Raw genomic sequence first — 113073 nt, forward strand, 5'->3', positions numbered from 1 at the left:
GGCGTGTCATCGAGGGCGCCCGGCGCCGCGGCAAGTACCTGTGGCTGCCGCTCGACGGCGGTGACGCCCTGCTCGGACACCTCGGGATGAGCGGTCAGATGCTCGTCCAGCCCCGCGACGCCGCTCCGGAGCGGCACCTGCGGGTGCGGATGGTGCTCGACGGGCCCCGCGAGCTCCGGTTCGTCGACCAGCGGATGTTCGGCGGCCTGTCGATGTCGCCCGGGGGCGCCGAGCTGCCGCCGGAGATCGCCCACATCGCGCGCGACCCGATCGACCCGGCGTTCGACGACGCCGAGTTCGTGGCCCGGCTGCGCCGACGCACCTCGGGGGTCAAGCGGCTGCTGCTCGACCAGGGGCTGGTCTCCGGCGTCGGCAACATCTACGCCGACGAGTCCCTGTGGCGCAGCCGCCTGCACGGCGAGCGCCCCGGCGACGGGCTCACGCGCGCCCAGGCCTGGGAGCTGCTCGGTCACGTCCGGGCGGTGATGGGGGAGGCGCTGGCCCAGGGCGGCACCTCCTTCGACGCGCTCTACGTCAACGTCAACGGCCAGTCCGGCTACTTCGACCGCTCCCTCGACGCCTACGGCCAGGAGGGTCGGCCCTGCCGACGGTGCGGGACCCCGATCCGCCGGGTCGCCTTCATGAACCGCTCGTCGTTCTTCTGCGGGGTCTGCCAGCCCGTCCCGCGTCGGCGCCGGGTCCGCCCGGCGACTGCCGCGGTCCCGGATTGACCCTGGACAGGACCGGTGTCACCCTGGTAGACGGCCCCTCCACGGGTCCGATGGACGTGAACCGAAGGGACCGAGCCGATGGCCAAGGCACTGACCGGCTACCTCACCACGCAGGCGCCCGACCCCCACCTGCGCGGCGACAACGCCCGGCTGCGGGCCCGCGTGGCCGAGCTGGAGCAGCTGGTGCTGCGCCTCAGCGAGGAGAACGACCGGCTCGTGGCGGCGCGCGCCGCCGAGCTGCTGGACGGCCCGTCCGGGTCGTTCGAGCAGCTCCAGCCCGTCTGACCCGCCCGCCTGCGACGCGCGTGGGCGTACCGGCGGTAGCGTGAGCCGCGGCTGAGCCCACGACCGAGGAGCCCGCGCGGTGTACCTGAAGAGCCTGACCCTCAAGGGCTTCAAGTCCTTCGCCTCGTCGACCACGCTGGCCCTCGAGCCAGGGATCACCTGCATCGTGGGGCCCAACGGCTCCGGCAAGTCCAACGTCGTCGACGCCCTGGCCTGGGTGATGGGCGAGCAGGGCGCCAAGAGCCTGCGCGGCGGCAAGATGGAGGACGTCATCTTCGCCGGCACCTCCGGGCGCCCGCCCCTGGGCCGCGCCGAGGTCGTGCTGACCATCGACAACAGCGACGGTGCGCTGCCGATCGAGTACGCCGAGGTCACGATCAGCCGCACGATGTTCCGCAGCGGGGGCTCGGAGTACGCCATCAACGGCACGTCCTGCCGCCTGCTCGACGTCCAGGAGCTGCTGAGCGACTCCGGCATCGGCCGGGAGATGCACGTGATCGTCGGCCAGGGCCAGCTCGACACGATCCTCCACGCCACCCCCGAGGACCGTCGCGGGTTCATCGAGGAGGCCGCGGGCGTGCTGAAGCACCGCAAGCGCAAGGAGAAGGCGCTGCGCAAGCTGGACGCGACCGAGGGCAACCTGAACCGGCTCTCCGACCTGATCAGCGAGATCCGGCGCCAGCTCAAGCCGCTGGGTCGCCAGGCCGAGGTGGCCCGGAGGGCAGCGACCGTGCAGGCCGAGGTGCGCGACGCCCGGTCCCGGCTGCTGGCCGACGACCTCGTGACGGCCCGGGAGGCCCTGGCGCAGGACCGCGCCGACGAGTCCGCGCTGGTCGAGCGCCGCACCGAGGTGGAGGGCGCCCTGGCCCGCGGGCGCGAGCAGGAGGCCGCCCTCGAGGCGGCCCTGCGGGAGGACCTCCCGGCGCTGGCCGCCGCGCAGGACACGCAGGCGTCGCTCACCGGGCTGCGCGAGCGGCTGCGCGGCACGGCCTCCGTCGCCGCCGAGCGCCGGCGCAACGCCGCCGGGGCGGTCGACAACGCCCCCGCCGCCGGGCGCGACCCCGACGAGCTCGAGGCAGAGTCGGTGCGGATGCGCGAGCAGGAGCAGCGCATCGCCGCCGAGGTCGAGCAGCGCCGGACCGCCCTGGAGCAGGCCGTCGCCGCCCGTCGCGAGGCCGAGGACGCCGCCGCCGAGGAGGAGCGCCGGGTCTCGGCCCTCGTCCGCGCCGCCGCGGACCGGCGCGAGGGCCTGGCCCGGCTCCACGGCCAGGTCAACGCCCTGCGCTCGCGTGCCCGCGCCGCGGAGGAGGAGACCGGCCGGCTCGCCCAGGCACGGGAGGACGCCCTGGCCCGGGCGGCGCAGGCCCAGCGCGACTACACGGCGCTGGAGACCCGGGTCGCCGGCCTCGACGCCGGTGAGGAGGGCCTCGACGCCGAGCACGAGGGTGCGGTGGCCCTGCTCGACGGACTCGAGGAGCAGCTGGCCAAGGCCGGGGCCGAGGCCGCCCAGGCCGACCGGGACCGCTCGTCGCTGGCGGCCCGCAAGGACGCCCTCGAGATGGGCCTGGCGCGCAAGGACGGGGCCGGCGCGCTGCTGGCGGCCACCGACGAGGTGTCCGGCCTGCTCGGGTCCGTGGCGGCGCTGGTGTCGGTGCGCAGCGGCTACGAGACCGCCGTGGCCGGTGCGCTCGGCGCGGCCGCCGACGCCGTCGTGGTCGAGGGCCCCGACGCCGCGCTCGCCGCGCTGCGCCACCTCAAGGACGAGGACCTCGGCCGGGCCGGGCTGCTGGTCGCGGCCCCCGCCGGGACGACGGACGACGCGGGGGACGACGCGGGGGACGACGCGGGGGACGACGCGGGGGACGACGCGGGGGACGCAGGGGACGCGGAGCCGCTGCCGGCCGGGGCCGTCCGCGTCCTGGACGTCCTGGAGGCGCCGACGGCGATGAGCGACGCGCTGGCCGGGCTGCTGTCCTCCACCGCTGTGGTCGAGGACCTCGCCGCGGCGCGGGCTCTGGTCGCGCAGCGTCCCCGGTGGACGGCGGTGACCCGGGAGGGTGACGTGCTCGGCCTGCTGCAGGCCCGGGGCGGGTCGTCGTCGCAGCCGAGCCTGCTCGAGATCCAGGCCGCGGTCGACGACGCCACCGCCCAGCTCGGCGAGGCCACCGCCGCCGCCGAGCGGCTCGGGTTCGAGACCTCCCGGCTCGAGCGCGAGCGGCACGAGGCCCAGCGCGCCGTCGACGTCGCCCTCGCCAAGCTGCACGAGTCGGACGCGACCCTGGCCGCGGTGGCCGAGGAGCTCGGCCAGCACGGGTCGCGGGCCCGCTCCGCGCGCGGTGAGGCCGAGCGCCTGGACCAGGCCATCGCCGACGCCGAGTCCGCCCGGGACCGTGACCTGGCCGGGCTGGTCGAGCTCGAGGAGCGGCTGGCCCGGGCCGAGCACGCCCCCGAGGAGGAGCCGGACACCACCGAGCGCGAGGACCGGGCCGAGGCCGCCCGGACGGCGCGCCAGGGTGAGACCGACGCCCGGCTGGGCCTGCGTACCTCGGAGGAGCGCGCGCGGGCGCTGAACGGCCGCGCCGACTCGCTGGAGCGGGCCGCGCGCCAGGAGCGCGAGAACCGCCGTCGCGCCGCCGAGCGCCGGGCGCGGCTCGAGCGCGAGGGCCGTGCCGCCGCCGCGGTGACGACCGCCGTCGGATGGGCCCTGGAGCGCCTGGAGCTCTCCCTGGAGCAGGCCGCGGCCGCACGCCGCGAGGTCGAGGAGTCGCGCCGCGGACGCGAGCAGGAGCTGGTCGCGGTCCGGGCCCGTCTGCGCGAGCTCGGGCGCGAGCACGACGAGCTGGTCGGCACCGCCCACCGCGACGAGGTCGCGCGCGCCCAGCAGCGGATGCGCCTCGAGCAGCTGGAGGAGAAGGTGCTCGCCGAGGTCGGCGTGGACCCCGACTCGCTGGTCGCCGAGTACGGCCCGCACCTGCCCGTCCCGCTCGACGCGGGCGCCGGGCCGGACCAGGGCGCCGGGGAGGACGGTGAGGCCGACGCCGCGGCGCCCACCACGCCGTACGTCCGCGACGAGCAGGCCAAGCGGCTGCGCTCCGCCGAGCGGGCCCTGGCCCAGCTGGGCCGGATCAACCCGCTCGCCCTCGAGGAGTTCTCGGCGATGGAGGAGCGTCACCAGTTCCTCACCGAGCAGCTGGAGGACCTGCGCAGCACCCGCCGCGACCTGCTCGACATCGTCAAGGAGGTCGACGTGCGCGTCGAGCAGGTCTTCACCGAGGCCTACGCCGACGTCAGCCGCGCCTTCGACGCGACCTTCGCGCGGTTGTTCCCCGGCGGCGAGGGCCGGCTGCTGCTGACCGCGCCCGACGACATGCTCACCACCGGCGTCGAGGTGGAGGCCCGGCCCCCGGGCAAGAAGGTCAAGCGGCTCTCCCTGCTCTCCGGCGGCGAGCGGTCGCTGGTCGCGGTGTGCTTCCTGGTCGCGCTGTTCAAGGCCCGGCCGTCGCCGTTCTACATCCTCGACGAGGTCGAGGCCGCCCTCGACGACACCAACCTCGGCCGGCTGCTGCAGATCTACGAGGAGCTGCGGGAGAGCTCGCAGCTGCTCGTCATCACGCACCAGAAGCGCACGATGGAGGTCGGCGACGCCCTCTACGGCGTCACGATGCGCGGCGACGGCGTCTCCGCGGTGATCAGCCAGCGGCTCCGGGAGATCGAGTCGGCGTGAGCGAGCGACCCCCCGCGCCGCACCGCGACGAGTATGTCGCCTGGCGCACCGTGACTACGCGCTGGCGCGACGACGACGCGTACGGGCACCTGAACAACGCGACCTACTACGAGCTGTTCGACACCGCCGTCAACGCCCACCTCTACGAGGCCACCGGCCTGGACGTGCGGCGGCTGCCCGCGATCGGCGTGGTGGCCGAGACGTCGTGCCGCTACTTCCGCGAGCTCGGCTTCCCGCGCCCCATCGAGACCGGGCTGGTCGTCGACAAGGTCGGCCGGTCCTCGGTCGTCTACCGGATCGGGCTGTTCCAGGGGGAGGGTGGCCACGCGGCCGCCGAGGGGCGCTTCGTGCACGTCTACGTCGACGACACCCACCCCGACCGGCCGGTCACCGCGATGCCCGAGGAGATCCGCGCGGCGGTCGTGCCGCTGCTGCGCCCACCCGGCTGACGCCCCGGCAGCACGGGTGACCACGACGGGTCGCCGGGGGAGGGCGGCCGACGGCACCGTGCTTGGATTGCCGGCATGGAAGCCCTCTCCCTGATCATCCTCGCGATCGCCGGCGTCGGCGTGCTCCTCGTGGGGGCCGTCGCCGGTCTGGTGGTCACCCGCCGCCGCAAGCCGGGGCCGCTGCCGGACACCCACACCGACGTCATCGTCCCCACGGACCCGGACGCGCCGCCGGTCGAGGTCAGCTCGCCGCCGGCCACGGTCGAGACCGTCCCCGAGCTGGAGCCGGAGCCCGCGCCGGTCCTGGACAAGCCCGAGAGCACCGCCTCCCGCCTGGTGCGGCTGCGTCAGCGGCTGGCCGGCTCGCAGGGCGGCCTCGGGCGTGGCCTGCTGGCCCTGCTCAGCCGGGAGCGCCTCGACGAGGAGACCTGGGAGTCCATCGAGGACGTCCTGATCGGCGCGGACGTCGGGGTGGCGCCGACGCAGGAGCTCGTCGACCGCCTCCGCACCCGGATGCGCGTGGAGGGCGGCACCGCCGCCGAGGCCCGCACGGTGCTGCGCGAGGAGCTGGTCAACCTCGTCGACCCCGGCGAGGGACTGGACCGCCGGCTGAAGGTGAGCGGTGACGACGGGCGCCCCGGCGTCGTGCTGGTCGTCGGCGTCAACGGCGCCGGCAAGACCACGACCGTCGGCAAGATCGCCCGGATCCTCGTCGCCGAGGACCGCTCGGTCGTGCTGGGGGCGGCAGACACGTTCCGCGCCGCCGCCGTCGAGCAGCTGGCGACCTGGGGCGAGCGGGTCGGCGTCGACGTCGTCCGCGGCCCCGAGGGGACCGACCCCGCCAGCGTCGCCTTCGACTCGGTCCGCCAGGGCGTCGAGACCGGCGCCGACACCGTCATCGTCGACACGGCCGGCCGGCTGCAGAACAAGCAGGGCCTGATGGACGAGCTGGGCAAGGTCAAGCGGGTGATCGAGAAGCAGGCGCCGGTGACCGAGGTGCTGCTGGTCCTCGACGCGACCACCGGCCAGAACGGGATGATCCAGGCCCGCGTCTTCTCCGACGTCGTCGACGTCACGGGCATCGTGCTGACCAAGCTGGACGGGTCCGCCAAGGGCGGCATCGTGGTGGCGGTGCAGCGCGAGCTCGGCGTCCCGGTCAAGCTGGTCGGGCTCGGCGAGGGCGCCGACGACCTCGCCCCCTTCGACGCCGGCGCCTTCGTCGACGCGCTGCTCGGCTGACGCGCGCGACGCGCTCATCCTCCCGGGGGTGCGACGAAACGCGTTCGTAACACCGCGGCATAGGTCGTTACCGGGGCGCAACGAGTCGCGGGCGACCCCGAAATCTGGGCTGGACACAGTGTGCCGACAACGGGGTGGGCCCGGGGGACAGTGAAGTCCCGGGACGGACGCCTGCCCGAGACACCCCATTCCATGGAGGTCCTGTGGACGGCTATTACGCCTTCATGCTCGTGGCGACCGCGTTCGTGCTGATGATGACGGTCCCGGCACTCGCGCTGTTCTACGGCGGCATGTCCCGCTCGAAGTCAGTGCTCAACATGATCATGATGTCCTTCATCGCCGCGGCGATCGTCGGCATCCTCTACGTCGCCGTCGGCTGGTCGATGGGCTGGAGCGGCAACGGCACGTTCTTCGCCGACCCGTTCGCGCTGGTGATGCTCAACGGCGTCGAGACCAGCGACTACATCTACGTGATGTTCCAGATGACCTTCGCGATCATCACCGTCGCGCTCATCAGCGGCGCGATCGCGGACCGGGTGAAGTTCTCGGCCTGGGTGCTGTTCATCCCGTTCTGGGCCGTCCTGGTCTACTTCCCGATGGCGCACATGGTCTTCAGCTGCACCGACGACTCGCTGATCTGCGGCCGGATCGGCGCGCAGGACTACGCCGGCGGAACGGCGGTCCACATCAACGCCGGTGTCGCCGCCCTGGTCCTGGCCGTGGTCATCGGCAAGCGGGTCGGCTGGCCCAAGGACAAGATGCGTCCGCACAACCTGACGCTGACCATGCTCGGCGCGGGCATGCTGTGGCTCGGCTGGTACGGCTTCAACGTCGGCTCGATCGTCTTCTCCGAGGAGTCCCTGGCAGACGAGGGCCTCCTGATGGAGCAGTTCTACTCCGAGACCGGCCGCACCTTCGCCAACACGACGCTCGCCACCATGGCCGCCATCCTCGGCTGGCTGGTCGTCGAGCGCCTGATGCACGGCAAGGCGACCTCCCTGGGCGCCGCGTCGGGCATCGTCGCCGGCCTGGTGGCGATCACCCCGGCCGCCGGCGCGGTCGACATCGAGGGCGCGCTGGCCATCGGCGCGATCGCCGGTGCGCTGTGCGCCGTCGCGGTCGGCTGGAAGTTCAAGCTGGGCCTGGACGACTCGCTCGACGTCGTCGGGGTCCACCTGGTCGGCGGCATCGCCGGCACGGTGCTGATCGGGTTCTTCTCCACCAGCGACGGCGCGGGCGGGGTCGACGGCCTCTTCTACGGCGGCGGCACCGACTCGCTGGTCGCCCAGGTCCTCGGTGTGCTCGTCGCGGTCGCCTACAGCGGTGTGATCACCGCGGTCCTCGCGCTGGCCATCAAGTTCACCCTCGGCTGGCGGATGAACGAGGACGACGAGGTCGGCGGCGCCGACCTCGCCCAGCACGGTGAGAGCGCCTACGACCTGCACACCGGGGTCGGCGGCGGCGTGAAGTCCAGCGTCATCGCGGGCGCCACCTCGGCGGCCCCGAACGAAGGAGCGCGTACGTGAAGCTCGTGACCGCGGTCATCAAGCCGCACAAGTGGGAGGACGTCCGCGAGGCGCTCGAGACCTTCGGCGTCACCGGGATGACCGTCAGCGAGGTCAGCGGCTACGGCCGGCAGAAGGGCCACACCGAGGTCTACCGCGGCGCGGAGTACGACATCGCGCTGGTGCCCAAGATCCGCGTCGAGATCGTCGTCGACGACGGTGACGCCGACGACGTGGTCGGGATCGTGGTCAAGACCGCGCAGACCGGCAGGATCGGTGACGGCAAGGTCTGGGTCTCGCCCGTCGACGCCGTGGTCCGGGTCCGCACCGGCGACCGGGACGCCTCGGCGCTCTAGCAGCGACACCCGCCGGTACGGCCCGGCCGCCCCACGGCGGCCGGGCCGTCCGGCGTCGGACGTGCCCTACCGTGATCCCCCACCGCACACCCCGCCCCACCTGACAGGAGCACCGCATGAAGCTGGTCACCGCCGTCGTCAAGCCGCACAAGTGGGAGGACGTCCGCGTCGCCCTGGAGTCCGTCGGGGTCACGGGGATGACCGTCAGCGAGGTCAGCGGCTACGGCCGGCAGAAGGGCCACACCGAGGTCTACCGCGGTGCGGAGTACGACGTCGCGCTGGTGCCCAAGATCCGGATCGAGGTCGTCGTCGACGACGCCGACGTCGTGGCCGTGGTGGGAGCGGTCGAGCAGGGCGCGCAGACCGGGCGCATCGGTGACGGCAAGGTCTGGGTCTCCCCGGTCGACTCGGTGGTGCGCGTCCGCACCGGCGAGCGCGACGGCGAGGCCCTGTGAGCCCAGCCGGGCTGACGGGCACCGTGCCCGCCGCGCCGGACGCGGCGCGCCGACACCGGTGACCGCGGCCGACCGCGCCGCGCGTACCGACGCCGCCGACCGGCGCTGCCGCGAGGCCTACGAGGGCGCCGGGGGACCCGAGGAGGGCATGGCGCTGGTCGCGGTCGGCGGCTACGGACGCGGCGAGCTGGCCCCGTACTCCGACCTCGACGTGGTGCTCGTCCACGAGGACGTCGTCGACCCGGGCCGGGTCGCCTCCGACGTCTGGTACCCGCTGTGGGACTCCGGCACCGCGCTGGACCACTCCGTGCGGAGCGTCAGCGAGATGCTGGAGGCCGCGGGAGCGGACCTCAAGGTGGCGCTCGGCCTGCTGGACCTGCGGCACGTCGCGGGTGACCCGCACCTGACGGTGCGGCTGCGCACCGAGCTGCTCGCCGCCTGGCGGCGCGGCGCCCGCGAGCGGCTGCCGGCGCTGCGCCGGCTGGTGGTCTCGCGCCACGAGCTGATGGGGGAGCTGGCCCACCTCTCGGTGCCCGACCTCAAGGAGTCCGAGGGCGGCCTGCGCGACGCCGGCGTGCTGCGGGCGCTGGGCGCGACCTGGCTCGTCGACGTGCCGCACGCCGACCTCGAGCGCTGCCGGCGCACCATGCTCGACGTGCGCGACCTGGCCCAGGAGGCCGCCGGGCGGGCCAGCGACCGGGTGGTCCCGGAGACCTGGGCGGCCGTCGCCACCGGGCTCGGGCTCGCCGACGACCGGGCCGCGCAGCACCACGTCCGGGAGCTCGGACGACGCGTCACCCACCTCTCACGCCTCACCTGGCGCCGGGTCGAGGACGTGCTCACCCGGCCGACGTCCACGCGACGGGCCCGCCGGCCCGACCTCCACCCGATCGCGCCGGGACTGGCGCTGGCCCGGGGCGAGGTGGTGCTGGCCGCCGGCGCCCGTCCCGAGGACGACCCCGTGCTGCTGCTGCGCGCCGCCGCCGAGGCCGCCGAGCGCGACGTCGTGCTGGCTCCGCCGACCGCGGCCCGCTTGGCCCGTGAGGGCGCGGCGCTGCCCGACCCCTGGCCCGCGGAGGCCCGCCAGGCGCTGGTCCGCCTGCTGGCCGCCGGCCGCGGCATGCTCGGGGTCTGGGAGACGCTGGAGGAGACCGGGGCCCTGGCGCAGGTGCTGCCCGAGTGGGAGCGGATACGCCTGCTCCCGCACGCCTCGACCGTGCACCGCTTCACCGTCGACCGCCACGTCGTCGAGACCTGCGTCGAGGCCGCCGGGCTGATCCGGTTCGTCTCGCGCCCCGACGTGCTGGTGGTGGCGGCCCTGCTGCACGACATCGGCAAGGGGGGCCTGACCGAGCACAGCGTCGCCGGCGAGCCGATCGCCCGCGCGGTGGCGGCCCGGATGGGCTTCTCCCCCGACGCCGTGGACCTCGTCGCGCGGCTGGTGCGCTGGCACCTCCTGCTCGCCGAGACCGCGACCACCCGTGACCCCGACGACCCCGCGACCGTGGCGCTGGTGACCGACCGGATGGGCGACGCCGAGTCGCTGCAGCTCCTCCGGGCGCTCACCGAGGCCGACGCCAAGGCCACCTCGACCAAGGCGTGGAGCTCGTGGCGGGCCGGGCTGATCCAGGACCTCGCCCGCCGTGGCCTGGCCGCGCTCGACGCCGGGACGGCCCTGCCCGCGATCACCACCGACGAGGTGGCCGTGCCGGAGGAGGCGACGCGCGGCGAGCTGGTCGTGCAGAAGACCGTCGTCACCGACGGCTGCCGCCTGACCACCGTCGCGCGGGACCGGGTCGGCCTGCTGGCCGACCTGGCGGCGGCGCTGGCGCTGCAGCGGGTCCCGGTGCGCGCGGCACGGATCTGGTCGCAGGGGGAGTACGGCGTCTGCGTCTGGGAGGTCGGCGACGAGCACCTCGACCCCGCGGTGCTCCGTGAGCGGTACGAGGCCGTGGTGGACGGGCGGATCGACCCGGTCGCCCGGCTCCGCCCCGACCAGGGCAGCGCCCTGGAGCCGGCGGTGGTCGTGCGGCCCGAGGCCAGCGAGCACGCCACCGTGCTCGAGGTGCGCGCCGCCGACCGCCCCGGCGTGGTCTGGCTGGTCTGCCGGGCGCTCGCCGCGCTCGACGTCACGGTCCGCTCGGCCCACCTCGACACGCTCGGGCCGCAGGCCGTCGACGTGTTCTACCTCCAGGAGGAGTCCGCGGGAGTGCTCTCGGAGACCAGGGCGGCCGAGGCGGCGCACGCCGTGCGGGCCGCACTGACCCGTCCCGGTTAGGCTGGGGCCTCCGCCCCGGCGGGCCGGTCCCGGCCCCGGGACCTCCCCACCGATCGTTTGAGGAAGCTCCGTGTTCGCCACACTCTCCGACCGCCTCGCCGACACCTTCAAGAACCTGCGGGGCAAGGGACGCCTCTCCGAGGCCGACATCGACGCCACGGCCCGCGAGATCCGGATCGCGCTGCTCGAGGCCGACGTGGCGCTGCCCGTCGTGCGCGAGTTCGTGGCCGCGGTCAAGGACCGCGCGCGCGGCGAGGAGGTCAGCGGGGCGCTGAACCCGGCGCAGCAGATCGTCAAGATCGTCAACGAGGAGCTCGTCGGGATCCTCGGCGGGGAGACCCGGCGGCTGCGCTTCGCCAAGACCGGACCGACCGTCATCATGCTCGCCGGGCTCCAGGGCGCCGGCAAGACGACGCTCGCCGCCAAGCTGGCGCTGTGGCTGAAGGAGCAGGGCCGCTCGCCGATGCTGGTCGCCGCGGACCTCCAGCGGCCGAACGCCGTCAACCAGCTGCAGGTCAACGGCCAGCGCGCCGGCGTCACGGTGTTCGCCCCGGAGCCCGGCAACGGCGTCGGCGACCCCGTCGGCGTGGCGCGCGACGCGATGGCCGAGGCCCGCCGCACGCTGCACGACGTCGTCATCGTCGACACCGCCGGCCGGCTCGGCGTCGACGCCGAGCTGATGCAGCAGGCCGCCGACATCCGCGACGTGGTGCAGCCCGACGAGGTGCTCTTCGTCGTCGACGCGATGATCGGCCAGGACGCCGTCACCACCGCCCAGGCCTTCCTCGAGGGCGTCGGCTTCGACGGCGTCGTGCTGACCAAGCTCGACGGCGACGCGCGCGGTGGCGCCGCGCTCTCGATCCGCTCGGTGACCGGCCGCCCGGTCATGTTCGCCTCCTCGGGCGAGAAGCTCACCGACTTCGACGTCTTCCACCCGGACCGGATGGCCTCGCGCATCCTGGACATGGGCGACATGCTGACCCTGATCGAGCAGGCCGAGAAGACCTTCGACTCCGACCAGGCCCTCAAGGCCGCGCAGAAGCTGTCCGGCCAGGGCGGGGCGGAGTTCACCCTCGACGACTTCCTCGAGCAGATGCAGCAGGTCCGCAAGCTCGGGTCGATGTCGAAGATCATGGGGATGCTGCCCGGGATGGGCCAGTTCCGCGAGCAGCTCGAGAACTTCGACGAGCGCGAGATCGACCGGATCCAGGCGATCATCCAGTCGATGACGCCGGCCGAACGGGCCAACCCGAAGATGATCGACGGCTCGCGACGGGCCCGGATCGCCAAGGGCTCGGGCCGCGCGGTGATGGACGTCAACCAGCTCGTCGACCGCTTCTTCGAGGCGCGCAAGATGATGCAGCAGATGGCCCGCGGAGGCGGGATGCCCGGGATGCCGGGCATGCCCGGGATGCCCGGCGCCGGCGCCGGCGCCGGCGGGAAGCGTCAGAAGAAGCAGCCGCAGAAGAAGGGCAAGCGGGTCTCCGGCAACCCGGCCAAGGCCGCGCAGGAGAAGGTGGCCGCCGACCGGGCCGCCAAGGAGAAGGCCGCGAGCGCCAACCCCTTCGGCACCCCCGGCGGCCAGGAGACCGACTACGAGCAGGCCGCGGCCGCGCTGGACCGGCCGCAGGACTTCGCGAAGTTCCTGAAGTGACCGTGCGCTGATGGTGCGCCCGACGACCGTCCTGGTCGTGGACGGTGCCAACGTCGTCGGGGCCCGGCCCGACGGCTGGTGGAAGGACCGCGCCGGCGCGGCGACCCGGCTGCACGAGCAGCTGCTCGTCGCCGACGTGCCGCAGGAGAAGGTCGTGCTGGTCCTGGAGGGCGGCGCCAAGGCCGGGGTGCGGCCCGGGCGGGACGCCCACGTCACCACCGTCCACGCCGCCAAGGTCGGCGACGACAAGATCGTCGAGGAGGCCCGCCGGGCCGTGGAGGCAGGCCACCGCGTGACCGTCTGCACCGCCGACCGGATCCTGCAGGGCCGGGCCCTGCACGCCGGGGCCGAGACGGTCAGCCCGTCCTGGCTGCTCGACCTGCTCTGACGGCTGCGTCGGCCGGGGTCACGAGGGGCCGGTCAGCCGAGCCCGTAGGACGTCGGTCCCCGGGCCGGTGAGGTCCTCGAGTGCCGCCAGCCGTCCGGTCATCGCCATGGCCAGCGCCTCGCTGGTCCCGCTCACGGCCGGCCCCGCGCCCCAGGACCAGTCCTGGTCCTCCGCGACCAGCCGGAGGCCGCGCGCCCGACGCCGGGGGACCAGGCCGGGCACGCCCGACGGCAGCCAGTCGAGCAGGAGGCGCCAGTCGTCGAGATCCGCGTCGTCGGGCAGGCCCAGGGGCCGGGCGCAGTCCCGCAGGTGCACGCAGCCGTCCGCGAGCTGACCCCTCGGGCCCACGCCCGGGGCCCGGACCCGCGTCTCCGCCCGGTCGCGGAGCAGTCCCGTCAGCTCCTGTACGGGGCGCCGCGCCAGCTCGGCGGCGACCGCGGCGCTGGCGCGGTCGAGCGACCCCCGGGCGCGCACCAGCTGCACCGCGAACCCGCCGGCGCCACCGGTGAGCGGCATGACGAGATGACCGAGGACCTCGCGCACGGTCCACGGGTCGCAGAGGCTGGAGGTCTCGAGCTGGGCGGCGTCGAGGCCGTCGAAGAAGTCGGCCAGCCTCCGACGCCCGGCAGCCGTCCGCGCGTGGACGTCCATCCGGGGAGGATAGGGCGGCCACCGCGGCGCTGTCAGGCCTGCGCGACCCGGGCCAGGGCCAGCGACACCGCGCCGAGCACCTCCGCACGCTCCCCGAGGGCGCCGGAGCGCACCTCGAGACCGCCGACCACGTCGGGGTCGGCGTGGTCCCGCAGCCCGACCCGGACCCCGTCGAGCACGTCCGCGGCCCGGCCGAGCGGACCGCCGACGACCACCACGGAGGGATCGAGGGCGGTCACCACGTCGGCCAGCACCCGGCCGACCTGCTGCCCGGCGCGGTGCAGCACCCGGCGTACGTCCTGGTGACCCTGCTCGGCGAGCCCCACGAGGTCCTCCACGGCCGCGCCGTGGACGGGCCGCAGCAGGTCCTGCAGGCGGTCGGTGGAGACCTCGGTCTCCAGGCAGCCACGACGCCCGCAGCGGCAGGCCAGGCCGTCGGGCACCGACGTCACGTGGCCGAGCTCGCCGGCGCGACCACCGGCGCCGCGGTGCAGGCGGCCCCCCAGGACGAGCCCGGCCCCGACGCCGCTGGCCAGCTTGACGTAGACGACGTCGGCGACCAGCCGCGCACTGCCACGGCCCAGCTCGGCCAGGGCGCCGAGGTTCGCGTCGTTGTCGACGTGCACCGCGACGCCGACCAGGCGGGCGAGGTCCTGCTCGGGGTCGACCCCGGCCCACGCGGGCATCAGGGCGGCGTCGAGCTCCCGGGTGCCGCGGGCCAGGGGGGCGGGCAGGCAGGCCCCGACCGCCTGCAGCCGGGCGACGTCCTCGCCGGCCCGGTCGACCGCCTCGTGCACCATCGCGGCGGCCTGCTCGAGCGCGGCGACGCCGAGCCCGTCGACGTCGAGGACCCGGCGCTCCTCCGCGAGCACCTCGCCCGCCCGGTCGGCCACGACGACCCGGACGTGGCGGTGGCCGAGGTCGACCCCGGCCACGATCCCGGTGGGGGCGCTGAGGCGTACCAGGACCGGCGGGCGACCGCTGCCGCCGCGGTGCGGGCGGACCCGCTCGCTGGTCTCCACGACGCGCCCGGCCTCGATCAGCTCGGCGACCAGGCTGGAGACGGTGGCCCGCGACAACCCGGTGCCGCGCACCAGGTCGGCGCGGCTCAGCGCGCCCTCGCGGGCCAGGACCACGGTGATCGCCTGGGCGTTGCCGGCGCGCAGGCGGGCCAGCGCGCCGGTCGTGGTCATGCGCCCCAGCCTAGGAGCCCGGCCGGTAGGTTCGGCGCCCATGAGCCGCCCGCCCGCCCTGCGCTTCCACGGTCCCGTCCTGCCCGACGGGGAGACCCGCACCCTCTACGTCGTCGACGGCCACGTCACCTACGAGCCGCAGGCCGGCGCGGAGACCGCGGGGGAGGGCTGGGTCCTGCCCGGGCTGGTCGACGCGCACTGCCACGTCGGGCTGGAGAGCCACGGAGCCGTCGACGAGGCCACGACCGAGCGGCAGGCCCTGGCCGACCGTGAGGTCGGAGCGCTGCTGCTGCGCGACTGCGGGTCGGCCGCCGACACGGCCTGGGTCCAGGAGCGTGACGACCTGCCCCGGCTGATCCGCTGCGGGCGGCACCTGGCCCGCACCCGCCGCTACATCCGCAACTACGCCCACGAGGTCGAGCCCGACGACCTCCCGGCGTACGTCGCGACCGAGGCCGGTCGCGGGGACGGCTGGGTCAAGCTGGTCGGCGACTGGATCTCGCGCGACGAGGGCGACCTGGCCCCGTCGTTCCCGGCCGACACCTTCGCGGAGGCGATCGCGGTCGCCCACGAGCACGGCGCCCGGGTCACCGCGCACTGCTTCGGCCACACCGTCCTGCCGCAGCTGATCGAGGCCGGCATCGACTGCATCGAGCACGGCACCGGTCTGACCCCCGACCTGGTCGAGGCGATGGCCGCGCAGGGGACCGCCCTGGTGCCGACGGTGATGCAGCTGGAGAACTTCCCCGGCTACGCCGACGCGGGGGAGGAGAGGTTCCCCCGGTACGCCACCACCATGCGCGACCTGTACGCGCGCCGCCGCGAGACGATCATGTCCGCGCACGAGGCCGGCGTGGCGATCTACGCCGGCACCGACGCCGGGGGCGTGCTGCCCCACGGCGGGATCGCCGGGGAGGTGCGCGCGCTGGCCGGGCTCGGGTTCACCGCCGAGGCCGCGCTCGGCGCCGCGTCGTGGAGCGCCCGCACCTGGCTCGGCCACCCCGGGCTCGAGGAGGGCGCCCCGGCCGACCTCGTCGTCTACGACCGCGACCCGCGTACGGACCTCTCGGTGCTCGACACCCCCTCCCGCGTCGTGCTGCGGGGCGTGGTGGTCGGCTCGCGGTAGGCCTCGGCGCGAAGGGTGACCGGTGGTCGAGGAGCGAGCGCAGCGAGCGTCTCGGGGCCAGGCCGTTGTCGATGGGTGACGTGCATGCACCTGGTGCGTGCAGATGACCCATCGACGGTGCGGGGGAAGCGTCTGGGCGTAGCTGACGCTCGATCTCGAGCGGCGAGGGCCGTCCCGTGGAGCCGGATTCGGCTGCAGGCCCACCCCGTGGCAGACTGACCCGCTGAGTCCACGCGTGCGGACCCTCTCGCCGGACGCGCTGGCCCTCCGGGGTGTCCCGCCTGGTGTTTCCCCGCCCGCTGCGGCCCGCCCCACCCACCACGAGTTCCAAGGAGACACCACAGACGTGGCCGTCAAGATTCGTTTGAAGCGCCTGGGCAAGGTCCGGGTCCCGCAGTACCGCATCGTCGTCGTCGACAGCCGTAAGAAGCGCGACGGCCGGGTGATCGAGGAGATCGGTCGGTACCAGCCCAAGGAGGAGCCCTCCGTCATGGTGGTGCAGTCCGAGCGGGCGCAGTACTGGCTCGGCGTCGGCGCCCAGCCGACCGAGGCCGTCGAGGCGATCCTCAAGGTCACCGGCGACTGGCAGACCTTCAAGGGCCTGCCGGGCACCGAGGGCACGTTGCGCGTCAAGGACGAGAAGCGCGCCAAGCAGGACATCTTCAACGAGGCCCTGAAGGAGGCGCACGGCTCCGGCGGTGCCGCCGCCACCACCAAGGCGGAGAAGTCCGACAAGGCCGAGAAGCCCGCCAAGAAGGCCGAGGCCAAGGCGGACGCCGCGGCCAAGACCCCGGAGTCGGAGACGCCCGAGGGCGCCACCGTCGAGGCCGAGGCCAACGAGCCGGCCGAGAAGACCCCGAGCGACGCCCCGGCGGAGAACTGACGCCATGCTCGCCGATGCTCTCGAGCACCTCGTGCGTGGTGTGGTCGACAACCCCGACGACGTCGTCGTGTCGGACAAGCAGCTGCGCCGAGGTCCGCTGCTCGAGGTCCGGGTCCACCCCGACGACCTCGGCAAGGTGATCGGCCGTGGCGGGCGCACGGCGACCGCGTTCCGCACCGTCGTGAGCGCCCTCGCGGGCCGCGAGGGTGCACGGATCGACTTCGTCGACGTCGACCGACGCCGCTGAGCGCAGCACCACAGAGCAGCAGACGACAGGGTGTCGCCCCACCGGGGCGGCACCCTGTCGCGTCCCAGCAGCAGCCCCAACAGGAGGACACCCGTGGACCAGATCGAGGTCGTCGTCGGCCGGCTCGGCAAGCCGCACGGCCTGCGTGGCGAGCTGACCGTGGAGCTGCGCACCGACGAGCCCGAGCGCCGGTTCGCGGTGGGGGCGGTCCTGCGCACGGAGCCCCCGCGCGGCGGGGCGTTCCCGCACCGGTCGCTCGAGGTGACCGCGACGCGGTGGCACCAGGGCGTGCTGCTGGCCACGTTCGCCGGGCTCGAGGACCGTACGGCCGCGGAGTCGGCCCGCGGCGTCCTGCTGCGCGCCGACGTCGACCCGTCCGAGCGACCGGAGGACCCCGAGGAGTTCTACGACCACCAGCTCGTCGGGCTTGCGGTGCACGACCTGGACGGCACGCGGATCGGCGAGGTCACGGCCCTCCAGCACGGTGCGCAGGACCTGCTCGTGGTCCGCACCCCGGACGGCCGCGACGCGCTGGTCCCCTTCGTGTCCGCCCTCGTGCCCGAGGTCGACCTGGACGCCCGGCGGGTCGTGGTCGCCGACCGGCCCGGCCTGGTCACGCCGTTCCCCGAGGAGCCCGGGAAGGCCCGGGACGAGGCGTGAGGCTGGACTACCTCACCATCTTCCCGGCCTACCTGGACGCGCTGCGTCTCTCCCTGCCCGGCCGGGCAGCCGCCTCGGGCCTGGTCGAGGTGCACGTCCACGACCTGCGCGACTGGACCCACGACCGGCACCGCACGGTCGACGACAGCCCGTACGGCGGCGGCGCGGGCATGGTGATGACGCCCGGACCGTGGGGCGAGGCGTTCGACGGGCTCGGCGTCGGGGCCGAGGGGTCCGGGACGACCACGCTGGTGGTGCCCACCCCCTCGGGCGCCCCGTTCACGCAGGCAGCGGCCCGCGAGCTGGCCACGCGCGAACGCCTGGTCTTCGCCTGCGGCCGCTACGAGGGCATCGACCAGCGGGTGCTCGACCACGCCGCCGAGCGGGTCGAGGTGCGCGAGGTCTCGCTGGGCGACTACGTGCTGAACGGCGGCGAGGTCGCCGCGCTCGCGGTGACCGAGGCCGTCGTACGCCTCCTGCCGGGCTTCATGGGCAACGCCGCCTCGTTGACCGAGGAGAGCCACGAGGACGGGCTGCTGGAGTACCCCGTCTACACCAAGCCGGCCTCCTGGCGCGGCCACGACGTCCCGCCCGTGCTGCTGTCCGGCGACCACGGGGCCGTCGCCGCCTGGCGCGCCGAGCAGTCCCGACGGCGTACGGCGCAGCGCCGTCCGGACCTGCTGCACCCGGGCGAGGTGCTGGCCGGCGCGGGGGAGTGGTCGGCCGTGCCGGCGACCCGGTCCGACGCCGGCGAGCTGCTGACGCTGCAGCGCGCCTGCTGGGTGCAGGAGGCGCTGGCGATCGGCTCCTTGGACGTCGTCCCCGCCCTGCACGAGACCCTGGACGACGTCGTGGCCGGGCTGGAGGAGTGGCAGACCCGGGTGGTGCGCGTCGCCGGTCGCCTGGTGGGCTCGGTCCGTGGGCGCCTGGTGGGCACCACCTGGCACGTCGGGCGGCTGATGGTCGCGCCGGACCTGCAGGGCCGCGGCCTGGGGCGGGCGCTGCTGGCCCACGCCGAGTCGCTCGCCCCGGTGGAGGCCACGTCGTGCTCGTTGGTCACCGGGGCCGCCAGCGCGGACAACATCAGGATGTACCGCAAGGCGGGCTACCGCGAGCGTCCCGACCTCGAGGCGCCGCCCGGCGGGGTCGTGCTGACCCGACGGATTTCCCGGCGCTGACGGCGCTGTGGCAGAATCGCCGTTCGGCCAGTCGGCCAAATGAGGACCCTCCCGAGGACCTGCTCCGGCAGGAGGGTCTGCGTCGCGCTCCTGCCACAGGGGGACGCGGGCGCCACCGGCACCCAGCACTGGCCTCCTGCGAGAACCATCGACCGCGGCTGACCTGTGGCACCCGCGAGGAGACACCCATGACCAACCACCTCGTCACCGAGCTCGGCAGCGCCAACAAGCGCGACGACCTCCCCAGCTTCCGTGGCGGCGACACCGTCAAGGTCCACGTGAAGGTGGTCGAGGGCAACCGCGCCCGCGTCCAGATCTTCCAGGGCGTCGTGATCCGCGTCCACGGCTCGGGCATCGGCCGCACCTTCACCGTCCGCAAGGTCTCCTTCGGCGTCGGCGTCGAGCGCACCTTCCCGCTGCACTCCCCGATCTTCGAGCAGATCGAGGTCGTCACCCGCGGTGACGTGCGTCGCGCGAAGCTCTACTACCTGCGCAACCTGCGCGGCAAGGCCGCCAAGATCCGCGAGCGTCGCTGATCGAGCCAGGCCCACCGGCCTAGTATCCGAGCGTGAGCACCAAGGACACCGCCGTCGACCGGTCCGACCAGGACGACGACCAGTCCTCGGGCTCACGCCAGGGACTGGGCCGGTGGCTGCTCGGCCTGCTCGTCACCACCGTCCTGCTGGCACTGCTGGTCAAGACCTTCCTGCTGCAGGCGTTCTACATCCCGTCCACGTCGATGGAGCCCGGCCTCGAGGTCGGCGACCGCATCCTGGTCCAGAAGGTCTCGACGTGGGTCGGCAGCCCCGACCGCGGTGACGTCGTCGTCTTCGAGGACCCCGGCGGCTGGCTCGGCGCCCAGGGCGCGCCCGAGGGCAACGTCCTGACCTCGGCGTTCGGCGCGGTCGGGCTCTACCCCGAGGGTGGCCACCTGGTGAAGCGGGTCGTCGGCGTCGAGGGCGACGTCATCGAGTGCTGCGACGCCGAGGGCCGGATCATGGTCAACGGCGACCCGCTCGAGGAGGACGAGTACGTCCGTGGCGAGGACCTGCTGTGCAACGGCCCGATGACGGGCAACTGCGACTGGGTCGCCGGTCCCGTGCCCGCGGGCGAGATCTTCGTGATGGGCGACCACCGCGACGCCTCGGGCGACTCCACGACGCACCTGTGCACCGACATGGAGACCGACTGCACCGACGACCCGTTCGTCGAGGAGGACCTCGTCGTGGGGACCGTGCTCGCCACCGTCTGGCCCCTCGACCGCCTCGGCCTCCAGGGCGGCAGCCCGGCGTCGTTCGACGACGTGCCCGACCCGGTCACGGCTCCCTGAGGTGTCCCTGCTCCCGCGCGGGTCGACGGTCCGCCGTGACGCGGGCCTCTACGGCTACGAGCGCGCCCTGCGCCGCCAGGGGTTCGGGCCGGTGGCCGGGGTCGACGAGGCCGGACGCGGCGCCTGCGCAGGCCCCCTCGTCGCCGGCGCCGCGATCCTCCCCGAGGGCCGCGCCGGCGTGGTCCCCGGGCTGGCCGACTCCAAGCTGCTGACCCCGCGCGCCCGGGAGCGCTGCTACGAGCAGGTCGTACGCCGCGCCGTCGCCTGGTCCGTCGTCGTGGTCGGCCACGAGGAGTGCGACCGCCTCGGGATGCACGTGGCCAACCTCGAGGCGCTGAGACGCGCGGTGGCCCTGCTCGAGCTGCCCCCGTCGTACGTCCTGACCGACGGGTTCCCCGTCGACGGGCTCGGGACGCCGGGCCTGGCGGTGTGGAAGGGCGACCGGGTCGCGGCCTGCATCGCGGCGGCCTCGGTGCTGGCCAAGGTCACCCGTGACCGGATCATGACCGACCTGGACGCGGACTGGCCCGAGTACGACTTCCGCACCCACAAGGGCTACATCACCGACGTGCACGCCGCCGCCCTGGAGCGGCACGGTCCCTCGCCGGTGCACCGGATGCGCTTCGTCAACGTGCGCCGGGCCGCAGGGCTCGAGCCGCCCGCGGAGCCGTCCGCGGGGCGGGCGTGCACAATGAAGCCGTCGTCGACCACCCGTCCGCCGCGCCGTACCAGGAGGTCCGATGAGCGCCGAGGAGCTCGAGCAGTACGAGACCGAGATGGAGCTGACGCTCTACCGGGAGTACCGCGACGTCGTCGGCATCTTCAAGTACGTCGTGGAGACCGACCGGCGCTTCTACCTGTGCAACCAGGTCGACGTGAAGGCGCGCACCGAGGCCGGCGAGGTCTTCTTCGAGGTCTCGATGACCGACGCCTGGGTCTGGGACATGTACCGCCCGGCGCGCTTCGCGAAGAACGTGAAGGTGCTGACCTTCAAGGACGTCAACGTCGAGGAGCTCAGCGGCGCGGAGACCGAGCAGCCGCTGCCCTGAGGTGCCGGCCGGGTCGGTGCGTCACTCGATCAGGCGTACGGGGTCGCCCGCGATGTTGGCGTCCCACGTCGTGAAGTCCGTGACGTTGGAGCCGGAGAAGTTGGTCTCCACCTGGAACCAGCAGCCGCCCAGGGTGGCGGGGTTGCAGCTGTAGTCCTCCGGCAGCGGGATCACCATCTGCTGGATCTTGCCGTTGTGGGTGGAGGCCTTGACCGGGACCGTGCACTCACCGAGGTTGGTGTAGGCCGCGTCGCCGAGAGCCCCCCGGCACCCCGGCACCGAACCGCCCGGCCCGGACCTGATCGAGCCGGTGGCGTCCGGCGGCGCGATCACCCGGACGCTTCCGCCGGTGCCCGTGGACCCGTCGGCGGCGTCGAAGAAGTCGAAGGCGATGTACTGCCCACGGGCGGAGGGCAGCGCCCGGATCAGGTTGAACCGCGCCCGGCTCGAGGGCGCGTTCTGCAGCACCGGCATCCTGCTGTATCCCGCGACGGCGACGTCGTCGCGCAGGTCGGCGCGCGACGGCACGACGCGCAGCGCGAAGGAGTTCAGGCCGGTCGTCGTGCTGACGTTGCCGTCGCGGCTGCCCGCCGAGGCGTTGTCGCGCCACACGACCGGGTCGAAGCTGCGCCCCGACTCGTTGCTGTTCGTCACCGCCGTGCCGCCCGGGCTGCGGTTGGTCCGGACCTGGAGGTAGTAGTTCCCGGCCATGGTCGGGGTGAAGCTGCACAGCTCGACCCACTGGTGGAAGACGCGCGCGAGCTCGGGGTTGAACCCGGCGTAACGGGTCTTGCTGCCGGTGGGCTGTGTCCACTGCCGCAGCTCCTCGCTCGCGACCTGGGTGCGACGGCCCTCGAACTGCTGGGTGCAGCCGGAGACGACCTCGGACTTGAGCGGATCGCCGGTGGCGTTGGGCTGGCGGACCAGGAAGGTGGTGTCGAGGGGCTGTCCCACGGGGTCGGAGCTGGCGCGCGGGTTGTAGTCGCCGGAGCAGTAGATGCTGGTGGCGTCGGCGTAGCGGGCCGCGCCGGCGGTCGGGGTGTAGTCGCTCATCCGGTCCGCGACGTAGCGCTGGTCGATGTCGCCGCACGCGACGCCGGTCTCGACGTAGGCCGGGTCGTAGACCTGCACCGCCAGGCTCCTGCCCACGGCAGCGGGCTCGACCCGCAGGGCGAAGAAGTAGCCCTCGGGGCGGTACTCGGAGTTCCGGCCGGGCACGCAGTTCTCAGCGGTGGAGCACGGCATGGTGCCGTAGCGGTCGCCCTGCACCTTGTCCGTGCCGGGGCCCTCCACCGCGGCCCAGAACTGCGGGTTCGAGCTGCAGTTGGGGAAGGGCGCCGCAGGAAGCGCGGTCCCGCTGGGCTGGGCCGCGCCGGCCGTGCTCGGTGGCTCGTTGCCGAAGGTGTTACAGGGGCTTCCCATCGGGGCGGGCGCGGTGTAGTCGGCGAGTGCGGTGCGCGTGACCTGGGCCGTCGGGCTCCCGATCGCGGCGCCGAAGGTGTTGTCCACGGTGGTGGTGATGGTCACCCTCAGCTGGCTGGACACGTCACCCTCGTCCACCTCCACGGTCGTGCCGCCACCAGCGGCATAACCGTTGACCGCCGCGATCCGGCGGGCGGTGGTCGTCGCCTGGCCGAGGTTGCCAGGCATCCAGGTGACCGCCGAGAGCGCCGCGGCGTCGGCGGCCCGCTGCACCCGACCGGCCTCCCGGTAGAGCATCCCGATGTCGACGGCGATCGCGGCCATCCCGATCAGGACCGTCGGCAGCAGGACCGCGAACAGGATGGCGGCCACCCCTGCCTCGTCACGCCTCCGTGGCGGGCGCGTCACGGGTGGGTCCCGGCAGCACAGGTGAGCGCGGGCAAGGGCTCGAAGGTGAACACCGCGGAGTCGCTGACATCGAGGCCGGCGCCGAACAGACCCGTGATGAAGTCGTGCCGGGCGCGTAGGTAGATGCCGACCGTGTCGGGAGAGGAGTTCACACAGGCGTTGATGGTCGCCGAGGCCCAGGCGCCGTCGAGGTAGCGGAACTGGTCCCGGGCCGGGACCCACCGGAACCGCACGCAGTTCACCGTGCAGGTCCACTCGTCGTTGCCGGCCGCGCCGGGGAACCCCTGCGGGTTGGCCCGGAAGACCCAGAGCTCCTGGACCGAGTCCTCGGGCAGGGCGCTGCCCGAGGTCTGGACGGCGTTGGCCGCCATCTGAGCCAGCATCGGGGCGTTGGCGGGTGTGCACGGCGCGGTGCAGTCCCCACCCTCGTTGACGCCGGCAGGCCCGGCCCCGGCCAGGGCCGAGGCCACCCGGCCGCCTGCCCGGACGCTCGAGGTGACCGCGAGGGAGTCGCGCAGCAGCAGGGACATCTCGATGATGCCGAAGACCAGGAGCATCAGGATCGGGATGACCAGGGCGGCTTCGACGGCGACGGCCCCGCGCTCGCTCGCTGGTCGTCTGGTGCGCATCGCGTCCTTCGTCGTCGCCGGTCGGGGGGTCCCGGGTCCGCGCAAGTCTGGCGGAGGGGACAGTCGGGGTGGGCGAGAACTGCGGAACCAGGATGCCGAGAAGGCGCGACAGCAAGGGCGGTCCAGACCAGGCGCCGTCGGCAGGCGGGCGCGGCTCGGTCTGGTGACCGAGACCGAGATGCCGGCCGGGTGCATCATCTGCGCAGGTCAGAGCGGGTCCGGCAAGGGCTGGGCGAGGTCGCGGTGGCAGGACGACGGTTCCGGGGACGGAGGGCGGGACGACTCCTAGCCTCACGGGTGAGGTGACCCCCGCGCCTCGCCGTCCTCCCTCGAGGTGCCTCGATGTCCACTCCGCCTCCGCCGGCGCCCACGCGCACGCGCCGCCCCCGCGTACGCCGCGGTGACGACCGCGGTGCCGTCGCCGTCGAGTTCGCGCTGGTGATGCCCCTGCTGCTGGTGCTGCTCTTCGGCGTCATCGGCTACGGCTACATGCTCTCGTTCCGCCAGGGCATCAGCCAGGCCGCGGCGGAGGGGGCGCGTACCGCCGCGGTGCTGTCACCCTCCGACCCGGCCGTCGCCGGCAAGACCCGGGACGCCGTCAACGGGGCGCTGGGCAGCTACGGGGTCACCTGCGCCAGCAACGGGGCGCTGATGAAGGGCGCGAGTCCGGCGGGGACCTGCACGATCAGTGCCCGCAGGCCGTGCAGCAACGCCGCCACCTCCCAGTGCGTCGAGGTCTCGCTGGCCTACACCTACCGCGACGACCCGCTCCTGCCCTCGTTCCCCGGTCTCGGCGTCGTGCTGCCCGAGCAGTTGGCGTACTCGACCGAGGCGCAGGTGAACTGAGGTGTCCGGAGGTCCGCGGTCCCGGCGCGAGCGGGACGAGCGCGGGGCCGTGCTCGCGATCGTCGGCGCCGCCCTCACCGTAATCGTCCTGGTCGCCGCCTTCGCCGTCGACCTCGGGGTGCAACGGGTGGTGCGGCGTGACATGCAGGCGCTGGCCGACGTGGTCGCGCTCGACCTCGCCCGCGAGATCGACGGACGGACACGGGCGCAGCTGGCCGGGGAGGGGCAGCAGACGAGCCCGAGCAGCGCGCTGGCGCTGAGCCTGGCCCGCAACGACGACACGATCGGCGACGACCTGGCGGTGGCCGTGAGCTGGGGTGCCTGGGACGGGGAGACGTTCGACGTCACGGTCGACCCGCCGTCCGCGGTCCGGGTGGTCGCCTCGGCCACGACCGACTTCGCCTTCGCGCCGGGCGAGGGGGGTGCGACCCGCACCGCGTACGCCGAGGCCGACTCGACCGCGTGCTACCAGCTGGGCTCGTGGGCCGCGGCGGTCCGCTCGGGGACTCGAGCCTGCTCGGCCCGCTGAACGGTCTCCTCGGGCTGAACCTGGGCCTGCTCGGCTACCAAGGCATGGCCCAGGCCGACCTCCGCCTCGCCCAGCTCGCCGCCGAGCCCCGGATCGGCAGCGAGACCCGGCTGCTGAGCTCGCCGATCGCGTACGGCGACCTCGTGCAGGCCAGCATCGACGCGCTGCGCAAGGAGGACGACCCGACCAACGAGGCGGCGATCCAGGCGCTCGGGGTGCTGCTCGGGGCGTCGGCCGGCCTCCCCGCGGTCACCGTGGGCCAGGCGTTGAGCATCGCGGCGGGGGACTCGGCGGCCCTGGACACCGACCTCAACCTGCTCGACGTCCTGGCCGGGTCGCTGGCAGCGGCCAACGGCCGGCGCGCCCTGGAGATCCCGAACCTGCAGATGGGCGTGCCCGGGATCGGCAACGTCACGAGCACCTCCTTGGGGGTGCAGCAGGGTCTCAGCCTGGCCTGCGGCACGCCGGGCTCGATCGAGTCGCGGGCGACGTCGAGCCAGGTCGACGGGACGATGGACATCGACTTCGCCAACCTTCCCAGTGTCGGTCTGGACTTCGGCCTGGTGAAGGGGACCCTGCAGACCACCAAGGCGACCGGCTCGCTCACGCTGAACCTCGGCGGCGCCACCGGTCAGCTCGTCTCGCCGCCCCCGGTGACCTGCGGGGGTGGGACCAGCGCCGCGCCCGACACCTTCACCGTCCGGGTCGGCACGTCCCTGGCCTCGTACCGGCTGGTGTCGGACGTGAGGGTCCGGGGCAAGGTGTCGGTGGGCACGGGCTCGCTCAAGGTGGACGCCCTGGTCGACCTGACGGTGCGCCTGTCGATGGGAACGGGGAGCGGCCCGGCCGGTGCCGACGTCCCGCTGTCGATCCCACCGAACGACACCGTGCCGCGCCAGACCGGCGGCGCCGCGGCCCTGCTCGGCCCGGTCGTCCCGCAGGTCCTGACGAGCTCGGTCGACGTGAGCCTGCCGCTGGGCCTCGGGATCGGCCTGGGCGCGCTGAAGGCGGGCATCGTGGACGCGGTGGTCGCGGACCTCACCGCGGCGACGGGCGGGTTCACCGTCAAGACGCTGAACCCGCTCGCCGCCAACATCGACCAGTACCTCGTCGGGCCGGTGGCCCGGCTGCTGGGACTGCGGCTCGCCGGTGCCGACGTGTACGCCGTGAACGCCGTCTGCGCGAACCCGCGACTGACCGGCTGAGGCCTGTCCGACCGGCCACGAACCGTCCACAGAGCCGCCGTCCGGGGGCTCCTCCACAACCACGGCTCGTGACCCGGCGGGGCCGCCCCGCCACGGGCGAGCCTGTGCCGGAGGAGGCGTGATGACGACGACGGCAGCGAGCAAGCAGGCCCTGGGTGCCTACGGCGAGCAGGTGGCCCTGCGACACCTGGTGGAGCAGGGGATGGTCCTGCTGGACCGCAACTGGCGGTGCAGCGAGGGGGAGATCGACCTCGTCTTGAAGGACGGTCCGGCCCTGGTGGTGTGCGAGGTCAAGACCCGGTCGAGCCTGGTGTGCGGGTCGCCGCAGGAGGCGGTCGGGGTGGTCAAGCTGGAGCGCCTGGCCCGGCTGGCCGAGCGGTGGCGCGAGGAGCGCGGCGTGCACCCGCCCGAGGTCAGGGTCGACGTCGTGGCGGTGCTGCGCGGCCCGCGTGGCGCCGCGCAGGTCGAGCACGTCCGCGGCGTGGTCTGATGCCGTTCGCCACGGCCCGCACCGTCTCGCTGCACGGCGCGGTCGGCCACCTCATCGACGTCCAGGCCGACGTCTCGCCCGGCCTCGTGGGGACCACCCTGGTCGGCCGTCCGGACGCCTCGCTGAACGAGGCGCGGGACCGCTGCCGGATGGCGGTGATCAACTCCGAGCTCCCGTGGCCCTCGACCAAGCGGATCACCGTGCTGCTCTCGCCGGCCGACCTGCACAAGCGCGGCACCCACTTCGACCTCGCGATCGCCGTCTCGGTGCTGGCCGCCGACGACAAGCTCCCGCGTGCGGGGCTCGCGGCGACCGCGTTCATCGGGGAGCTGACGCTCGCCGGCCAGCTGCGCCCGGTCACCGGGGTCCTGCCGATGGTCCTGGCGGCCGCCGAGCGCGGGGTGCGTCGGGTCGTGGTCCCGGAGCCTCAGGCGCAGGAGGCGGCGATGGTGCCCGGGATGAGCGTGCTCGGCCTGCGCTCCCTGTCCCAGGTGGTCGCCGAGCTGCGGGGAGACCCCGTCCCCGAGGCGGCCCCGGTCGCCGCGATGTCGGGCTCACGGCTCCTGTCGTGGCGCGGCGAGGAGCGGATGGAGGCCCTCGACCTCGCCGACCTCCGCGGCATCGAGGACGCCAAGTACGCCGTGGAGGTCGCCGCCGCCGGTGGCCACCACCTGATGCTGTCCGGCCCCAAGGGGGCCGGCAAGACCAGCATCGCCGAACGGATCCCGTCGCTGCTGCCTCCGCTCAGCGCGGCGGAGTCGCTCGAGCTCACCGCGATCCACAGCCTGGCCGGCACCCTGGACCCGGCCACGGGCCTGATGGTCGACCCGCCGTACGCCGCCCCGCACCACGACGCCAGCAAGAGCGCCCTGATCGGGGGCGGGTCGGGGCAGGTCCGTCCCGGGGAGATCAGTCGCTGCCACGGCGGTGTCCTGTTCCTGTACGACATATCTTAACCCGTTTGTCTCCCGCCCTAGCGCCTTCAGTCGAAACGCCTACCCGTCTAGCGACAGCACCGCCCACCTCTTGGCAACGCGGCCCGAGCCCCGCCGGCGAAGGCGCGAGGGTTGGAGGCTCGTCACAACTTCACCTGCCCGGGGGCGCCGGCCGGGTCCAGGTGCCCTAGCGGACGACCGCGCGCACCTTCTTTGAAGCCGCTGTGGCGGTGTCGCTGCCGGAGTACTTGACGACGAAGGTCTGTGGGCCACGCCGACCCCGGTACGCGTAGGACATCGTCGCGGGCGTCGAGGTAATGCGGTACTTCGCCAGTTGCTTCGTGCCGCGGAGGATTCGCAGCGTGCCGCCTGGGTTCCGTACCCCTGGCGTCGTGACGCGGCTCTTGAGAATCACCTTGCCGACGCGCTCGCGAGCGGAAACTTGCAGTTCCGACTTTGCCGTTACCGCAACGGGTGCGGAGAAGGCGACACCGCTCTGGTGCCCGGGGAGGCGGGCAACCTCCCGGACGCTGATCTCCCGGCATCCCCGGTCGCCGACGCTCCACGTCGTACCGCCGTTGTAGGTGTAGACGCCGTCGCAGTACCAAGAGAACTCGCGCGACGTCGGTTTCTTGTTCCACTCGCCAGGCACCGCCTCGACCCAGCCCGACGGCGTGACACTCCCGGCGATCGTGGGAGGGGCGACGTTGACGAGTCGGTACTCAGGGAGGTATTCGAGTGCGACGTTCTTATTTGAACCGAAGGATCCGAAAGTGGTCACGGTGGTCGCTTCACTCTGCGTCGCCGCACCTGCATACCATTGTTCGACGATAGTCTCGCCGGTGAAGCGGACCTGAACATCTCCAAGGCTTATGTACCCGATGCCTGGAAGTATGTAGTACCCCGACGCGGAGGTCGTCCCGCGGGAAACGACGCGGGAGCCTTGAAAGGCAGTCACAGTTACGCCCTCAATGGCCACATCGCTCTGGTCCGTCACATAACCGCTAATCGCTTTTCCCCCTTGCAGGGCAACATCGACGCCGTAGCGCGCCTCATCCTTCGCTACCGTCAGGAACGTGGCGTCTTCCGGGAGGGCACCGCCCCCAAGGAATGCCCCTTCGTATGCCTCGCCGAAGTTGTTCCGCATGGGCTCGCTCTTGACTGTCACTGGCACGTTGGCGGGCACGGTGAGGGAATAGTCCTGTGTCTTGCCTGCCCTGCTCTCGCTGTTCGAGAGCGGCACCACCTGCCCGCGGTCAAGCGCGTAGGCTTGCGCCGAGCCATCTAGTGGAGCGTCGAAGGAATTGGTCACCTTTCCGAGCAATCGGCCGACTTCCGGATAACGGAGGTCAATTCCGGAAAGAGTCTGCTCGGCATCAACCTGAACTGCGGGACTAGTCTCCTCTGAGAACGCCTCGCCTGCCCAGATGTCGAACTTGCGTGTGTCGTTTAGGTCCGCCCGAACCTTCACGGGCTCTTCGGTATTGAGGCGGAGCGTGTACGAGCCGCGGGTGGTAGCCGCAGGGGCACCCTGGTAAGGCCCCTGAGCCGTCACGGTCGCCGAGAAAGTCGTTCCGTCCGCGTTCAGCATGCTGCCGGTGATCACGCCGCCTTGGCGGATTACGGCGGGGGCCGTGGCCGATTCACCGTCGCCGACTGTGACGATGGTGCCACTCGCTATGTCCTCGCCGCCCCCGTACCACTGGGTTATGAGTCCGGTACCGGTGAACTTCAGGCGGTAGTCGCCAGCGGGTAGGGAGCCAACGCTGTAGGTGCCGTCGCCAGCGGTGGAGGTCGAGGCAACCATCGTCCCGTCCGGGCGGGTGACCGCGACTGTTGTCGAGGGCGAGCCGGCGCCCGACGTTCGGGTCAGCGTGCCCGCGATCGTCGCTGAATCCGCTGCCACGGCGGCGGAGTTGGTAGCAACCACGGCGAACGCCGACAGGAACGCGAGCATGGTCGCGACCAGAAACAACCGTCCGGCGCCGAGAGTGAACTTGTTACGGCCAACTACGAACACTTTTGCCCCCCATGCCACCACCGCAGTTTGCAGTCGCGTGGCGGCAGGATAAGCGCTTTCTAGGGCAGCCGCGAAATCACGCTAGCGGCGCTCTTCAATTCTCGCCGCCGCGTCTGCGCCTCCCCCGAAGCGGGGTGACCGCGAGGCTGCCGGTATGTCGGTACTGCCCAGGTGGCGCAACCGAGGTAGTTCTGGCTGTGCCGCCAGATGCCCGGGGGCGCGGGCATCCGCCGAAGCCGGGGGATGATTGGGGGAGGGGGAGATCCGACGCTCCTACTGAGAAGGACAGACGTCGATGACCACACCCCCCACCGTCCGCGCGGCGCACGCCCGCCTGGCCGCAGTCCGCCGCTGGCGGCCCGGGGACGCCGAGGCCCTCGCGGCCGCCCGGCGCGACCTGGCCGTGGCCCGCGCGGCCACGCTGACCGCCGAGGCGACCGCCCTCCTTACAGGGGCCCTACGGTGAGGGCCGCCTGCTCGTTCTGCGGCGTGCCCGCCGACCTGGGCACCGCGCCCGCGGCCGGCCGTGCCCGCCTGGACCTGGACGCCGCCGTGTGCGCCGCGTGCATGACGCTCGACCCCGCCCGCCCCGGGGCCGCGCTCCGGGCCGCGGCCCGGCTGCTCGGGGCCGACGAGGACGACCCGCACCTCCGCGAGGCGCTGCTGGACGAGGACGGCGCGCTCGACGGCCTGCTCTACGGCGACCCGGGCGACCCGCTGTCCTCGGGGTACAGGGCGCCCCAGCGGGCGCCCTGGGGGCACGTCTCGCGCCAGACGCGGGCCGCCCTGGGGCGCGCCCGCGACCGCGCCCAGGGGCGGCGGGCGGCGGAGGCCGGCGGCGGGCCGGCGGGGGAGTCGCCCCCTCCGTCCGGGCCGCCGGCCTGCCTGGTGTGCGGAGTCGGCGCCTCGACCTCGTGGCGCCCGGTGACGACCGCCGCGCTGGCCCGCGGCCGGGGGACGCTGACCGGGCACCTGTGCGCGGGCTGCGCGGCGGTGCTCGAGGCCGTCGGCGCGGTCGGCCCGACGCTGGTCGAGCGGGCCTACTCGGAGTCCCGGGGGCAGCGCTGGACCGAGGCGACGCGGGTCCCCGGCCTGACCGCCTGGGCGGCCACGGACGCGCCGCCGGGCGAGCCGTGGGCGTGGGTCGCGCCGCGCCGCGAGGGCCCCGCCCCGGGGTCGGTGGAGGCGCAGGTGGCCGACCTCCGCGCCCAGGTCGCCGCGCTGGCCGAGGGGGCGGCCCGGTGAGCGCCCTGTGCGGGGACCCCGCATGCCTCGGCAGGGTCCAGGCGTTCCTGACCGTGCCCGACGACCGCGCGATCGGCGACCCGTGCGCGCGATGCCTGGAGGCGATGGGCCGCATGCTCGACGTCGCCCCGCCGCCGCGCACCCTGGCCGCGGTCTACGTCGCCGTCTCCGAGGCGCTGTGAGCGCCCCGGAGCCCGCCGACGCGCTCGCCCTGCTGTACGCGTTCCGGGTCGACACTGGCCCGGCCACCCGCGCCGTCCCGTGGGGGAACGTGGCGACCGAGCGCCAGGTCGAGGACGCCCGCGCCGTCATCATGGAGCCGGGGTCGTGGCACATGTGGCTCCGGCCGCGCGGGGGCTCGAAGACGCAGGACGCCTCCCTGGTCGCGCTGGCCTGCCTGCTGACCATCCAGCCGCCGAACAGCCGGTCGCTGGTGTACGCGGTGGACAAGGACCAGGCCGCGCTGATGATGGAGAAGCTGGGCCACCTGGCGAAGGCGCTGCCGGAGGACCTGAGGGTCACCGGCGACCGGGTGACCAACATCGCGACCCAGGCGTTCCTCACGGTCGAGACGTCGGACGCGCCGTCCGCGCTGGGGCACACGCCCTGGCTCGTGGTGGTCGACGAGTTCTGCGCGTGGCCGGACCGCCGCGGTCCGCGGCTGCTCTGGCAGGCGGTGGTGTCGTCGATGCCGAAGCGGCCCGACAGCCGGCTGTTGGTGATCAGCAGCGCGGGGGACCCGGGCAACTGGACCCACGACGTGGTGAGGTCCGCCCGCACGGGCACCGACTGGCGGTTCTCGTACATGCAGGGGCCGTGCCCGTGGTGGTCGGAGGTCGACGTCGCCCGGCAGCGCGGGGCGCTCAGCGACGCGGCGTACTCCTGGTACATCCTCAACGAGTTCGCGGCCGCCGAGAACGCGCTCGTGGGCGCCGACGACCTGACGGCGTCGGTCGCCCGCGGGGTGAAGTCGCGGCCGTACGACCCGGCCCACCGGTACGCGATCGGGGTGGACCTCGGCCGCAAGGTCGACGCCTCCGTGGTGGCCGTGGCGCACCGCGAGGGCGACGCCGTCGTGGTGGACCACGTCGAGAGGTGGCTGCCGACCAGGCTCAGCCCGGTGCGGCTGGAGACGGTCGAGGCCGCGATCCGCAGGCTGCAGGCGGAGTACGGCCACGCGCACGTGCGGATGGACCCCGCGAAGGGGGAGATGCTGTCCCAGCGGCTGGGGGAGGACGGCCTCGCAGTGGAGGAGTACGTGTTCAGCGAGGCGTCGGTGGACCGGCTCGCGGCCCTGGTGTCGCGCCTGTTCGGGGAGCGGCGGATCACCGTGCCGGACCTGCCCGCGCTGGTGGAGGAGTTGGGCACGGTGGTGCTGCGGACGACCCCTGGCGGCCGCTCCCGGATCGACCACCACAGCGGCAAGCACGACGACCAGGTGGTCGCGATCGCCCTCGCGGCGCACTGGCTGATGGCCCAGGTGTCGTTCGGCACGGGCTTCGTCTCGAACGCCCGGGAGATGGTGCGCGGGCCGCGCCCGCGCCGCGACCGGACGGCCGTCCCGGCGCGCGCCGGCGTGGCGGCGGGCGGCCGCGAGGCCGCCGCGGCGGACCGGCTCGCGCGGATGGTGCGCCGGCGGTAGGGCCGGTGGGTGGGCCACCCGGGCCCCAGGTGGCCCGAGGTGGCCCGCTGCCGACCCCGGGGCGCCGCCGGGTGCCCGGGTGTCGCCCGGCCGGCGGGAGACGCAGGGTCGGCGGCCCCGCGGGGTCGAGGATCGCGACAAATCTCAGTGGGCGGCGAGGCCGCGTCGGTGCAGGTCAGGCCCCCGAACGCTCTAGCAGTCAGGACGTCGGGGCGCCCCCGCGCCGGTCCCGATGCATCACGAAGGCACGAACATTGACGTAGGTCGCTCTCCTCCACCGGGGGCGGCCGGCGGGCGCCCTGATGCGAAGGGGCTGCGAGCACCACACCGCACGCGAGCACAGGAAGAGCAACCGGGCCTACGGACGCCCGGCTGGGGCCGCCGGCCCCCTTGGAACCAGGTCAAACCGCAGGTGGAGAGCGGGGCAGCCCCTGGGCCCCTTGGAACGTAGGACGAGTTCCAGAGGAGCAACAAGTGGCAAGCAAGAACCCGACCGTGAGCCGGGCGGTCATCGACTACGCCAACGCCTGCAAGAAGCCCGCCGAGCGGGCCACCCTCGTCGCCGCAAGGGCCAACCTCGCCGCGGCGCGGATCGAGGACTTCGTCGAGAGGACGCTGCGCGACGCGCCGCCGCTCTCGGACGACCAGCGCGCCCGGCTCGCCCGGCTGCTGGCCGACGGGGGCGACCGGTGAGCACCTGCTGCCCGGGCGCCCCGATGCTGGCGCCCGGCGAGCGCTGGGTGTGCGGCCGCCACGCCACCGAGGACGACCGCGCGCTGGTCGAGGACCTGGACCGGCGCGGGCCCAGCGTCGGGCTGGCGCCGTCGCCCCGGCGCCGCCGCGGTGAGTGGGCGCAGGCCCTGGACTGGCCCTACGACGGCCCCCGCCGCTACCTCGGGGTGCGGCGGGACATGGTCGCCTGGGCCGAGGCCCGCGGCCTCCGACTGTGGGACGGGTGCTGGTGCCTGTGCTGGGTGCGCGACGGGGTGTGCCGCGAGGACCACGGCGGCTGCCGGCCGGCCTGGCTCGACCACGTGACGTGCTGGACCGGCGCGGACGGGCTGCGACTCCTCGTCGCGCACCCGTACGTGCCATTCTCGGCCACCGCCGGCCTCCACGGCCTGGGCGTGGCGGTGGCCCGCCAGGGCTGGCACCCAGGCGCCCTGCAGGTCGAGATCTCCAGCGGGGTGTCGACGTGAGCGCCCGGCGGCGGCGCCTGCGCTGGTTCCGGCGCTGGGAGCGCCTGGGCTACACCGCCGAGTACGGGGCCAGCGGGCACTACAAGGTGCGCGCCCACGACGGGTCCTACGTCGCGACGATCAGCGGCTCACCGACGAACCCCGAGGCCCCGCGCTTCGAGGTCGAGCGGCTCCTGCGGCGCCACGCCGCGAACGACACGCGCCGGGCGCGCGACGAGAGGACGAGCGACGATGACTGACCCGACGGACGAGCAGGCCGCGGGGCTGGCCCACGCCCGCCACCTGGCCGAGCACGGCGTGCCGGTGTTCCTCGCGAAGAGGGCCGCGGGGTTCCCGCTCAGCGGCGCGAACGACTGCGGCGGGTACACGCTGCCTCGTGCCTGGCACCGCACCGTGGCCGGACCCGGCCGTCCTGGACCGCTGGGAGCCAGGCATGGCGGTCTGCGCCGTCATGGGCCACCTGGTGGACGGGCTCGACGTGGACGCGCACAAGGGCGGCGACCTCTCGGCGCTGGGCACCCCGCCCACCCCCTACGGCCGGCAGCGCACGCCCTCCGGCGGCACCCACGACCTCGTGGCGAGCCTGGGCGTGCCCTCGCGCGACGGGGTGCTGCCCGGGGTGGACGTGAAGGCCGGGGTCGACGGCGGCGGCCACGGGTTCCTCTTCCTCGCGCCGACCGAGAAGCTGAGCAAGGCCACCGGCGAGGTGGTGGCCTACAGGTGGGAGGTGGCGCCCTACCTCGCGGACCTGGCCGTCCTCGGCGGCGACGACACAGGGGCGGCCCTGGCGGCCCTGGTGCGGGCGCCCCGCGCCCGGGCCGACGCCGGCGCGCTGGAGGCTTACGACGGCCCGGACTACGCCGACCTGACCCGGGAGCAGCGCGCCGCCGCCGACCGACACGTCGAGGCGACGCTCTTCGACTGGGGCGTGCGGCTCGCCGGGGCGGCCGAGTGGCCCGACGGCGAGCGCGACGCCCAGGGGCGCGGGTGGGAGGGACTGGCCCGTGACTGGGCCTGGACCGTGGCCAAGTTGGCCGCGGCGCCCTGGACCGCCCTGGACGAGGACGACGCCGAGGCGGAGCACGACGAGCGCCTGCCCGGCGTGATCGCCGCCGACCCGAAGTGCCGGGGCAAGTGGCGCGACGGGATCGTGGACAAGGCGGCCGCGGACGGCGTCCCCTCCCCGCCCTGGCTCGACCCCGTCTTCGACGCCACCCCGGTCCTGCGCCACGTGCGGCAGGCGGCGCACTCGCGCATGCTCGGCTCCCGCGGGCTGCTGGTCTGCACCCTGGTGCGGCTCGCCGCGGAGGTCCCGCTCGGCACCGCCCTGCCGCCCGTGGTCGGCTCCCGCGCGGCGCTGAACATCGGCGCCGCGCTCGTCGGCGGGTCCGGGGGCGGCAAGACGGCGATGTTCGACGTCTCCCGGGAACTCCTCGGCCTGGCGGGCGAGGGCCAGCGGCGCATCGAGCGCGTCCCGGGGTCCGGCGAGGGGCTGATCGAGACCTACCTGGAGGGCAGGGCGCAGGACGACGGCGCGGGCGGGAAGACGCGGCCCGTCGTTGCCGACCCCCGGCGGCTGTTCTACGTCGACGAGATCGGGCAGTTGGGCGCGACGAAGGACGGCCGGTCCGGGGCCACGCTCGGGCCCGTCCTGCGGTCCCTCCTCACCGGCGGGATGCTCGGCACGGAGAACGCGGACGCCGCCCGGCGGCGCCACGTCCCGGCCGGGGCCTACCGCGCCGCGCTGGTCGCGGGCGTCCAGCCGGTCGCCAGCGAGGTGCTGCTCAGCGCCTACGACGTCGGCGCCGGCACCCCGCAGCGGTTCGTCTGGGCGCTCACGGTGGACCCGACAATCCCGGACGAGGACGTCGACTGGCCAGGGCCGCTGGACTGGCGGCCGCCGGCCGCGTGGCCGGCCGAGGTCGAGTACCCGGAGCACCTGCGGGCGGAGATCCGGCGGCAGGCGCGCGCCGCGGCCCGTGGGGAGGACGCGGCCGAGGGCCGGGTCGACGGGCACGCCCGGCTGACCCGGCTGAAGGTCGCCGCGCTGCTCGCGGTGCTGCACGGCGAGGCGGCGATCACCGACCGGTGGTGGCGGCTGGCGGGGGTGGTCGCGGGGGAGTGGACCGAGGAGGCGATCGCCGCGTGCCGGGCGTCGCTCTCGTCGTCCAGGGAGCGCCAGGCGGCCGCCGAGGGGCGGATGCGCGGGCACACGCGGGTCGCGGAGGAGGACTTCGTCGCCGAGGACCGCCAGCGGCGCGACGCCGTGGCCGTCAAGGTCCTGAGCCGGGTCGCGGAGGCCGGCGAGGACGGGCTGTCCTGGGCGGACCTACGCCGCGACCTGCGGCGCTCCCGCGACCTGGTCGAGCGGCTCGTCGGGACCCCAGAGGACCCCGGCCCGCTCGTCGCGGGCGGCCAGGTGCGGCTCGCCGAGGTCACCGTCCGCGGGAAGCCGGCGACCCGGCTCTACCCCGGGGAGGGGGCGTGAGCCGGTTGGAGGGGGACAGGTGGGACGTCCCCCTCCAGCCGCGCTCTCGCGCGCGCAAAATAAATCCAGGGTCTCTCTCTTTTCTTTACGTTTCGTGCTCGCGGGCAGGGGCGGCCGCCGGGGCCGGCCGGCGCGCGCGTGCGACTGGGGGTGGACGTCCCCGCCCAGACGTCCCCCGCCAGCGGGCCCCCCGGCGGGCCCCGTGAGTGCCGACCTCGACCGCCTCCTCGCCGCCCTGGGCGCGCCCGCCGCCGCACCCGCCCGGCGCACGCCGGCGCCCGCCGCCGACGCGCCGCCACGGCCCCGCGGACGCCCGCCCGCGCTCACGCCGGCGGAGGTCCGGTCGCTGCGGCGGCGACGGTCACGGCCGCTGGCCGAGCGGCCCAGGCTGGACCAGTTGGCGGCCGAGTTCCGTGTCAGCGTGGTCACCGTCCGACGGGCCCTGCGCGCCCTGCCCCCGTACGACTTCGGCGACCCCGCGCCGCCCGGCGGCGGGCCCCACCGCGACCGAGGGAGCGGGCGGTTCCTGGGCGCCTAGGGGCCGACGGCGTCGGCGAACGCTGACCTCGCTGACAGGTGCAAGACGAGTCTCCGTCGGTAAACTCCCAGAACATCGACGTGGGGGTCCTGATGGGGAATGGCAAGAAGAAGAAGGCTGACAAGCCAACTGAGCCCGAGAAGAAGGTTGTAACGCCCAAGAACGCTGTTGCCGCTTTTGTCGGAGCAGCGGTGCTCGTCGGTGTGGCGGACTGGATCTCAGGCGGTGTCGAGCGGTTGCCCGGCTACGTCATGGACCAGTTCCAGAGTGAGTCGCCGGCGGTAGAGTCTCCGGCGGTTGTCGCCACGGCTGAGCGCGTCGACCCGGTCGACTTCTGCCGTGGCAGTGGCGGCTGGGTCAGCCCAGAGTCGGGGGACTCGCTGCCGAAGACCTGGTTAGAAGCACGTGCCTTGGACGAGGAAGTTCCGGCGATTCCAGCTACCCCGCTGCTCGTCGACATCTTGGTTCAAGGTGCGACGGAGTCGGCAGTCGTGACCGACGTCGACATCGTCCATCTGCAGGCCATCGAGGCGCCAAGTACAAGCGCGCACTTTCTCTGGGTCCTGGACTGCGGTGGGGGACCGGTCGCGTCCGTCCCCCTCGGCTTTCAGTTGGAGGAGGATATGCCGGAAGGTGGCACCATCTCGCCGACCCTCGGACGGACACCCACCCTTACGCCCTACGATCCGGAGGCTTTCCCGCGCACTGTCCCGGTTGGTTCGCCGGACAACTACGGGGTGACCGTTTTCTACGACGGCACTGGCGCCTACGAATTCGACCTTGAGGTCTCGTGGGCCGACGGCCAGCGCGAGGGAACCATCACTTTGGACAACGCCGGCGAACCCTTCCGGGTGGCCGGCATCTCGGAGCGCAACTCCTTCCTCAACTACGTCGGTGACTGGGCCGCGGCCACACCAAGGGAGGTCGACGCCGTGCGCCTCGGCGGCACGTCTAGGCCGCAGGCTGCCGGTCGGTAGCCTGTCGGCGCCACGGGCGAGATTCAGGCACTGCGGCCGCGAGATGGGGTGCCGGCCGCTTGGCCCCGGCGAACGCTTGAGGCGGTGGGCGATGCGGCCGCTTGTCGATGGCGGGCCGCTACCGCCTGCCGACTCGTCCGGGTGCGGCTCCCCGCGGTGGTGGGCAACTCGCCCTGGCCCGGTGCTGGACCACCCCTGGGGGCGCGCGAGGGCAGGCAGACCAGGCGGGTCAACCCAGGGGAGGGCGCGCGACGTTGGGGCGCGCGTCCTCCTCAGGCCCAGGCTTGTCGCCTGGGAGGGGAGCGACCCACCTGGGGCGTGGGCAGGCGCGTGGGCGCCCCGGTCTTTGGCCCCTCGACCCAGGTGGGCAGGGCCCCCAGGGGCGACGACGCGCGTCCACGAGGGCGACGGCACGTGTGCCCGCCGGGCCCCGGGCGCGCGCCGCGGGGTAGGGGGCCTCGATCGGTTTCCGGTTTCCCGGTCGCCGCTCTCGCTATGCCTTTGCTCTTCCCCTTCGTAACTGAGCGACGCCTGTCGGCGGCGCTGGGTACGGTCGCGGCCATGAAGAGGTGGGTGGTGCCCGAGCACTCGAACAAGGCGGTCCAGCGGGCCAGCCGGACGATCGGCAGGGGCACGGGCACGGCCGAGGAGATCCAGGCCGCGCGGGACGTCCTGAGCAACTACCGCCTCGCCCACGCGTTCCCGCTGAACGCGGTGACCGTGACCGTGCGGCAGCGGGCGCTCGCCGTGAACCCGGACGCCGTCGTCGCGGAGCGCCGGAAGCGCCTGCCGACCCTCCTCGACAAACTGCGCCGCCACCCGACGATGAGCGTGACGACGATGCACGACCTAGGCGGCTGCCGGGTCGTCGTCGAGACCATCGCCGAGGTGGACGAGTTGGTGGGCGTCCTGGTCGACCTGCCGCGGAGCCAGAATCGAGTCAAGCGCGTCTACGGCTACCTGCGCGACGACCCGGGGCCGCGCGACTCCGGCTACCGGGGCGTCCACCTGGTCTACGAGTACGGGGCCTCAAAACCCAAATACCACGGCCTGAGGATCGAACTGCAGGTGCGGACGCAGTTGCAGCACGCCTGGGCCACCGCGGTCGAGACGATGGACCTGTTCTCGGGCAGCGAGCTGAAGTACGGCAAGGGCGACCCGGACGTCCTACGGTTCTTCGTCCTGGTCAGTTCCCTCATGGCGCGCGAGGAGGGGACCGCCCCGGTGCCCGGCGCCGAGGGGTCGGCCGAGGAGATGGCGGCCGAGTTGGCGCGTCTGGAGGCGGACGTGGGCGTCCTGAGGCGCCTGCGTGGCTACGCGGCGATCGTGGGCGAGCACGCCAGGACGGACCGGCGCAACACGCTGACCCTCGAACTGCGGCGCCGGGAGGGCCGGCTGACGGTCACGGTCTTCGAGACCCTGGCGGCGGCAGAGGCCCGCCTGACGGAGTTGGAGGCGCTGGACGACGACAACCTGGACGCGGTGCTCATCAACATCGCGAAGATCGGCCAACTGCGTGACGCCTACCCGAACTACTACGCGGACACCGGCCGCTTCACCGACTTCGTGAAGACGCGGATCTAATCGGGACCGGGCACCCCGAACCTGTGGAGATCCGGAGGCGGGGGGTGCGGCGCCCTGGGCATGGTTGGACTTGTGACGAGCCACCAAGAGGCGAAGCGGCGCGCCGACGAGCACCTGCGGGAGCAGGGCGTCCGCCTGCGCGCCTCGGGGGCGTCGCGGAGCGCGCGCTACGGAGTGTGGGTCGTCGCGTACCGGGACCCGGCCGAGCCGGACGCCGCGCTGGACGGCGGCGCCCTGGTCGTCACCGACGAGGGCGGCGTCCACGACATGGGGTCGGTGCCCGGGGCCCTCGACGACCTGATGATGGCCCTCGGGCGCTGGCCCGGCGCGGAGCCGGCGGACGTGCTCGGGCCGCCGGCCGACGGGGCCACGGTCACCGACCTCGCGGCATGGGCCGAGTCGAGGCGGTAGCCGGTTGCTCCGGGACGCCGCTGCGCGCTCTACGGATGTCGAGGTGTTTACGTCTCCAGGCTTCCGGGGGAGTCTGCCGGGCCGGGTGCCTCCACGCCGGGGTCGGCCGCGAGACCCCCTAGCAACTCGCCCGCCACGCCTACGGCACCAGCGGTCAGAGCGAGACTGACGTCCACTCCGGAGGCGATCCCGCCGAGGAGGACGAGGACGCGGATCAGTTTCTTCCCCCGCTCGACCCACTCTCCCCGAGTCGCCGGCGGAAGCCGCTGCCCGACCACGGCCACCTCGCCGACCACCTCAGTGGCGGCCGCGGCCACCCGGCCGACGCCGAAGAGGTCCACGTTGTCGATCAGCCAGACCACGTGCGTCAGCGTCCTGATCAGGCCGCTCCGCAACTCGGCCGGCAGGTCCTTCTCTTCGGCCAGGGCGACGAGCCACTCGTCCACGACCGCCCGCAACTCGGTCAGGTCTGTGCTCCCTGGCACGGCCAGCGAGTTCTCCAGGCGAGCCTCGACGAGGTCGGCGAACGAGGCGAGTTGGTCGAGGGCGGGGCGGTCCACGACGCTGACCATCGCTGTGTTCTGGTGCCACGTGACGCGGGGCGCCACGATCGCCGTCCACCACTTTCGGTCGTACCGCGCGGCCCTCTCCCGTGCCGCCTCGGGCAGGGACTCGATGAGGGCCAGGGTCCCGGTGTACAGGCCGACCACCTCCGCGTGCCGGCGGGTGAACTCGCGGGAGGTGGCCTCCACCGCGAGCATCGCGCCCCAGGAGTTCTCGACGGTGTCGCTCATCTCGATAGCCCTGGAGAGGAGGTCGTGGAGGGCACGGGCGTCGTTGGTCGCGGTCACTTCGCTGCTCCTGCGGTGCGCATGCGGACTTCGGTGATGGTGCTGGGTCACGGTAGTGGCAGGCGCATGCACCTCGCCGGGGGCCGGCGCTGGTGGCTCGCGATGATCTGTCCCGACAGGTCTGTCCGATCACGCCCGCCAGACGACCTGCAGCCGGTCGTCTGAGAAGCGGGTGCCCCTGGACGGAGCCCTCGCCACGACGACGGCCTCGACGACCGTGTCCACGACCGCCCGCCGGCGGTCCAGGTCGAGGTCGGGGAAGTCGTCGGGCGACGCCGTCACCGGCCGGGGCGCGGCGGCCGGCCGCTCGGCCTCCAGGCGGCCCTGCTCGGCCTCCAGCGCCTGCACCTGGGGGAAGACCACGGCGGCGGAGAGCACGCCGCCCTGGAACGCGGTCATCAACTCCTTCACCTGGCCCGGGATCGCCGCGAGGCGGGCCTCGCCCGGCCAGGCGGCGGGGGCGGCGGTGGCGCCGGTCAGGTCCCCGGTGCGTAGCCGCCCGGCCACGACGGCCGTGACGAGCGCGTCGGTCTGCCGGCCGGCGATGGTCACGCTGTGGCCGGACCCCTCCACCTTGCAGGCGTAGGCGTGCCCGGCGGGGGTGCGGTAGCCGTGCATCCGGGCGCCGCACTCGCCGCAGCGGGCGACGCCGGAGAGGAGGGTTTTCTGGGCCCCCCGCCGGGTGCGCGGCGCCCGCCCGTCGAGCGCTGCTTGGAGGGCGTCGAAGGTGGCCTGGTCGACCATCGGCGTCCACACCCCGCGCACGCGCTCCCCGCCGGCGTCGCGGGCGTGGCCGCCCTGGTGCGTGCGCCACCCGGCGAGCCGCGGGTTGCGCAGCACCTGGCGGACGGCGGTGTGGTTCCACTCCTTGCCCCGCGTCGTCGTCACCCCGGCGGCGTTCCAGCGCCGGGCGACCTCGCGCAGCGGCACCCCGTCGATGACGTCCTCGACGGCGGCCCGGAGGAGCCGGCCCTCCTTGGGGTGCAGCCGCCGCTTGTCCTCTGCCCAGCCGAACGGCCGGGTGCCCTGGTTGACCGAGCCGGCCTGGGCCTTCTCTAGGAACTTCCGCTGCAGCCGCTCCCCGGTGCGCTCGGCCTCCGCGGCGTCCCACGCGGCCACCGTGATCGCCACGGCGCGGCCGTCCGCGGTGGTCAGGTCGTGGGAGCCGGAGGCCACCGTCTGGATCTGCATCTTGCCCTGGTTGGCGAGGACGATGAGTTCGATCCACTGCGCGGGCCGCCGCGTGAGCCGCGAGTTCGAGTACGCCACGATCACGTCGACCTGCCCCGCCCGGACGGCGTCGAGCATCGCCTCGTACTGCGGGCGCGGCTTCTTGCTCAGGCTGCTCGCCGAGATGTCGTTGTCGACGAACGGCGGCTCGACCAGGCTCCACCCCTCGCGCTCGACGATCGCGCGGCAGTCCTCCTCCTGGCGCGCCACCCCGAGCCCGTCCTGCTCGGCGTCACGGCTGATCCGGCAGTAGATCGCGGCCCGCTTCACCGGTCGCCGCTCTTCCCGGAGAGGCGCGCGCTGTGCTGGGCCTCGGCCCAGGTCGCCACGTCGCGGGCGCCCTCCGGGTCGAGGTCCGCGAGGATCGCCAGGCCCTCGTCGCTGGGCTGGTCCTGGTCGAGGAGCACCGACACCTCCCGGGGCAGGGCGCCGGCCACGTCCCCGGACGCGACCACGAGGTCGCCGGGCAGGTACCACCCGCCGGGCACGCGCCGGACGGTCAGGGGCTCGCCGTCGGCGGTGACGACGCGGGCCAGGGTGCCGGCCGGCTGGGCTTCCATCTCGGCCTCCAGGGCGGCTGGGTCGGTGGTGGGTAGGTTCATCGCGCGCATGGGCGGGGCTCCTCGGTATGGTCGGACGGTAGCACCGGGCTGGTGCGTTTCGTCCCTCGACGAGTTCCCCCTGTTTCGCTCCGACGTCATCGACGCGCTCCGGCAGCCCCTCGAGACCGGGGGAGGTGAGCATCGCGCGGCGCGACGAGATGGTGCGCCTGCCGGCGCGCTGCATGATCGTGCTGGCGTGCAACCCGTGCCCGTGCGGTGAGTACCGCGTCCTGGCCCGCGAGAACCGCTGCACGTGCTCGGAGGTGCGTCGTCGCGACTACCGGGCGCGGGTCGCCGGCCCGGTCGAGGACCGGATCGACGTGGTGCGGCACGTCGAGCCGGCCCGCCTCGGCGCGGAGCGCGACCCGATGGCCGTCCACGAGTCCTCCGCCACCGTGCGGGCCCGGGTCACCGGGGCCCGGCAGCGGCAGGACCGACGCTTCGCCGACGACCCCTGGCGGCTCAACGCGCACGCGCCGGCGACCGCGCTGAACGAGCGGTGGCCGCTCGGGGCCGACGCGTCGCGGCTGGTCGAGGACGCGGTCTACGCCGGCCGGCTGACCCGCCGGGGTGCCGTCCGCGTGCACCGCCTCGCGCTCACCGTCGCCGACCTGGCCGCGCCCGCCGGCGCCGCCGACGGGCCACCCGGGGCCGACGACGTGGCGGTCGCGCTCCGGCTGCGCTCCGGCCAGCCGCTGCTGGTCGAGACGCTGTCGCGGCGGGCCAGGTGAGCGCCGCCGCGGTGCCGGGACACGTCGACGAGCAGGAACGCCTGGCCCGGGTCGCCCTCGGCCGGCTGACCGAACCCGGGGACCCCCGGCTGCTCGACCTCGTGGCCGAGCTCGGCGCCTGCCGGTTGCGCGACGCGCTGCTCGACCAGCGCAGCCAGGGCGCGCCGGACGGGCTCGCGATCGACGCGTCCGGGCGGGTCGGGGGGTGCGACCCGGAGGCCGACCTGGAGAGGGCGGACCGCCTCGGCATCCGCTTCGTCGTGCCCGGGGACGACGAGTGGCCGACCGCGCTGGAGGACCTGCGGTCCGTGCCGGCGCTGCACGCCCGCGGCGGGCCGCCGCTCGGGCTGTGGGTGCGCGGCCCGCTCGACCTGCGGGCGCTGGAGTCCTCGGTCGCCGTGGTCGGGTCCCGCTCGGCCACGACCTACGGGACCGAGGTGGCCACCGACGTCGCCGTGCGGGTCGCCAGGGCCGGCCGGGTCGTGGTCTCCGGGGCGGCCTTCGGCATCGACCAGGCCGCCCACCGGGGCGCGTTCGTCGGCCAGGGACCCACCGTCGCGGTCCTGGCCTGCGGGACCGACCGGGACTACCCGAAGGCGCACCGGCAGCTGCTGGCCGCCATCGCCGCGGAGGGGGCGGTCGTCTCGGAGGCGCCGCTCGCCGACGACCCGACCCGGGTCCGGTTCCTGGCGCGCAACCGCCTGATCGCGGCGCTCTCGCAGGGCACGGTGGTCGTCGAGGCGGCGGTGCGCAGCGGGGCCCTGAACACCTCGACCTGGGCGGAGCGGCTCCGGCGGGTGGTGATGGCGGTGCCCGGGCCGGTGACCAGCGTCCAGTCCCAGGGCGTGCACCAGCTGCTGCGCCGCGGCGAGGCCAGCCTGGTCACCTCGGGCGAGGACGTCCTGGAGCTGGTGGGTGCTGCGGGGGAGTGCCTGGTCCCCGAGCCGCGGGCCGCGCCGACCCGTCGCGACCGGCTCACGGCGCGGGAGCGCCAGGTGCTCGACGGCGTCCCGGCCGGGGGACCGGCGCCCACCGACGAGGTCGCGCGCGCCGCCGGCATGGGACTGCTCGAGGTCGGCTCGGCGCTGCGGAGGATGGCCGCGGCCGGCCTGGTCGAGACCGCTCCGGAGGGGTGGCGGCTCACCGTTGCAGCACGCGACGACCTCCGGTGAGAGGTCGGACCCGGTCCCGGCCCTGCCGCGGCCCGCCGGTCGACCTCACGGCTCCGGGGTCCCCGCCCGCCTAGCATGACGCGATGAGCGCGCCCGGGCCCGACGAGCCCCTCCCCGAGCCGTTCGCGCAGCTCCTGGCCGACTACGAGCGGCACCTGGTCGCGGAGCGGGACCTCACCCCGCACACCGTGCGGGCCTACCTCGCCGACGTCGCCGGGCTGCTCGGTCACGCCGCCCGTCGTGGGGCGACGGACCCGACCGACCTCGACCTGCGGTCGCTGCGCAGCTGGCTCGCCAGGCAGCAGTCCCAGGGCCTCTCCAGGTCCACGCTGGCGCGCCGGGCGACCGCCGCGCGCGTCCTGACGGCATGGCTGGCGCGCACCGGGCGTACGCCGGGCGACGTCGGCGCGAGCCTGGGCTCGCCGCGACCGCACCGCACCCTTCCCGCCGTGCTCCGCGCGGACGAGGCGGAGGCCATGGCACGTTCTGCGGTGGCGGACGCCGCCGACGTCGACGGCGTCGCGTCGCCGGTGGGCCTGCGCGACGCGGCGCTGCTGGAGCTGCTCTACGCCACCGGGATCCGGGTCGGCGAGCTGGTCGGGCTCGACGTCGACGACCTGGACCGGGACCGGGACCTGGTCAGGGTCCTGGGCAAGGGCCGCAAGGAGCGGTCCGTGCCGTACGGCCGGCCCGCCGCTGCCGCCCTGCGGGACTGGCTCACGCGCGGGCGTCCCGCGCTGGCGGTCCCCGGGTCCGGCGCCGCCCTGTTCCTCGGCGCCCGCGGGGCGCGGCTCGACCAGCGCGCGGTGCGGACCGTGGTGCACCGGCAGGCGGCGACGGTGCCCGGCGCCCCGGACATCGGCCCCCACGGCCTTCGCCACTCCGCAGCCACGCACCTGCTCGAGGGGGGCGCAGACCTGAGGTCGGTGCAGGAGATCCTCGGGCACTCCTCGCTGGCCACGACGCAGCGCTACACCCACGTGACGACCGAGCGGCTCCGCCGCGCCTACCAGCAGGCGCACCCCCGGGCCTGATCCGGGCGCCCGGATCAGCCGACGGTCATCGCTCGCGGCCACGGCCAGGTGCCGACCCGGACCGCAGGTGCCTCGAGGGGGAGCAGGCGCACCGGCCCGGCCCCCACCAGCAGCAGCGGGTCCAGGTAGGTCTCGCCGGCGATCCAGCCCCAGTGCAGGCAGGTCGCGGGGAAGCAGTGGGAGGCCGGGCCGGGCCGTACCCGGCCCACCGGCTCGCCGGCACGCACCTGCGTCCCGGGCCGGACCGAGGCGTCCACCGGTTCGTAGGTGGTGCGCGTGGCCCCGTGGTCGACCACCACGACGCCGCGCCCCGCGATGCTGCCCGCGAAGGTGACGGTGCCGGGCAGGGCGGTGCGCACCGGCTGGCCCGCCGCGGCGGCGAGGTCGACGCCGCGGTGACCGGCGGCGTAGGGCGTGGGTGGTGGCGCGAAGCGGTGCACCACCGTCGGCTGCGGGCGCAGCGGCCAGGTGCCGACGGGCACCTCGTCCGCCGCGCTCCCCGGCAACGGGCACGCCACGAGCAGCAGCAGGGCGAGCAGCAGCGGGACGAGGTGTCGGTACCGGGTCGGGGTCACCGCCCCATCCCAGCGCCCGGGGGAGCGGGGGAGGTCGCGCCACGGGGGACCGGTGGACCAGGTCGCCGTCTGGGGCCGCTGTGGACGGACCCGGGCCGATTGGCCGCGTGCGCGGGCCTGGACTACCCTGGAGCGGATCGGTCCCCGGACCGAAATTCGCACGTCCACCGACCACGACGGTGCTCCCCGGAGCGCCGACCTCCCGTGGGTGTCGGTCCCCAGGTCCCAGCCGCTCGCCGCGAGGCGTCGGACGGGTGGGGTCGCACGTGGGCGTCAGGGCGGCCGGCACCAGCCGGGCGCATCAACTCTGAACACGACCGGAGCACGTCCCGGTCCGTCCTGTGCCAAGGGCGGGCGCACGGGGTGCGCTCCACACAGGAGAACATCACCATGGCAGTCGTCACCATGCGCCAGCTCCTCGAGAGCGGCGTCCACTTCGGGCACCAGACCCGTCGCTGGAACCCCAAGATGAAGCGCTTCATCATGACCGAGCGCAACGGCATCTACATCATCGACCTGCAGCAGTCGCTGTCCTACATCGACACCTCGTTCGCCTTCATCAAGGAGACGGTGTCCCGCGGCGGCGCGATCATGTTCGTCGGTACGAAGAAGCAGGCCCAGGAGGCCATCGCCGAGCAGGCGACGCGCGTCGGCATGCCCTACGTCAACCAGCGCTGGCTCGGCGGCATGCTCACCAACTTCCAGACGGTGCACCAGCGGATCAACCGCCTCAAGGAGCTCGACGACGTCGACTTCGACGACGTGGCCGGCTCCAGCCGCACCAAGAAGGAGCTCCTGCAGATGAAGCGGGAGCGCGACAAGCTCGACAAGACCCTGGGCGGGATCCGCGACATGACCCGCGTGCCCGCCGCGGTCTGGGTGGTCGACACCAAGAAGGAGCACCTCGCCGTCGAGGAGTGCCGCAAGCTGAAGATCCCGATCATCGGGATCCTCGACACCAACTGCGACCCCGACGAGGTCGACTTCCCGATCCCGGGCAACGACGACGCCATCCGCGCCGTCGGTCTGCTGACCCGCGTGATCGCCGACGCCGTCGCCGAGGGCCTGATGGCCCGCTCCGGTGGCAAGGCGTCCGCCGGCACCGGCACCACCGAGGAGCCGCTGGCCGAGTGGGAGCGCGAGCTGCTCGCCGGTGACGCCGACAAGGCCGCCGTGGCCGCGACCGGTGGCGACGCCGCCGCGACCACCCCGGCCGCCGAGGGCACGGGTGCCTCCTCCGAGGCCGCCGAGTCCGCCGCCGCCGCGGCTCCCGCCGCCGAGGCCACCCCGGCCGCGCCGGCCCCGGCCGCCGAGGGCGAGACCGCCGAGGCGCCTGCCGCGACCGAGGCGCCCGCCGCGACCGAGGCGCCCGCCGCCGAGGCTGCTGAGGCCCCCGCCGACGCCGAGGCGTCGACCACCGAGGCCTGAGCCTCACCCGCACGAACCCGTACGACCGAACCACCCCGTCGCGTCCGCGCGGCGGGGTGGTGCGGTCACGTAGCACGTAGAGAAGTCGAGGGAGACGAGAAGATGGCAAGCTTCACCGCGGCCGACGTCAAGAAGCTGCGCGAGCAGACCGGCGCCGGGATGATGGACTGCAAGAAGGCGCTCGAGGAGGCCGAGGGCGACCACGGCCAGGCCGTCGAGCTGCTCCGCGTCAAGGGCGCCGCCAAGGCCGCCAAGCGCGGTGCCGAGCGCGAGGCCTCCGCCGGCCTCGTCGTCACCTCCGGTGGCGCGCTCGTCGAGATCAAGTGCGAGACCGACTTCGTGGCCAAGAACGACGACTTCGTCGCGACCGCCCAGCGCATCGCGGAGGCCGTCGAGGCCGCCCACGCCGGCGACGTCGAGTCCGTCAAGGCCGTGCCGCTGGACGGCAAGACCGTCGGGGAGGTCGTCGAGGAGCTCGCGATCACCATCGGCGAGAAGATCGAGCTGGGCCGGGTGGCCTACTTCGAGGGCCCCGTCGTGACCTACCTGCACCGCCGCGCCGCCGACCTGCCCCCCGCCGTGGGCGTGCTGGTCGAGTACGACGGCGACGCCGACGCCGCTCGCGGTGCCGCCATGCAGGTCGCCGCGATGCGTCCGCAGTACCTGACCCGCGACGAGGTCCCGGCCGACGTCGTGGCCAAGGAGCGCGAGATCGCCGAGGCCACCTCCCGCGAGGAGGGCAAGCCCGAGCAGGCGATCGCCAAGATCACCGAGGGTCGTCTCAACGGCTTCTTCAAGGACGTCGTGCTGCTCGAGCAGCCGTCGGTGACCGAGAACAAGAAGAGCGTGCAGGCCGTCCTGGACGCCTCCGGCACCACCGTGAAGCGGTTCGCCCGTTTCGAGGTCGGCGCCTGATCGGCTAGGTTGCGCGAACACGCAGGAGGCCGGTCCGATGAGGAGGAGACGACTCATCGGACCGGCCTCTTCGTGTGCCCCTGCCCGCTCCACCCCCAGGAGGACCCGGCCGTGACCGGATACAACCGTGTGCTGCTCAAGCTGTCCGGCGAGGTCTTCGGCGGCGGCAAGGTCGGCATCGACCCCGACGTCGTGCAGCGGATCGCCCACGAGATCGCCGAGGTCGTGCAGACCGGGACCCAGGTCGCGGTGGTGACCGGCGGCGGGAACTTCTTCCGCGGCGCCGAGCTCCAGCAGCGCGGCATGGACCGGGTCCGGGCCGACTACATGGGCATGCTCGGGATCGTCATGAACTGCCTGGCCCTTCAGGACTTCCTGGAGAAGCTGGGCGTCGACACCCGGGTCCAGACCGCCATCACCATGGGCCAGGTCGCGGAGCCGTACGTCCCCCGCCGCGCCATCCGGCACATGGAGAAGGGGCGGGTGGTGATCTTCGGTGCCGGGATGGGCATGCCGTTCTTCTCCACCGACACCGTCGCGGTCCAGCGCGCGCTCGAGAGCCGGTGCGAGGTCGTGCTCTACGACAAGTCCGGCGTCGACGGGATCTACTCCGCGGACCCCAAGAAGGACCCGAGCGCCACCAAGTTCGACGAGCTCACCTACGACGAGGCGATCAGCCGCGGCCTGCAGATCATGGACCAGACGGCCTTCACGCTGTGCAGCGAGAACAAGCTGCCGATGATCGTCTTCGGCATGGCCGACGAGGGTGCGATCCTGAAGGCGGTGCGGGGTGAGAAGATCGGGACGTTGGTGCACCCCGGCTGATGCCCTGCTGACCCCGGTCACGCGCCGCGGTCGCACCCGTACGTCCCCGCACCACCGATCCCCAGGAGCTCCCCGTGATCAACGACATCCTCAACGAGGCCGACGCCAAGATGGTCAAGTCGGTCGAAGCGACGCGTGAGGACTTCGCCGCGATCCGTGCCGGTCGGGCGCACCCGAGCATGTTCAGCAAGATCCTGGTCGACTACTACGGCTCGCCCACGCCGCTGCAGCAGCTGGCCTCCTTCACCGCCCCCGAGGCCCGGGTCATCCTGATCCAGCCCTACGACCAGGGCGCCATGAAGGGCATCGAGCGCGCGATCCGCGACTCCGACCTCGGCGTGAACCCCGCCGACGACGGCAAGATGATCCGCTGCGTGTTCCCCGAGCTGACCGAGGAGCGCCGCAAGGAGTACATCAAGGTCGCGCGCGGCAAGGCCGAGGACGGCCGGGTGGCCGTGCGCAACCTGCGCCGCACCGCCAAGCAGAACCTCGAGAAGCTCGAGAAGGACGGCGAGGTCGGCAAGGACGACGTGACCGGCGCGGAGAAGCGGCTCGACGGCGTCACCAAGAAGCACACCGACGCCATCGACGAGATGCTCAAGGCCAAGGAGTCGGAGCTGATCGAGGTCTGAGGACCTCGACGCGACCGCCGCCGGGATGAGCACCCCACCCACTTCCCCGTCCCCGACGAGCCCGGGCCCGCCCTCCGACGAGCAGGTGCCCGGTCGGCCCCACCCGACCCCGGCGCAGCGCAAGGACCACGGCCGGGCCGGGCGCAACCTGCCTGCGGCCGTGGGCTCGGCGGTGCTGCTGCTCGGTCTGGTCGGCGGCACGCTGTACTTCGTCAAGCCGGTCTTCATGCTGGTCGTGGTGGCCGCCGTGGTCGTCGCGGTCTGGGAGCTGCACCGCGGTCTCCTGGCCAAGGACATCGACATCCCCGAGCAGCCGATCATGGTCGGCGGCGGCGTCATGGTGGTGGTGGCCTTCGTCTGGGGTGCCGAGGCGCTCGTGACGGCCACCGCGGTGACCGCGCTCGTGGTGATGCTGTGGCTGCTGCGACGGGGCATCGACGGCTACGTGCAGAACGCCACCGCAGCCGTCTTCACCGTCGTCTACGTGCCGTTCCTCGGCTCCTTCGTCGCCCTGCTGCTGCGCGAGGGCGGGCTGACGGGCAACGGTCTCGGCGACGACGGCGTCGCCGGCGTCATCGTCTTCATCGTGGTCACCATCGCCTCCGACATCGGCGGCTACGTCGCCGGCGTGCTGTTCGGCAAGCACCCGATGGCCCCGGTCATCTCGCCCAAGAAGTCCTGGGAGGGCTTCGCCGGGTCGTTCGTGTTCACGGCCGCCGCCGGTGTGGCGCTGGTGGTCCTGCTGCTCGACGGCGACTGGTGGGTCGGCATCGCCCTGGGCCTGATCGCGGTCGTGATGGCCACCCTGGGCGACCTGTGCGAGTCGGTGATGAAGCGCGACCTCGGGATCAAGGACATGAGCCAGGTGATCCCCGGGCACGGCGGGCTGATGGACCGGCTCGACTCCATCCTGGCCACGGTCGCGCCGATCTGGCTGCTGCTGCACTACGCGGTGTTCTGAGCCGGGTGACCCCGCCCCGGAGCGCCGAGCACGCTCCCGGGCCCGAGGTGCCTACGATCATCCGATGACCGACGCACCGTCCGCCGCCGAGGCGCCGTCGACCCCGACCCCGGTCGGGCAGGGCGACGACGCCTCACCCGAGCCCCGGTGGTGGCACCGCGACCATCCCACCTTCACCGCGCTCGCCGGCTTCTTCACCGGGCTCGTCACGATCATCGTCGTGCCGGGCCTGTACGCGGGCCTGCTCAGCACCCTGACCGACACCGACACCGCCGAGACCCTCTTCCCGTTCGTGCTGCTCGTGCTCGTCGTGCCGATCGGGCTGAGCATCGCGCCCCGGACCCGCCGGTTCGGGCTCTACCTGCTGCTCGGGATGGTCTCGACCGCGGTGGTGATGGCCGTGGTGGCCGCGCTGGTGCTGCTCGTGCTGGTCCGCACGGGCTGAGCCGGCCGGGCCGCGGGTTCGGTCCGGTGCCCGTCGCGGTGCGACACTGGGGGAGCCATGCCTGAGAACACCGCCCCCTCCTCCGCCCCTGCCGTCCCGGCGGCCGCCGCCGTGGCCCCCGCCGAGCCGGCCGGTCGTGCCGCCCTCCCGCTGGTCTTCGACGAGCCGCGCGGGCGCGCCAAGCCGCCGCGCCACCTCGCCGACCTGACGCTCGACGAGCGGGTCGCCCTGGCCGCCGAGAAGGGGCTGCCCGGCTTCCGCGCCAAGCAGCTCTCGAACCACTACTTCGCGCGTCTGGTCGACGACCCGGAGCTGATGACCGACCTGCCCGCCGCGCAGCGCGAGCCGCTGGTCGCCGGGCTGCTGCCGACGCTGATGACGCCGCTGCGCACCCTCGAGGCCGACAAGGGCACCACCCGCAAGACGCTGTGGAAGCTCTTCGACGGCGCGCTGGTCGAGTCGGTGCTGATGCGCTACCCGGGTCGCGTGACGATGTGCGTCTCGAGCCAGGCCGGCTGCGGCATGGCCTGCCCGTTCTGCGCCACCGGTCAGGGCGGCCTGCAGCGCAACATGTCGACCGCGGAGATCGTCGAGCAGGTGCTCGCCGGGGCGCGGTCGCTGCAGCGTGGCGAGGTCCCCGGCGGCCCGGGCCGGGTCTCCAACGTGGTCTTCATGGGCATGGGGGAGCCGCTGGCCAACTACAAGGCGGTCGTGGGCGCCGTACGCCGGCTCACCTCGCCGGCGCCCGAGGGCCTGGGCATGTCGGCGCGCGGCGTCACCGTGTCGACCGTCGGCCTGGTCCCGCGGATCCGCCAGCTCACCGAGGAGGGCATCGCCTGCACGCTCGCCCTGAGCCTGCACGCGCCCGACGACGAGCTGCGCAACGAGCTGGTCCCGATCAACACCCGCTCCTCGGTCGCGGAGACCGTCGAGGCCGCCTGGGACTACGCCCGCGTCACCAAGCGTCGCGTCTCCATCGAGTACGCCATGATGCGCGGCATCAACGACCAGGCCTGGCGCGCCGACCTGCTCGGCGACGTGCTCAACGGGTTCGGCGACTGGGGCTGGGTGCACGTCAACCTGATCCCGCTGAACCCGACCCCGGGGAGCAAGTGGACGGCCTCCGACCCGGCCGACGAGCGCGAGTTCGTGCGCCGGCTCGAGGCCAAGGGCATCCCGACCACCGTCCGCGACACCCGCGGCTCGGAGATCGACGGCGCCTGCGGCCAGCTCGCCGCCACCGAGTAGCCGAGATGACGCTCGCGGACAGCCGAGATGACGCTCGCGGCGCCTCGAGATGACGCTCGCGGCGCGTCGAGATGACGCTTCCGGACACTAGTCTGGGTTCGTGACCCGGACGACACCACCCGACGCCGCCCGGGTGGTGGCCGCGAGCGCCGCCTGGATCTGGGTGCCCGAGCAGGCGCGCACGGTCGAGACCGACGACTTCCTGCTGGTGCGCTACCCGGACTGGTTCTTCCACCCGCTCGAGCTCGCGCGGTTCGACCCGGCCGGCGACCTCGGGACGGCCCTCGACGCCGCCCTGGCCGCGGCACGCACCTTCGACCTCCCCGACGACGCGGAGCTGACCGCCTGGGTCCGGCTCGCCGCCCCGGCCGGCCTGCTCGAGGCGTACGTCGACCGGGGCGGCGTCGTCGACGAGACGCTCGATGTGCTCGCCCTCGACCTGACCGCCGGTCCGCCCGACCTCGGCGAGGCCGGCGACGGCGTGGACGTGCGCTGGGTCGACGACGTGCAGGGCCTGCGGGACCTTGCCGGGGTCAACGTCGAGGTGTTCGGGGGCAAGCCCGTGCCGGAGGAGGAGCTCGAGCCCTCTCTCGCGCGCTGGCGCGAGGCGCGGTCCGCCGGGCGCGGTGGCCAGGTCGTGGCGTACGACCGGGGTCACCCGGTGGGCTCCGGCGGGGTCAGCGTCGTCGACGGCGACGTCCGGCTGTGGGGCGGCGGCGTGCTCGAGGAGGCCCGCGGGCGGGGGGTCTACCGCGCGATGCTCGCGGAGCGGGTCGCCGAGGGCCTGAGACAGGGCGCCGGGCTGGCCCTCGTCAAGGGCCGGGTCGAGACGTCCGGGCCGATCCTGCAGCGGGCCGGGTTCCACGTCTTCGTGCGCGAGGTCTCCTGCACCCTCCCGCTCTGAGTCCGCCGCGGACTCGTCCGTCCCTGTTCACCTGACGTCCACGGCGGGCCGCACCGGGCGTACGGCCCCCGCTCCTAGCGTCAGCGCCATGGCCCCGACCCGCGGTCCCCTCTGTCCCACCCAGCCGCTGCGCGTGCTCGTCGTCGCGGAGTCGTTCCTCCCGCAGGTGAACGGCGTCACCAACTCCGTGAGGCGGGTGCTGGAGCACCTGGCCGCCGACGGTCACGTCGCCGAGCTGGTCGCCCCCACCGGGCCGCCGACCTACGCCGGCTTCCCCGTGACCCACGCCCGCGGCGCCGCCCTGCCGTTCTACCGCGACTTCCGGCTCGGGCTGGAGAGCAGACGCCGCCTGGTCGCGGTGATGCAACGGTTCCGTCCCGACGTCGTGCACGTCGCCTCGCCCGCCGTGCTCGGGCTCACTGCCGTGCGCGCCGCCGAGGAGCTCGGCATCCCGGTCGTCGCGGTCTACCAGACCGACCTGGTGGGCTTCGCGCAGCGCTACGACCTGGCCGGGGGCGTGCGCGCGATGACGTACCTGACCCGTCGCATCCACGGCGACGTCGCGCTGACCCTGGCGCCGTCGACCGCGAGCCGCGACCAGCTGCTCGACCTCGGGATCGACCGGGTCGCCCTCTGGCGCCGAGGCGTGGACTCGTCCGCCTTCCACCCCGTGCGCCGGGACGCGTCGTTGCGCGCGACGCTGTCGCCGCAGGGGCGGCCGCTGGTCGGCTACGTCGGCCGGCTCGCCCCCGAGAAGGAGCTCGACCTGCTGGGCGTGCTCGACCGGGACCCGCGGCTGCAGCTCGTGGTGGTCGGCGGCGGGCCGGACGAGGACCGGCTGCGCGCGTCGCTGCCCGACACCCGGTTCCTCGGCGTGCTGCACGGTGACGACCTCGGCCGGGCGTACGCCTCCCTCGACGTGTTCGTGCACACCGGCCGGCACGAGACGTACTGCCAGTCCGCCCAGGAGGCGCTGGCCTCCGGCGTCCCGGTGGTGGCGCCCGCGCAGGGCGGGCCGCTCGACGTGGTCGACCACGGCGTCGACGGGTTGCTCTACCCGCCCGGGGACGCCGCTGCGATGGTTGCCCACGTGGGAGAGCTGCTCGACGACCCGCTGCGTCGCCGGCTGGTCGGCGTCGCCGCCCGGCGCGCCGTCCGGGGGCGGTCCTGGGCCGCGGTCAACGCCGCCCTGGTCGAGCACTACCGCGGCGTCGTCGGCGCCGCAGGCGAGGTGCGTACGGCCGCCTGAGGCGCCGGAATCGTCATCTCGAGGCGCCGCGAGCGTCATCTCGGCTGTCCGCGAGCGTCATCTCGGCGGGCGGGTGACGACGTCGGCGGCCTCCTCGACGGTGTCGACGAGGTGCACGTGCCGCTCCATCACGCGGCCCCGGGCCAGGGCTCGCAGCAGCGGCCAGACCGGCAGCTCCTCGGTCCAGTACCGCTCGCCGACCAGCACCATCGGCGCCACCGAGGCCTCGTCGGCGTAGTAGTTCTCGCAGGCGTCCTGGAAGACCTCCTGCACCGTGCCGGCGGCGCCGGGAAGGAAGACGATGCCGGCGTCGCAGACCTCGAGCAGGATCGCCTCGCGGGTGGCGTTGCGGACGTACTTGGCCACCGCGGTCGCGAACGCGCCGGGCGGCTCGTGGCCGTAGTGCCAGGTCGGGATGCCGAGCGAGGGCGTCGCGTCCGGCCAGCGGGCGACCACGTCGAAGGCCAGCAGCACCCACGCGTCGATCGAGGGCCGGTAGGTCGGGACCGCGGCCAGCTGCTCCAGCGCCACGTCGAGCACCGCGGCGTCGTACGACGCGAGCCGCGCCCCCAGGTTGGCGGCCTCCATCGCGCCGGGGCCGCCCCCGGTCGCCACGGTCAGGGCGGCGCCGTCGGGGTCGGCGAGCAGCCGGCCGAGCCGGGCCGCGTCCCGGTAGGTGGCCTCCCCGCGCGCGGCCCGGTGCCCGCCCATCACGCCGACCAGGCGACGGCCCTCGCGCCACCGGGCCAGGGCCTCGTCGACGGCGTGGTCGTGCAGCGTCTCGGCCAGCGCGTGGGCGCCCTCTCCCTCGCCACCGTCCTGGACCCAGGCGTAGGCCCGACCGTCCAGGCTGTCGGGCCAGTGCAGGGTGTCGTAGAGCTCGGCGGGGGAGTACAGGTCGGCGCGGTAGACGTCGAGGGGCGTGTCCGGCAGGTGGGGCAGCACCAGCGCGCCGGCCTCCTCGGCCGCGACGGCGTCGCCCGGCGCGAACGCGCAGCCCAGGAAGGTCGCCCCGGCCAGCCGGCACCGACGCAGGGCGTCGCCGTGCCCGGACAGGTCGAGCGAGCGCACCCGCCAGCCCGACAACGACCGGGCCCCGGCGGCCAGGCGCCGCTCCAGCTCGGCCAGGGAGGCGATGTCGACGGTGCGGCCCCGGGAGGACCGCATGCTCAGCGCACGCCCCAGGAGTAGGTCTGCTTGCGCAGCCCGAGGTACATGAACGTCTCCGTGCCGGCGACGCCGTCGATGGCGCGGATGGAGCCCGAGATGATCTCCAGCAGGTGGTCGTCGCTCTCGCAGACCAGCTCGGCCAGGATGTCGTAGCGCCCGGCGGTGACCACGACGTAGTCGACCTCCTCGAGCGCCCCGACCGCCTCGGCCACCGGCTCGATCGGGCCCTCGACGGTGATCCCGACCATGGCCTGGCGCGCGAAGCCGAGCTGGAGGGGGTCGGTGACCGCCACGATCTGCATCGCGCCGGTCTCGACCAGCCGGTGCACGCGCTGGCGCACCGCCGCCTCCGAGAGCTCGACCTTCTTGCCGATCGCGGCGAACGAGCGGCGTCCGTCGGTCTGCAGCTCGGCGATGATGGCCTTGGAGGTCTCGTCCAGCGGCGTGGGGCGCGGGTCGCGTCGCATCGTCATGACGGCAAGGTATCCCGGTCGGGCGCCGGGGGTGACAGCCGCGCCCACCCCGGGTCCGTACGAGGGATTCCGTTGCGTTTGCGTTTCGTGACGACTCGATCCCTTGTCGGGGCCGGGGTGTCGTGACACGATCCACCACACCCCGACCGGTGACCGGAGGACAGTGCATGCCGCCAGGCCCGCCCGTGAACAGCTCCGCAGGACCCTCGACACCCGAGCCCGCGCGTCGCTCGACCCTCAGCCGCCGCGGGTTCCTCACCGCCGGGGGCGTGGCCGCCGGCGTCGGGATCAGCGTGGCCGCCCTGGACCTGCCGTTCTTCTCCGTCGCCGGCGCCGCCCAGGACCCGATGGCCTGCCGGGCCACCGACGTGTCGGCGAGCGAGGCGCGGATGGTGATCTCCAACTGGACCGGCTACATCGACCCGCGCAACAAGCCGGGCTCGACGCTCGCCGACTTCACCGCCTCCACCGGCATCGAGGTGGAGTACAACGTCGACGTCAACGACAACGCCGAGTTCTACGCCAAGGTCAAGAACCAGCTCGGCTCCTGCGACCCGATCGACCGCGACCTCATCGTCCTCACCGACTGGATGGCCGCGCGGATGATCGGCCTGGGCTGGGTGCAGCCGCTGGACCGCGGCGCCGTGCCGAACCTGCACCAGAACCTCATCCCCGACCTCCGGGGCAAGGCGTGGGACCCCGACGAGACCTTCCACGCCCCGTGGCAGAGCGGCCTGACCGGGATCGCCTACAACGCCGCCGAGGTCGACGAGGTCGGCTCGTTCTCCGAGCTGCTGACCCGCCCGGACCTCAAGGGACGCATCACCCTGCTGACCGAGATGTACGACACGATGGGCTTCATGCTCAAGGTCGTCGGGGCCGACCCCGGCGACTTCACCCCCACGCAGTGGGAGGACGCGATGGACCGGCTGCGCCAGGTGATCGCCGACGGCCAGCTGCGCAGCTTCGCGGGCAACAACTACCTCCAGGAGCTCTCGGCCGGCAACATCCTGGCCTGCGAGGCCTGGTCGGGCGACGTGCTGCAGGCGCAGCTGGAGAACCCCGACATCCGGTTCGTGGCGCCCGAGGAGGGGCTGTCGCTCTGGAGCGACAACATGCTGGTGCCCAACCAGGCCACGCACCAGGCCAACGCCGAGCGCTGGATCGACTACTACTACGACCCCGAGGTCGCCGCCCGGCTCGCGGCGTGGGTCAACTACATCTGCCCCGTCGAGGGTGCGCAGGAGGCGATGGAGCAGGTCGACCCCTCGCTGGCGGAGAACCCGTTGATCTTCCCCGACGCCGAGCTGCTCCGCTCCACGTGGGACTTCAAGGCGCTGGACGACCGTGAGCAGTCGCAGTACGAGAGGGAGTGGGCCGATGTCACGACTGGCTGAGCACGAGGTGGCCGGGGACCCGGTCGGCGCCGGACCGAGCGGCCCGGAGGGGGCGTACGACGGCCTCCGGATCCGGGCGCTCACGAAGTCGTTCGGCTCCTACACCGCCGTCCGCTCCCTCGACCTCGACATCCCGCGCGGCAGCTTCTTCGCGCTGCTCGGCCCCTCGGGCTGCGGCAAGACCACCACGCTGCGGATGGTGGCCGGCCTCGAGCAGCCGACCTCGGGCACCATCACGCTGGCCGGCGAGGACATCACCCGGACCAAGCCGTACCGGCGCCCGGTCAACACCGTCTTCCAGAGCTACGCGCTCTTCCCTCACCTCGACGTCGCCGAGAACGTCGCGTTCGGCCTGAAGCGTCGCAAGGTCAAGGACGTCGACGCCCAGGTCGAGGCGATGCTGGCCCTGGTCGAGCTGGAGACCCAGGCCACCAAGAAGCCCGCCCAGCTCTCCGGCGGCCAGCAGCAGCGGGTCGCCCTGGCCCGGGCGCTGATCAACCGGCCCGAGGTGCTGCTGCTCGACGAGCCGCTCGGCGCGCTCGACCTCAAGCTGCGCCGCTCGATGCAGATCGAGGTCAAGCGGATCCAGACCGAGGTGGGGCTGACCTTCGTCCACGTCACCCACGACCAGGAGGAGGCCATGACCATGGCCGACACGGTCGCGGTGATGAACGGGGGCGTCGTGGAGCAGATGGGCGCACCCTCCGAGCTGTACGAGAACCCACGCAGCACGTTCGTGGCCAACTTCCTGGGCCAGTCCAACCTGATCGAGGGCACCGTGCGGCACCGCGACGCCGACCTGGTCACCGTCGACATGCAGGGCGTGACCGTGAGCGTGCCGGCCCACCGGGTGCACACCGACGGCGACCGCGGCTGGGTCGGCATCCGGCCGGAGAAGGTGCTGATCGGCGAGGTCGGCGCCGAGCTCGACGCGCCGGGCAACACCGTGCCGGGCGGCGTCATCACCGACGTGTCGTTCGTCGGGGTCAGCACGCAGTACCTGGTGCGGATGCCGTGGGGCCAGGAGCTCCAGGTCTTCGCCCAGAACACCGGGCGCCAGCGGATGTTCGCCCACGGCGAGCAGGTCGAGCTGTCCTGGCGCCCCGAGTACGCCTTCCTGCTCGACGCCTTGCAGGACGCGGCGGCCGGGGCGGACCGGGCGTCCGGGTGAGCGTCGAGGCACCCGCGCCGCCGCGGACGCCCGGGGGCGGTCCCGCGGCCCGGCCCGCCCGCCGCCCGCGCCGGCCCCGCGGGTCGATCACCGGCTACCTGCTCCTCGCGCCCGCTGGGATCTTCCTGCTGGCCTTCTTCGTGGTGCCGTTCTACTCGCTGGTCGCGACCAGCCTCTTCGACCCGTCGGGCTCGGACTTCCGCGGCTACGAGATGACCTACGCGTGGGGCAACTACGTCGACGTGGTGCGGGACTACTGGGGTCCGCTGCTGCGCGCGATGGTCTACGGCGCCGCCGCCACCGCGGCCTGCCTGGTGCTCGGCTACGTGCTGGCCTACGCCATCGCGTTCAAGGCCGGGCGGTGGAAGAACCTGATGCTGGTGCTCGTCATCGCCCCGTTCTTCACCAGCTTCCTGATCCGCACGCTGAGCTGGAAGCTGATCCTGGCCGACGACGGGTTTGTGGTGAACACCCTGCAGGCGCTGCAGCTCCTCGGTGACGACGGCCGGCTGCTGGCGACGCCGTTCGCGGTGATCGCGGGGCTGACCTACAACTTCCTGCCGTTCATGGTGCTGCCGCTCTACGCCAGCCTCGACAAGCTCGACCCACGGCTCGTGGAGGCCTCCAGCGACCTCTACGCCAACCCCGTCGCCGGGTTCTTCAAGGTCACCTGGCCGCTCTCGCTGCCCGGGGTCGTCTCGGGCACCCTGCTGACCTTCATCCCGGCCACCGGCGACTACATCAACGCCGAGCTGCTGGGCTCGACCAACAACCGGGTGATCGGCAACGTCATCCAGAGCCAGTTCACCGACGCCAACAACTACCCGGTGGCCGCCGCGCTGTCGGTGCTGCTGTCGGTGCTGATCGTGGTGATGGTGCTCGTCTACGTGCGCCGCGCCGGGACGGAGGAGCTGCTGTGAGGTGGGTCCGCGACAACCTCGTGCTGCTGCTCGGGCTGGCGGTGCTGGTCTACACGTTCGTGCCGATCGCGGTCGTGGTGCTGATGAGCTTTAACGCCCCCGACTCGCGGCTGGTCTACAGCTTCGACGGGTTCACGTTCGACAACTGGCTGAACCCCTGCGCCGATCCCGACCTGTGCTCCGCGCTCGGGGTCAGCATCAGGATCGGTGCCCTGGCCACCCTCGGGTCGACCGTGCTCGGCACGCTGGCCGCGTTCGCGCTGGTGCGGCACCGCTTCCGCGGCCGCTCGGCCTCGAACCTGCTGATCTTCCTGCCGATGGCCACCCCGGAGGTCGTCCTCGGCAGCTCGCTGCTGGCGCTGTTCGTCGCCTCCGGCCTGGCCGGGCAGCTGGGCTTCTGGACGATCCTGGTCGCGCACGTGATGTTCTGCCTGTCGTTCGTCGTGGTCACGGTGCGCGCGCGCCTGGCCGGGATGGACGACTCCCTGGAGCAGGCCGCGATGGACCTGTACGCGACCCCGGCGCAGACCTTCTGGCGGGTCACCTTCCCGCTGGTCCTGCCCGGCATCCTGGCCGCCGCGCTGCTGAGCTTCTCGCTGAGCTTCGACGACTTCATCGTCACCAACCTGAACTCCGGCAACACCACGACCTTCCCGATGTACGTCTGGGGCGTCGCCCGGGTGGGCATCCCGATGCAGGTCAACGTGATCGGGACGCTGATGTTCGTGCTGTCGATCGCGGTCGTGATCGGCGTCGAGGTCCGCAACCGGAGACGGCAGGCCCCCGTTGCCTGACACCCTCGCCGACGCCGCCCCCCGCTGCTACTGGCTCGACGACCCGGCCCGCCCGGACCCGCTCCCGCCGCTGCTCGACGACGTCACCGCCGACCTGGTCGTCGTCGGCGGCGGGTACGCCGGGCTGTGGGCGGCGCTGCGCGCCCTGGAGCGCGACCCCGGTCGTACGGTCGTGGTGCTCGAGGCGGGCGCGTGCGGCCAGGAGGCCAGCGGGCGCAACGGCGGCTTCGCCTCCGCCAGCCTCACCCACGGCTTCGGCAACGGCCTCGAGCGGTGGCCCGAGGAGCTCAGCCAGCTCGACCGGCTCGGGGCCGAGAACCTCGCCGCGATCGGCGAGACGGTCGAGCGGTACGCCGTCGACTGCGACTTCCGGCTCGCCGGCGAGCTGACCGCCGCGACCGCACCGCACCAGGTCGAGGAGCTGACCGCGCTGGGGGAGGCGATGCTCGCGGCCGGGCACGACGTGGAGGTCCTCGACGCCGCGGCGACGCGGGCCCGCGTCGACTCCCCGACCTGGCTCGGCGGCCTGCACGAGCCGGGCGGCACCGCGCTGGTCGAGCCGGCCCGACTGGCGTGGGGCCTGCGCGAGGCCGTCCGCGGCCTCGGCGGGGTGGTCCACGAGGGCAGCGCCGCGACCGGGCTGGCGCGCGAGGGGGCCGGGGTGCGCGTGCGTACCGCCCGGGGCAGCGTCACGGCGCGGCACGCCGTGCTGGCGACGAACGCGTTCCCGTCGCTGCTGCGCCGGCTGCGGCTGATGACGGTGCCGGTCTACGACCACGTGCTGATGACCGAGCCGCTCGACGCCGCGCAGCGGGCGGCGATCGGGTGGGCCGGACGGGAGGGCCTGGCCGACGCCGGCAACCTCTTCCACTACTCGCGACTGACCCGCGACGACCGGCTTCTGTGGGGCGGCTACGACGCGGTCTACCACTGGGGCAGCCGGATCGACCGGTCCCTGGAGCAGGGGCGTACGCACGCGCTCCTCGCCGACCAGCTGGTCGAGGCCTTCCCCGCGCTGGCCGACGTACGGATCTCGCACCGCTGGGGCGGCGTGATCGACACCTGCACCCGCTTCACCGCGTTCTTCGGCACCGCGCTGGGCGGGCGCGTCGGGTACGCCGCCGGCTACACCGGGCTCGGTGTGGCCGCGACCCGGTTCGGGGCCGACGTCGTGCTGGACCTGCTGGCCGGGGAGGAGACCGAGCGGACCGCGCTGCGGATGGTGCGCGAGAAGCCGCTGCCGTTCCCGCCCGAGCCGCTGCGCTGGGGCGGGATCACCGCCACCCGGCACTCCCTGGCCGCGGCCGACGCCCGGGGTGGTCGCCGCAACCTGTGGCTGCGCGGCCTGGACCGGGCAGGACTCGGCTTCGACTCCTGACCCGGTCTCAGGCGGGGACGGTCTGCCGGGCGTGCCGTCCGGCCAGCCGCTCGGCCAGGTCGGCGGCCTGGGACCGGATCTCCGGCACCGCGGTGGTCTCCCAGAGCGCTCCCTTGCGCGGCGGCCCGACGACGTGGAGGTCCGGCACGACCAGGCCCTGGTCGTCGAGCACCGTGCCGTCCGGCAGGCAGGCCACGCCGAGCCCGAGGGCGTCGCGGGCCAGCAGCCGGCGGCGCCGCATCGCGGCGAGCAGCGGGACGGTGGTGGCGTCGAGGTCGGTCAGCGGCCCGGTGCAGTTGACGACCGCGTCCGCGTCGACGCTCCGGCCACCGGGGAGCGCCACCCGGGCCCGCGCCCCGAGGTCCGCCACGGCCGTGAGCCCGCCGCCGACGACCTCGAGGCGGCCCTGGTCGGCGTACGCGCGGATCCGGGCGGCGACCTCGGGCGCCATCCGGTGGCGCAGCACCTCCCACCCGCGGGCCTGCTCGCGCACGAACCTCGCGCGCTCGGCGGTGTCCAGCCGCAGCCAGAGCCGCTGGGTGGTGCCGCGCAGCCCGTCGACCACCGAGCGCCAGCAGACACCGCGCTCGTGCGCCCGCTCGACCTGGGCGGTGACGAGCGCGGCCAGCCCGTCGGCGGTGAGCGGACCGGTCGGGGCCTGGGTGACCCAGCTGGTGGAGCAGGGCAGCGGCAGGTGGGCGCGGGGGAGCAGTCCGTTCCGGCTCAGCATGACCACGCGGCGCCGGGCGCCGCCGTCGAGCAGGGTCGTGGCGGCGTCGACGGCGGTGAGACCGCTGCCGACCAGCACGACCGTGGCGTCGTCGGCCAGGGCGTCGAGAGCCGTGGTGTCCCAGGCGCTGGGAAGGTGCCAGGTCGCCTCGGGCAGGGGCCCGTCGGTCCCGGTGAGGGCGCGCGGCGACAGGTTGCCGTAGGCCAGGACGACGCCGTCGGCGCGCGTCGTGCCCTGCGGCCCACGTACGTAGTAGCCCGGACCCACCGGCGCCGGCAGCACGTCGGTGACGTCCTCGGTGCGGACCGTCAGCCGGCCGTCGTCGGCCCCGGCGAGAAGGTGGTCCAGGTAGGCCGCGTACGTCGCGCGGGGCAGGAACCCCAGCGGGTCCACGGGCCGCCCGGTCGCGAGCGCCCACTCCACGAGGTGCCCGGGGTCGTCGGGGAAGGCGCTCATGTCGCGGCTGCGCACGTTCAGCAGGTGCCGCTCGTCGGTCGTGGCGTACGCCACCCCGCGCGCGACGGCCGGGCCGCGCTCGTGCAGCACGACGCGCAGGTCGCTGCCGCGCGAGGCGTGCAGCAGGTGGACGGCGGTGAGCGTGCCGCTCGCCCCGCCCCCGATGATCGAGATCGTGGTCACCCAGGCCTCCTCAGGTCAGTTCCCGACAAATACTACTGAGTTACTTCAGTTTAGGGGTGGACCGTCCTCGGTGCGGCGCCTCTTCCGCCCCGGGGCGGAGGCGGCCAGACTGGGCCGGTGCTCGACATGCTGGCGTGGTTCGTCGTCCCGCTGGTGCCGCTCGGCCCGCTGACGGCGCTCGGGGCACGGCGCCGCGGCAACCCGTGGGCCCTGGCGGTGCTCGCGGGGCTCGTCTTCCCGCTCACGTGGGCTCACTGGTACGTCAGCGACGAGTTGCCGCTGCGTCGCGGACCGTCGTCCAGCATGTCTCGAGCCTGACCCGGCCTGCCGTCATCTCGGGCTGCCGCCGCCCGGTCCCGGGCTCAGACCCCTCCGAGGCCACCCGCGGCGCCGGGGGGCATCTTGCCCGCGTCGAACGGCTCGTCGTGGCCCGGCTGACCGCACCGGCGGCACCAGTAGCGGCCCTGGGCGTCGCGCTGGTTGCGGTGGAAGGAGTGGTAGCCGAGGCGGCAGCGGAGCGGTCGGGAGCTCATCCACCCATCATGCCCGCCCGTGCCGCCCGTCGGCGCGCGCTCAGATCAGCGAGCCGGCCTTGTCGAGCACCACGCGCAGGATCTGCTCCATCTCGTCGAAGTGCTCCTGGGTGCAGACCAGCGGCGGGGCCAGCTGCACGACCGGGTCGCCGCGGTCGTCGGCGCGGCAGTAGAGACCCTCGGCGAAGAGCTGCTTGGAGACGAAGCCGTACAGCAGGCGCTCGCACTCCTCGGAGGTGAAGGACTCCAGGGTGTCCTTGTCCTTGACCAGCTCGATGCCGAAGAAGTAGCCGTCGCCGCGCACGTCGCCGACGATCGGCAGGTCCTTGAGCCGCTCGAGGGTGGACCGCAGCGCGTCGGTGTTGTCGCGGACGTTCTCGAGCACCTTCTCGTTCTCGAAGATGTCGAGGTTGGCCATCGCGACAGCGGTGGAGACCGGGTGCCCGCCGAAGGTGTAGCCGTGGGCGAAGGAGACCTTGTCGGCCAGGAACGGCTCCATCAGGCGGTCGCTGGCGATCATCGCGCCGAGGGGGGCGTACCCGGAGGTGATGCCCTTGGCGCAGGTGATGATGTCGGGCTGGTAGCCGAAGCGCTCCGCGCCGAAGAAGTAGCCCAGGCGCCCGAAGGCGCAGATGACCTCGTCGGAGACCAGCAGCACGTCGTACTCGTCGCAGATCTCGCGGACCCGCTCGAAGTAGCCCGGGGGCGGCGGGAAGCAGCCGCCGGCGTTCTGCACGGGCTCGAGGAAGACCGCGGCGACGGTGTCGGGGCCCTCGTTCTCGATCGCGACCGCGATCTGGTCCGCGGCCCAGCGGCCGAATGCCTCCGGGTCGCTGCCGTCGAGGAACCCGCCGGTGATCTCGGCGGCGCGGTAGATGTTGGTGTTGGGCACCCGGAAGGTCGAGGGCACCAGCGGCTCGAACTGCTGCTTGAGCAGGGGCAGGCCGGTGATCGACAGCGCGCCCTGCGTGGTGCCGTGGTAAGCGATGGCGCGGCTGATGACCTTGTGCTTCATCGGCTTGCCGGTGAGCTTGAAGTAGTTCTTGGCCAGCTTCCAGGCGCTCTCGACGGCCTCGCCGCCGCCGGAGGTGAAGAAGACGCGGTTCAGGTCGCCGGGGGCGTACCCGGCGAGCCGCTCGGCCAGCTCGATCGCGGTCGGGTGCGCGTAGGACCACAGCGGCATGAAGGCCAGCTCGCGGGCCTGCTTGGCGGCGGCCTCGGCCAGCTCCTCGCGGCCGTGGCCCAGCTGGCTCACGAACAACCCGGCCAGGCCGTCGAGGTACCGCTTGCCCTGGGCGTCGAAGAGGTAGGCCCCCTCGCCGCGGACCATGATGGGCACGTCCGCGTGGTCGTAGGAGCCGTGGCGCGTGAAGTGCATCCACAGGTGGTCCTTGGCGGCCTGCTGGAGGTGGTCGTAGTCCGGGTGCATGCGTCCATGGTGCGCGCCCGGGCACCCCGTTTGCAAGCGGATCAGTAGTTCATCGACACCTTTGTGACGGATTCCGTCGCAAGATCGGGTTGCGTCGGTGTATACCTGTCGCATGCGCGACCTCGTCATCCGGGGCGGGCGGGTCTTCGACGGGCACCGCCTGCGGGGGCCCGGGACCGTCGTCGTGCGTGGCACCAGGATCGCCGCCCTGCTCGGCCCGGGGGAGCCCCAGCAGTGGCCGCGCGGTGCCGAGGTCGTCGAGGCCGGGGGCGGGCTGGTCCTCCCCGGCCTCGTCGACGCCCACGTCCACGCCGTCCAGGGCGGGCTCGAGCGCATCCGCTGCGACCTCACCGCGCACACCGACCGGGCCGGCACCCTGGCCGCCGTCGCGGCGTACGCGGCGGCCCACCCCGACCTTCCCTGGCTCCTGGGCGGCGGGTGGTCCATGTCGGCCTTCCCGGGAGGTACGCCGACCGCCGCCGACCTCGACGCCGTCGTCGGTGACCGACCGGTCTTCCTGCCCAACCGCGACCACCACGGCGCCTGGGTCAGCAGCCGCGCCCTGGCGATGGCCGGGATCGACGAGCACACGCCCGACCCGCCCGACGGGCGCATCGAGCGGGACGACCGGGGTCGTCCGACCGGCACCCTGCACGAGGGCGCGATGGCCCTGGTCTCGCGGCTGGTGCCGCCGACCACCGAGGCCGAGTGCGACGCCGCGCTGCTGGCCGGGCAGGCGTACCTCCACTCCCTGGGCGTGACCGGGTGGCAGGACGCGATCGTCGGTGACTACGCAGGTCTGGACGACCCGGGCCCGGCGTACCGGCGCGCGGCGGAGCGCGGTGACCTGACCGCCCACGTCGTCGGCGCGCTGTGGTGGGACCGGGAGCGCGGCGTCGAGCAGCTGCCGGACCTGCTGGCCCGGCGCGGGAGCTGCTCGTACGGCCGGTTCCGCGCGACCAGCGTCAAGGTGATGCAGGACGGGGTGGCCGAGAACGGCACCGCCGCGCTGGGAGCGCCGTACCTCGACCGCTGCGGGCACGCGACCGCCAACCGCGGTCACTCCTTCGTCGACCCGGCGGCGCTGCGGGAGGCCGTCGTGGCGCTGGACGCCGCGGGGTTCCAGGTCCACGTGCACGCCATCGGCGACCGCGGCGTGCGGGAGGCCCTCGACGCGTTCGCGGACGTCCCGGTGGGGCGCCGGGGCGTCGGGCGGCACCACGTCGCCCACCTGCAGATGGTCGACCCCGTCGACCTGCCACGCTTCGCCGAGCTCGGGGTCGCCGCCAACGCCCAGGCGTTGTGGGCCTGCCTGGACGAGCAGATGACGCAGCTGACGCTGCCGTACGTCGGCGCGGAGCGGGCCCGGTGGCAGTACCCGTTCGGCGCGCTGGTCCGCCACGGCGCGAGGCTGGTGATGGGCAGCGACTGGCCGGTGAGCAGCCCGGCGCCCTTCGAGGCGATCCACACCGCGGTCAACCGCACCTCCTACGGCGAGCACGGGCGGGGTGGCACCGAGGCGTTCCTGCCCGAGCACGCGGTGGACCTCGTGACCGCGCTGGCGGCCTACACCTCCGGCAGCGCCTGGATCAACGGTCGGGAGGCCGAGGTCGGCACCCTGGCGCCGGGTCGGGAGGCCGACCTCGTGGTCCTCGACCGGGACCCGTTCGCCGGTCCGGTCGCGGAGATCGGGGCGGCGCAGGTCGTCGGGACCTGGGTGGCGGGGGAGCGGGTCTTCGGCTCCTGAGCGGTCACCGACCCCGGGTGAGCCCGCCCGAGGTCAGGAGCCGGACGAGGGCGTCGGGTGCGGAGAGCACGCCCGGGACGACCCCGGGCGTCGACGCCTCGCCCGCCGGAGTGGTGGACGGGTCGTCGGTCAGCCGCACGTCGCGGCACCCGTACCCGTCGACCACGACACCGGTCAGGTCGGTGCCGGCGTCGCCGTCGTCGGCAAGCACCAGCAGGTAGCGGGGGCCGAGATCCTTGGTGCACAGACGACCGGGGTCCGCCGGAGCGAGCTCGTCCAGGCTGGTCGCGAGGCCCGGCAGCCGGTCGTCGACGACCTGCTGCGGGCGCGTCTGCCGGGTCCAGGCCGGGCCGTCCGGTCCGGCCGCCGGGCCGCTCCGCAGGACATAGGTGCAGACCCAGGCGCGGTCCGGGGTGGCCAGGTCCGGGGCGGAGGGAGCCGGGTCGGTGCCACCGAAGGCGTCGCCCCCGCCGGGCAGCCGGCCCGGGCAGGGGCCGTCCTGGGCCGCGAGCTCGTCGACGGCCGGGTCGGTGCGGGCCAGGTCGGTCGTGGTGCCGCCCGGGTCGGTCGCGCTGTCCTGGTCGGACGTGCCGCAGGCGGTGAGCGCCAGCAGGGCGGCGGTCAGCACGGCCGGGGCGGCCAGGTGGGTCGGGGGGTGTCGCACGGGTCCTCCTCGGGGGTTCGGTGGCGGTGGGACGGCCGCGGGGCCGTCCTGGTTCCGATCCTGCCGGGACACCTCCGGCCCGGCGGCGTGGCCAGGCGTACCCATCGGGCCATGTCCCCGAGCTGCAGAACGCTGACCTGGGGCTACGTCGACGGCAGGGTGGTGGACGCGCCGTTCGGTACGCCTGGCTACGGCGGGGACGGGTGCGGCCGGGCCGTCGTGGCTCAGACCACCTCGATCTGCGGGGCGTACGCCGCCATCGCGGCGAGCGCCCGCTCGTGGTCCGCGGCGGTGCCCCCGGCGCAGGCCGTCGACTCGACCCGCACCCAGGCGCCGGCGTCGGCCGCGGCGAGGGCGGTCGAGAGGATGCAGCAGTCCGTGGCGACGCCGCACAGCACGAGGTGGCGGGCGCCCCCGGTCACCGCGAGGAGCTCCTCGCCCCACTTGCCCATCGTCGGGCGGGTGACGACCGGGACGTCGGGCAGCAGGGCCGTCACCTCCGGCACCAGCCGCCACAGCGCCTCGTGCGCCGGGTCGAGCGCGAACGGCCAGGTCCGGTAGTAGTCGGTCCAGGAGCCCTGGGGTGCGACCGGCGGCACGAACCGGGTCAGCACGACCCGGCCGGGGTGCTGCGCGACGAGGCCGCCGAGCCGGTCCACGACCGCGGGGAAGTCGGGTACGTGCCACGGGCTGTCCGCGTCGGCGAAGACGTGCTGCAGGTCGACGACCACCAGCCACGGCTCGCCGCGTGAACCGGCCCGGTCGGCCCGGTCGGCCGACACCGTCACCGCCCCTCGGAGCGGGCGACCGCGCCGCGCTGGAGCACCAGGTAGCCGACGAACCCGATCGCGAGCGCGACCGGCACCCCGACCGCGGCGAAGGCCCACTCGCCCTCCTTGCCGCCGAACGGGCCCATCAGGTACCCCTGCCAGGACAGCCAGCCGGCGTAGGTGTTGGTCACCAGGCCCCACCCGACAGCGGTGCCCAGCACCATCACGCCCAGTGCGGGCCAGCGCACGGCGCCGTAGCGACCGGTCCGGTCGCCCAGGGCCGCGTCGTCGTAGTCGCCGCGGCGCAGCAGCAGGTCGGCCAGCATGATCCCGGCCCAGGCCGAGATGGGGACGCCCAGGGTGATCAGGAAGCCCTGGAACTGCCCGAAGAAGTCCTCGCCGAAGAACAGCACGTAGATCGAGCCGAGCACCATCAGCAGCCCGTCGATCCCGGCGGCGACGGGCCGCGAGACCGGCAGCCCGAGGGCCAGCAGGGACAGCCCGGAGGAGTAGATGTCGAGCAGCGCCCCGCCGACGAGGCCGAGGACGACCACGACGACGAACGGGACCAGGAACCAGGTCGGCAGCAGGCTCGCGAGGGCGCCGATCGGGTCGGCGCCGATCGCCTCGCCCAGGGCGGGGTCCGAGCCGGCGAGCAGCAGGCCGAGCCCGATCAGGACCAGGTTGGCCACCGAGAGACCGGCGGTCGTCCAGGCCGCGACGCCGAAGGTCGAGGCACCGCGCGGGAGGTAGCGCGAGTAGTCGGCGGCGGCGTTGATCCACCCGAGCCCGGTGGCGGTGGCGACCAGGACGATCGCACCGACCACCCCGGCGGTCGTCCCGGAGGGCAGCGCGGTGGCAGCACCGAGGTCGATCCGGTCCAGCACCAGCACGAGGTAGACCGCGGTGAGCGCGACGCCGATCCCGGTGATCCAGGTCTGCACCCGCATGATCAGGTCGAAGCCGATCACGCCCCCGGTCACGATCAGCACGACCACGACGGCCAGGGCGATCGCGAGCGTGACGTCGCCGCCGCCCCAGCCCAGCTCGCGGAAGACGGTCGCGGTGGCCAGGGCCGCCAGCGAGGTGAGCACGGTCTCCCAGCCCACGGTCAGCAGCCACGACACCGCCGACGGCACCCGGTTGCCCTCGACGCCGAACGCGGCCCGTGAGAGGACCAGGGTCGGCGCGGAGCCCCGCTTGCCGGCCGTGGCGACCAGGCCGGCCAGCAGGCCGGCGCCCACGATCCCGACCACCGAGGCCAGCGCGGCCTGGCCGAGGCTGATGCCGTACGACAGCGCGAAGGCGCCGTAGCTGATCCCGAAGACCGAGATGGACGCGGCCGTCCACGGCCAGAAGAGGTCCCGGGGACGTCCCTTGCGCTCGCCCTCCGCGATCACGTTGATGCCGTTGGTCTCGACGCGTCCCTGGGGCCCCGCGGGGGCCGTCTCGGTCATGCGGCGAGCCTACGGCGCCGGTCCCGCGCCGCCCCTTGTCACCACGGACTGGTAATGCTGTAATCATGTAATGGAAGAGACGACGATTCAGGCATGGTTCGCCGGCCGGCTGCCCGGCGAGTGGTTCACCGGACCGGTCACGGTGAGCATCGACCGCGAGGAGGTCCTCGTGGTCGGCGCCATCGCCGTGCCGGACGACGCCGGAGACGGCGACGCGGCGCAGGCGGCCCACGAGGGGCGGATCACCCGCTTCCGCGAGGAGACCCGGGCGGCGCGGATGAAGGTCGCCGACGAGGCGCAGGCCCGGTTCGGGCGGACCGTCAGCTGGGGCGCCGAGTGCGGTGGCACGACCCGGCTGTTCACCCACGTGGCAGCGCCGGTGATGACCCGTCTGCGGCAGCGGGAGAGGCTCGTGCTCGACACCCTGGTCGAGTCGGGGGTCGCCAAGTCGCGCTCGGAAGCCACGGCCTGGTGCGTGCGCCTGGTGGCCGACCACGAGGAGGAGTGGCTGGGCGAGCTGAGCGAGGCGCTGGGCTCGGTCCGCGAGGCGCGGGCCAAGGGACCGGGGAGCAGCCGGGCCGGCTGACCGCGCGTCCCCGGCCGTCCGGGTGCGGTGGTCCCGGCCCTGGCGCGTGGGGGTCAGCGCGTCCAGTCGACGGCGTCGAGCGCGGCGCGCAGACGGGCGCCGCGGGCGGGGTCGTGGTGCGCCACCCAGGCGACCCGACCGCGCAGGTGCTCCTCGAACGCGGGGTGGCCCTCCCGGTTCTGGCTGCTGGGGCCGTGCCTCCGGCAGTTGTGCAGGATGGCGCGGAGCAGGTCGACCTCGGTGCGGCCGACGTGCGGTCGACGGTTGACGACAAGCCCGCCCAGCCGCTGCCGGTCCCCGCGGCGCATCACGGCGGTCTTGCGCGGGTTGAGCCGGAAGCCCTCGTCGCGGGCGACGACGTCGATGGCGGCGATCAGCCTCGCCGTCCCGTCGCCCCAGTCGCGCTCACCCGAGAACGCGAGGTCGTCGGCGTAGCGGGTGTACCTGCCTCCCCACGAGCGCGCCAGGGCGGCGAGCCTCACGTCGAGACGGTACGCCGCGAGGTTGGCCAGCGCCGGGGAGGTGGGCGCGCCCTGCGGCAGGTGGGGGGCGGCCAGTCGCCGGCCCAGCCGCCAGTGGGCCTCGCGCAGCCCGTCGTCGGCGGGGCCCGGCACGGCCTGCCACACGGACCGCGGCAGGACGCTGGTCGTCAGTCCGGCCAGGCAGTGCGCGACGGGCTCGGGGTAGCCGGCCGAGCGCCAGATGCCGTAGACGCGCGCCACGGTGACGCTGGCGAAGAACGCCTCCAGGTCGAGCCGCAGCACGACGGGCCGTCCCGCGTGGGGTGCGGCGTAGGACCGGACGGAGCCACCGGTCCGGAAACCCCGGGCGGCGTCGTGCAGGGGCACGCGCGAGACGAGGTCGTCCAGGAGCGAGCGCTGGATCCGCCGCACACGCGGCTTGGGCGCCTCCAGGACGCGGATCGCCCCGCTGGGTGCGACCCGGTGGCTGACCCGGTAGTGCTGCAGACGCCCCTCGCTGGTGCCGCGGGCCCAGCGCCGTGGGTCGGCGAACCAGGCCAGCTCCGACCCCTCCACGCCCAGGTGGTGTGCGAGGTCGCCGAGGTCGTCCAGGGCCGGCAGCCGCCAGGGGTTGCGGACCATCCGCGTGGCCACGACCGGCTGCACCACCGGCCGGGCGTTGCCCGTCCTGGCGACCGCCGGACGGGTCGAGATCAGCGTGGCCAGCTCCCGCGGCCGGTCCAGCGGCGGCCGGGGGTAGAGGTCCAGGACCTGGCGGGCGAGCGGGGTCAGCCACCGGCGGCGGCTGCCGAGGACGACCGCGCCGCCCTGGACCATCGCGGACTGGGTCCACTCGCCGGCGAGGAACGCCGCGGCGAGGGCGCGGGCCAGGTCGGCCCTCACCGGTGGGCGCGGGGGGAACGGTGGGGAGGGGGGTGCGGCAGCGCTGCTCGACCTGTCTCGTCGTGCGCGCGACTTCCTGCAGCGGAGCGCAGCGTCTCGCGCGCGGTGCGGTGCCCGAACGTTCCGGTGACCCCCGGGGTAGCCCCGGGGAGGTGGTCCGGTGTCGCGCACCGGCTCACCGTCTCAAGACAACGCTGCCGCACGGCGGCACCCTAGCCGCCCTGGCGCGGACGGGAGGGCGGTCGACGGGAGGACGCCCGGTCCCCCCGTGGTTGCGCGGATGGACGACGAAATCGGTTGACGATCGTCATCTGCCCTACCGGATCCGTGGGTCAGGCCCTAGGGTCGGAGCATGGCCGACCAGAGCTTCCGCAACGTCGTCGGGGGCGAGCTCGTCGACGCCGCCTCGGGCGAGACCTACGACGTCCTCGACCCCACCTCCGGCGAGGTGTACGCCACCGCACCGCGCTCCGGCGCGGAGGACGTGGACCGCGCCTTCCGCGCCGCCGAGAGCGCCTTCGAGACCTGGGGTGAGACGACCCCGGCCGAGCGGCAGCTGGCGATGCTGCGCATCGCCGACGCGCTCGAGCGCCGCGCCGACGAGTTCGTGCAGGTGGAGAGTCGCGACACGGGCAAGCCGCTGGGCTTCACCACCACCGAGGAGCTGCCGCCGGCGATCGACCAGCTGCGCTTCTTCGCCGGGGCCGCGCGGGTGCTGGAGGGCAAGTCGGGCGGCGAGTACCTCGCCGACCACACCTCGTTCGTGCGCCGCGAGCCGATCGGCGTCGTCGGCCAGGTGACGCCGTGGAACTACCCGCTGATGATGATGGTCTGGAAGATCGCGCCCGCGCTCGCCGCCGGCAACACGATCGTGCTGAAGCCCAGCGACACCACGCCGGCCTCGACCACCCTCTTCGCCGAGCTCTGCCAGGAGTTCCTGCCGCCGGGGGTCTTCAACGTCGTCACCGGCGACCGCGAGACCGGGCGCACCCTGGTCGAGCACCCGACGCCGCAGCTGGTCGCGATCACCGGGTCGGTCCGCGCCGGCATGCAGGTCGCCCACTCCGCGGCCGACCAGCTCAAGCGGGTCCACCTCGAGCTCGGTGGCAAGGCGCCGGTGATCGTCTTCGACGACGCCGACGTCGAGGCCGCCGCCGAGGGCATCGCCGCCGCGGGCTACTTCAACGCCGGCCAGGACTGCACCGCCGCCACCCGGGTGCTGGCCGGGCCCGGCGTGCACGACGACTTCGTGGCCGCCCTGGCCGAGCAGGCGCGGGGCACCCGTACCGGGATGCCCGACGACGAGGACGTCCTCTACGGCCCGCTCAACAACGCCGACCAGCTCGCCCGCGTCTCGGGCATGGTCGACCGGCTGCCCGACCACGCCGAGGTGCGCGCCGGGGGCAGCCGGCAGGGCGACCGCGGCTACTTCTACGAGCCCACCGTGCTCTCCGGGCTGCGCCAGGACGACGAGCAGGTGCAGGACGAGATCTTCGGCCCCGTCATCACCGTGCAGCGGTTCTCCGACGAGGGCGAGGCGCTGCGCTGGGCCAACGGGGTGAAGTACGGCCTGGCCTCCTCGGTGTGGACCCGAGACCACGGCCGGGCGATGCGGATGGCCAAGCGGCTCGACTTCGGCGCGGTGTGGATCAACACCCACATCCCGATCGTGGCCGAGATGCCGCACGGGGGCTTCAAGCACTCCGGCTACGGCAAGGACCTGTCCATGTACGGGCTGGAGGACTACACGCGCCTCAAGCACGTCATGTCCTACATCGGCGAGTGAGGGCGACGTACCCGTGAGGATCCTGCTGGCCGGCGCCGGGGGCGTCGGCGGGGCGTTCGCGGCCATCGCCGCACGCCGTGACTTCTTCGACACGATCGTGGTCGCCGACTACGACCTCGGCCGCGCCGAGCGCGCCGCTGCCGGCGACGCCCGGTTCACCGCCGCGCAGCTCGACGCCTCCGACGCCGACGCGGTCACCGCGCTGTGCCGCGAGCACGGCGTGACCCACCTGATGAACGCCGTGGACCCGGTCTTCGACATGCCGCTCTTCGAGGGTGCGCTGGCCGCCGGCGCCGACTACCTCGACATGGCGATGTCGCTCTCGCGCCCGCACCCCGAGAGGCCGTACGAGGTCCCCGGGGTCAAGCTCGGCGACGAGCAGTTCGCCCGGGCGGGCGCCTGGGAGGACGCCGGCCGGCTGGCGCTGGTCGGGATCGGCGTCGAGCCCGGCCTGTCCGACGTCTTCGCGCGCTACGCCGCCGACCACCTGTTCTCCGAGATCGACGAGCTCGGCACCCGCGACGGCGCCAACCTCGTGGTGCGCGACGAGAGCGGTGCAGAGGTGTTCGCACCGTCGTTCTCGATGTGGACCACGATCGAGGAGTGCCTGAACCCGCCGGTGGTCTGGCAGGACGGCGCCTGGCACACGACCGCGCCGTTCAGCGAGCCGGAGGTCTTCGACTTCCCCGAGGGCATCGGGCCGGTCGAGTGCGTCAACGTCGAGCACGAGGAGGTGCTCCTGATGCCGCGCTGGGTCGACTGCCGCCGGGCGACCTTCAAGTACGGCCTGGGGGAGGAGATGATCACCATCCTGCGCACCCTGCACACCCTCGGCCTGGACTCGACCGAGAAGGTCCGGGTCAAGGGCGTCGAGGTCTCCCCGCGCGACGTGGTCGCCGCCTGCCTGCCCGACCCCGCCACCATCGGCCCGCTGATGACCGGCAAGACCTGCGCCGGGCTCTGGGTCACCGGCACCGGCAAGGACGGCGAGCCCCGCTCGACCTACCTCTACCACGTGGTCGACAACGGGTGGACGATGCAGGAGTACGGCCACCAGTGCGTGGTGTGGCAGACCGCGGTCAACCCCGTGGTGGCGCTCGAGCTGCTCGCGCGCGGCACGTGGTCGGGCGCCGGCGTGCTCGGCCCGGAGGCCTTCGACGCGGTTCCGTTCCTGGACCTGCTCACCGAGTACGGCGCCCCGTGGGGCGTCCAGGAGCTCACGCCCTAGACGCCCCCTGCGGGGTCCCGGGTGCTGCGGTCAGCGGCCGCGGCCCACCGAGAACACCGTCGTGGTGCCCGAGATCTCGTTGCCCACGGCGAGCAGCGGCCGGCGCACGGGGCTGTCCTCGCGGGAGACGAAGGCCAGGCCCTCGGGGCCGAGGTCCCCGGCCTCCGGGGTCTCGGCGTCCGCGGAGAAGTCGCGGTTGTTCACGTAGTCCACGAACCGGGGCCGGCGCGGCTTCGTGACGTCGAAGGTCATCACGCCGCCGACCCGCTCGAGACCGACGAAGGCGTAGGTGCGGCCGTCGACCTCACCCAGGGTGAGTCCCTCGGGCTCGGGCCCCTTGTCGTCGCTGCGGTTGTCGAAGGAGTCGTTGTCGTCGTTGGTGGCGTTGAAGGCGACCGCCGGGTCGGTGCCCCCGGCGCCGCCCGCCAGCAACGCCTCGATGCGGCTGCCCGAGTCGCGGACCCGCTCGCCGTCGGTGGTCCAGATGCTGAAGGAGCGCCCACCCAGGGTGACGATCTCCTCGCGGCAGGCGTCGTCGCCCTCGCCGCGGATGCCGTCCTCGTCCGAGACGTTCAGGCGTCCCAGCGCCTCGTCGGCGAGCAGCTCCGCGGCGTCCGGGAAGGTGTCGGCGCACAGGGGGTAGCGGCTGTCGGCCAGGCGCTCGGAGTCGACGTAGTCGCCCCACTCCCGGGCGTCGCCCTCGTTGGCGGTGACCAGGAAGGTCGTCCCGCGGACCTCGTAGGACGCGATCGAGTCGGGCAGGTAGAGCCCGCTGACGTCCCACGGCTCGAGGTCGGCGGCCCCGTCGCGGTCGCTGGCGTCGAGGCCGGCCCCCGAGGTGGTCCAGTCCTTGGTGCCCAGGGGCATCAGCTCCCGCACCCGGGCCCGTCGGAGGTCGACCGAGGCGATGGTGTTGGCCTCCTGGATGGTCACGTAGGCCGTGCGCGACGAGGCGTCGACGGTGACGTACTCCGGCTCGAGGTTGCGCGCGACGCGACCGGCGGGCCGCTGGCCCTCGGGCACCGCGACGTCCGGACCGTAGACGCGCACGCCGTCGGGCAGGGCGTCGCCCTCGAAGGAGCGGAAGGCGGCCAGGCGTGAGGCGGACTGCCGGCCGGCGAGGGCGCGCTCGACGCCGACCACGCCGACCGTGCCGGCCGGGTCGACCGAGAAGTCGTCGGCCGGCTCGGCCTCGTTGGCCGTGACCACCCGGGACCCGTCGGGGGTGAAGGTGAGGTTGTCGGGCTGCACGCCGGTGCGCACCGCGCCCAGGAAGGCGACCTTGCCGCGGGTGCGGAAGAACGCGACCCACCCTGGCGAGACCTTGTCGCCGGCCTCGACCGCCGCGGCCAGCAGGCCACCGTGGACCGACACCGAGTTGACCTGGGCCGCGTCGTCGATGGTGGAGCCGTCCGCCGCCTCGAGACCGGCGACGGTGACCTCGCGCAGCTTCTCGGGCGCGTCGGGGTCACGGGCGTCGAGGACGTCGACGGCACCGGAGAGCGCGTTGACCACGAACCACCGCTGGGTGCGGGGGTCGTGCTCCACGATCTCGGCGGCCGACTCGTCGAACTGGCCGGTCACGTGGGTGCCCCGCGGGGCCAGGGTCACCCCGTCGACGCCCGGTGCGGCCAGCGCCGGTGCCGCGGTGGCCAGGGCGAGCAGCGCGGTGGCGCCGAGCAGCGTGGGACGGGCGGGGCGGCGTACGGGCACGGGGTGTGGCCTCTCGGGAGGTGGGTGGACGGGCGTATCCCACCGGCCCCGGGTGAACGCCCGCCCAACACCGCACGACCGGTCAGAAGGCGTGGGCCATCAGGTCACCGAACAACCCGTGCTCGTCCACGTCCAGACCGCGGGCCCGGAACCAGGCGCACACGTTGGTGCAGTCGCGCATCAGGTAGTCCGTCCCGTTCAGGTTGCCGACGAGGTCGACCACCTGCGGCAGGTCGATCACGACCAGGCGCTCGCCCGCGGCCAGCAGGTTGTAGGCCGACAGGTCGCCGTGCACCAGTCCGGCGTGCACCAGGGTCGTCATGGTCTCGCGTAGCTGCTCGAAGTACGACGCCAGCAGGGCGGGGGAGGGGCGCGCCTGGGCGAGCCTGGGCGCCGTGACGGGCCCGTCGTCGCCCTCGACGCAGACCCACTCCATCAGCAGCTCGGTCCCGTCCACCTGGACCGGGTAGGGCACCGGGAGTCCGAGCAGGTGGCAGCGCACCAGCGCGTCCCACTCCGCGGTGGCCCACTCGCCGGCGGCGACCTGCCTGCCCCAGGTGCTGCCCCGCTTGAGCGCCCGCTCGTCGCGGGAGCGCTTCACGCTGCGGCCCTCGGTGTAGCCGGCCGCGCGGTGGAAGCTGCGGTGCTCGGCGCTGCGGTAGCGCTTGGCCGCCATCACCACCGACTGCGCCGGGTCGTGGGGGTCGGCGCGCTCGAGGAGGTGGACGTCGGCCTCCTTGCCGGTCTTGAGGACGCCGAGGTCGGTGTCGACCGCGCCCTGCGAGGTGACCACCCAGTCCGGGCGCGGCTCCGGTCCGCGGCACAGCGGGTCGACGTCGAGCCAGGTCGACCACCTGGCCCCGTCGGGCAGGTCGTCGTAGGCGGTGAAGGAGAAGGTGAACCGGGGGTCAGCGGCGGGAGCCGCAGGTGCTGCGTGGTCGTGCGTCATCGCGTGGGGTGCTCCGTCGGGAGAGGAGGGCCGGGGCTGCGGGCAGGCCGCGGACGGTCGTCGACATCTCGGGCTCCTCTCGGACGGGCGGACGCACCACGCGCCCGGCTCGACCCCAGGGTGGGGCCGGCCGGGCGCGGCGCGCAACGGGTTATCGCCGGCGGCTCAGCAGGTGCTCGGGGCGGGCAGTCCCTGCACCCGGCCCTCCAGCCACGCCAGCGCCTTCGGGTAGGACTCGACCGCGCCGCCGACGTGGGTCGGGGCGATCCCGGCCCGGAACGCCACGGTCGCGCCGCCCGCGCACCACTGCCGGGCGGCGGTGCGGGCCTGACCGAACGGGACGACGTCGTCGAGGCGGGTGTGGGTCACCAGCACCGGCACCTCCGGGGCCTGGTCACCGACCCGGAGCCGCTCGAGCACGCGGGCGATGTCGGGTCGCGACAGCAGCTCGGTGATCGGGCGCCCGCTGCGGGTCAGCGTCTCGGACCGGGTCCCGGCGAACTGGACGAGGTCGCTGGTGCAGGTCTGCTCGGCGGCCCGGACCGTACGACGCCCCTCGGCGTTGAGCAGGTCCGCGATGCCCAGGCGCGGGTAGTCGGCGTCGAGCGCGGCCACGGAGTACAGCAGGAAGGCGGCGTAGAGCGAGCCGTCGAGGGGGCCGGCGACCTTCGCCAGGTCGGCCGGGACCGCCCCGGCGTACCCGCCGACGAGGTTCAGGCCGGGCGCGTAGTCAGCCGCCTGCTCGAGCGCGCCGGCCGAGGCGTTGCCGCCCTCGGAGTAGCCGGCGGTGTAGACGGGGGCCGAGGTCGGGACGGCGTCGGTCGCCACGCGGGTCGCGGCCCGGGCGGCGTCGAGGACGTTGCGCCCCAGCGCGACGGTGTTGACGTAGGCGTGGGTGCCCGGGGTGCCGAGACCCTCGTAGTCGGTCACCACGACGGAGTAGCCGCGGGCCAGGAGGCCGCCGATGAAGGCGGACTCGTACTCCGAGCCGGCCTGCAGCTGCCGGGAGGGCGCACAGCGGTCGGCCATGCCCTGGGTGCCGACGGCGTAGGAGACCAGCGGCCGCTCACCGGGGCCGACCCAGTCGGCGGCCGGGGTGAGCAGCGTGCCGGTGACCGCGGTGCGCTCGCCGTGGGCGCCGCGGCTGGTGTACATCAGCCGCTGGGCCCGGGCCGCGAGGTCGCCCGGCGTCAGCACGGTCTCGGTCGGCTGCTGCTTGAGCACCCGGCCGGGACGGCCCGACAGGTCGGCCGGCGGGGAGTAGAAGCCACGGGCCACGGCCGCGGCCGTCGCGGCACGTGCCTCGGCGCGCTGCGCCCGGTCGTCGGTGCCCGCCGCGGCCGCCGTGGCGGCGGCGGTCGGCAGGAGGGTCAGGGCGAGGGCTGCGGTGGCGGTCGCCGCGAGCGTGCGGAGCATGGGTCCCCCCGGGGGGTCGTGCGCCGGCGGGGAGTCGCCGACGGTGGCCCGAGGCTAGCCGTGACGACCGACACACGTCGGGTGTCGGACGGGACGGGTTCAGGCGTGGGGTCAGGCGGTGGCGGCGAACGCCTCCGCGAGCACGTCGAGGCCCTCGTGGAGCAGCGCGTCGGTCGTCGACAGCGGGGGCAGCACCCGGATCACGTTGCCGTAGGTGCCGCAGGTCAGCACGACCACGCCGGCGGCGTGGCAGGCCGCCGCGACGGCAGCGGTGCGCGCGGCGTCCGGCTCGGTGGTGCCGGGCACGCACAGCTCGACGGCGACCATCGCGCCGCGGCCGCGCACCTCGGCCACGACCGGGTGCTCGGCGGCCAGCGCGCCCAGGCGCTCGTGCAGGATCGCGCCGACCTCGCGGGCGCGGCCGACGAGGTCGTGGGTGCGCATCTCCTCGAGCGCGCCGAGGGCGGCGGCGCAGGCCAGCGGGTTCCCGCCGTAGGTGCCGCCGAGGCCGCCGGTGTGCACCGCGTCCATCAGCTCCGCGCGACCCGTGACGGCGGCCAGCGGCAGGCCGCCGGCGATGCCCTTGGCGGTCGTCACCAGGTCGGGCACGACCCCCTCGTGGTCGCAGGCGAACCAGTCGCCGGTGCGGCAGAAGCCCGACTGCACCTCGTCGGCCACCAGGACGACGCCGTGCTCGCGGCACCAGCGGGCCAGGGCCGGCAGGAAGCCCGGTGCGGGCACGACGAAGCCGCCCTCGCCCTGGACCGGCTCGATGACCACGCAGGCCAGGTTGTCGGCGCCGACCTGCTTCTCCATCACCTCGACCGCCCGGGCGGCGGCCTGCTCGCCGCTGAGCCCGTCGCGCAGCGGGTAGGACATCGGGGCGCGGTAGACCTCGCCGGCGAACGGCCCGAACCCGTGCTTGTAGGGCATCACCTTCGCCGTCATCGCCATCGTGAGGTTGGTGCGCCCGTGGTAGGCGTGGTCGAAGACGACCACCGCGTCGCGGCCCGTGGCCACGCGGGCGATCTTCACGGCGTTCTCGACCGCCTCGGAGCCGGAGTTGAACAGCGCGGACTTCTTGGCGTGGTCGCCGGGGGTCACCTCGGCGAGGGCCTCGCAGACGTCGACGTAGGCGTCGTACGGCGTGACCATGAAGCAGGTGTGGGTGAAGGAGTCGAGCTGCTCGCGCACCCGTCGCACGACGGCCTCGGCGCTGTTGCCGACCGTCGTCACGGCGATGCCGGAGCCGAGGTCGATCAGGGTGTTGCCGTCGACGTCGCGCAGCACCCCGCCGCCGGCGGCCTCCACGAACACCGGCAGCGCGGTGCCGACGCCGTCGGCGACGTGCGCCTTCTTGCGGGCCAGCCGCTCCCTCGAGCGGGGTCCGGGGACCTCGGTGACGAGGTTCCGCTCCTGCGTGAGGCCGGGTCCGCCGGTGAGTGTCTGCGTCATGGTCGGATGCTACGGCCGATCCGTGCTCGCGGGCAGGCTGCGACACTGGCCGCGTGCGACGCGACGTGGTCATCCTCGGCTCGACCGGCAGCATCGGCACCCAGGCGCTCGACCTGGTCGCCGCCAGCCCGGAGGCCTTCCGCGTCGTCGGGCTGACCGCCGGCGGCGGCAACCCGGAGCTCTTCGAGCAGCAGGTCGCGCGGTGCCGGGCCGCGGCGCCCGAGCTGGGCGCCTCGTTCTTCTCCGGCCTGGGGGAGGAGGCCTCGGTCGAGGCCGCCACCCTGCCGTGCGACGTGGTCCTCAACGGGATCACCGGCTCGGTCGGCCTGCGCCCCACCCTGGCCGCGCTCGAGGCCGGCCGGACGCTGGCCCTGGCCAACAAGGAGTCGCTGGTGATGGGCGGCCCGCTCGTGCTGGACCGGGCGGCGCCGGACCAGGTGGTCCCGGTCGACTCCGAGCACAGCGCGCTCGCGCAGTGCCTGCGGGCCGGCACCGCGGCCGACGTACGACGGCTCGTGCTCACCGCGAGCGGCGGGCCCTTCCGCGGCCGCACCCGGGCCGACCTCCACGACGTCACCGTCGCGCAGGCGATGAACCACCCCACCTGGGACATGGGACCGGTGATCACCATCAACTCCGCGACCCTGGTCAACAAGGGGCTCGAGGTGATCGAGGCGCACCTGCTCTTCGGCGTCCCCTACGACGACATCGTCGTGGTGGTCCACCCGACCAGCGTCGTGCACTCGATGGTGGAGTTCCGCGACGGCTCGACCCTGGCGCAGGCCAGCCCCCCGACGATGCGGATCCCGATCGCGCTGGGGCTGTCCTGGCCCGGGCGGGTCTCCGACGCCGCGCCCCCGGTCGACTGGACCCGCCCGCAGACGTGGGACTTCGCCCCGCTCGACGACGAGGCGTTCCCGGCCGTGGCGCTGGCCCGCGAGGCGGGGCGCCGCGGGGGGACCGCGCCGGCGACGTACAACGCGGCCAACGAGGTCTGCGTCGCCGCGTTCCGCGACGGGCGGCTCCGCTTCACCGGGATCGTGGACGCGGTCGCCGAGGTCGTCACGCGCCACGACGTAGGCTCGCCGGCGGACCTCACCCTCGACGACGTGCTCGCTGCGGACGCCTGGGCGCGGTCCGAGGCCACCCGGGTGATCGAGAGGAGCGCGACGTGACGACGGTGCTGCTGTACACCGCCGGGGTCGTCTTCTTCGTCGGCGCGATCCTGGTCTCGATCGGCCTCCACGAGCTCGGTCACATGATCCCGGCCAAGCGGTTCGGCGGGAAGGTCACGCAGTACTTCATCGGCTTCGGGCCGACCGTGTGGAGCAAGCAGGTCGGCGAGACGGAGTACGGCGTCAAGGCGATCCCGCTCGGCGGCTACGTCAAGATCGTCGGGATGCTCCCGCCCGGGGCCGAGGAGCTGGCCGGGCCGGTCGAGCACGACGCGCAGGGCAACGAGGTCCACAAGGTCCGCAAGTCCAACACCGGACTCTTCACCCAGCTGGTCTCCGACGCCCGCTCCGCGGAGTACGAGACGATCACCGCCGCCGACGAGGACCGGCTGTTCTACAAGATGCCGCCCTGGAAGAAGATCGTGGTGATGGCCGGCGGGCCGAGCGTCAACATCCTGATCGCGTTCCTGCTGTTCTGGACGGTCTTCAGCACCTACGGCGACATGAGCGCCGCGAGCGCCGAGCCGGCCCCGGGTCGGCCCGTGGTCGCCGAGGTGTCGCGCTGCGTCATCCCGTACTCCGAGCAGCGCACGGACTGCCGCGAGGGCGACCCGGACGCGCCGGCCTTCGAGGCCGGCCTGCTCCCGGGCGACACCATCACCGACTTCAACGGCACCGCCGTGACCAGCTGGGACCAGCTGCGCGGGCTGATCCGCGACAACGCCTCCGGTGCGGCGGTGATCGGCTTCGAGCGCGATGGCCAGCGTGAGGTCGGGCGCACCAGCACCACCGTCGAGCTGCGTCCCGACGACCTGACCGGCGAGGACGAGACGCTGACCGAGGTCGGCTTCCTCGGTGTCTCGCCGGAGGCCGAGCTGGTCGTGCCCACCGGCGGCCCGCTGTACACGATCGAGCGTATGGGCTCGCTGACCGTCGACACCGTGCAGGCCATCGGGACGCTGCCGGTGAAGGTCTTCGAGGTCGGCCAGGCCATCGTCGGCGTCGAGGAGCGCCAGGCCGACAGCCCCGTCAGCATCGTCGGCGGCGGGCGGATCGCGGGGGAGACCGCCTCCACCACCGAGGTGCCCGGGGGCGACCGGGCCTTCAGCCTGCTGGCACTGGTGGCCGGGTTCAACCTCTTCATCGGCGTCTTCAACTTCGTCCCGCTGCTCCCGCTCGACGGCGGTCACATCGCCGGCGCGGCCTGGGAGTCCGTACGCCGCCGGCTGGCCTGGCTGCGCCGCCGCCCCGACCCCGGCTACGTCGACGTGGCCCGGATGCTGCCGGTCGCGTACGGCTTCGGGCTGGTGCTGATGGTGATGGGCGTGGTGCTGATCATCGGCGACGTGGTGGCGCCGATCTCCCTCGCCGGCTGAGTCCTGCCCGGGCCCGCCCCGGGACGTCATACGGTGCGCGCCGCGGCCGGGCGGCGGTCCGTATGGGGTCCCGCCGGGCAGGGGGCCGCAGCTGGCCCGGGACCGTCCACAACTGCGCCGACTGACGAGCCATCCACAGCGGCGGTCCTCGCCAGCCCGCGAGCGGGGCGCCGAGCAGCAGGGTCGCAGGCATGACGCGCCCGCAGATCGTCCCCGCCGAGCTCGCCCCGCTCCACGCCCTCGCCCGGGACCAGGGGTGGGTGCTCTCGCGGCCGCAGCTCTACGGGCTCGGGTGCCCCGCGGTGGCGGGTGCGGCTCGAGGTCCGGGCGCGCCGCTGGCAGCGCGTCGGGGACCAGTCCGTCTGCCTGCACAACGGCCCCCTGTCCTTCACCGGCCACCTGTGGGCAGCGGTGCTGCAGGGAGGACCGCGGGCCCTCCTGGACGGGGAGGCCGCGCTGGTCGCCGGCGGGTTGCAGCACTACCGGGTCGACCGCATCCGCGTCTCGGTGCCCCGCGGCGCCCGGGTGCGCCGCACGCCGCAGTACGACATCCGCCAGACCCGCCGGTGGGCCCGCGACGACGCTGCACCTGGGTCGGGCCTGCGGCGCACGCGCCCAGCGGTGGCTGCCCTGCGTGCCGGGCTGTGGGCGGTGAGCGACAAGCAGGCCGCGTACGTCGTGACGGCCGCCGTGCAGCAGGGACTCGTGACGCCAGAGGCTCTCGGCGTCGAGCTGCTCCGCATCCGGCGGGACCGGCGGCGGTTGCTCCTCCACGAGCTGGTCAACGACCTCCTCGACGGCGCACGCTCGCTCGGGGAGCTCGACGTGGCCCGGGAGCTGCGCCGGCGGGGCCTCCCCGAGCCCGACCGGCAGGTGCTGCGGCGTGACGGCCGCCGCCGCTACTACCTCGACCTCTACTGGACCGATCTCGGGCTGGTGGTGGAGGTGGACGGCATCCACCACACCTGGGCGGAGAACGTGCTCGGGGACGCCCTCCGCCAGAACGCGCTGGCCCTCGACGGGCTGACCGTGCTGCGGGTGCCCCTGCTCGGGCTGCGCCTCGCCCCGGAGGAGTTCTTCGCGCAGATCGCCGCGGCCATCCGGCACGCCCAGTCACTCGCGGCCTGACCGGGGCAGGGTCGCTCCCGGGCGGGCCCCGGTCCGGTGCTGGGGACGTCATGCGCCGCGGTCCCTGGCCGCGCGCGGGCGCGTATGACGTCCCACGGCGCAGCCGGCCCGACCCTCCAGGACGTCATACGGTCCGCGCTCCCACTGAACCGCGGCGCGTATGACGTCCGCCGCAGGGGGAGGGGTCGCGACGACCGGGCAGTACGCTCGGAGACATGAGCACCGTCAGCCTCGGCATGCCCGCCGCACCTCCGCCGGTGCTCGCACCGCGTCGCCAGACCCGCCAGATCCAGGTCGGCAAGGTCGGGGTGGGCAGCGACCACCCGATCTCGGTTCAGTCGATGACCACCACGCTGACCAGCGACATCAACGCGACCCTGCAGCAGATCGCCGAGCTGACCGCCTCGGGCTGCGACATCGTCCGCGTGGCCTGCCCGAGCCAGGACGACGCCGACGCGCTGACCGCGATCGCGACCAAGTCGCAGATCCCGGTGATCGCCGACATCCACTTCCAGCCCAAGTACGTCTTCGCCGCGATCGAGGCCGGGTGCGCGGCGGTCCGGGTCAACCCGGGCAACATCCGCAAGTTCGACGACCAGGTCAAGGAGATCGCGCGTGCCGCGCAGGACCACGGCACGAGCATCCGGATCGGCGTCAACGCCGGTTCGCTCGACAAGCGGCTGCTGGAGAAGTACGGCAAGGCCACGCCCGAGGCGCTGGTCGAGTCGGCGAAGTGGGAGGCCGGCCTGTTCGAGGAGCACGGCTTCCGCGACTTCAAGATCTCGGTCAAGCACAACGACCCCGTGATCATGGTCCGCGCCTACGAGCTGCTCGCGGCCGAGGGGGACTGGCCGCTGCACCTCGGCGTCACCGAGGCCGGGCCCGCGTTCCAGGGCACGATCAAGTCCTCGGTCGCCTTCGGCCACCTGCTCTCGCAGGGCATCGGCGACACCATCCGGGTCTCCCTGTCCGCGCCGCCGGTCGAGGAGGTCAAGGTCGGCCTGCAGATCCTGGAGTCGCTGAACCTGAAGCCCCGCCGGCTCGAGATCGTCTCCTGCCCGTCCTGCGGCCGCGCCCAGGTCGACGTCTACAAGCTCGCCGACGAGGTCACCGCAGGGCTCGAGGGCCTCGAGGTCCCGCTGCGGGTGGCCGTCATGGGCTGCGTCGTCAACGGCCCCGGGGAGGCCCGCGAGGCCGACCTCGGTGTGGCCTCCGGCAACGGCAAGGGACAGATCTTCGTCAAGGGCGAGGTCGTCAAGACCGTCCCGGAGTCGCAGATCGTGGAGACCCTCATCGAGGAGGCCATGCGCATCGCCGAGGGCATGGAGTCCGTCGACGGCGCCGGCGCCCAGGTGTCGGTCAGCTGACGTCAGCGGAACTCCGCGACGCCCTCGCCGCTCTGCTCGGACAGGCCGTGCCGGGCGAGGTAGCCCCAGCAGTCGGGCCGGGACCCGTCGGTGTCGGTCAGGTCGTAGCAGGTCGCGAGGTCGTACGACGTCAGCGTGCGCCCCGCGAACCGGCCGTGACCGGCGTCCTCCGCAAGCGCCGCCACCCCGCGCGCCACGTAGGTCGGTGACTCGGAGATGGCGAAGCCGGGCACCTGGGCGAGCGCGTCCCACCAGGTCGCCTCGGTGACGCCGAAGCCCTCCAGCATCTGCTCCGAGCGCAGCCAGCCCGGCGTCACGGCCAGCGCGGTGACCGGGTGGTCGCGCAGCTCGTGGGTGAGCCCCAGCACGATCCGGCCGACCCCGGCCTTGACCAGGTCGTAAAAGAATCCGACGGACTCCCGGTAGGCGGCGTTGAACTCGGCGGTCCCGTCGGTCATCTCGACCAGCAGCGCGTCCCGCCCGGTCGACCCGGCGGTGCGCAGCAGCAGGGGCAGCGCGTGGTGTGCGGTGACCAGGTGGGTCCACACGCCCATCCGCAGCATCCGCCCGCCGCCGGCCAGGTCGTGCTCCCACAACGGGGTGTCCCACTGGGCGTAGCGGTCGCCGCCGAAGACGTCGTTGACCAGCACGTCCAGCCGCCCGCGCTCGGCCTCGACCCGATCCACGAGCGAGGCCACCGCCTCGGCGTCCTCGTGGTCGACGACCACCGCGCTCACGCTGCCCCCGGCGGCCTCGACCAGCTCGCCGGTCTCCTCGATCGTCTCCGGCCGGCCGATCTCCGACGGCCCGCCCTCCCGGCTCGACCGGCCGGTGGCGTAGACGTGGAACCCGGCCCGGCCGAGCTCGACGGCGAGCGCCCGGCCGGCGCCACGCGTGGCGCCGGCGACGAGGGCGACGGGAGGACCGTCCAAGAGGTTCACCATGACCGTCAGCCAAGCACCCGGCACCGACAGCAGGTCAAGCCCCGGACCAGCGGTACTCCACCTCGGGGCGGCCGCTCCCGCCGTACCGCGTCCCCCGGCGCACCAGCCCCTCCGCGGCGAGGTGCTCGAGGTAGCGCCGCACGGTGACCCGCGAGGCGCCGGTGGCCTCGCCGACCTCGGTGGCCGAGCGCGCGGAGCCGGCCGTCCGGAGCGTCGTGACGACCTCGCGCAACGTCTCGGCGCCCATCCCCTTCGGCAGCGAGCCAGGGGAGTCCGAGCCCGGTCGCAGCGTGCCCAGGGCCCGGTCGACCTCCTCCTGGCCGAGCTGGCCCTCGGCGCCGGCCTCGGCTGCCATCCGCGAGCGGTAGTCGGCGTACTGCTCGAGCTTCGTGCGGAACGTCGCGTACGCGAACGGCTTGAGCAGGTAGAGCACGACGCCCTGCGCGACCGCGCGGCGCACGACCTCCACGTCGCGGGCCGCGGTCACCGCGATCACGTCGCACCACAGGCCCTCGGTCCGCATCCGTCCGACCAGGTCCAGCCCGTGCCCGTCGGGCAGGTTCATGTCGAGCAGCACCAGGTCGACGCCGCCCTGGCGCAGGCGTACCAGCGCCTCGCGTGCCGAGCGGGCGACGCCGGCCAGCGCGAACCCGGGCGTGCGCCCGACGTACGCCGCGTGCGCCACCGACGCCAGCTCCTCGTCCTCCACCACCAGCACCGCGACGTCACCGGCGGCCGTCCCGCTCACCGCCGGTCCCCGATCCGGACCTCGAACGACGCGCCACCGAGCGCGGAGCGCCCGACCCGGACCTCGCCGCCGGCCCGCCGCACGGTGGAGACCACGAGCGCCAGGCCGAGACCACGCCCGGTGCCGTCGCGCGGCTCCTTGCTCGACCAGCCGCGCTCGAAGACCCGCTCGACGACGTCCTCCTCGATGCCCGGGCCCGAGTCGCCGACCAGCAGGTGCAGGTGGTGGGCGTCGGCGTCGATCCCGACCTCGACCTCGACCAGGCGTCGCTCGCTGCCGGCGGCGGCGTCGAGGGCGTTGTCGACCAGGTTGCCGACGACGGTCACGGCGGCGCGGGAGTCCAGCGGCAGGGCCTCGACCTGGGTCTCGTCGGTGACCACGAGGGTCAGCCCGCGCTCGGCGGCCTGGGCGGTCTTGCCGAGCAGCAGCGCCGAGAGCACCGGGTCCTCGACCGAGGCGACCACCCGGTCGGCGAGCAGCTGGGCCTGGGCGAGCTCCTCGGTCGCGAACGCGACGGCGTCCGTGGTCCGGCCCAGCTCGACCAGCGAGACCACGGTGTGCAGCCGGTTGGCCGCCTCGTGGTTCTGCGAGCGCAGCGACTCCGCCAGGCCGCGCACGGTGTCGAGCTCGCCGGTGACCGCCCGCAGCTCGGTGTGGTCGCGCAGGGTCACCACCCGGCCGACCTCGCGCCCGTCCCAGCGGGCCGGGGCGCTGTTGACGACCAGGACCGAGGCGTCCGCGAGGTGGATCTCGTCGGCGCCCGGCTCCGCGTCGACGGCGGCGGTGGCCAGCCCCGGCGGCACCAGGTCGGACACCGGACGGCCGACGGCGTCGTCGGGCAGGTCGAGCAGGCGCCGCGCCTCCTCGTTGAACAGCCGCACCCGTCCGTCCGGGTCGAGCAGGAGCAGACCCTCGCGCACCGCGTGCAGCACCGCGTCGTAGTACTCGTACATCCGGGTGATCTCGCCCTCGCCCAGCCCGTGGGTCTGGCGGCGGACGCGCCGGCTGATCAGCCAGGCCCCGGCCAGGCCGACGCCGAGCACGGCCGCCCCGGCGAGCAGGATGCTCGGCACCCGGGCGAGGAGGTCGTCCTGGATCCGGTCGGTGGTGATCCCGACCGAGACCAGTCCGACCACGCCCCCGCCGGCGTCGACGACCGGGACGACCGCGCGCATCGACGGCCCGAGCGTGCCCGTGTACTCCTGGGTGAAGGTGCCGCCCGCGGGCGCGTCCCCGAGGTCGCCGATGAACTCCTGGCCGATCAGCGTCTCGTCGGGGTGGGTGTAGCGCGTCCGGTCGGTGTCCATCACCACCACGAAGTCGGTCCGCGTGTCGGCGCGCACCACCTCGGCGTACGGCTGCAGCCGCTCGGCCACCCCGGCGTCCACCACCGGGTCGGCGCCGACCCCGGGGTCGGCCAGCAGCCGTGACACCAGCGGGTTGTCGGCGACGGTCTCGGCCACGGCCAGAGCCCGGGTCCGGGCGTCCTCGACCTGGGAGCGGCGGGCGTCGGTCCAGGCCAGGGCGCAGGCACCGACGACGACCAGGACCACCACGAGCACCTGCAGCGCCAGGATCTGCCGGGCGACCGGGCTGGAGCCCTCGGGGTCGCGGAGATCGGTGGGCACCCGGTCATCCTCACCCACCGTGCGTGTCGGTGAACACAACGACCACAACGGTGACGGCGGTCACAGCGCGGCCGAGGCTGGGGCGCGCAGCGTCCGACCAGAGGAGAACCATGAGCCACGACCCCACCGCGTCCCCGCGGGCCGACAGCGCCGGCGGCACCGCGACGCCCGCGACACCCACTAGGCGGCGCGACCGCTCGCACTACCTGTACCTCGCGGTGATCGCCGCGGTCCTACTCGGCATCCTGGTGGGCTTCGTGGCCCCCGAGTTCGCCGTCCAGCTGAAGCCGATCGGCGAGGCCTTCGTCAACCTGATCAAGATGATGATCTCCCCGGTCATCTTCTGCACCCTGGTGCTCGGCATCGGCTCGGTGCGCAGCGCCGCCCACGTCGGCAAGGTCGGCATCCTCGCCCTCGTCTACTTCCTGACGATGTCGACCGTCGCGCTGGCCATCGGCCTGGTGGTCGGCAACATCCTGGACCCGGGGGAGGGCCTCAACCTCACGCCCGACGCCGCGGCCGCGGGCGCGGAGCAGGCCAGCGAGGCCAGCAGCACCACCGAGTTCCTCCTCGGGATGATCCCGACCTCGTTGTTCTCGGCGCTGACCGAGGGCGAGGTCCTCCAGACCCTGCTCGTGGCCCTCCTGGTCGGCTTCGCCCTGCAGGGCCTCGGTCGTGCCGGCGAACCGGTCCTCCGCGGCATCGGCCACCTGCAGCGGGTGGTCTTCAAGGTGCTGGCGATGATCATGTGGGCCGCCCCGATCGGCGCGTTCGGTGCCATCGCCGGCGTGGTCGGCGAGACCGGGGTCGACGCCCTGACGAGCCTGGCCACCATCATGATCGGGTTCTACGTCACCTGCTTCCTGTTCGTCTTCCTGGTGCTCGGCACGATCCTGAAGGTCGTCACCGGGGTCAACGTGCTGAAGCTGTTCCGCTACCTGGGTCGCGAGTTCCTGCTGATCGTCTCGACCTCCTCCTCGGAGTCCGCGCTGCCCCGCCTGATCGCCAAGATGGAGCACGCGGGGGTCGAGAAGACCACCGTCGGCGTGGTCGTGCCGACGGGGTACTCCTTCAACCTCGACGGCACGGCGATCTACCTGACGATGGCCTCGATCTTCGTGTCCGACGCGCTGGGCCTGCCGCTGAGCATCAGCGAGCAGATCTCGCTGCTGGTCTTCATGATCATCGCCTCCAAGGGCGCCGCCGGCGTCACCGGCGCCGGCCTGGCCACCCTGGCCGGGGGGCTGGCCTCGCACCGCCCCGAGCTGCTCGACGGCGTCGGCCTCATCGTCGGCATCGACCGCTTCATGTCGGAGGCCCGGGCGGTCACCAACTTCGCCGGCAACTCGATCGCCACCCTCCTGGTCGGGCAGTGGACCGGCGGCCTGGACAAGCAACGGCTCGACGAGGTGCTCGACGGCCTGCACCCCTTCGACGAGAGCGACATGGTCGACGAGGAGTACGAGGCCGAGCGGGCCACGCCGGCCGGTCGGGTCGAGCCGGCCGCGTCCCCCGCGGGCTGACGGGTCGTACGCCGGGTGGGCGCCGCCGAGGCACGAGCGGGCGGCGCCCACTAGGCTCGGACGGGTGTCCACCCGTCACGGGGTCCGCGTGCTCGGGTCCGACGACCTCGAGGAGTTCGGCGCGCTCGCGGGCCGCGACCCCGTCGTCAACGTCTTCGTGCTGCACCGCGCCGAGACCACCCGTCTCGAGCCGCGCTGGCTCGGGGGCGAGATGTGGGGCCGCTACCGCGACGGCGAGCTGGTCGCGGCGTGCCACGCGGGCGCCAACATCGTGCCGGTCCAGGCCGACGAGGAGGACGCGCGCGTCTTCGCCGAGAAGGCGCTGAGCGTGCACCGCTCCGCCTCCACCCTGGTCGGACGGCACGAGCCGGTCCGGGCGTTCTGGAACCAGGCCGCCCGCACCTGGGGCCGTCCCCGCGAGCGACGGTGGCTCCAGCCGCACCTCGAGCTGAGCGGAGCCCCCGCCGTCGAGCCCGACCCCGGGGTGCGGCGCACCACGCGCGACGACCTCGAGACGCTCTACCCCGCCTGCGTGGCGATGTACACCGAGGAGGTCGGCATCTCGCCCGAGCAGGGCGGCTCCGACCTGTACCGCACCCGGGTGGCCCAGCTGGTCAGCCGCGGGTGGTCCTTCGCCCGCTACGACGGCGACGAGCTGGTCTTCAAGGCCGAGGTCGCCTGCGCGGCCGGCGTCGCGGCGCAGGTCCAGGGCGTGTACGTCCCGCCCGCCCACCGCGGGCGCGGCCTGGCGACCGCCGGGATGGCCGCGGTGGCCGCGCTGGTCCAGGCCGAGATCGCCCCGACCGTCTCGCTCTACGTCAACGAGTGGAACACCACGGCCCGTCGCGCCTACGCGCGCGCCGGCTTCGTCGAGACCGCTCGTTTCTCCACCGTGATGTTCTGAGCCCGGGCGCGGTGCGTGCGCCCGGGCCCCTACGGTGGGCGCGTGACCGCCGCGCCGCTGACCCTGCCCGCCCGCGCGCTGACCGGTGCGTTCCTCGCCAGCGGCGTGATCCATCTCGCGCGCCCGCAGGTCTTCGAGCCGCTGGTGCCCTCGTGGGTGCCGGTCGGGGCGCGGCGGACCGTGCACCTCTCCGGCGTGGCCGAGCTGGCCTGCGCGGCCGCGGTGCTGCACCCGGCCACCCGGCAGGCGGGCGGCTGGGCCACCGCCGCCCTGCTGCTGGCGATCCTGCCGGGCAACGTGCAGATGGCCCGCGACGGGCAGCGCGCCCGCAGCCGCGCCTGGCGGCTCGGCACGCTCGCGCGCGTCCCGCTCCAGGCGCCGCTGGTCGGCATCGCGCTGCGCGTGGCCCGCGGCCGCTGAGCCGGTCCGCGCCCGCCGCCGGGAACTGGTTGGTCCGCCACGGTGCGTCCCACCTACGCTGAGCGCATGATCACGCGGATGTCCACCCTGTTCGTACGCACGTTGAGGGACGACCCCGCGGACGCCGAGGTGCCGAGCCACCGCCTGCTGGTCCGCGCCGGCTACATCCGCCGCGCCGCCCCCGGCATCTACACCTGGCTGCCGCTGGGCCTGCGCGTGCTGCGCAAGGTCGAGCGCGTCGTGCGCCAGGAGATGGACGCGATCGGCGCCCAGGAGCTGTCCTTCCCCGCGCTGCTGCCCAAGGAGCCCTACGAGGCCTCGGGTCGCTGGGCCGAGTACGGCGACGGCATCTTCCGGCTCAAGGACCGCAAGGGCGCCGACTACCTGCTCGGGCCCACGCACGAGGAGATGTTCACCCTCGTGGTCAAGGACCTGTACTCGTCCTACAAGGACCTGCCCCTGTCGATCTACCAGGTGCAGACCAAGTACCGCGACGAGGCGCGGCCCCGTGCCGGCGTGCTCCGCGGGCGCGAGTTCATCATGAAGGACTCCTACTCCTTCGACGTCGACGACGCCGGGCTCGACACCAGCTACCAGGCCCACCGCGACGCCTACGTCCGCATCTTCGACCGGCTCGGCTTCGACTACGTCATCGTCAAGGCCACCTCGGGTGCCATGGGCGGCTCGCGGTCGGAGGAGTTCCTCGCCAAGGCCGCGGTCGGTGAGGACACCTACGTGCGCTGCACGACCTGCGACTACGCCGCCAACGTCGAGGCCGTCGAGACCCGTGCGCCGCAGCCGGTCGCGTACGACGACGCGCCCGCCGCCCACGCCGAGGACACCCCCGGCACGCCCACGATCGCCACGCTGGTGGACCACCTGAACACCGCCTTCCCCCGCGAGGACCGGGCCTGGGAGGCCGCGGACACGCTGAAGAACGTGCTGGTCACCCTCCAGCACCCCGACGGGACCCGCGAGCCGCTGGCGATCGGCGTCCCCGGTGACCGCGAGGTCGACCAGAAGCGCCTGGAGGGCCAGCTCGAGCCGATCGAGGTCCACCCCTTCGACGAGACGGAGTTCGCCCGGCACCCCAGCCTGGTCAAGGGCTACATCGGTCCCGGCGCCGGGCCGACCGGTGCGCCCGTGCTCGGCGAGAAGAGCGAGTCCGGCATCCGCTTCCTGGTCGACCCCCGGGTCGTCGAGGGGACCCGCTGGGTCACCGGCGCCAACGTCGACGGCAGCCACGTGGTCGACCTCGTCGCCGGTCGGGACTTCACCCCCGACGGCACCATCGAGGCCGCCGAGGTCCGTGACGGCGACGCCTGCCCGGCCTGCGACGACGGCGTCCTGGAGACCGCGCGCGGCATCGAGATGGGCCACATCTTCGCGCTCGGGCGCAAGTACGCCGACGCCCTCGACCTCCAGGTCCTGGACGAGAACGGCAAGCTGGTCACCGTCACCATGGGCTCCTACGGCGTCGGTGTCACCCGCGCGGTGGCCGCGGTGGCCGAGGGCACGCTCGACGAGCAGGGCCTGTGCTGGCCCCGCGAGCTGGCCCCGGCCGACGTGCACCTCGTGGCGGCCGGCAAGGACGAGGCCGTCAAGGCCGCCGCCGAGCGGGTCGCGCACGAGCTCGACGCCGCCGGCGTCGAGGTGATCTACGACGACCGGCACAAGGTCAGCCCCGGCGTGAAGTTCAAGGACGCCGAGCTGATCGGCGTGCCGACGATCGTGGTGGTCGGCAAGTCCCTGGCCGACGGCACCATCGAGGTCAAGGACCGGCGTACCGGGGTGCGCGAGGACGTCGCGGCCGCGCACGTGGTCGACCACCTCGTCAACCTCGTCCGCAGCTGAGGGCGCCCGTGACCCGGACGGTCCTCTACCTGCACGGGGTGGGGGAGCGGGTCCGTGGCGGGCGCTGGCGCGCCACGCTCGACCGCGCTCTGTCCGGTCACGGCCTCGCGCCGCTCCGTCCGGGCGAGGACCTCCTCGTGCCCGACTACGTCGACCTGCTCGCCGGGGACCGGCCGCTGCCGGCGCCACCCGTGGTCGGGCCGACGTACGACGCCGCTCGCGCCGCAGCGGCGCGGGCGGTCTTCATGGCCGAGCGTCAGCGCCTCGCCGACGCCCTGGGTGCGCCGGGGGGCGGGCGGCACCTCGTGCCGTCGCCGGTCTACGACGCGGGCCGCCACGCGTGGGGCGCGGTGAGCCGCTCGATGCGCCACGTCGAGCACTACCGGCGCGACCCGGCCCTGCGCCGCCTCGTCCTGGACCGCGTGCTGAGCGCGCTGGACGCCCGCGCCCGCCCGGCCTCCGGCGACCACGACGAGGTGGTGGTCCTGGCCCACAGCCTCGGCTCGCTCGTGGCGCTGGACCTGCTGCCGCACCTCCCCGCGGGCGTGAGCGTCCCGCGCCTGGTCACCCTGGGCAGCCCGGCCGGCTGGCCGTCCCTGCACCGGGGTCCGGGTCGCACCGACGCCTCCTTCCCCTACGACCGGGTCGGGTCCTGGGTCAACCTGCACAGCCCGCGCGACCTCGTCCCGCTGGGCCGGGGCAGCGCCCGACTCTTCCCCGCGGCCCTCGACGTCCCGGTGCGGCTGCCGCCGGCCCGGCACGGCGCCGAGCTCTACCTCGGCGTGCCGGTGGTGGCCCGCGTCCTGGCCGACGTCCTGGGTGCCGCGGACCGGGGTGCCCTGGCCGCGGGGGCCGCCCGTGAGGCAGGGTGAGCGGGTCCGCTCCCGGCGCCGCCGTGAGCACCCCGCTGCCCCGGTGGCCCGACGGAAGGCACCCCGCGTGCGTCTGACCACCCCTGTCCGCACGGTCGCGGCCGCGGTCGCGACCGTGGTCCTGCTCGGGGCGGGGTCGGCCGCCGCCGCTGCTCCGCCGCCGTCGTCGGTCGGCGCCGCCGAGACCCCGACCACCGTCTGCCCCACGGGCGGGCAGGGCCACGGCCACGAGACGTCCGGGGACGCCTCCGCACGCTCGGCGGGAGCCAGGACGGCGGGACCCCGCACGGTGCGCGGTCCCGACCACCGCGAGGTCTCGGTGGTCGAGCAGCGTGTGATCGAGGCGCGCACCGACCAGCTCCTGGCGCAGCGGTCCGCGGGTGCGCCCGCCGTGCGGGAGGTCCCGACCTACGTCCACGTGATGGCCGGAGAGGACGGCGAGGGCGACGTCGGCCGCGCGGTCGTGCGCCGGCAGGTGCGGGTGCTGGACAGGACGTACCGGGGCTCCGGGTTCCGCTTCGACCTCGCCGGGATCGACCGCACCTACGACGACCGCTACCACCGGGACCGTCGTAGCGGCGAGTACCGCGCCGAGACCCGCCGCGGCGGACCCGGGGCCCTCAACATCTGGCTGGTCGACTTCGAGTACCTCGGCGTCGCCACCTTCCCCTGGGATCAGGCCGACAGCCCGGCGCTCGACGGGGTGCGCGTCGACGTGGAGTCCGTGCCGGGCGGCGACCTCGAGCGCTTCGACCAGGGCAAGACCGCCACCCACGAGGTGGGGCACTGGCTGGGGCTCTACCACACGTTCCAGGGCGGCTGCACGCGCCGCAACGACCTGGTGCGCGACACCCCGGCCCAGTCGAGCCAGAGCGCCGGCTGCCCGGCGGGCCGCGACTCCTGCGCGCTGCCGGGCAGGGACCCCGTGCACAACTACATGGACTACAGCGACGACGCCTGCTACGAGCGCTTCAGCACGGGACAGGTGGACCGGATGCGGTCCCTGTTCACCGCCTACCGAACCTGAGCCCCGGGGACCACACACCTGCAGGTTCCTGCAATGCGAAGACGTGAGGATCGTGGGACCTCGCGGTAGGCGAGGCGCTGGGGCAGAGTCAGGTCCAGGGGAAGCGGTCGGAGCCCACACCGTCCGCCGACCTCATGGCTCCTGTCCCGGGCCCACAGCGGTCCGCGTGCTCGACGATCCGGGGAACATCTCGGGCGTTCCCCGGAAGTCGAGCTCGCGGACCGCTGTCTCCGTCAGCACCTCCACCGCCAGGCGACGTCGCTCGCCCGCGGTGCTCTCCACCACCGTCGCCCAGACGGCGGCACAGCCGCGCTCCAGCGCAAGGGCCGCCTGTGCCACGCCGGCGGCCGTGGCGAGGTCGCCCGGCACGTCGTACGCGGGCAGCGCCGCCACGGGCTCGGCATCGTCCGCGACGAGCAGGTCGGTGAGCCGGTCGCGCCGGTCCCGGTGCGCGGTGTAGGCCTCGTCGAGCCGGGCGGCGAGCGAGGGGTCGGCGGACCGCGACGTCTGCGCCCCCAGCAGCCCGTGCACCCAGACGGCGGCGTGCTCCGCGGCGAGCGCGTCCTGGAGCGCCTCGCGCGGCGTCACGACCGGCCCCGGCCGCCGCTGCCGGCCCCGGCGCCGCGGCCCGCAGCGGTCACGGGCGCGGTGCTCGGCAGCACCGCCAGCCGCTGGGCGAGGCCGGCCGACATCGAGCCCAGCAGTCGCGCCAGGGATCCGCTGTCGGCGGCCACGGAGAGGTCGGCGAGACGGACCCGCAGCTGCTCCTCCCGGTCGCGCACCAGGGCCAGCAGCGGGTCGGCGGGGGCGGCCCGCCGGGCGGCCCGGGGCAGGTCGAGCGGCTGACCGAGGGCCTCGGCGTGCGCCTCGTGCAGCGCCAGCAGCGGCGCGAGCACGCCGCGCAGGGACGGCACGGAGCGCTGCGCCGCCGTCACCAGGGTGGCGGCCGCCGCCAGCGCCTCCCGGGCCTCGGCGACCCGGTCGGCGTCGTCCGTGGTCTCCTGCGCGCCGTCCTGCGCGCCGTCCTGCGCGCCGTCCGGGGCCGCGGTCGACGCCGGGCTCACGGAGCCGTCGCGCGTCGAGGTGCTCGTGCCGGAGCTGCAGCCCACGAGCAGGAGCCCGAGCCCGGCGCCGCCGAGCAGCAGCCCGCGGCGGGTGGCCGGCACCGGCCCCCGCGGGGGTGCCGGCAGCGGGGCGGTGGTCGGGGTCACGGGCGGTGAGCCTACCCGCGCCGGCCGCACGGCCCGGCCGGCGAGCACGTCACGATGCCCTAGGATCGCCCCTTGCCCGTGCGCGCCACGGGCTCGACGACAACAGCACAGGAGGACGGCACCGTGAACGCGCCCCAGGACCGGATCGCCGACGAGCTCGCAGGCCCCCTGCTCGAGCTCGGGCTCGACCTCGAGGCCGTGGAGCTGACGCCGGCCGGCAAGCGCCGCGTGCTCCGCGTGGCCGTGGACCAGGACGGCGGCGTCACCCTCGACGACGTCGCCGAGGCCACCCGCCGCGTCGATGAGGTGCTCGAGGCCTCCGACGTGATGGGTCAGCACCCCTACACCCTCGAGGTGACCTCGCGCGGCGTCGACCGCCCGCTCACCCTCGAGCGGCACTGGCGCCGCAACGTCGACCGCCTGGTCCGCGTGACGCCGCACGAGGGCGAGCCGGTCACCGGGCGGATCCTGGCCGCGGGACCCGACTCGGTCGAGCTCGACGTCGACGGCACCGCCACCACGCTCGCGTACGCCGACGTGGCCCGGGCCCTGGTGCAGGTCGAGCTGAACCGCAGGGCCCGGCCCGCGGGCCCGGAGGACGACGGCACGGACGACGGCACGGACGACGGCACGGACGACGAGGGCGACGACGACGCCGCCCTGACGGAGGAGGACGACTGATGGACATCGACCTGAGCATCCTGCGGATGCTGGAGCGCGAGAAGGAGATCAGCTTCGACGTGCTCGTCGAGGCGATCGAGCAGGCGCTGCTGATGGCCTACCTGAAGTCGCCGGGTGCCAGCAACGGCGCGCGCGTCGAGCTCGACCGCAAGAGCGGGCACGTCGCGGTGATGGCCCCCGAGCTCGACGAGGACGGCGCGAAGGTCGGCGAGTTCGACGACACCCCCGAGGGGTTCGGCCGGATCGCGACCACGACCGCCAAGCAGATCATGATGCAGCGCCTGCGTGACGCCGAGGACGACCGCCGCTTCGGCGAGTTCGCCGGCCGTGAGGGCGACGTCATCTCCGGGGTGATCCAGCAGGGCCGCAACCCCGACGACGTGCTGGTCGACCTCGGCAAGCTGGAGGCGCACCTGCCGGTGGCCGAGCGGTCCCCGGGCGAGACCTACGCCCACGGGACCCGGATCAAGTGCCTGGTGCTGTCGGTGCGCAAGGGGATGCGCGGGCCGCAGGTGACGCTGTCGCGCTCCCACCCGAACCTGGTCCGCAAGCTCTTCGCCCTCGAGGTGCCCGAGATCGCCGACGGCAGCGTGCAGATCGCGGCGATCGCGCGCGAGGCCGGGCACCGTACGAAGATCGCGGTCCACACCAAGGTGCCCGGGATCAACGCCAAGGGCGCCTGCATCGGCCCGATGGGCCAGCGGGTGCGCAACGTGATGGCCGAGCTCGACGGCGAGAAGATCGACATCGTCGACTGGGCCGAGGACCCCGCCCGTCTCGTGGCCAGCGCCCTGTCACCGGCACGCGTCAGCGAGGTGAAGGTCGTCGACCTGGCCGCGCGCTCGGCGCGGGTCGTGGTGCCGGACTACCAGCTGTCGCTGGCGATCGGCAAGGAGGGCCAGAACGCCCGGCTGGCGGCCCGCCTCACGGGGTGGCGCATCGACATCCACTCCGACGAGGAGCCGGCCGAGGACGAGGTGCCGGTCGCCCCGCCCGCCGCCGCGTCCGTCACTCCGGACGCAGCTCCGGACGCCGCTCCGGCCGCCACCGCGGACGCGGACCCGGCCGGGTCCTAGGCCTCGCCGCCGAGTCGTTTTCTCCCCTGCCGAGCAGGGAGGTAGGGTGGTGCAACGGTGGCACGTCGACCGAGAGCACAGGTGCGTCCGGACCCTTCCGAGGGCCCGGTGCGGACCTGCATCGGCTGTCGGGAGCGGGCTGCCAAGCGCGAGTTGGTGCGGGTGACGACCGGCTCGGACCCCGACGGCCGACCGGCCGCGGTGCCCGACCTGGACGCCACCGCACCGGGACGCGGGGCGCACCTCCACCCCACGACCCGGTGCTACGACCTCGCGGTGCGGCGCAAGGCGTTCGCCAGGGCCCTCCGGGCTCCGGCGGGGCTGGACGCGGCGCCGGTGGGGGAGTGGCTCTCCGGCTCGACACAGACCAGAGAAGGACCGACCAGGAACTGGAGCAGCAGCTCATGAGCACTCGATGAGTAACTCCCGATGAGTTTGCACCGCCAATAACGGTCCGACGCACGCAGGACGCGGGTCGGGCCAGAAGGAGAACCGTGGCTAAGACCCGAGTCCACGAACTCGCGAAAGAGTTCGGAGTCGAGAGCAAGTTCGTTCTCGAGAAGTTCAAGGAGATGGGTGAGTTCGTCAAGTCGGCGAGCTCGACCGTCGAGATGCCTGCCGAGGTGCGCTTCCGCAAGGAGGTCGGTGCCTCGCTGAAGGCCGCGGCCCCCGCGGCGGAGGCCCCGGCTGCGCCCGCCGCCCCGGCTGCGCCGGCCGCCTCGGCTGCGCCCGCCGCCCCGGCCGCCACGTCGTCGGCGCCGTCCGGCAACCGCCCCGGCCCGCGCCCCGGCCCCAAGCCGGCCGCGCGTCCCGCAGCGGAGGCACCGGCTGCGCCCGCACCCGCCGCACCGGAGGCGCCGGCCGCCCCCGAGGCGCCGGCCGCCGAGGCCCCGGCTGCTGCCGAGGCCCCCGCCCCCGCTGCCGAGGCGCCCGCCGCCGAGGCGCCCGCCGCCCCCGAGGCACCGGCCGCCCCCGAGGCGCCGGCCGCCGAGGCGCCGGCGGCGACCGGTCGCCCCGGTCCCCGTCCTCCGACGCCGAAGGCCCCGGCCCCGCGTCCGGTGGGCCGCAGCGGCTCGCCGCGTCCGGGCAACAACCCGTTCTCGTCCAACCAGGGGATGGGCCGCAAGCCCGCCGCGCCGCCTGCCGCGCCCCCGGCCGCCGGTGCGCCGCCGGCCGCTGCCGGTGGCACCGAGAGCGACAACCGTCCGCCGCGCCCGCCCGCGGGCCGCGACGGTGCTGCGCCCCGTCCGGGCATGCCCCGTCCGAACCCGGCGATGATGCCCAAGTCCCCGGCCGCCTTCGGTGGCGGCCCCGGCGGTCGTCCCGGTGCTCCGGGTCGCCCCGGCGCTCCCGGCCGGGCCGGTGCTCCGGGCCGCGGTGGTCCGGGCGGAGCCCCGGGTCGTGGCGCTCCGGGCGGTGCGCCCGGTGGGCCGCCGCGCACCGGTGGGTTCGGCGGCCGTGGCCGTCCGCCCCAGCGGGGCAGCACGCAGGGCGCCTTCGGTCGTCCCGGTGGTCCGTCGCGTCGTGGACGCAAGTCCAAGCGGGCGCGTCGCCAGGAGTTCGAGCAGATGGAGGCCCCCACCCTCGGTGGGATGCGCGTCCGCAAGGGCAACGGCGAGACCGTGCGCCTGGCCCGAGGCGCCTCGCTGACCGACTTCGCCGACAAGGTGGGGCTCGACGCGGCTGCGCTGGTGCAGATGCTCTTCCACCTCGGCGAGATGGTGACGTCGACCGAGTCGGTCAACGACGCCACGCTCGAGCTGCTCGGTGAGGAGCTCAACTACAACGTCGAGGTCGTCTCCCCCGAGGACGAGGACCGCGAGCTGCTGGAGTCCTTCGACCTCGAGTTCGGCTCGGACGAGGGCGACGAGGCCGACCTGATGATCCGGCCGCCGGTCGTGACCGTCATGGGTCACGTCGACCACGGAAAGACCAAGCTCCTCGACGCCCTCCGCTCGGCCAACGTGGTCGACAAGGAGGCCGGTGGGATCACCCAGCACATCGGGGCCTACCAGGTCGTCACCGAGGTCGACGGCAACGAGCGCCCGATCACCTTCATCGACACCCCGGGCCACGAGGCGTTCACCGCCATGCGTGCCCGTGGTGCCCAGGCGACCGACATCGCGGTGCTGGTGGTCGCGGCCGACGACGGCGTGATGCCTCAGACGGTCGAGGCGCTCAACCACGCCAAGGCCGCCGGCGTGCCGATCGTCGTGGCGGTCAACAAGATCGACAAGCCCGACGCGGACCCGACCAAGGTCCGTGGCCAGCTCACCGAGTACGGCCTGGTGCCCGAGGAGTACGGCGGCGACACGATGTTCGTCGAGGTCTCGGCGAAGGCCAACCTCAACATGGAGGGGCTGCTCGAGGCGATCGTGCTCACCGCGGACGCCTCGCTCGACCTGCGTGCCAACCCCACGCAGGACGCGCAGGGCCTCGTGGTCGAGGCGCACCTGGACCGCGGTCGCGGCCCGGTCGCCACGGTGCTGGTCCAGCGCGGCACGCTGCGCGTGGGTGACTCCCTGGTCGCCGGTCCGGCCCACGGCCGGGTCCGGGCGATGCTCGACGAGCACGGCAACGAGCTGGCCCAGGCCGACCCGTCGCGCCCGGTGATGGTGCTCGGTCTCTCCGCCGTCCCCGGCGCGGGCCAGAACTTCATCGTCGTCGACGACGACCGGATGGCCCGTCAGATCGCCGAGAAGCGCGAGGCGCGCGAGCGGGCGGCCATGCAGGCCAAGCGCCGTGTCCGTCGCACGCTCGAGGACTTCATGGCCTCCATGGAGAAGGGCGAGAGCCAGGAGCTCAACCTCATCCTCAAGGGCGACGTGTCCGGCTCGGTCGAGGCGCTCGAGGACGCCCTGTCCCAGATCAGCGTCGGCGACGACGTCGGGATCCGGGTCATCGACCGCGGTGTCGGTGCGATCACCGAGACCAACGTCGACCTGGCCGCGGCCTCCGACGCGATCATCATCGGCTTCAACGTCCGCCCCCAGGGCAAGGCGACGGAGCTGGCCGACAAGCAGGGCGTCGAGATCCGCTACTACTCGGTCATCTACTCGGCGATCGAGGAGATCGAGGCGGCGCTCAAGGGCATGCTCAAGCCCGAGTTCGAGGAGTCGTCCCTGGGACGGGCGGAGATCCGCGAGATCTTCCGCTCCTCCAAGCTCGGCAACATCGCGGGCTGCATGATCATCGCGGGGACGGTGCAGCGCCGGGCCAAGGTCCGGGTGCTGCGCGACAACGCGGTGATCGCCGACAACCTCGACCTGGCGTCGCTGCGCCGGGAGAAGGACGACGTGTCCGAGGTCCGCGAGGGCTTCGAGTGCGGTCTGGTCCTGCGCAACTTCCAGGACATCAAGATCGGCGACGTCGTCGAGTCCTTCGAGATGCGCGAGATCCCGCGCGCCTGACGCGCGTACGGCACCACCAGCACGACCCTGCAGCACCGCAGGTCCCGACGCACCCGCACGGCTCCGGCCGTGCGGGTGCGTCGCCCTCCGGTGCCGCCCCGGCCCGAAGGAGCAGAGGATGAGCAACCCCCGCGTGCGGCGCATCGCCGACCGGATCCAGGTCGTGGTGGCCCAGATGCTCGAGCGTCGGGTCAAGGACCCGCGCCTCGGGTTCGTGACCATCACCGACGTCCGCGTCACCGGTGACAGCCAGCAGGCCACCATCTACTACACCGTCCTCGGTGAGGACGCCGACCTCGAGAGCACCGCCGAGGCGCTGGAGTCGGCCAAGGGCCTGCTCCGCTCCGAGGTGGGCAAGCAGCTCGGCACCCGTCACGTCCCCTCCCTGACCTTCGTGCCCGACGCGGTCCCGGAGACCGCACGCAAGCTCGACGAGGTCCTCGCCCGCGCCCGGGAGCTCGACGCCGAGCTCGCGGCCCGCCGGGTCGAGCAGTACGCCGGCGAGCCCGACCCGTACAAGAAGCCCCGCGAGGAGGGCGACGGCGACCTCGACGGCGCCGCCGACGGGGCCGACGAGGGTTCGGACGCCGAGCCCGACGACGGGCTGGACGACCCCGCCGACCGCCGATGAGCACGCCCCGGCCCGAGCCCGTCCCGGGCCTGGTCGTGGTGGACAAGCCGGGCGGGATGACCAGCCACGACGTGGTCTCCCGCGTACGCCGGCTGGCCGGGACCCGCAAGGTCGGTCACGCCGGCACCCTCGACCCGATGGCGACCGGGGTGCTGGTGCTCGGCGTCGGGCGCGCCACCCGGCTGCTCGGCCACCTCGTGCTGACCGAGAAGACCTACGAGGCGACGATCCGGCTCGGCGCTGCCACCACGACCGACGACGCCGAGGGCGAGGCGGTGCCTGCCGAGGACCCCGCGGCCCGGGCGGCGGCCGTCGCGGCGCTCGACCCCGAGCGGGTGCGGGCGGCGCTCGCGGCGCAGGTGGGGGAGCGCGACCAGGTCCCCAGCACCGTCTCGGCGATCAAGGTCGACGGCCGCCGGGCCCACGCCCGGGTGCGCGCCGGGGAGGAGGTCGTCCTCGAGCCGCGTCGGGTGACGATCCACGCGATCGACGTGCACGACGTCGCCGCCGTCGCGGCGCCCGAGGGCGCCCGCGTCGACGTCGTCGTGACCGTCCGCTGCTCCAGCGGCACCTACGTCCGCGCCGTCGCCCGCGACCTCGGCGACGACCTGGGGGTCGGTGGTCACCTCACCGCGCTGCGGCGCACCCGGGTCGGGCCGTTCGGGCTCGCGGAGGCCCGCACGCTCGAGGAGCTCACCGAGACCTACGACGTCCTGGCCCCCGGCGACGCCGCGCGGCTCGCCTTCCCGGTGCTCGAGCTGGGGGAGGACGCCGAGCGCGACGTGCGCGTGGGGCGTCCGCTGGACGTCCAGCTCGACGGCCTGACCGCGCTGCTCGACGCCGCCGGGGGGCTGTTGGCGCTCTACGAGCCGCGCGAGGGCCGGGCCCGCCCGGTGGCCGTCCTCGTCTGAGACGGCCACTACCCTGGGCGGCGTGTGGCGCACCCTCGACGAGATCCCCGACGACCTCGGGCCGACCGCGGTCACGATCGGCAACTTCGACGGCGTGCACCGCGGCCACCGGGCCGTGGTGGCCCGGAGCCGCGCCGTGGCCGACCGCGAGGCGCTGCCGCTGGTCGCGGTGACCTTCGACCCGCACCCGATGGCCGTCCTCCGGCCCGACCACGCCCCGTCCGTGCTGACCCCCGTGCCGTGGCGGGCCGAGCTGCTCGGCGCGATCGGCGTCGACGAGGTCCTGGCGCTGCCCTTCGACCGGGCGATGGCGGCCTGGACGCCCGAGGAGTTCGTGCGCCGCGTGCTGGTCGAGCGGCTGCACGCCCGCGCCGTCGTGGTCGGCGCCAACTTCCGTTTCGGCGCCCGCGCCGCCGGTGACACCGCGGCGCTCGTCGATCTCGGTCGGGAGCAGCCGGCCGACCGCCGGTTCACCGCCGAGGGCGTCGTGCTCGACGGAGGACCACAGGTGTGGTCGTCCACCTACGTCCGGACCTGCCTGGCCGCCGGCGACGTCGCCGGCGCCACCGAGGCGCTGGGCCGGCCCCCGGCCGTCCGCGGGCCGGTCGTGCAGGGGGACCAGCGCGGCCGCGAGCTCGGCTACCCGACGGCCAACGTCGAGGTCGGACCGGACGTGGCGGTCGCCGCCGACGGCGTCTACGCCGGCCGGATGCGGGTCCTGGGCGGCCCGGCGGGCACCTCCCGCCCTGACGACCCGGCCGGCTTCCCCGTCGCGGTCTCCGTCGGCACGAACCCGACCTTCGCCGGGGAGCGCAGCCGGCGGGTCGAGGCGTACGTGATCGGCCGGACCGACCTGTCCCTCTACGGCGCGGAGGTGGAGGTCGACCTCAGCCACCACCTGCGCGGGATGGCCGCCTTCGACTCGGTCGACGAGCTGCTGGTCCAGATGTCCCAGGACGTCGAGCAGGCCCGCGTCCTGCTCGGCGGCTGACGTGGCCGCGGCCCCGCGCCGCCGTTCCCGACGCCCCGTCCCGGACGTCCTGGCCGCGGCGGACGCCTGGTTCCTCGCGCACGGCCTGACCTACTTCGTCCCCGAGGTGCGCGGCCGCGTCCGGGACGGGCTGCGACCGCGACGGCTCGTCCCGCTGGCGGTGCTGGTCCTGCTCGTCTCGGCGGCCGCCGCCGGGCTGCTGGCCTGGGCGACCGGGCAGGTCAGCACCGCCCCGGCGGTCCTGCTGTCGCTGGGCGCGGCGGGCGCGACGGCGTACGCGCTGACGGTGCTGCGCGCCGGGCCGATCGTGACCTGGGCGCTGGGACGCACCTTCGGCAGCCTGCGGGCACTGCTGCCGATGATGACCCGCGCCCTGCCGCTGCTGCTGGTCTTCGTCACCTTCCTGTTCATCAACGCCGAGGTCTGGCAGCTCTCCGCCTCACTCACCACCGGCACCCTGTGGCTGGTCGTGCTGCTCTTCGTGGGGCTGGCCCTCGGCTTCCTGCTGGTGCGCCTGCCCGAGGAGGTCGACCTCGTCGACGACGCCGTCGACGCCGACTTCCTGCGCCGGGCCTGCGCCGGCACACCGCTGGAGGAGGCCTGCGAGGAGGTGCTGGAGGAGGGCCGCGGCGACGAGGTCGTGGCGCACGCGCAGGTCGAGGGCTTCGAGCGCTGGAACCTGGTCATCGTGCTGCTGGTCATCCAGGCCGTCCAGGTGCTGCTGCTGGCCGGCACCGTGCTGCTGTTCTTCCTGCTCTTCGGCACCCTGGCGATGAACGAGGAGGTCCAGCTGGCGTGGACCGGTCTCGACCCGGCGGACCTGCGCCAGCTGCCGGGGTTGAGCAACGTCTCGGTGCCGCTGTTCCAGGTCTCGCTCTTCCTCGCCGCGTTCTCCTCGCTCTACCTGACGGTCTCGACGGTCACCGACGAGACCTACCGCGAGCACTTCTTCGCCTCGGTGGTCAGCGAGCTGCGCACCGCGGTCGGGATGCGCGCGGTCTACCTCACCCTGCGCACGCGCCGCAGCCCCTGACCCGCCGGGGCGGGAGCAGGGGCTGCGGGACGTACGGGTGGTGCGGCCGTGCGGTCGGACGACCTCAGGCGTCGAGGTCCTTCTCGACCAGTGCGGCGATCGCGTCGACGTCGCCCTGGTCGTCGCCGGAGACCTCGACGGTGTCGCCGTTGCCGGCACCCAGGGTCATGATCATCAGCGCCGACGCCGCGTCGACGGGGGTGCCGCCGGGCAGGCCGATGGAGACGTCCGAGTCCAGGTCGCCGGCCGCCTCCGAGATCAGGGCGGCGGGGCGGGCGTGCAGGCCGACGGCGGAGCCGACGGTGACGGTCTTGCTGGGCATGGGAGCTCCTTCACGGATCGTGGTACGCGTGGTGCGGACGTGGTGCAGAACCTACGGGTGTGAACCTATGGCCCCGGTCACGCCGCGACCAGCACGTCGGCGTCCTTGACCTTGGCGGTGGACTTCAGCAGGACCACCAGGGCGGCGGCCACGGCCACGCCGGCGGCCAGCGACACGATGAAGCCGAGCACGCCGTCGACGGCGAAGAGCACGAAGATCCCGCCGTGCGGGGCGCGCAGGCTGACGCCGAAGAGTTGGGAGAGCCCGCCGGTGACCGCGCTGCCGACCATGATCGAGGGGATGACCCGCAGCGGGTCGGCCGCGGCGAACGGGATGGCGCCCTCGGTGATGAACGAGGCGCCGAGCAGCCAGCCGGCCTTGCCGCTCTCCTTCTCGGGGGCCGAGAAGAGTCGGGGGCGGATGACGGTGGCCAGGGCCAGCGCGATCGGCGGGACCATCCCGGCCAGCATCACCGCGGCCATCACCCGCAGCTCGGGGGCGTCGGTGGCGGTCGCGGCGGCGGACAGGCCGGTGGTGGCGAAGGCGTAGGCGGTCTTGTTCAGCGGGCCGCCCATGTCGAAGGCCATCATCAGGCCGAGGACCACCCCGAGCAGGACCGAGAGGCCGGGGCGCTCGCCCATGTAGGTCAGGCCGTCGCTGAGCCCGGTGGTGAGGGCCTGCAGCGGCTGGGCCAGGACGACGAGCATCACGAAGCCGGCCAGGAGGACCGTGAGCAGCGGGATCACCAGCACCGGCATCAGCCCGCGCGCCCAGGCCGGGATCGACCAGCCGGCGATCCACTTGGCGATGAGCCCGGCGAGCACGCCGCCGATGATGCCGCCGATGAAGCCGGAACCGGTGGTGACGGCGATGGCGCCCATCACGAAGCCGGGCGCGATGCCCGGGCGGTCGGCGATCGCGTAGGCGATGTAACCGGCCAGGGCAGGGACGAGGAACCCGAACGCGGCCTGGCCGAGGACGATCAGCAGCGAGGCGAGGTAGGTGAACAAGGCCCCGTTCTGCAGGCTCGTGCCGTTGGGCATCTCGGTGTAGGCCGCGGGGTCCGGCAGGTTGAAGAGGCTGTTGTTGAGGGCGACGTCGCTGGCGATCGGGACGACCGCCCCGTCCTTGGTGGCGCTGAAGACGATCTCGTACCCGCCGAGAAGGAAGCCGAGGGCGATCAGCAGGCCGCCGGCGGCGACGAACGGGATCATGTAGGAGACACCGGTCATCAGCACCCGGCGCACGGTGCCGCCGAAGCTCTCTCCGGCGCTGCCGCGGTCCTCGCCGCCGCTGCCGGCCGCACCCTCGACCCGCGAGGCGTGCGGGTCGTCGGCGACGCGCAGGGCCTCGGCGATCATGGCGTCACCCTCGTCGATCGGGCGCTTGACACCCGAGGAGACCAGCGGCTTGCCCGCGAAGCGGGACCGGTCGCGGACCCCGACGTCGACGGCGAAGATGACGGCGTCGGCCGCGGCGATGACGCCGGGGGCCAGCGGCTTGGAGCCGGCCGAGCCCTGGGTCTCGACCGCCAGCTCGACCCCGGCACGCTCGGCGGCGGCCTCGAGGGCCTCGGCGGCCATGTAGGTGTGGGCGATGCCGGTCGGGCAGGCGGTGACCGCGACCAGGCGGCGGCGGGCGCCGCCCGCAGCGGCCGGCGCCGCGGCAGCAGGAGCAGCGGCGGCCGGAGCCGCGGCAGGGGCGGCGGGGGAGTCCCCGACGACCTCGCTGATCAGCCGGACGACCTCCTCGCGCGTGGTGGCCGTGCGCAGGGCGTGGGTGAAGTCCGGCTTGACCAGCGACCGCGCGAGCGCGGTGAGCAGCGTCAGGTGGGTGGCGTCGCCGCCGGCCGGGGCCGCGATCAGGAAGGCCAGGGTGGCCGGGCCGTCCTTGGCGCCGAAGTCGACCGGCGGCTCGAGGCGGGCGAAGGCCAGCGTCGGGACCTCCACGCCGGCGGTCCGGCAGTGCGGGATCGCGATCCCGCCGGGCAGGCCCGTGGACGAGGTGGCCTCGCGGGCGAGGGCGTCCTCGACGAGCTGGCCGGCGTCGGTGGCCCGGCCGGCCTCGTCGACGACGGCCGCGAGGGCGCGGATCACGTCGTGCTTGTCCGAGCCGAGTGCGGCGTCGAGCCGCACCAGGTCGGTGGTGATCAAGTCGGTCATGCTCTCGCTCCAGGGTGGTCGTGCAGCGGTGAGACCCGTACGCGACCGGGGTCGACGTGGGAGGGCTCCGGGATGGTGGTGCCGGGGAGTCCGGCGGCCGCGCTGCCGTAGGCGACGGCGAGCGCGAGTCGGTGGGCGGGGGGTTCCCCGCGGAGGTCGGCCAGGACGTAGCCGAAGAGGCTGGAGTCGCCGGCGCCGACGGTGCTGACGACCTCGGTCGGCGGAGGAGCCGCGTGCCAGGCGCCCTCGGGCGTCACCAGGACGGCACCGCCGGCGCCGAGCGTGGCCAGGACGGCCCCGACCCCCTGGTCGAGCAGGACCCGGGCGGCCGCGGCGGCCGCGGCCGGGTCGGCCTCGATCGCGACGGGGTCGCCGCCGGTGAGCGAGGCCAGCTCCTCGCCGTTGGGCTTCATCAGGTCCGGGCAGCCGGCCGGGTCGCCGTCGAAGGCGTCGACGAGCGCGCGCAGCGGGGCCTCGCTGGTGTCGACGGCCACGCGGGCCGAGGTGCCGTGCAGCGCGCGGGTGAGCTCGGCGTACCAGCCCTCGGGCGCGCCGGGCGGCAGCGAGCCCGCCAGCACCACCCAGGCGGCGCCGGCGGCCCGGGAGACCAGGACGTCGCGCAGCCGTGCCGCGGCGGCGTCGTCCAGGTGCGGGCCGGGGCTGTTGAGCTTGGTGGTGGTCCCGTCCGGCTCGCTGATGGTGAGGTTGACCCGGGGCGGCCCGGACGTCGGGACGGCCTCGCAGGCGATCCCGGCGGCGTGGAGCTGGCGGACGAACGGGTCGTCGGTGTCCGCGGGGATGACCGCGAGCGTCGCCTCGCCGGCGGCGACGGCGGCCCGGGAGATGTTCACGCCCTTGCCACCGGCCTGGGAGATGACGGCCTCGACACGCTGCACGCCGCCGCGGCGCAGGGCGCCGGACAGCGTCAGCGTGCGGTCGGTGCTGGGGTTGGCGGTGAGGGTGAGGATCACGCGACCACCACCTCCACGCCGGCGTGCTCGAGGTCGGTCCGGTCGTCCGACGACAGGGCGTCGTCGGTCACCAGGACGTCGACCTGGGCCAGGGTGGCGAAGCGCACGGTGCTCTCCTCTCCGATCTTGCTGGCGTCGGCGAGCACCACGACCTGGCGTGCCGCCCCGACGAGGGCTCGTTTGGTGGCGGCCTCCTCCACGTCGGGCGTGGAGAGGCCGTGCAGCAGGGAGATGCCGTTCGTGCCCAGGAACACGACGTCGGCGCGCAGCCGGCCCAGGGACTCGACGGTGTCCGGGCCGACCGCGGCCTGCGTGGTCTCGCGGACCGTGCCGGGCAGCAGGTGCAGCTCGACGCCGGGCAGGCCGATCAGGCGGGCGGCCAGCGGCACGGCGTGGGTCCAGACCTTCAGGCGGTGTCCCGGGGTCATCAGGGCGGCCAGCCGCCCGGTCGTGGTGCCGGCGTCGATGAGCACGGTGGCCCCGGGCCGGGGGAGCAGGGCGAGGGCGGCCGCGGCGATGCGGTCCTTGGCCTCGGCGTGCGCCCGGTCGCGGTCGCCGAGCGCCGGCTCGATCACGGGCAGGGCGTGGGCGGGCACCGCACCGCCGTGGACGCGGCGGACCAGGCCCAGGCGCTCCAGCGTGCTGAGGTCACGGCGGATGGTCTCGGTGGTCACGTCGTACTCCGAGGCGAGCACGGCCACCGACAACCGGCCGCGGTCGGAGACGAGTCGGGCCATGGCCTGCTGGCGTTCCTCGGCGTACATTCCTCGTCACCTCCCGGACACGTGGTCGTGATCTGCGTATGTGTTGTTTTAGTTGGTATTCATGTGGACTGTCAAGGGTCCGCGGCCCTAGGATGTGAGCATGGTCACCAGCGACACCGTCACCGACACCCCTTCCGACACCCGCTCCCTGCTCCGCGGCGCGCCCGTGGTGCCCGGCGCCGCCTACGGCCCCGTGGTGCTCGTCCAGGACGACGTTCCGGCCGAGGCGGTCGCCGCCTTCGGCGACGGCGGACTTGCCGACGACGAGGCCGCGCTGGGGGCCTACGACGACGCGGTCGCGGCGGTGGCGACCGGGTACGAGACCAAGGCCGGACGTGCCTCCGGCGCCGCCACCGAGGTCCTCGTGGCCAGCGCCGGCCTGGCCCGGGACAAGGGGATGCGCAAGGCCGTACGCCGCCGGCTCGCCGAGGACGACCTCGTCACCGCGGTGCGGGGCGCGGTGACGGAGTTCGTGGAGAAGTTCGAGGCGGTGGGCGGGCTGATGGCCGAGCGGACCACCGACCTGCGCGACATCGAGAAGCGGCTGGTGGCGCGGATCGTCGGCGCCCCCGAGCCCGGGGTCACCGACCCGGGCACGCCGTCGGTCGTGGTGGCCGACGACCTCGCCCCGGCCGACACCGCCGGTCTCGACCCGCGCACCGTGCTCGCGCTGGTCACCGAGCGGGGCGGGCCCACCAGCCACACCGCGATCATCGCCCGCCAGCTCGGGATCCCCTGCGTCGTCGGGGTCGGCGGCGCCACCGGGCTGACCACCGGCGCGCACGTCCTGGTCGACGCGACCGCTGGCACGGTGGACCCCGACCCGGACCCCGACGAGGCCCGCGCGATGGTCGAGCGTGCCCGCGAGGACCGGGCCCGCGCCGAGGCGTGGAACGGGCCCGGCGCCACCGCCGACGGCACCGCGGTGAAGCTCCTGGCCAACGTCGCCGACGGCGAGAGCGCCCGCGGTGCGCAGGGGCAGCCCGTCGAGGGCGTGGGGCTGTTCCGCACCGAGCTGTGCTTCCTGGGCCGCGCCGAGGAGCCGACCGTGGAGGAGCAGACCGCGATCTACCGCGAGGTGCTCGACGCCTTCGCCGGCCGCCAGGTCGTGCTCCGCACCCTCGACGCCGGCTCCGACAAGCCGCTGGCCTTCGCCACGCTCCCGGGCGAGGACAACCCCGCGCTCGGCGTGCGCGGGCTGCGGCTCTCCTTCGACGACCCCGGTCTGCTCGAGCGTCAGCTCGACGCGGTGGCCGCCGCCGCGCAGCAGGCCGGCGTCCAGGTGCAGGTGATGGCGCCGATGGTGGCCACCGTCGCCGAGGCCGCCGCGTTCGCCGCCCAGGTCCGCGAGCGCGGCCTGGTGGCGGGGATCATGGTCGAGGTGCCGGCGATCGCGCTGCTGGCCGACCAGGTGCTCGAGCACGTCGACTTCCTCTCGATCGGCACCAACGACCTCACGCAGTACGCGATGGCGGCCGACCGGATGGCCACCCAGCTGGCCCACCTGACCGACCCGTGGCAGCCGGCGGTGCTGAAGCTGGTCGCCATGACGGCCGAGGCCGGACGGCGGGCCGGCAAGCCGGTCGGCGTCTGCGGCGAGGCCGCTGCCGACCCGCTGCTGGCGTGCGTCCTCGTCGGCCTGGGCGTGACCTCGCTGTCGATGGCCGCGGCCGCGGTCCGGTCGGTGGGTGCGCGGCTGGCCACGACCTCCGACGACCAGTGCGCCCGGGCGGCGCAGGCGGCGCTGGGCGCGCTCGACCCGGCCGCGGCACGCGAGGCCGTCCTCGCGGTGCTGGCCTGAGCCGGGTCGCCCACCGGGTGAGGTCGACCCGGCGGCCGGCTGGCTAGATTGCGCGGTCACCGGTCGGCGTCCCCGACCTCCCCGCACCACCTGGAGGCTCCTCGATGGGTTACGGACTCGGCGTCTTCCTGCTCGCTCTCGGCCTGATCCTGGTCTTCGCCGTCAACGAGGTGCAGGTCGGCCCGGTCGAGGTGATCACCTTCGGCTGGATCCTCGCGGGGACGGGCGTGCTGGTCATCGTGCTGACCGCCGTCACGACGCCGAGGCGTACGCCCCGGGCCTGACCGCGCGTCGGGCCCCGTCCGACCTGCGCTGAGTTGGGCCGCGGGCGCCGCCCTTGCTAGTCTTCACCGGTTGGCCCGCCCGTCGCCCCGCGACGGAACCGGGCCCGGGCGCGATCCTGTGCCCGTCGTACCCCAGCCGTCAGACGGCCGCGGATCCAGAGTGCCCGGGTGGACCTGCCCCGGCGCGCCGCGCAACGAGCCGAAGGAGAACCCGAGTGTCGATCGGAACCGACGCGGAGACCAAGAAGAAGATCATCGCCGAGTACGCCACGACCGAGGGCGACACCGGTTCGCCCGAGGTCCAGATCGCGTTGCTCAGCTTCCGCATCTCCCACCTCACCGAGCACCTCAAGACCCACAAGCACGACCACCACAGCCGTCGTGGTCTGCTGCTGCTCGTCGGCCAGCGCCGGCGGCTGCTGAACTACCTGCGCAAGACCGAGATCGACCGCTACCGCTCGATCGTCGAGCGCCTCGGCCTGCGCCGCTGACTCGTGAAGGGCCCACCTCGGTGGGCCCTTCCGTGCTTTCCCGGCACACCGCGAGCAGCACCCCGCACGACCAGCGACAAGTCCAGGAGCGGCCCCGAGCCGACCGGGCCCGGTCCTCGGTAGTGACCAGCAGGACCCCGCCTCGCGCGGGCCGCCTGCGGTCTCGATCGAAGACCGGCCACCTCGAAGGACGAGGTCCCGCCCCGTTTCGGGCGGACGCCCGCGGCCGCTCCGCGAACAGTGAGGAACCACCAGACACATGACCTACGCAGAGCCCACCATCTCGGCCGTCGAGACCGTGATCGACAACGGCAAGCACGGCCGCCGCACCGTCAAGTTCGAGACCGGGCTGCTGGCCCGGCAGGCCGCCGGATCGGTGACCGCCTACCTCGACGACGAGACCATGCTGCTGTCGGCGACGACCGCCGGCAAGCACCCCAAGGACCACCTCGACTTCTTCCCCCTCACGATCGACGTGGAGGAGCGGATGTACGCCGTCGGGCAGATCCCCGGCTCGTTCTTCCGCAGCGAGGGGCGTCCCGGCGAGGACGCGATCCTCACCTGCCGCCTGATCGACCGCCCGCTGCGCCCGACCTTCAAGAAGGGCCTGCGCACCGAGGTCCAGGTCGTCATCACCGTCATGGCGCTCGACCCGGAGATGCCCTACGACGTGCTGGCCATCAACGCCGCGTCGCTGTCCACCCAGCTGTCCGGCCTGCCGTTCTCCGGCCCCGTCGGCGGCACCCGTGTCGCGCTGATCGACGGCCAGTGGGTGGCGTTCCCGACCCACAGCCAGCTCGAGAGCGCCGTGTTCGACATGGTCGTCGCGGGCCGGGTCACCGAGTCCG

The 113073-nt window shown here is 74.0% G+C and carries 110 protein-coding genes and 2 pseudogenes (2 of these 112 only partly in view); 81 read left to right on the forward strand and 31 right to left on the reverse strand.

Annotated features, from left to right (window positions below; all coding sequences use genetic code 11):
- From mutM to ENKNEFLB_RS06830, 11 genes are all read left to right on the forward strand, one after another.
- On the forward strand, nt 1–731 hold the 3' portion of the coding sequence (gene mutM, locus ENKNEFLB_RS06780; RefSeq protein WP_214058492.1) for a bifunctional DNA-formamidopyrimidine glycosylase/DNA-(apurinic or apyrimidinic site) lyase. 148 nt of this gene lie to the left of the window's left edge; only the last 731 of its 879 coding nucleotides appear in the window; its start codon lies off the left edge, out of view; it ends in the stop codon at nt 729–731.
- Between the two features lie 78 nt (nt 732–809).
- Complete coding sequence (locus ENKNEFLB_RS06785; protein ID WP_214058493.1) at nt 810–1016, forward strand: hypothetical protein; 207 nt, start codon at nt 810–812, stop codon at nt 1014–1016.
- A gap of 79 nt (nt 1017–1095) precedes the next feature.
- On the forward strand, nt 1096–4740 hold the full coding sequence (gene smc, locus ENKNEFLB_RS06790) for a chromosome segregation protein SMC (protein WP_214058494.1): 3645 nt from the start codon (nt 1096–1098) through the stop codon (nt 4738–4740).
- On the forward strand, nt 4737–5189 hold the full coding sequence (locus tag ENKNEFLB_RS06795; RefSeq protein ID WP_214058495.1) for an acyl-CoA thioesterase: 453 nt from the start codon (nt 4737–4739) through the stop codon (nt 5187–5189). The genes smc and ENKNEFLB_RS06795 overlap by 4 nt, the downstream gene beginning before the upstream one ends.
- A gap of 75 nt (nt 5190–5264) precedes the next feature.
- Nucleotides 5265–6428 (forward strand): signal recognition particle-docking protein FtsY, encoded by a 1164-nt coding sequence (gene ftsY, locus ENKNEFLB_RS06800; RefSeq protein ID WP_214058496.1) that lies wholly within the window; start codon nt 5265–5267, stop codon nt 6426–6428.
- Nucleotides 6429–6631: 203 nt separating this feature from the next.
- Nucleotides 6632–7954, forward strand: a complete 1323-nt coding sequence (locus ENKNEFLB_RS06805) for an ammonium transporter (protein ID WP_246535881.1) — start codon at nt 6632–6634, stop codon at nt 7952–7954.
- Nucleotides 7951–8289 carry a P-II family nitrogen regulator gene (locus ENKNEFLB_RS06810; protein WP_214058497.1) on the forward strand — a complete coding sequence of 113 codons (339 nt, stop codon included), beginning with the start codon at nt 7951–7953 and terminating at the stop codon, nt 8287–8289. The genes ENKNEFLB_RS06805 and ENKNEFLB_RS06810 overlap by 4 nt, the downstream gene beginning before the upstream one ends.
- Nucleotides 8290–8405: 116 nt before the next feature.
- Nucleotides 8406–8744: a P-II family nitrogen regulator gene (locus ENKNEFLB_RS06815; protein WP_214058498.1), complete on the forward strand. Its 339-nt coding sequence runs from the start codon at nt 8406–8408 to the stop codon at nt 8742–8744.
- 58 nt (nt 8745–8802) lie between these two features.
- Entirely contained in the window at nt 8803–11022 is a 2220-nt protein-coding gene (locus tag ENKNEFLB_RS06820; protein WP_214058499.1) for a [protein-PII] uridylyltransferase, read from the forward strand.
- A 70-nt stretch (nt 11023–11092) separates the two neighbouring features.
- Complete coding sequence (gene ffh / locus ENKNEFLB_RS06825) at nt 11093–12676, forward strand: signal recognition particle protein (protein WP_214058500.1); 1584 nt, start codon at nt 11093–11095, stop codon at nt 12674–12676.
- A gap of 10 nt (nt 12677–12686) precedes the next feature.
- Complete coding sequence (locus ENKNEFLB_RS06830) at nt 12687–13064, forward strand: NYN domain-containing protein (protein WP_214058501.1); 378 nt, start codon at nt 12687–12689, stop codon at nt 13062–13064.
- Nucleotides 13065–13082: 18 nt separating this feature from the next.
- Here ENKNEFLB_RS06830 and ENKNEFLB_RS06835 read toward each other — a convergent pair whose 3' ends face one another.
- On the reverse strand, nt 13083–13715 hold the full coding sequence (locus ENKNEFLB_RS06835; RefSeq protein ID WP_214058502.1) for a maleylpyruvate isomerase family mycothiol-dependent enzyme: 633 nt from the start codon (nt 13713–13715) through the stop codon (nt 13083–13085).
- Between the two features lie 32 nt (nt 13716–13747).
- Nucleotides 13748–14908: an ROK family transcriptional regulator gene (locus tag ENKNEFLB_RS06840; protein WP_214058503.1), complete on the reverse strand. Its 1161-nt coding sequence runs from the start codon at nt 14906–14908 to the stop codon at nt 13748–13750.
- A gap of 40 nt (nt 14909–14948) precedes the next feature.
- Between ENKNEFLB_RS06840 and ENKNEFLB_RS06845 the strand changes: the two genes are divergently transcribed.
- The 10 genes and pseudogenes from ENKNEFLB_RS06845 to ENKNEFLB_RS06885 all read left to right on the forward strand — a co-directional run bounded on the left by ENKNEFLB_RS06845 (nt 14949) and on the right by ENKNEFLB_RS06885 (nt 21381).
- Entirely contained in the window at nt 14949–16034 is a 1086-nt protein-coding gene (locus ENKNEFLB_RS06845) for an amidohydrolase family protein (protein WP_214058504.1), read from the forward strand.
- Between the two features lie 346 nt (nt 16035–16380).
- The gene (gene rpsP / locus ENKNEFLB_RS06850; protein ID WP_214058505.1) at nt 16381–16917 is read left to right on the forward strand and encodes a 30S ribosomal protein S16; all 537 of its coding nucleotides are present in this window, start codon (nt 16381–16383) and stop codon (nt 16915–16917) included.
- Nucleotides 16918–16921: 4 nt separating this feature from the next.
- Nucleotides 16922–17164 carry an RNA-binding protein gene (locus ENKNEFLB_RS06855; RefSeq protein ID WP_160008354.1) on the forward strand — a complete coding sequence of 81 codons (243 nt, stop codon included), beginning with the start codon at nt 16922–16924 and terminating at the stop codon, nt 17162–17164.
- A 93-nt stretch (nt 17165–17257) separates the two neighbouring features.
- A complete protein-coding gene (rimM, locus tag ENKNEFLB_RS06860; protein WP_214058506.1) occupies nt 17258–17824 on the forward strand; it encodes a ribosome maturation factor RimM in 567 nt (188 codons plus the stop codon).
- Nucleotides 17821–18504, forward strand: a pseudogene (trmD, locus tag ENKNEFLB_RS22425) (tRNA (guanosine(37)-N1)-methyltransferase TrmD); the annotation flags it as partial. The gene rimM and the pseudogene trmD, both read left to right, overlap by 4 nt.
- A 204-nt stretch (nt 18505–18708) precedes the next feature.
- A complete protein-coding gene (locus ENKNEFLB_RS22430; protein WP_420830544.1) occupies nt 18709–19002 on the forward strand; it encodes a GNAT family N-acetyltransferase in 294 nt (97 codons plus the stop codon).
- Between the two features lie 188 nt (nt 19003–19190).
- Nucleotides 19191–19538: a 50S ribosomal protein L19 gene (rplS, locus tag ENKNEFLB_RS06870; RefSeq protein WP_214058508.1), complete on the forward strand. Its 348-nt coding sequence runs from the start codon at nt 19191–19193 to the stop codon at nt 19536–19538.
- Between the two features lie 32 nt (nt 19539–19570).
- Nucleotides 19571–20332 (forward strand): signal peptidase I, encoded by a 762-nt coding sequence (gene lepB, locus ENKNEFLB_RS06875; protein ID WP_246535882.1) that lies wholly within the window; start codon nt 19571–19573, stop codon nt 20330–20332.
- Between the two features lies 1 nt (nt 20333).
- Nucleotides 20334–20984, forward strand: a pseudogene (locus ENKNEFLB_RS06880) (ribonuclease HII); the annotation flags it as partial.
- Nucleotides 20985–21072: 88 nt separating this feature from the next.
- A complete protein-coding gene (locus ENKNEFLB_RS06885; RefSeq protein WP_160008342.1) occupies nt 21073–21381 on the forward strand; it encodes a DUF2469 domain-containing protein in 309 nt (102 codons plus the stop codon).
- 21 nt (nt 21382–21402) lie between these two features.
- Here ENKNEFLB_RS06885 and ENKNEFLB_RS06890 read toward each other — a convergent pair whose 3' ends face one another.
- Both ENKNEFLB_RS06890 and ENKNEFLB_RS06895 read right to left on the reverse strand, forming a co-directional pair.
- Nucleotides 21403–23175, reverse strand: a complete 1773-nt coding sequence (locus ENKNEFLB_RS06890) for a pilus assembly protein TadG-related protein (RefSeq protein ID WP_214058509.1) — start codon at nt 23173–23175, stop codon at nt 21403–21405.
- 32 nt (nt 23176–23207) lie between these two features.
- Complete coding sequence (locus ENKNEFLB_RS06895) at nt 23208–23840, reverse strand: TadE/TadG family type IV pilus assembly protein (protein WP_214058510.1); 633 nt, start codon at nt 23838–23840, stop codon at nt 23208–23210.
- A gap of 342 nt (nt 23841–24182) precedes the next feature.
- On the opposite strand from ENKNEFLB_RS06895, the gene ENKNEFLB_RS06900 reads away from it, so the two are divergent.
- From ENKNEFLB_RS06900 to ENKNEFLB_RS06920, 5 genes are all read left to right on the forward strand, one after another.
- Nucleotides 24183–24686 (forward strand): TadE/TadG family type IV pilus assembly protein, encoded by a 504-nt coding sequence (locus ENKNEFLB_RS06900; RefSeq protein ID WP_214058511.1) that lies wholly within the window; start codon nt 24183–24185, stop codon nt 24684–24686.
- A 1-nt stretch (nt 24687) separates the two neighbouring features.
- Complete coding sequence (locus ENKNEFLB_RS06905; RefSeq protein ID WP_214058512.1) at nt 24688–25215, forward strand: Tad domain-containing protein; 528 nt, start codon at nt 24688–24690, stop codon at nt 25213–25215.
- A complete protein-coding gene (locus ENKNEFLB_RS06910; RefSeq protein ID WP_214058513.1) occupies nt 25167–26420 on the forward strand; it encodes a Tad domain-containing protein in 1254 nt (417 codons plus the stop codon). Before ENKNEFLB_RS06905 ends, ENKNEFLB_RS06910 begins: the two co-directional genes overlap by 49 nt.
- 121 nt (nt 26421–26541) lie before the next feature.
- Nucleotides 26542–26910, forward strand: coding sequence for a YraN family protein (locus ENKNEFLB_RS06915; RefSeq protein ID WP_214058514.1), 369 nt, complete (start codon nt 26542–26544; stop codon nt 26908–26910).
- Complete coding sequence (locus ENKNEFLB_RS06920; RefSeq protein WP_214058515.1) at nt 26910–27866, forward strand: YifB family Mg chelatase-like AAA ATPase; 957 nt, start codon at nt 26910–26912, stop codon at nt 27864–27866. The genes ENKNEFLB_RS06915 and ENKNEFLB_RS06920 overlap by 1 nt, the downstream gene beginning before the upstream one ends.
- 166 nt (nt 27867–28032) lie before the next feature.
- Here the strand turns inward: ENKNEFLB_RS06920 and ENKNEFLB_RS06925 are convergent, their stop codons facing one another.
- The gene (locus ENKNEFLB_RS06925) at nt 28033–29802 is read right to left on the reverse strand and encodes a carboxypeptidase-like regulatory domain-containing protein (protein WP_214058516.1); all 1770 of its coding nucleotides are present in this window, start codon (nt 29800–29802) and stop codon (nt 28033–28035) included.
- Nucleotides 29803–30327: 525 nt separating this feature from the next.
- Here ENKNEFLB_RS06925 and ENKNEFLB_RS06930 point away from each other — a divergent pair.
- From ENKNEFLB_RS06930 to ENKNEFLB_RS06980, 11 genes are all read left to right on the forward strand, one after another.
- On the forward strand, nt 30328–31110 hold the full coding sequence (locus ENKNEFLB_RS06930; protein WP_214058517.1) for a hypothetical protein: 783 nt from the start codon (nt 30328–30330) through the stop codon (nt 31108–31110).
- Nucleotides 31107–31292 carry a hypothetical protein gene (locus tag ENKNEFLB_RS06935; protein WP_214058518.1) on the forward strand — a complete coding sequence of 62 codons (186 nt, stop codon included), beginning with the start codon at nt 31107–31109 and terminating at the stop codon, nt 31290–31292. The genes ENKNEFLB_RS06930 and ENKNEFLB_RS06935 overlap by 4 nt, the downstream gene beginning before the upstream one ends.
- Nucleotides 31289–32752 carry a terminase large subunit domain-containing protein gene (locus ENKNEFLB_RS06940; RefSeq protein ID WP_214058519.1) on the forward strand — a complete coding sequence of 488 codons (1464 nt, stop codon included), beginning with the start codon at nt 31289–31291 and terminating at the stop codon, nt 32750–32752. Before ENKNEFLB_RS06935 ends, ENKNEFLB_RS06940 begins: the two co-directional genes overlap by 4 nt.
- 474 nt (nt 32753–33226) lie before the next feature.
- On the forward strand, nt 33227–33445 hold the full coding sequence (locus ENKNEFLB_RS06945) for a hypothetical protein (protein ID WP_214058520.1): 219 nt from the start codon (nt 33227–33229) through the stop codon (nt 33443–33445).
- Nucleotides 33442–33951, forward strand: a complete 510-nt coding sequence (locus ENKNEFLB_RS06950; RefSeq protein WP_214058521.1) for a hypothetical protein — start codon at nt 33442–33444, stop codon at nt 33949–33951. Before ENKNEFLB_RS06945 ends, ENKNEFLB_RS06950 begins: the two co-directional genes overlap by 4 nt.
- Nucleotides 33948–34190 carry a hypothetical protein gene (locus ENKNEFLB_RS06955; protein WP_214058522.1) on the forward strand — a complete coding sequence of 81 codons (243 nt, stop codon included), beginning with the start codon at nt 33948–33950 and terminating at the stop codon, nt 34188–34190. The genes ENKNEFLB_RS06950 and ENKNEFLB_RS06955 overlap by 4 nt, the downstream gene beginning before the upstream one ends.
- Nucleotides 34191–34327: 137 nt before the next feature.
- Nucleotides 34328–36439: a hypothetical protein gene (locus ENKNEFLB_RS06960; RefSeq protein WP_214058523.1), complete on the forward strand. Its 2112-nt coding sequence runs from the start codon at nt 34328–34330 to the stop codon at nt 36437–36439.
- Between the two features lie 202 nt (nt 36440–36641).
- A complete protein-coding gene (locus ENKNEFLB_RS06965) occupies nt 36642–36977 on the forward strand; it encodes a GntR family transcriptional regulator (RefSeq protein WP_214058524.1) in 336 nt (111 codons plus the stop codon).
- A gap of 80 nt (nt 36978–37057) precedes the next feature.
- Nucleotides 37058–37954, forward strand: a complete 897-nt coding sequence (locus ENKNEFLB_RS06970; RefSeq protein ID WP_214058525.1) for a hypothetical protein — start codon at nt 37058–37060, stop codon at nt 37952–37954.
- Nucleotides 37955–38515: 561 nt separating this feature from the next.
- Complete coding sequence (locus ENKNEFLB_RS06975; protein ID WP_214058526.1) at nt 38516–39538, forward strand: RelA/SpoT domain-containing protein; 1023 nt, start codon at nt 38516–38518, stop codon at nt 39536–39538.
- A 72-nt stretch (nt 39539–39610) separates the two neighbouring features.
- The gene (locus tag ENKNEFLB_RS06980; protein WP_214058527.1) at nt 39611–39949 is read left to right on the forward strand and encodes a hypothetical protein; all 339 of its coding nucleotides are present in this window, start codon (nt 39611–39613) and stop codon (nt 39947–39949) included.
- A 47-nt stretch (nt 39950–39996) separates the two neighbouring features.
- Here the strand turns inward: ENKNEFLB_RS06980 and ENKNEFLB_RS06985 are convergent, their stop codons facing one another.
- The 3 genes from ENKNEFLB_RS06985 to ENKNEFLB_RS06995 all read right to left on the reverse strand — a co-directional run bounded on the left by ENKNEFLB_RS06985 (nt 39997) and on the right by ENKNEFLB_RS06995 (nt 42641).
- A complete protein-coding gene (locus ENKNEFLB_RS06985; RefSeq protein WP_214058528.1) occupies nt 39997–40800 on the reverse strand; it encodes a hypothetical protein in 804 nt (267 codons plus the stop codon).
- A gap of 129 nt (nt 40801–40929) precedes the next feature.
- Nucleotides 40930–42300 carry a recombinase family protein gene (locus ENKNEFLB_RS06990; protein ID WP_214058529.1) on the reverse strand — a complete coding sequence of 457 codons (1371 nt, stop codon included), beginning with the start codon at nt 42298–42300 and terminating at the stop codon, nt 40930–40932.
- The gene (locus tag ENKNEFLB_RS06995) at nt 42297–42641 is read right to left on the reverse strand and encodes a hypothetical protein (protein ID WP_214058530.1); all 345 of its coding nucleotides are present in this window, start codon (nt 42639–42641) and stop codon (nt 42297–42299) included. The genes ENKNEFLB_RS06990 and ENKNEFLB_RS06995 overlap by 4 nt, the downstream gene beginning before the upstream one ends.
- A 125-nt stretch (nt 42642–42766) precedes the next feature.
- On the opposite strand from ENKNEFLB_RS06995, the gene ENKNEFLB_RS07000 reads away from it, so the two are divergent.
- From ENKNEFLB_RS07000 to ENKNEFLB_RS07010, 3 genes are all read left to right on the forward strand, one after another.
- Complete coding sequence (locus tag ENKNEFLB_RS07000) at nt 42767–43363, forward strand: magnesium chelatase subunit ChlI family protein (protein WP_214058531.1); 597 nt, start codon at nt 42767–42769, stop codon at nt 43361–43363.
- A complete protein-coding gene (dprA, locus tag ENKNEFLB_RS07005) occupies nt 43360–44535 on the forward strand; it encodes a DNA-processing protein DprA (RefSeq protein WP_246535883.1) in 1176 nt (391 codons plus the stop codon). Before ENKNEFLB_RS07000 ends, dprA begins: the two co-directional genes overlap by 4 nt.
- A gap of 83 nt (nt 44536–44618) precedes the next feature.
- The gene (locus tag ENKNEFLB_RS07010) at nt 44619–45569 is read left to right on the forward strand and encodes a tyrosine recombinase XerC (RefSeq protein ID WP_214058532.1); all 951 of its coding nucleotides are present in this window, start codon (nt 44619–44621) and stop codon (nt 45567–45569) included.
- Between the two features lie 14 nt (nt 45570–45583).
- Here ENKNEFLB_RS07010 and ENKNEFLB_RS07015 read toward each other — a convergent pair whose 3' ends face one another.
- Nucleotides 45584–46144: a M23 family metallopeptidase gene (locus tag ENKNEFLB_RS07015; RefSeq protein ID WP_214058533.1), complete on the reverse strand. Its 561-nt coding sequence runs from the start codon at nt 46142–46144 to the stop codon at nt 45584–45586.
- A gap of 390 nt (nt 46145–46534) precedes the next feature.
- Here ENKNEFLB_RS07015 and rpsB point away from each other — a divergent pair, with 390 nt between their 5' ends.
- The 9 genes from rpsB to ENKNEFLB_RS07060 all read left to right on the forward strand — a co-directional run bounded on the left by rpsB (nt 46535) and on the right by ENKNEFLB_RS07060 (nt 54751).
- Entirely contained in the window at nt 46535–47572 is a 1038-nt protein-coding gene (gene rpsB / locus ENKNEFLB_RS07020; RefSeq protein ID WP_214058534.1) for a 30S ribosomal protein S2, read from the forward strand.
- A 102-nt stretch (nt 47573–47674) separates the two neighbouring features.
- Entirely contained in the window at nt 47675–48487 is an 813-nt protein-coding gene (gene tsf / locus ENKNEFLB_RS07025; protein ID WP_214058535.1) for a translation elongation factor Ts, read from the forward strand.
- 111 nt (nt 48488–48598) lie between these two features.
- Nucleotides 48599–49312 carry a UMP kinase gene (gene pyrH, locus ENKNEFLB_RS07030; protein ID WP_214058536.1) on the forward strand — a complete coding sequence of 238 codons (714 nt, stop codon included), beginning with the start codon at nt 48599–48601 and terminating at the stop codon, nt 49310–49312.
- A 77-nt stretch (nt 49313–49389) separates the two neighbouring features.
- The gene (frr, locus tag ENKNEFLB_RS07035) at nt 49390–49944 is read left to right on the forward strand and encodes a ribosome recycling factor (RefSeq protein ID WP_214059361.1); all 555 of its coding nucleotides are present in this window, start codon (nt 49390–49392) and stop codon (nt 49942–49944) included.
- Between the two features lie 25 nt (nt 49945–49969).
- Nucleotides 49970–50905, forward strand: coding sequence for a phosphatidate cytidylyltransferase (locus tag ENKNEFLB_RS07040; protein WP_214058537.1), 936 nt, complete (start codon nt 49970–49972; stop codon nt 50903–50905).
- A gap of 64 nt (nt 50906–50969) precedes the next feature.
- The gene (locus ENKNEFLB_RS07045) at nt 50970–51350 is read left to right on the forward strand and encodes a hypothetical protein (RefSeq protein ID WP_214058538.1); all 381 of its coding nucleotides are present in this window, start codon (nt 50970–50972) and stop codon (nt 51348–51350) included.
- Between the two features lie 57 nt (nt 51351–51407).
- Nucleotides 51408–52598 (forward strand): dual-specificity RNA methyltransferase RlmN, encoded by a 1191-nt coding sequence (rlmN, locus tag ENKNEFLB_RS07050; protein WP_214058539.1) that lies wholly within the window; start codon nt 51408–51410, stop codon nt 52596–52598.
- Nucleotides 52599–52698: 100 nt separating this feature from the next.
- A complete protein-coding gene (locus tag ENKNEFLB_RS07055; protein WP_214058540.1) occupies nt 52699–53502 on the forward strand; it encodes a GNAT family N-acetyltransferase in 804 nt (267 codons plus the stop codon).
- Nucleotides 53503–53590: 88 nt separating this feature from the next.
- Nucleotides 53591–54751: a glycosyltransferase family 4 protein gene (locus ENKNEFLB_RS07060; RefSeq protein ID WP_214058541.1), complete on the forward strand. Its 1161-nt coding sequence runs from the start codon at nt 53591–53593 to the stop codon at nt 54749–54751.
- A gap of 57 nt (nt 54752–54808) precedes the next feature.
- Here the strand turns inward: ENKNEFLB_RS07060 and ENKNEFLB_RS07065 are convergent, their stop codons facing one another.
- Both ENKNEFLB_RS07065 and ENKNEFLB_RS07070 read right to left on the reverse strand, forming a co-directional pair.
- On the reverse strand, nt 54809–55918 hold the full coding sequence (locus ENKNEFLB_RS07065) for an LOG family protein (RefSeq protein WP_214058542.1): 1110 nt from the start codon (nt 55916–55918) through the stop codon (nt 54809–54811).
- A 2-nt stretch (nt 55919–55920) separates the two neighbouring features.
- Nucleotides 55921–56394, reverse strand: coding sequence for an Lrp/AsnC family transcriptional regulator (locus ENKNEFLB_RS07070; protein ID WP_214058543.1), 474 nt, complete (start codon nt 56392–56394; stop codon nt 55921–55923).
- Between the two features lie 185 nt (nt 56395–56579).
- Between ENKNEFLB_RS07070 and ENKNEFLB_RS07075 the strand changes: the two genes are divergently transcribed.
- The 5 genes from ENKNEFLB_RS07075 to ENKNEFLB_RS07095 are packed head-to-tail and all read left to right on the forward strand — an operon-like array spanning nt 56580 to nt 62054.
- Nucleotides 56580–57791, forward strand: a complete 1212-nt coding sequence (locus ENKNEFLB_RS07075) for an ABC transporter substrate-binding protein (RefSeq protein WP_246535884.1) — start codon at nt 56580–56582, stop codon at nt 57789–57791.
- Entirely contained in the window at nt 57775–58962 is a 1188-nt protein-coding gene (locus tag ENKNEFLB_RS07080) for an ABC transporter ATP-binding protein (RefSeq protein WP_214058544.1), read from the forward strand. The genes ENKNEFLB_RS07075 and ENKNEFLB_RS07080 overlap by 17 nt, the downstream gene beginning before the upstream one ends.
- Nucleotides 58959–59882 (forward strand): ABC transporter permease, encoded by a 924-nt coding sequence (locus ENKNEFLB_RS07085; RefSeq protein ID WP_246535885.1) that lies wholly within the window; start codon nt 58959–58961, stop codon nt 59880–59882. The genes ENKNEFLB_RS07080 and ENKNEFLB_RS07085 overlap by 4 nt, the downstream gene beginning before the upstream one ends.
- Nucleotides 59879–60676: an ABC transporter permease gene (locus ENKNEFLB_RS07090; protein WP_246535886.1), complete on the forward strand. Its 798-nt coding sequence runs from the start codon at nt 59879–59881 to the stop codon at nt 60674–60676. Before ENKNEFLB_RS07085 ends, ENKNEFLB_RS07090 begins: the two co-directional genes overlap by 4 nt.
- Nucleotides 60669–62054, forward strand: coding sequence for an NAD(P)/FAD-dependent oxidoreductase (locus ENKNEFLB_RS07095; RefSeq protein WP_214058545.1), 1386 nt, complete (start codon nt 60669–60671; stop codon nt 62052–62054). The genes ENKNEFLB_RS07090 and ENKNEFLB_RS07095 overlap by 8 nt, the downstream gene beginning before the upstream one ends.
- A gap of 7 nt (nt 62055–62061) precedes the next feature.
- Here ENKNEFLB_RS07095 and ENKNEFLB_RS07100 read toward each other — a convergent pair whose 3' ends face one another.
- Entirely contained in the window at nt 62062–63423 is a 1362-nt protein-coding gene (locus ENKNEFLB_RS07100) for an FAD/NAD(P)-binding protein (RefSeq protein ID WP_246535887.1), read from the reverse strand.
- Between the two features lie 117 nt (nt 63424–63540).
- Between ENKNEFLB_RS07100 and ENKNEFLB_RS07105 the strand changes: the two genes are divergently transcribed.
- Nucleotides 63541–63741, forward strand: coding sequence for a hypothetical protein (locus ENKNEFLB_RS07105; protein ID WP_214058546.1), 201 nt, complete (start codon nt 63541–63543; stop codon nt 63739–63741).
- Between the two features lie 44 nt (nt 63742–63785).
- Here ENKNEFLB_RS07105 and ENKNEFLB_RS07110 read toward each other — a convergent pair whose 3' ends face one another.
- Together ENKNEFLB_RS07110 and ENKNEFLB_RS07115 are read right to left on the reverse strand one after the other, a co-directional pair.
- Nucleotides 63786–63956: a hypothetical protein gene (locus ENKNEFLB_RS07110; RefSeq protein WP_214058547.1), complete on the reverse strand. Its 171-nt coding sequence runs from the start codon at nt 63954–63956 to the stop codon at nt 63786–63788.
- A 40-nt stretch (nt 63957–63996) separates the two neighbouring features.
- The gene (locus ENKNEFLB_RS07115; RefSeq protein ID WP_214058548.1) at nt 63997–65385 is read right to left on the reverse strand and encodes an aspartate aminotransferase family protein; all 1389 of its coding nucleotides are present in this window, start codon (nt 65383–65385) and stop codon (nt 63997–63999) included.
- 112 nt (nt 65386–65497) lie between these two features.
- On the opposite strand from ENKNEFLB_RS07115, the gene ENKNEFLB_RS07120 reads away from it, so the two are divergent.
- Nucleotides 65498–67132: an amidohydrolase gene (locus ENKNEFLB_RS07120; protein WP_214058549.1), complete on the forward strand. Its 1635-nt coding sequence runs from the start codon at nt 65498–65500 to the stop codon at nt 67130–67132.
- Nucleotides 67133–67136: 4 nt separating this feature from the next.
- Here the strand turns inward: ENKNEFLB_RS07120 and ENKNEFLB_RS07125 are convergent, their stop codons facing one another.
- The 3 genes from ENKNEFLB_RS07125 to ENKNEFLB_RS07135 all read right to left on the reverse strand — a co-directional run bounded on the left by ENKNEFLB_RS07125 (nt 67137) and on the right by ENKNEFLB_RS07135 (nt 70023).
- Nucleotides 67137–67796 carry a hypothetical protein gene (locus tag ENKNEFLB_RS07125; protein WP_214058550.1) on the reverse strand — a complete coding sequence of 220 codons (660 nt, stop codon included), beginning with the start codon at nt 67794–67796 and terminating at the stop codon, nt 67137–67139.
- Nucleotides 67797–68020: 224 nt separating this feature from the next.
- Nucleotides 68021–68578: a cysteine hydrolase family protein gene (locus tag ENKNEFLB_RS07130; RefSeq protein ID WP_214058551.1), complete on the reverse strand. Its 558-nt coding sequence runs from the start codon at nt 68576–68578 to the stop codon at nt 68021–68023.
- Nucleotides 68579–68580: 2 nt separating this feature from the next.
- Nucleotides 68581–70023 (reverse strand): purine-cytosine permease family protein, encoded by a 1443-nt coding sequence (locus ENKNEFLB_RS07135; RefSeq protein WP_214058552.1) that lies wholly within the window; start codon nt 70021–70023, stop codon nt 68581–68583.
- A 70-nt stretch (nt 70024–70093) separates the two neighbouring features.
- Between ENKNEFLB_RS07135 and ENKNEFLB_RS07140 the strand changes: the two genes are divergently transcribed.
- On the forward strand, nt 70094–70609 hold the full coding sequence (locus ENKNEFLB_RS07140) for a hypothetical protein (protein ID WP_214058553.1): 516 nt from the start codon (nt 70094–70096) through the stop codon (nt 70607–70609).
- 53 nt (nt 70610–70662) lie between these two features.
- On the opposite strand, the gene ENKNEFLB_RS07145 is transcribed toward ENKNEFLB_RS07140, so the two are convergent.
- Entirely contained in the window at nt 70663–71973 is a 1311-nt protein-coding gene (locus tag ENKNEFLB_RS07145; RefSeq protein ID WP_214058554.1) for a reverse transcriptase family protein, read from the reverse strand.
- Nucleotides 71974–72325: 352 nt separating this feature from the next.
- On the opposite strand from ENKNEFLB_RS07145, the gene ENKNEFLB_RS07150 reads away from it, so the two are divergent.
- Nucleotides 72326–73759, forward strand: a complete 1434-nt coding sequence (locus ENKNEFLB_RS07150) for a gamma-aminobutyraldehyde dehydrogenase (RefSeq protein WP_214058555.1) — start codon at nt 72326–72328, stop codon at nt 73757–73759.
- Nucleotides 73760–73772: 13 nt separating this feature from the next.
- The gene (locus ENKNEFLB_RS07155) at nt 73773–74987 is read left to right on the forward strand and encodes a saccharopine dehydrogenase family protein (protein ID WP_214058556.1); all 1215 of its coding nucleotides are present in this window, start codon (nt 73773–73775) and stop codon (nt 74985–74987) included.
- 30 nt (nt 74988–75017) lie between these two features.
- Here the strand turns inward: ENKNEFLB_RS07155 and ENKNEFLB_RS07160 are convergent, their stop codons facing one another.
- The 4 genes from ENKNEFLB_RS07160 to gabT all read right to left on the reverse strand — a co-directional run bounded on the left by ENKNEFLB_RS07160 (nt 75018) and on the right by gabT (nt 80520).
- The gene (locus tag ENKNEFLB_RS07160) at nt 75018–76700 is read right to left on the reverse strand and encodes a choice-of-anchor I family protein (RefSeq protein WP_214058557.1); all 1683 of its coding nucleotides are present in this window, start codon (nt 76698–76700) and stop codon (nt 75018–75020) included.
- An 82-nt stretch (nt 76701–76782) separates the two neighbouring features.
- On the reverse strand, nt 76783–77649 hold the full coding sequence (locus tag ENKNEFLB_RS07165) for a serine protein kinase RIO (RefSeq protein ID WP_214058558.1): 867 nt from the start codon (nt 77647–77649) through the stop codon (nt 76783–76785).
- Nucleotides 77650–77814: 165 nt separating this feature from the next.
- Nucleotides 77815–79065 carry a lipase family protein gene (locus ENKNEFLB_RS07170; protein WP_214058559.1) on the reverse strand — a complete coding sequence of 417 codons (1251 nt, stop codon included), beginning with the start codon at nt 79063–79065 and terminating at the stop codon, nt 77815–77817.
- 111 nt (nt 79066–79176) lie between these two features.
- Nucleotides 79177–80520 carry a 4-aminobutyrate--2-oxoglutarate transaminase gene (gabT, locus tag ENKNEFLB_RS07175; RefSeq protein WP_214058560.1) on the reverse strand — a complete coding sequence of 448 codons (1344 nt, stop codon included), beginning with the start codon at nt 80518–80520 and terminating at the stop codon, nt 79177–79179.
- Nucleotides 80521–80573: 53 nt separating this feature from the next.
- Between gabT and dxr the strand changes: the two genes are divergently transcribed.
- The 4 genes from dxr (at nt 80574) to ispG (ending at nt 85566) form a co-directional block, all read left to right on the forward strand.
- Nucleotides 80574–81695, forward strand: coding sequence for a 1-deoxy-D-xylulose-5-phosphate reductoisomerase (gene dxr / locus ENKNEFLB_RS07180; RefSeq protein WP_246535888.1), 1122 nt, complete (start codon nt 80574–80576; stop codon nt 81693–81695).
- Complete coding sequence (locus ENKNEFLB_RS07185; protein ID WP_275955949.1) at nt 81692–83071, forward strand: M50 family metallopeptidase; 1380 nt, start codon at nt 81692–81694, stop codon at nt 83069–83071. Before dxr ends, ENKNEFLB_RS07185 begins: the two co-directional genes overlap by 4 nt.
- 309 nt (nt 83072–83380) lie before the next feature.
- A complete protein-coding gene (locus ENKNEFLB_RS07190; RefSeq protein ID WP_214058561.1) occupies nt 83381–84199 on the forward strand; it encodes an endonuclease domain-containing protein in 819 nt (272 codons plus the stop codon).
- Between the two features lie 215 nt (nt 84200–84414).
- Nucleotides 84415–85566, forward strand: a complete 1152-nt coding sequence (gene ispG / locus ENKNEFLB_RS07195; protein ID WP_214058562.1) for a flavodoxin-dependent (E)-4-hydroxy-3-methylbut-2-enyl-diphosphate synthase — start codon at nt 84415–84417, stop codon at nt 85564–85566.
- A gap of 2 nt (nt 85567–85568) precedes the next feature.
- Here the strand turns inward: ispG and ENKNEFLB_RS07200 are convergent, their stop codons facing one another.
- From ENKNEFLB_RS07200 to ENKNEFLB_RS07210, 3 genes are read right to left on the reverse strand one after another with little or no spacing between them, the layout of a single operon-like run.
- Nucleotides 85569–86510 carry an SDR family oxidoreductase gene (locus tag ENKNEFLB_RS07200; protein ID WP_214058563.1) on the reverse strand — a complete coding sequence of 314 codons (942 nt, stop codon included), beginning with the start codon at nt 86508–86510 and terminating at the stop codon, nt 85569–85571.
- A gap of 34 nt (nt 86511–86544) precedes the next feature.
- A complete protein-coding gene (locus ENKNEFLB_RS07205; protein ID WP_214058564.1) occupies nt 86545–87258 on the reverse strand; it encodes a response regulator in 714 nt (237 codons plus the stop codon).
- Entirely contained in the window at nt 87255–88886 is a 1632-nt protein-coding gene (locus tag ENKNEFLB_RS07210) for a sensor histidine kinase (RefSeq protein WP_246535889.1), read from the reverse strand. The genes ENKNEFLB_RS07205 and ENKNEFLB_RS07210 overlap by 4 nt, the downstream gene beginning before the upstream one ends.
- Before the next feature lie 110 nt (nt 88887–88996).
- Here ENKNEFLB_RS07210 and ENKNEFLB_RS07215 point away from each other — a divergent pair, with 110 nt between their 5' ends.
- The 6 genes from ENKNEFLB_RS07215 to ENKNEFLB_RS07240 all read left to right on the forward strand — a co-directional run bounded on the left by ENKNEFLB_RS07215 (nt 88997) and on the right by ENKNEFLB_RS07240 (nt 95486).
- Nucleotides 88997–90409, forward strand: a complete 1413-nt coding sequence (locus ENKNEFLB_RS07215; protein ID WP_214058566.1) for a cation:dicarboxylate symporter family transporter — start codon at nt 88997–88999, stop codon at nt 90407–90409.
- A gap of 64 nt (nt 90410–90473) precedes the next feature.
- Complete coding sequence (locus tag ENKNEFLB_RS07220) at nt 90474–91313, forward strand: GNAT family N-acetyltransferase (RefSeq protein ID WP_214058567.1); 840 nt, start codon at nt 90474–90476, stop codon at nt 91311–91313.
- A 42-nt stretch (nt 91314–91355) separates the two neighbouring features.
- On the forward strand, nt 91356–91733 hold the full coding sequence (locus ENKNEFLB_RS07225) for a DoxX family protein (RefSeq protein ID WP_246535890.1): 378 nt from the start codon (nt 91356–91358) through the stop codon (nt 91731–91733).
- Between the two features lie 66 nt (nt 91734–91799).
- The gene (locus ENKNEFLB_RS07230; protein ID WP_214058568.1) at nt 91800–93587 is read left to right on the forward strand and encodes a proline--tRNA ligase; all 1788 of its coding nucleotides are present in this window, start codon (nt 91800–91802) and stop codon (nt 93585–93587) included.
- Between the two features lie 8 nt (nt 93588–93595).
- On the forward strand, nt 93596–94459 hold the full coding sequence (locus ENKNEFLB_RS07235; RefSeq protein ID WP_214058569.1) for a hypothetical protein: 864 nt from the start codon (nt 93596–93598) through the stop codon (nt 94457–94459).
- Nucleotides 94460–94526: 67 nt separating this feature from the next.
- Complete coding sequence (locus tag ENKNEFLB_RS07240; RefSeq protein ID WP_214058570.1) at nt 94527–95486, forward strand: zinc metalloprotease; 960 nt, start codon at nt 94527–94529, stop codon at nt 95484–95486.
- A gap of 132 nt (nt 95487–95618) precedes the next feature.
- On the opposite strand, the gene ENKNEFLB_RS07245 is transcribed toward ENKNEFLB_RS07240, so the two are convergent.
- Entirely contained in the window at nt 95619–96074 is a 456-nt protein-coding gene (locus ENKNEFLB_RS07245; protein WP_214058571.1) for a ferritin-like domain-containing protein, read from the reverse strand.
- Nucleotides 96071–96697, reverse strand: coding sequence for a hypothetical protein (locus ENKNEFLB_RS07250; RefSeq protein ID WP_214058572.1), 627 nt, complete (start codon nt 96695–96697; stop codon nt 96071–96073). Before ENKNEFLB_RS07250 ends, ENKNEFLB_RS07245 begins: the two co-directional genes overlap by 4 nt.
- Before the next feature lie 123 nt (nt 96698–96820).
- On the opposite strand from ENKNEFLB_RS07250, the gene rimP reads away from it, so the two are divergent.
- The 8 genes from rimP to ENKNEFLB_RS07290 all read left to right on the forward strand — a co-directional run bounded on the left by rimP (nt 96821) and on the right by ENKNEFLB_RS07290 (nt 105430).
- The gene (gene rimP / locus ENKNEFLB_RS07255) at nt 96821–97378 is read left to right on the forward strand and encodes a ribosome maturation factor RimP (RefSeq protein WP_214058573.1); all 558 of its coding nucleotides are present in this window, start codon (nt 96821–96823) and stop codon (nt 97376–97378) included.
- Entirely contained in the window at nt 97378–98454 is a 1077-nt protein-coding gene (nusA, locus tag ENKNEFLB_RS07260; RefSeq protein WP_214058574.1) for a transcription termination factor NusA, read from the forward strand. The genes rimP and nusA overlap by 1 nt, the downstream gene beginning before the upstream one ends.
- Nucleotides 98455–98562: 108 nt before the next feature.
- Nucleotides 98563–98862 carry a YlxR family protein gene (locus ENKNEFLB_RS07265; RefSeq protein WP_275955950.1) on the forward strand — a complete coding sequence of 100 codons (300 nt, stop codon included), beginning with the start codon at nt 98563–98565 and terminating at the stop codon, nt 98860–98862.
- A gap of 86 nt (nt 98863–98948) precedes the next feature.
- Nucleotides 98949–101864 (forward strand): translation initiation factor IF-2, encoded by a 2916-nt coding sequence (infB, locus tag ENKNEFLB_RS07270; protein ID WP_214058576.1) that lies wholly within the window; start codon nt 98949–98951, stop codon nt 101862–101864.
- Nucleotides 101865–101982: 118 nt separating this feature from the next.
- The gene (gene rbfA, locus ENKNEFLB_RS07275) at nt 101983–102495 is read left to right on the forward strand and encodes a 30S ribosome-binding factor RbfA (RefSeq protein WP_214058577.1); all 513 of its coding nucleotides are present in this window, start codon (nt 101983–101985) and stop codon (nt 102493–102495) included.
- A complete protein-coding gene (gene truB, locus ENKNEFLB_RS07280; RefSeq protein ID WP_214058578.1) occupies nt 102492–103406 on the forward strand; it encodes a tRNA pseudouridine(55) synthase TruB in 915 nt (304 codons plus the stop codon). Before rbfA ends, truB begins: the two co-directional genes overlap by 4 nt.
- Nucleotides 103407–103428: 22 nt before the next feature.
- Nucleotides 103429–104397, forward strand: a complete 969-nt coding sequence (locus tag ENKNEFLB_RS07285) for a bifunctional riboflavin kinase/FAD synthetase (RefSeq protein WP_214058579.1) — start codon at nt 103429–103431, stop codon at nt 104395–104397.
- Nucleotide 104398: 1 nt separating this feature from the next.
- On the forward strand, nt 104399–105430 hold the full coding sequence (locus tag ENKNEFLB_RS07290; protein ID WP_214058580.1) for a hypothetical protein: 1032 nt from the start codon (nt 104399–104401) through the stop codon (nt 105428–105430).
- Nucleotides 105431–105494: 64 nt separating this feature from the next.
- Here the strand turns inward: ENKNEFLB_RS07290 and ENKNEFLB_RS07295 are convergent, their stop codons facing one another.
- The 4 genes from ENKNEFLB_RS07295 to ENKNEFLB_RS07310 form a co-directional block, all read right to left on the reverse strand.
- Nucleotides 105495–105752: an HPr family phosphocarrier protein gene (locus tag ENKNEFLB_RS07295; protein ID WP_214058581.1), complete on the reverse strand. Its 258-nt coding sequence runs from the start codon at nt 105750–105752 to the stop codon at nt 105495–105497.
- 77 nt (nt 105753–105829) lie between these two features.
- Nucleotides 105830–107914: a PTS fructose transporter subunit IIABC gene (locus ENKNEFLB_RS07300; protein WP_214058582.1), complete on the reverse strand. Its 2085-nt coding sequence runs from the start codon at nt 107912–107914 to the stop codon at nt 105830–105832.
- Nucleotides 107911–108885 carry a 1-phosphofructokinase family hexose kinase gene (locus ENKNEFLB_RS07305; protein ID WP_214058583.1) on the reverse strand — a complete coding sequence of 325 codons (975 nt, stop codon included), beginning with the start codon at nt 108883–108885 and terminating at the stop codon, nt 107911–107913. The genes ENKNEFLB_RS07300 and ENKNEFLB_RS07305 overlap by 4 nt, the downstream gene beginning before the upstream one ends.
- The gene (locus ENKNEFLB_RS07310; protein ID WP_214058584.1) at nt 108882–109649 is read right to left on the reverse strand and encodes a DeoR/GlpR family DNA-binding transcription regulator; all 768 of its coding nucleotides are present in this window, start codon (nt 109647–109649) and stop codon (nt 108882–108884) included. Before ENKNEFLB_RS07310 ends, ENKNEFLB_RS07305 begins: the two co-directional genes overlap by 4 nt.
- 100 nt (nt 109650–109749) lie before the next feature.
- Here ENKNEFLB_RS07310 and ptsP point away from each other — a divergent pair, with 100 nt between their 5' ends.
- The 4 genes from ptsP to ENKNEFLB_RS07330 form a co-directional block, all read left to right on the forward strand.
- The gene (gene ptsP / locus ENKNEFLB_RS07315; protein WP_214058585.1) at nt 109750–111450 is read left to right on the forward strand and encodes a phosphoenolpyruvate--protein phosphotransferase; all 1701 of its coding nucleotides are present in this window, start codon (nt 109750–109752) and stop codon (nt 111448–111450) included.
- 104 nt (nt 111451–111554) lie between these two features.
- The gene (locus tag ENKNEFLB_RS07320; RefSeq protein WP_214058586.1) at nt 111555–111734 is read left to right on the forward strand and encodes a DUF6458 family protein; all 180 of its coding nucleotides are present in this window, start codon (nt 111555–111557) and stop codon (nt 111732–111734) included.
- A gap of 215 nt (nt 111735–111949) precedes the next feature.
- Complete coding sequence (gene rpsO, locus ENKNEFLB_RS07325) at nt 111950–112225, forward strand: 30S ribosomal protein S15 (RefSeq protein ID WP_246535892.1); 276 nt, start codon at nt 111950–111952, stop codon at nt 112223–112225.
- Between the two features lie 259 nt (nt 112226–112484).
- Nucleotides 112485–113073: the start of a polyribonucleotide nucleotidyltransferase gene (locus ENKNEFLB_RS07330; RefSeq protein WP_214058587.1), read on the forward strand. Its footprint extends 1643 nt past the window's final position; only the first 589 of its 2232 coding nucleotides appear in the window; the start codon lies at nt 112485–112487; its stop codon lies off the right edge, out of view.

This window comes from Nocardioides aquaticus, from assembly GCF_018459925.1.
GTDB lineage: Bacteria > Actinomycetota > Actinomycetes > Propionibacteriales > Nocardioidaceae > Nocardioides > Nocardioides aquaticus.

Excerpts from the sequence above, each read along its gene's own strand:
- ENKNEFLB_RS06785 (WP_214058493.1), top strand. The coding sequence starts at position 810 with ATGGCCAAGGCACTGACCGGCTACCTCACCACGCAGGCGCCCGACCCC.
- ftsY (WP_214058496.1), top strand. The coding sequence starts at position 5,265 with ATGGAAGCCCTCTCCCTGATCATCCTCGCGATCGCCGGCGTCGGCGTG.
- ENKNEFLB_RS06815 (WP_214058498.1), top strand. The coding sequence starts at position 8,406 with ATGAAGCTGGTCACCGCCGTCGTCAAGCCGCACAAGTGGGAGGACGTC.
- ENKNEFLB_RS06830 (WP_214058501.1), top strand. The coding sequence starts at position 12,687 with ATGGTGCGCCCGACGACCGTCCTGGTCGTGGACGGTGCCAACGTCGTC.
- ENKNEFLB_RS06835 (WP_214058502.1), bottom strand. The coding sequence starts at position 13,715 with ATGGACGTCCACGCGCGGACGGCTGCCGGGCGTCGGAGGCTGGCCGAC.
- ENKNEFLB_RS06840 (WP_214058503.1), bottom strand. The coding sequence starts at position 14,908 with ATGACCACGACCGGCGCGCTGGCCCGCCTGCGCGCCGGCAACGCCCAG.
- ENKNEFLB_RS06845 (WP_214058504.1), top strand. The coding sequence starts at position 14,949 with ATGAGCCGCCCGCCCGCCCTGCGCTTCCACGGTCCCGTCCTGCCCGAC.
- ENKNEFLB_RS06855 (WP_160008354.1), top strand. The coding sequence starts at position 16,922 with ATGCTCGCCGATGCTCTCGAGCACCTCGTGCGTGGTGTGGTCGACAAC.
- rplS (WP_214058508.1), top strand. The coding sequence starts at position 19,191 with ATGACCAACCACCTCGTCACCGAGCTCGGCAGCGCCAACAAGCGCGAC.
- ENKNEFLB_RS06885 (WP_160008342.1), top strand. The coding sequence starts at position 21,073 with ATGAGCGCCGAGGAGCTCGAGCAGTACGAGACCGAGATGGAGCTGACG.
- ENKNEFLB_RS06895 (WP_214058510.1), bottom strand. The coding sequence starts at position 23,840 with ATGCGCACCAGACGACCAGCGAGCGAGCGCGGGGCCGTCGCCGTCGAA.
- ENKNEFLB_RS06900 (WP_214058511.1), top strand. The coding sequence starts at position 24,183 with ATGTCCACTCCGCCTCCGCCGGCGCCCACGCGCACGCGCCGCCCCCGC.
- ENKNEFLB_RS06915 (WP_214058514.1), top strand. The coding sequence starts at position 26,542 with ATGACGACGACGGCAGCGAGCAAGCAGGCCCTGGGTGCCTACGGCGAG.
- ENKNEFLB_RS06920 (WP_214058515.1), top strand. The coding sequence starts at position 26,910 with ATGCCGTTCGCCACGGCCCGCACCGTCTCGCTGCACGGCGCGGTCGGC.
- ENKNEFLB_RS06925 (WP_214058516.1), bottom strand. The coding sequence starts at position 29,802 with ATGCTCGCGTTCCTGTCGGCGTTCGCCGTGGTTGCTACCAACTCCGCC.
- ENKNEFLB_RS06975 (WP_214058526.1), top strand. The coding sequence starts at position 38,516 with ATGAAGAGGTGGGTGGTGCCCGAGCACTCGAACAAGGCGGTCCAGCGG.
- ENKNEFLB_RS06995 (WP_214058530.1), bottom strand. The coding sequence starts at position 42,641 with ATGCGCGCGATGAACCTACCCACCACCGACCCAGCCGCCCTGGAGGCC.
- ENKNEFLB_RS07010 (WP_214058532.1), top strand. The coding sequence starts at position 44,619 with ATGAGCGCGCCCGGGCCCGACGAGCCCCTCCCCGAGCCGTTCGCGCAG.
- rpsB (WP_214058534.1), top strand. The coding sequence starts at position 46,535 with ATGGCAGTCGTCACCATGCGCCAGCTCCTCGAGAGCGGCGTCCACTTC.
- tsf (WP_214058535.1), top strand. The coding sequence starts at position 47,675 with ATGGCAAGCTTCACCGCGGCCGACGTCAAGAAGCTGCGCGAGCAGACC.
- ENKNEFLB_RS07040 (WP_214058537.1), top strand. The coding sequence starts at position 49,970 with ATGAGCACCCCACCCACTTCCCCGTCCCCGACGAGCCCGGGCCCGCCC.
- ENKNEFLB_RS07045 (WP_214058538.1), top strand. The coding sequence starts at position 50,970 with ATGACCGACGCACCGTCCGCCGCCGAGGCGCCGTCGACCCCGACCCCG.
- rlmN (WP_214058539.1), top strand. The coding sequence starts at position 51,408 with ATGCCTGAGAACACCGCCCCCTCCTCCGCCCCTGCCGTCCCGGCGGCC.
- ENKNEFLB_RS07060 (WP_214058541.1), top strand. The coding sequence starts at position 53,591 with ATGGCCCCGACCCGCGGTCCCCTCTGTCCCACCCAGCCGCTGCGCGTG.
- ENKNEFLB_RS07065 (WP_214058542.1), bottom strand. The coding sequence starts at position 55,918 with ATGCGGTCCTCCCGGGGCCGCACCGTCGACATCGCCTCCCTGGCCGAG.
- ENKNEFLB_RS07070 (WP_214058543.1), bottom strand. The coding sequence starts at position 56,394 with ATGACGATGCGACGCGACCCGCGCCCCACGCCGCTGGACGAGACCTCC.
- ENKNEFLB_RS07080 (WP_214058544.1), top strand. The coding sequence starts at position 57,775 with ATGTCACGACTGGCTGAGCACGAGGTGGCCGGGGACCCGGTCGGCGCC.
- ENKNEFLB_RS07110 (WP_214058547.1), bottom strand. The coding sequence starts at position 63,956 with ATGAGCTCCCGACCGCTCCGCTGCCGCCTCGGCTACCACTCCTTCCAC.
- ENKNEFLB_RS07115 (WP_214058548.1), bottom strand. The coding sequence starts at position 65,385 with ATGCACCCGGACTACGACCACCTCCAGCAGGCCGCCAAGGACCACCTG.
- ENKNEFLB_RS07120 (WP_214058549.1), top strand. The coding sequence starts at position 65,498 with ATGCGCGACCTCGTCATCCGGGGCGGGCGGGTCTTCGACGGGCACCGC.
- ENKNEFLB_RS07135 (WP_214058552.1), bottom strand. The coding sequence starts at position 70,023 with ATGACCGAGACGGCCCCCGCGGGGCCCCAGGGACGCGTCGAGACCAAC.
- ENKNEFLB_RS07140 (WP_214058553.1), top strand. The coding sequence starts at position 70,094 with ATGGAAGAGACGACGATTCAGGCATGGTTCGCCGGCCGGCTGCCCGGC.
- ENKNEFLB_RS07150 (WP_214058555.1), top strand. The coding sequence starts at position 72,326 with ATGGCCGACCAGAGCTTCCGCAACGTCGTCGGGGGCGAGCTCGTCGAC.
- ENKNEFLB_RS07165 (WP_214058558.1), bottom strand. The coding sequence starts at position 77,649 with ATGACGCACGACCACGCAGCACCTGCGGCTCCCGCCGCTGACCCCCGG.
- ENKNEFLB_RS07170 (WP_214058559.1), bottom strand. The coding sequence starts at position 79,065 with ATGCTCCGCACGCTCGCGGCGACCGCCACCGCAGCCCTCGCCCTGACC.
- gabT (WP_214058560.1), bottom strand. The coding sequence starts at position 80,520 with ATGACGCAGACACTCACCGGCGGACCCGGCCTCACGCAGGAGCGGAAC.
- ispG (WP_214058562.1), top strand. The coding sequence starts at position 84,415 with ATGAGCACCGTCAGCCTCGGCATGCCCGCCGCACCTCCGCCGGTGCTC.
- ENKNEFLB_RS07200 (WP_214058563.1), bottom strand. The coding sequence starts at position 86,510 with ATGGTGAACCTCTTGGACGGTCCTCCCGTCGCCCTCGTCGCCGGCGCC.
- ENKNEFLB_RS07215 (WP_214058566.1), top strand. The coding sequence starts at position 88,997 with ATGAGCCACGACCCCACCGCGTCCCCGCGGGCCGACAGCGCCGGCGGC.
- ENKNEFLB_RS07230 (WP_214058568.1), top strand. The coding sequence starts at position 91,800 with ATGATCACGCGGATGTCCACCCTGTTCGTACGCACGTTGAGGGACGAC.
- nusA (WP_214058574.1), top strand. The coding sequence starts at position 97,378 with ATGGACATCGACCTGAGCATCCTGCGGATGCTGGAGCGCGAGAAGGAG.
- rbfA (WP_214058577.1), top strand. The coding sequence starts at position 101,983 with ATGAGCAACCCCCGCGTGCGGCGCATCGCCGACCGGATCCAGGTCGTG.
- truB (WP_214058578.1), top strand. The coding sequence starts at position 102,492 with ATGAGCACGCCCCGGCCCGAGCCCGTCCCGGGCCTGGTCGTGGTGGAC.
- ENKNEFLB_RS07295 (WP_214058581.1), bottom strand. The coding sequence starts at position 105,752 with ATGCCCAGCAAGACCGTCACCGTCGGCTCCGCCGTCGGCCTGCACGCC.
- ENKNEFLB_RS07300 (WP_214058582.1), bottom strand. The coding sequence starts at position 107,914 with ATGACCGACTTGATCACCACCGACCTGGTGCGGCTCGACGCCGCACTC.
- ENKNEFLB_RS07310 (WP_214058584.1), bottom strand. The coding sequence starts at position 109,649 with ATGTACGCCGAGGAACGCCAGCAGGCCATGGCCCGACTCGTCTCCGAC.
- ptsP (WP_214058585.1), top strand. The coding sequence starts at position 109,750 with ATGGTCACCAGCGACACCGTCACCGACACCCCTTCCGACACCCGCTCC.
- ENKNEFLB_RS07320 (WP_214058586.1), top strand. The coding sequence starts at position 111,555 with ATGGGTTACGGACTCGGCGTCTTCCTGCTCGCTCTCGGCCTGATCCTG.